The 115,343-nt window shown below is 44.6% G+C and carries 57 protein-coding genes (2 of these 57 cut by a window edge); 28 read left to right on the top strand and 29 right to left on the bottom strand.

Translation table 11 applies throughout. From position 1 onward, the window contains the following. On the bottom strand, positions 1–3,026 hold the start of the coding sequence (locus tag FLA_RS09380; protein ID WP_084206567.1) for a non-ribosomal peptide synthetase. It extends 6,772 nt beyond the left edge of the window; only the first 3,026 of its 9,798 coding nucleotides appear in the window; its start codon is at positions 3,024–3,026; its stop codon lies off the left edge, out of view. 417 nt (positions 3,027–3,443) lie between these two features. Between FLA_RS09380 and FLA_RS09375 the strand changes: the two genes are divergently transcribed. Both FLA_RS09375 and FLA_RS09370 read left to right on the top strand, forming a co-directional pair. Then, positions 3,444–4,715, top strand: coding sequence for a serine hydrolase domain-containing protein (locus FLA_RS09375; protein WP_159445203.1), 1,272 nt, complete (start codon positions 3,444–3,446; stop codon positions 4,713–4,715). Positions 4,716–4,743: 28 nt separating this feature from the next. Further along, positions 4,744–5,592, top strand: coding sequence for a DUF1311 domain-containing protein (locus FLA_RS09370; RefSeq protein WP_076382767.1), 849 nt, complete (start codon positions 4,744–4,746; stop codon positions 5,590–5,592). Positions 5,593–5,628: 36 nt separating this feature from the next. On the opposite strand, the gene FLA_RS09365 is transcribed toward FLA_RS09370, so the two are convergent. Both FLA_RS09365 and FLA_RS09360 read right to left on the bottom strand, forming a co-directional pair. Continuing rightward, complete coding sequence (locus FLA_RS09365) at positions 5,629–6,012, bottom strand: hypothetical protein (protein WP_076382768.1); 384 nt, start codon at positions 6,010–6,012, stop codon at positions 5,629–5,631. Positions 6,013–6,089: 77 nt separating this feature from the next. Beyond that, complete coding sequence (locus FLA_RS09360; RefSeq protein WP_076382817.1) at positions 6,090–7,775, bottom strand: M1 family metallopeptidase; 1,686 nt, start codon at positions 7,773–7,775, stop codon at positions 6,090–6,092. Positions 7,776–7,900: 125 nt separating this feature from the next. On the opposite strand from FLA_RS09360, the gene FLA_RS09355 reads away from it, so the two are divergent. Next, complete coding sequence (locus tag FLA_RS09355) at positions 7,901–8,794, top strand: dienelactone hydrolase family protein (protein WP_076382769.1); 894 nt, start codon at positions 7,901–7,903, stop codon at positions 8,792–8,794. Positions 8,795–8,866: 72 nt separating this feature from the next. Here FLA_RS09355 and FLA_RS09350 read toward each other — a convergent pair whose 3' ends face one another. Further along, entirely contained in the window at positions 8,867–9,385 is a 519-nt protein-coding gene (locus tag FLA_RS09350; RefSeq protein ID WP_076382819.1) for a hypothetical protein, read from the bottom strand. Between the two features lie 74 nt (positions 9,386–9,459). Then, positions 9,460–10,698 (bottom strand): thioredoxin family protein, encoded by a 1,239-nt coding sequence (locus FLA_RS09345; RefSeq protein ID WP_076382770.1) that lies wholly within the window; start codon positions 10,696–10,698, stop codon positions 9,460–9,462. A gap of 267 nt (positions 10,699–10,965) precedes the next feature. Between FLA_RS09345 and FLA_RS09340 the strand changes: the two genes are divergently transcribed. Then, positions 10,966–11,646: an alpha/beta fold hydrolase gene (locus FLA_RS09340; RefSeq protein ID WP_076382771.1), complete on the top strand. Its 681-nt coding sequence runs from the start codon at positions 10,966–10,968 to the stop codon at positions 11,644–11,646. A gap of 23 nt (positions 11,647–11,669) precedes the next feature. Here the strand turns inward: FLA_RS09340 and FLA_RS09335 are convergent, their stop codons facing one another. Then, positions 11,670–12,065 (bottom strand): winged helix-turn-helix transcriptional regulator, encoded by a 396-nt coding sequence (locus tag FLA_RS09335; RefSeq protein ID WP_076382772.1) that lies wholly within the window; start codon positions 12,063–12,065, stop codon positions 11,670–11,672. 80 nt (positions 12,066–12,145) lie between these two features. On the opposite strand from FLA_RS09335, the gene FLA_RS09330 reads away from it, so the two are divergent. The 3 genes from FLA_RS09330 to FLA_RS09320 all read left to right on the top strand — a co-directional run bounded on the left by FLA_RS09330 (position 12,146) and on the right by FLA_RS09320 (position 14,663). Then, positions 12,146–13,033, top strand: a complete 888-nt coding sequence (locus FLA_RS09330; RefSeq protein ID WP_076382773.1) for an NmrA family NAD(P)-binding protein — start codon at positions 12,146–12,148, stop codon at positions 13,031–13,033. A gap of 169 nt (positions 13,034–13,202) precedes the next feature. Beyond that, positions 13,203–13,874, top strand: coding sequence for a uracil-DNA glycosylase (gene ung, locus FLA_RS09325; RefSeq protein ID WP_076382774.1), 672 nt, complete (start codon positions 13,203–13,205; stop codon positions 13,872–13,874). Between the two features lie 45 nt (positions 13,875–13,919). Beyond that, on the top strand, positions 13,920–14,663 hold the full coding sequence (locus FLA_RS09320; protein WP_076382775.1) for a lysophospholipid acyltransferase family protein: 744 nt from the start codon (positions 13,920–13,922) through the stop codon (positions 14,661–14,663). A 789-nt stretch (positions 14,664–15,452) separates the two neighbouring features. Here FLA_RS09320 and FLA_RS09315 read toward each other — a convergent pair. Continuing rightward, positions 15,453–16,892 carry a metallophosphoesterase family protein gene (locus FLA_RS09315; RefSeq protein ID WP_076382776.1) on the bottom strand — a complete coding sequence of 480 codons (1,440 nt, stop codon included), beginning with the start codon at positions 16,890–16,892 and terminating at the stop codon, positions 15,453–15,455. Positions 16,893–17,324: 432 nt separating this feature from the next. Between FLA_RS09315 and prfH the strand changes: the two genes are divergently transcribed. Then, complete coding sequence (prfH, locus tag FLA_RS09310; protein ID WP_076382777.1) at positions 17,325–17,942, top strand: peptide chain release factor H; 618 nt, start codon at positions 17,325–17,327, stop codon at positions 17,940–17,942. A gap of 125 nt (positions 17,943–18,067) precedes the next feature. Here the strand turns inward: prfH and FLA_RS09305 are convergent, their stop codons facing one another. Continuing rightward, positions 18,068–18,871, bottom strand: a complete 804-nt coding sequence (locus FLA_RS09305) for a formylglycine-generating enzyme family protein (RefSeq protein WP_076382778.1) — start codon at positions 18,869–18,871, stop codon at positions 18,068–18,070. Then, positions 18,871–19,590 (bottom strand): hypothetical protein, encoded by a 720-nt coding sequence (locus FLA_RS09300; protein ID WP_144264204.1) that lies wholly within the window; start codon positions 19,588–19,590, stop codon positions 18,871–18,873. The genes FLA_RS09305 and FLA_RS09300 overlap by 1 nt, the downstream gene beginning before the upstream one ends. A 99-nt stretch (positions 19,591–19,689) precedes the next feature. On the opposite strand from FLA_RS09300, the gene FLA_RS09295 reads away from it, so the two are divergent. From FLA_RS09295 to FLA_RS09285, 3 genes are all read left to right on the top strand, one after another. After that, the gene (locus tag FLA_RS09295) at positions 19,690–21,993 is read left to right on the top strand and encodes an amylo-alpha-1,6-glucosidase (protein ID WP_076382780.1); all 2,304 of its coding nucleotides are present in this window, start codon (positions 19,690–19,692) and stop codon (positions 21,991–21,993) included. 184 nt (positions 21,994–22,177) lie between these two features. Further along, on the top strand, positions 22,178–23,086 hold the full coding sequence (locus tag FLA_RS09290) for an AraC family transcriptional regulator (protein WP_076382781.1): 909 nt from the start codon (positions 22,178–22,180) through the stop codon (positions 23,084–23,086). A gap of 216 nt (positions 23,087–23,302) precedes the next feature. Continuing rightward, complete coding sequence (locus FLA_RS09285; protein ID WP_231940412.1) at positions 23,303–26,014, top strand: TonB-dependent receptor; 2,712 nt, start codon at positions 23,303–23,305, stop codon at positions 26,012–26,014. A gap of 137 nt (positions 26,015–26,151) precedes the next feature. Here the strand turns inward: FLA_RS09285 and FLA_RS09280 are convergent, their stop codons facing one another. Genes FLA_RS09280 through FLA_RS09270 form a run of 3 tightly spaced genes read right to left on the bottom strand, consistent with a single transcriptional unit; the run spans position 26,152 to position 48,624 of the window. Further along, on the bottom strand, positions 26,152–27,606 hold the full coding sequence (locus tag FLA_RS09280) for a PD40 domain-containing protein (protein WP_076382782.1): 1,455 nt from the start codon (positions 27,604–27,606) through the stop codon (positions 26,152–26,154). A gap of 1 nt (position 27,607) precedes the next feature. Beyond that, on the bottom strand, positions 27,608–28,498 hold the full coding sequence (locus FLA_RS09275; RefSeq protein ID WP_076382783.1) for a PorP/SprF family type IX secretion system membrane protein: 891 nt from the start codon (positions 28,496–28,498) through the stop codon (positions 27,608–27,610). Between the two features lie 2 nt (positions 28,499–28,500). Continuing rightward, positions 28,501–48,624, bottom strand: a complete 20,124-nt coding sequence (locus FLA_RS09270) for an Ig-like domain-containing protein (RefSeq protein ID WP_144264206.1) — start codon at positions 48,622–48,624, stop codon at positions 28,501–28,503. A 770-nt stretch (positions 48,625–49,394) separates the two neighbouring features. Here FLA_RS09270 and FLA_RS09265 point away from each other — a divergent pair. Continuing rightward, positions 49,395–50,348 (top strand): bifunctional helix-turn-helix transcriptional regulator/GNAT family N-acetyltransferase, encoded by a 954-nt coding sequence (locus tag FLA_RS09265; RefSeq protein ID WP_076382785.1) that lies wholly within the window; start codon positions 49,395–49,397, stop codon positions 50,346–50,348. 1 nt (position 50,349) lies between these two features. Here the strand turns inward: FLA_RS09265 and FLA_RS09260 are convergent, their stop codons facing one another. The 8 genes from FLA_RS09260 to FLA_RS09230 form a co-directional block, all read right to left on the bottom strand. Beyond that, positions 50,350–51,576, bottom strand: a complete 1,227-nt coding sequence (locus tag FLA_RS09260; RefSeq protein ID WP_076382786.1) for a lanthionine synthetase LanC family protein — start codon at positions 51,574–51,576, stop codon at positions 50,350–50,352. A 99-nt stretch (positions 51,577–51,675) separates the two neighbouring features. Then, a complete protein-coding gene (locus tag FLA_RS09255; RefSeq protein ID WP_076382787.1) occupies positions 51,676–52,398 on the bottom strand; it encodes a LytR/AlgR family response regulator transcription factor in 723 nt (240 codons plus the stop codon). A 4-nt stretch (positions 52,399–52,402) separates the two neighbouring features. Next, complete coding sequence (locus FLA_RS09250) at positions 52,403–53,518, bottom strand: sensor histidine kinase (RefSeq protein ID WP_084206569.1); 1,116 nt, start codon at positions 53,516–53,518, stop codon at positions 52,403–52,405. 89 nt (positions 53,519–53,607) lie between these two features. Beyond that, positions 53,608–54,747 (bottom strand): LpxL/LpxP family acyltransferase, encoded by a 1,140-nt coding sequence (locus FLA_RS09245; RefSeq protein WP_076382789.1) that lies wholly within the window; start codon positions 54,745–54,747, stop codon positions 53,608–53,610. Continuing rightward, complete coding sequence (locus FLA_RS09240) at positions 54,689–55,909, bottom strand: hypothetical protein (protein WP_076382790.1); 1,221 nt, start codon at positions 55,907–55,909, stop codon at positions 54,689–54,691. Before FLA_RS09240 ends, FLA_RS09245 begins: the two co-directional genes overlap by 59 nt. Positions 55,910–56,077: 168 nt before the next feature. Next, complete coding sequence (locus FLA_RS31440) at positions 56,078–56,251, bottom strand: hypothetical protein (RefSeq protein ID WP_159445204.1); 174 nt, start codon at positions 56,249–56,251, stop codon at positions 56,078–56,080. 442 nt (positions 56,252–56,693) lie between these two features. Beyond that, entirely contained in the window at positions 56,694–57,248 is a 555-nt protein-coding gene (locus FLA_RS09235) for an acyl-CoA thioesterase (RefSeq protein ID WP_076382791.1), read from the bottom strand. A gap of 42 nt (positions 57,249–57,290) precedes the next feature. After that, positions 57,291–57,992 carry a hypothetical protein gene (locus FLA_RS09230; protein ID WP_076382792.1) on the bottom strand — a complete coding sequence of 234 codons (702 nt, stop codon included), beginning with the start codon at positions 57,990–57,992 and terminating at the stop codon, positions 57,291–57,293. Between the two features lie 384 nt (positions 57,993–58,376). Here FLA_RS09230 and FLA_RS09225 point away from each other — a divergent pair, with 384 nt between their 5' ends. The 7 genes from FLA_RS09225 to FLA_RS09195 all read left to right on the top strand — a co-directional run bounded on the left by FLA_RS09225 (position 58,377) and on the right by FLA_RS09195 (position 68,581). Beyond that, the gene (locus tag FLA_RS09225; protein WP_084206570.1) at positions 58,377–61,538 is read left to right on the top strand and encodes a TonB-dependent receptor; all 3,162 of its coding nucleotides are present in this window, start codon (positions 58,377–58,379) and stop codon (positions 61,536–61,538) included. Positions 61,539–62,025: 487 nt separating this feature from the next. After that, entirely contained in the window at positions 62,026–63,345 is a 1,320-nt protein-coding gene (locus FLA_RS09220; RefSeq protein WP_084206571.1) for a hypothetical protein, read from the top strand. A 29-nt stretch (positions 63,346–63,374) separates the two neighbouring features. Continuing rightward, positions 63,375–63,860: a sugar dehydrogenase complex small subunit gene (locus tag FLA_RS09215; RefSeq protein WP_144264208.1), complete on the top strand. Its 486-nt coding sequence runs from the start codon at positions 63,375–63,377 to the stop codon at positions 63,858–63,860. A gap of 31 nt (positions 63,861–63,891) precedes the next feature. Continuing rightward, positions 63,892–65,811: a GMC family oxidoreductase gene (locus FLA_RS09210; protein WP_076382795.1), complete on the top strand. Its 1,920-nt coding sequence runs from the start codon at positions 63,892–63,894 to the stop codon at positions 65,809–65,811. Further along, on the top strand, positions 65,789–66,499 hold the full coding sequence (locus FLA_RS09205; protein WP_076382796.1) for a Dabb family protein: 711 nt from the start codon (positions 65,789–65,791) through the stop codon (positions 66,497–66,499). Before FLA_RS09210 ends, FLA_RS09205 begins: the two co-directional genes overlap by 23 nt. 26 nt (positions 66,500–66,525) lie before the next feature. Then, the gene (locus tag FLA_RS09200) at positions 66,526–68,043 is read left to right on the top strand and encodes an FAD-binding oxidoreductase (protein WP_076382797.1); all 1,518 of its coding nucleotides are present in this window, start codon (positions 66,526–66,528) and stop codon (positions 68,041–68,043) included. Positions 68,044–68,047: 4 nt separating this feature from the next. After that, entirely contained in the window at positions 68,048–68,581 is a 534-nt protein-coding gene (locus tag FLA_RS09195; RefSeq protein WP_076382798.1) for a cupin domain-containing protein, read from the top strand. A 75-nt stretch (positions 68,582–68,656) separates the two neighbouring features. On the opposite strand, the gene hypE is transcribed toward FLA_RS09195, so the two are convergent. Both hypE and FLA_RS09185 read right to left on the bottom strand, forming a co-directional pair. Further along, positions 68,657–69,622 carry a hydrogenase expression/formation protein HypE gene (gene hypE, locus FLA_RS09190; RefSeq protein ID WP_076382799.1) on the bottom strand — a complete coding sequence of 322 codons (966 nt, stop codon included), beginning with the start codon at positions 69,620–69,622 and terminating at the stop codon, positions 68,657–68,659. 383 nt (positions 69,623–70,005) lie between these two features. Further along, a complete protein-coding gene (locus tag FLA_RS09185) occupies positions 70,006–72,636 on the bottom strand; it encodes a putative LPS assembly protein LptD (RefSeq protein ID WP_231940411.1) in 2,631 nt (876 codons plus the stop codon). A 143-nt stretch (positions 72,637–72,779) separates the two neighbouring features. Here FLA_RS09185 and FLA_RS09180 point away from each other — a divergent pair, with 143 nt between their 5' ends. The 8 genes from FLA_RS09180 (at position 72,780) to FLA_RS09145 (ending at position 84,517) form a co-directional block, all read left to right on the top strand. Beyond that, complete coding sequence (locus FLA_RS09180) at positions 72,780–73,721, top strand: N-acetylmuramoyl-L-alanine amidase family protein (protein ID WP_076382801.1); 942 nt, start codon at positions 72,780–72,782, stop codon at positions 73,719–73,721. Between the two features lie 88 nt (positions 73,722–73,809). After that, positions 73,810–74,790 (top strand): N-acetylmuramoyl-L-alanine amidase family protein, encoded by a 981-nt coding sequence (locus FLA_RS09175; RefSeq protein ID WP_076382802.1) that lies wholly within the window; start codon positions 73,810–73,812, stop codon positions 74,788–74,790. 131 nt (positions 74,791–74,921) lie between these two features. Beyond that, complete coding sequence (locus FLA_RS09170; protein WP_076382803.1) at positions 74,922–75,935, top strand: MlaD family protein; 1,014 nt, start codon at positions 74,922–74,924, stop codon at positions 75,933–75,935. A 2-nt stretch (positions 75,936–75,937) separates the two neighbouring features. Further along, complete coding sequence (locus FLA_RS09165; RefSeq protein ID WP_076382805.1) at positions 75,938–77,584, top strand: OstA-like protein; 1,647 nt, start codon at positions 75,938–75,940, stop codon at positions 77,582–77,584. 20 nt (positions 77,585–77,604) lie between these two features. Beyond that, positions 77,605–78,789 (top strand): Na+/H+ antiporter NhaA, encoded by a 1,185-nt coding sequence (gene nhaA, locus FLA_RS09160; RefSeq protein ID WP_076382807.1) that lies wholly within the window; start codon positions 77,605–77,607, stop codon positions 78,787–78,789. A gap of 18 nt (positions 78,790–78,807) precedes the next feature. Next, a complete protein-coding gene (locus tag FLA_RS09155; RefSeq protein WP_076382809.1) occupies positions 78,808–79,554 on the top strand; it encodes a DeoR/GlpR family DNA-binding transcription regulator in 747 nt (248 codons plus the stop codon). 298 nt (positions 79,555–79,852) lie between these two features. Continuing rightward, the gene (locus FLA_RS09150; RefSeq protein ID WP_076382811.1) at positions 79,853–82,957 is read left to right on the top strand and encodes a SusC/RagA family TonB-linked outer membrane protein; all 3,105 of its coding nucleotides are present in this window, start codon (positions 79,853–79,855) and stop codon (positions 82,955–82,957) included. Between the two features lie 6 nt (positions 82,958–82,963). Beyond that, complete coding sequence (locus FLA_RS09145) at positions 82,964–84,517, top strand: SusD/RagB family nutrient-binding outer membrane lipoprotein (protein WP_076382813.1); 1,554 nt, start codon at positions 82,964–82,966, stop codon at positions 84,515–84,517. A 73-nt stretch (positions 84,518–84,590) separates the two neighbouring features. Here the strand turns inward: FLA_RS09145 and FLA_RS09140 are convergent, their stop codons facing one another. The 7 genes from FLA_RS09140 to FLA_RS09115 form a co-directional block, all read right to left on the bottom strand. Then, complete coding sequence (locus FLA_RS09140) at positions 84,591–85,580, bottom strand: PorP/SprF family type IX secretion system membrane protein (RefSeq protein ID WP_076382815.1); 990 nt, start codon at positions 85,578–85,580, stop codon at positions 84,591–84,593. A gap of 19 nt (positions 85,581–85,599) precedes the next feature. Next, positions 85,600–90,813, bottom strand: a complete 5,214-nt coding sequence (locus FLA_RS09135; RefSeq protein WP_096510857.1) for a T9SS type B sorting domain-containing protein — start codon at positions 90,811–90,813, stop codon at positions 85,600–85,602. Positions 90,814–90,860: 47 nt separating this feature from the next. After that, positions 90,861–91,325, bottom strand: a complete 465-nt coding sequence (locus tag FLA_RS09130) for a hypothetical protein (protein WP_096510855.1) — start codon at positions 91,323–91,325, stop codon at positions 90,861–90,863. A 154-nt stretch (positions 91,326–91,479) separates the two neighbouring features. Beyond that, entirely contained in the window at positions 91,480–92,088 is a 609-nt protein-coding gene (locus FLA_RS09125; protein ID WP_148666366.1) for a hypothetical protein, read from the bottom strand. 168 nt (positions 92,089–92,256) lie between these two features. Continuing rightward, positions 92,257–92,481: a hypothetical protein gene (locus tag FLA_RS31130; RefSeq protein WP_148666365.1), complete on the bottom strand. Its 225-nt coding sequence runs from the start codon at positions 92,479–92,481 to the stop codon at positions 92,257–92,259. A gap of 2 nt (positions 92,482–92,483) precedes the next feature. Continuing rightward, positions 92,484–93,050, bottom strand: a complete 567-nt coding sequence (locus FLA_RS09120) for a hypothetical protein (RefSeq protein WP_148666364.1) — start codon at positions 93,048–93,050, stop codon at positions 92,484–92,486. A 121-nt stretch (positions 93,051–93,171) separates the two neighbouring features. Beyond that, on the bottom strand, positions 93,172–114,672 hold the full coding sequence (locus FLA_RS09115) for a beta strand repeat-containing protein (RefSeq protein ID WP_096510849.1): 21,501 nt from the start codon (positions 114,670–114,672) through the stop codon (positions 93,172–93,174). Positions 114,673–115,079: 407 nt separating this feature from the next. On the opposite strand from FLA_RS09115, the gene FLA_RS09110 reads away from it, so the two are divergent. Then, positions 115,080–115,343, top strand: the beginning of a protein-coding gene (locus FLA_RS09110) for an AraC family transcriptional regulator (RefSeq protein WP_076381047.1). It continues 636 nt past the right edge of the window; 264 of the gene's 900 nt are visible here — the first part of the coding sequence; it begins with the start codon at positions 115,080–115,082; its stop codon lies off the right edge, out of view.

Raw genomic sequence — 115,343 nt, 5'->3', positions numbered from 1 at the left:
AAGGGTTGTTGCACATTCGCGCCCGCTTGTTCCTGTAATGCTTCCAGAATCATATCAAACGGATATTCCTGGTGGTCAAGAATACCGGTTAATGTGTCTCTCAAGCTGTGAAGCAATGGCAGAAAGCCCTCCATCACCTGCAGCCTGGTGCGCAAAGGCACAGTATTAATATACAAACCTACCTGGTGCTGCAGTTCGGCATTATTGCGCCCGGACACAGTTGTTCCTACAAGAATATCATCCAGCCCGGAATATTTATAAAAAAGCACTTTTGTAATAGCCAGCAATACTGTAAACACGCTTACCTGCTGCTGCCCCGCCACTTGTATAATTTGATGCGCCAGTGATGCCGGTAAAACATGCTTCACCGACCTGCCAGCATACCCCACCTGCTCTTTCCCCACAGGTAAAGAAGGCAGCTGAAGCCGTGGGGGCAGCTGCTGTAACTGTTGCTGCCAGAATAACTGCTGTTGCTGCGCATACATTTGTTCCTGTACCGCATTACGTTGCCAGCTGGCATAATCTTTATAGTGAAGCTTCAATAAAGGCAACTGATCTTCACTATCAGAGGCCAGGGCGTTATAAATATGCTGCAAATCACTTAGTATCACCTGTGCCGACCATCCATCACCAATAATGTGATGCATCAGAAACAGCAATACCCCATTTCCGTTGTTATCCACAAACAGATGAACAGCAAATGCAGACTCCTCTTCCAGGTTAAAAGGAGCCCGAATAGTGGATAATACCTCCGCTTCCATTCTACCCTCCTCCACAGCATGCCGGAAAAAGAAACGCAGCTTCTCTGCCGGCAATACTGTTTGCCCGGGTTCGCCATCCCATTCCCCGATAAGGGTTCGCAACACTTCATGCCGCTTAACAAGCCTGTGTACAGCCTCCTGTAGCCAGTGCGTATTCAACAAAACAGTATTAAAACGGAACGCTTTATAAATATGATGCATGGTTCCTGTGCCCGCTACCTGCTCCATTGTCCATACCCTCAGCTGCTGATGCGACAAAGGATAATATGGCCGCACTGTTGCTGCCGGAATTTTAGACATCCATCCACCCTCATCAGGCTGCAGCAGTAATTTTTCCAGTTTGTCTACAGACGCATTTTCGAATAACTGCTTCACAGTAATATGCCTGTTAAAATGTATCGCTATCTGCGAAAGCAGTTGTATAGCCAGCATACTATTACCGCCAGCCGCAAAAAAATCAACAGACGGCGCTACCTCTTCATTCCTGAAAACGGATTTCCACAATTCTGTTAAACGGCTGCGCGTATCGTACAGCGTGCCCAATTCGGCCAGCTCGTCCGCAAAGTAACCTCGCCTGTACCCATCTATCAGCTCATGATGCTGCACCTTCCCACTGGTAGTTTTAGGAATTTCCTTTACCGGGATAATCATGTCCGGTGCCAGCCCCAGCTGTTCGGTCAGGCGGGCATTGATAGCCTTTATCACCTCTACAAATTTGCTGAGAGGTTTTTTATACAATACAAATACAATAAAAAGTTCTTTTTCATTTCCCTTTCCCGCATCAGCACAGGCTACCACTTTACCCAGAGAAATATCATCAATACCAAACAACAGCTTTTCAATATCATGGCTATAATAATTCTGTCCCTGTAAAATGATCATATTCTTTTCCCTGCCGGTAATTACCAGCTCATACCACTCATTTACAAAACCCAGATCCCCCGTTCTTAACCAGCCATCCTCCGTAAAAAGGTCTGCATTCAAACTGCTATTGTAATAGCCCGAGGTTACATTCCCTCCTTTTATCTGAACATGCCCTATAGTAGCCGGTGGCAACACTTCATCCTGCTCGCCGCAAATACGGAAATGACATTGTTCCGAGCCTGTGCCCACACATATAAAGCTTACATCGCCCGGCTGCGCAGTGGTTCTTAACTCACCCAGCGAACGGTACCGTTGCAAAGCAGGACGCGGTATAAAGTATTCTTTTAGCGGCACACCAGGCAGGTATCCTGAAACGCCTACAGATGCCTCTGCCAGGCCATACGAAGGACTTATTACATGTTCAGGCAAACCATATACAGCCAGCGTGTACGTAAACCTCCGGCACACGTCGGCCAGAATAGGCTCGGCCCCGTTTACAATAGTGCGAAGCGAAGCCAGGTTCCAGTTAAACTGATCACTCCGGCTCAATGCATCCAGGAAGTACTGGTATCCGAAATTAGGAGAGTAAGAAATAGTGGCTTTAAACTTATCAGCCAGTTCCATCCAAAGCAAAGGCCTTCTGATAAACAAGGCTGTAGGCATAATATATTGATTACAACCTGCATAAGAAGAACTGAGATGAAAAGCGATCATGCCCAGATCGTGCGTTAAAGGAATCCAGCTAAGCACTTCATCCTGTTGCTTAATCTGTGTACGTTCTGTAATATCGCTGAGGTTACAGATGAGGTTAGCATGGGATAACATTACTCCTTTAGGCGTACCTGTAGAACCCGATGAATATTGTATAAACGCCAGGTCGGAAGGCGATACCTCTGGCAGATCTGCTATGTTAACAGGTGCTAACACACACTCATCCTGTGAATGATAAAAACGGTGTTCTGGTTTATAATGCCTGAATTCCAAACCATTTTCCGCAGCATACAGCACCCATTTATCCAGGTATGCCTGCCGGGTATATATATAAGGCCTGCGCAATTCATTCCATATACTATACAGTTTCAGCTTATGTCCATCTTTAACACCGGCAGACACCGGCACAGGCACTATTTTTCCCAGGATACAGGCCCAGAAAGCAACAAGCAATCCTTCGCTATCCTCTTCCACTAATATCATTTCATCACCGGCCACAACACCGGCATGGTAAAAACCGTTCAACAACACCAATGCTTTATGAAGCAGATGAGCATAGGACACGAAAGAATATTCGTTTCCATTAACTATAAAATATATTCCGTTATCTTTTTGTTTAGGGTACAGGAGTATATCGGGCAGGCAAAGCATATCCTTAGCCCCGTGTAAACCGGACGTGTGCAATATCATATATACATAATTGTGCGGTAGTGCTTATGCTAAGCGCTAACAACGAACTAAAAGAAAGTTTTTCTTTAAAAAACAGGTACAACTAACCTGGAATGGCGAGGAGCTTTGTCTTTAACAACAATATCTATCAATGTTACACATAGAACATGGTTTAGAGTTATAGGTTATTAATCGTGTAAATTAATCAGCAGTAGAGATCATGGCTAATAATAGGAATCAGGTATAGCTAAAAAGATGTTTTTCCTTTCTGGCGTTTCTTATTAATTCAGTCTAGGTTTTTCAATTACGGTTCTAAAGATATAAATTATTAATTAACTACAAACTATTTTCTTTATTTTAAAAAAGTTTTTTTCCAGATAAAATACCATTACTTTATATGGCAATATAACGCAATCTATGATTAGAACAGATTCAGGCATGAGAAAACATATATACCTTTTTACCACCATTGTGCTTCTTCTTATTCATAACCTCAACTACGGCCAATCACCACAGGACTCTCTTACCACTCAGCTGGAACAAGAATACAAGCAATCGGTATTCGCAGGCTTTACAGTGGCGATCGTAAACAAAGACTCTATATTATATGAGCATGCATTTGGTTATGCAGATATAGCAAGCCAAAAGCCTTACACCACGCACACCTTACAGCCTATAGCCTCGGTAAGCAAACTATTTATAGGTATGTCTGTTATGAAAGCAGTAGACCAACACCTGCTTTCTTTAGACAGCGACATCAATAGCCTGCTTCCTTTTAGAATAACCAATCCCTATTCACCCAAATATCCTATCCGCTTACACCATCTGCTAACGCATACATCCGGTATTGCAGACAATAAAGAAATATTTAAGAAAACCTATTATGTTTTTCCTCCAGAACCTGTAAACAATCCACTGTATGCATTTATGAAGGCCAATGGCTATGGCAGCACGCCTCCTTCAGGAGACTCTGCGCTGGGCATATTTCTTAAAAATTACCTTAATAACAACGGTACTTATTACCAAAAGGACAATTTTCTGAAAGCTACTCCCGGAAAAGTGTTTGACTATTCCAATATAGCCTCCGACCTGGCTGCCTATATCGTGGAATATAAGTCGGGGAATAGTTTTGCAGCATATACAAAAAAATATATTCTTACACCACTGAACATGACACAGTCATGCTGGTCAGCAGCAGAAGCCGACTCTAACCAGTTAGCCACTTTATACACGATCGACAAAATGAATTATCCAAAATACGGCTCCATATGTTACCCCGCAGGAGGTCTTATTACATCCGGCCATGAGCTGTCTTTGTTTATGAAAGAAAATATTGCCGGCTATTATGGCAACTCAAACATTTTAACACCCACCTCTTTTACTACATTAATGCAACCGGCATTTACAGAAAAGAACACACCTAAATACATAGCACCGGACGAACCCAATATTGGCGTATTTTATATCTTTAAGAAAAACGGTATCCTTGGGCATACCGGTAGCGATGGCGGCGTAACATCTTTTTTCTTCTTCAATCCTAATAAAGGCTTTGGTATGCTGTTTATTACCAACACAGAAGTCCAGAGTGTATCTGGTTATAATGAGCAGGTGTTGAAAGATTTTGAAAAAATATGGCGTACTTTGGGGCAGTTTGGCGAAAGGTTACATGTAAGTCAGAAGACACATGTTAATACGTCAGTCACCTATTAACGCATAAGCTTTACTCTAAATAATAAACATGAATACAACTGTGCTTACCCGGCTTCGTACATTTCTATTACTTTTCTTTACTACGGTCTGCATCAGTGTAAAATCTCAAACATCCCCAAACAACCAGAAGCAGGCATCTCTAACCGATGTCTTTCGCGCGCAATGCAAGGCCTGCATAGCCAAGGCTGCCAACAAAACGGCTTGCTACAAACAATGGTACCAGCAAACAGACAGCCTGTTAGAAACTTATTACAAAAGCCTGCTTACCACCAGTGACAGCACACAAAAAGTAAACCTGGAAGATGAAAGGCAAGACTGGCTGGTGCAACGCAATAGTTTTTTCAAAAAATCGTATAGTAGTTATAATAAGAACCGGCCAGATGAAGCAGCCAGGATCTTTGCAGATAACATTGACTTTGTAAACCAGCGCATACGAAAACTGGCAACGGCACAAAGCACAGACTATTCGCCCGAACGTTACCAGGTATCTTTTAACGGCGCATACAGTTTTGATGACCAGGTAACCGATGACGACCAGGTTTATTTGTTGAAGGCAGATATGAAGGTAAAGATGGCGGATGCTGAAAAAGGCTGGTTTCGCCTGTTTGCCCGTATGAATGTTTCGGAAGAATATGATGGCATGCTGATAGATACGCTTACTATCAGAAACAACAAAGCCACTTACCAGTATTACGTAAATGGAGGCGTTTGTAAAATAGGATTCTCTTTTAGCCGCCAGGGTGTTTATGTAAAGGAAGAAACGGAAAATAAAAACCTGGATTGTGCTTTTGGACAGGCATTGCCGCTGTTTGGCTTTTACCGCAAAACATCTTCCCGCACACCTACCAACCGCGAAATGCTGAAAGACAGGCTATGATGATACATTCACCATCATAGCCCTCCCATCTTTCCATCAACAATAGCTGATATCTTCAATAGCAACAATTTTATCTTTTCCGAAATGGAATACCGATTTACCGGCACAGTGCAGGGCATCCCCTTTTCGTAATCCATTAGGCAAATCAACCGCTAATACCGCACTGTAGGCAACTTCTACATCGGTGTACGATTCAAAATGCATAAAGGAGGTGATTTTCTGCTGCCTGCTTTTAAAAAAAGTGGCAGCTTTCTCGGCCTGTTCCTTAAAGGCCGTTACACCTTCCAAAGACATGTCAACTTTGCCGTCTGATATGTTTTGAAAAGAAATAGATGGATCAAGATCGGCAAGCATAGCTGAGATGTCAAAATGATTGTATGCCTTGATATAATGGCAAATCATTTGCTCACGCTGTTTCATCGTTAGAATTTTGTTATCCAATATAACCATTCTGCTACAATTTAACAATACTATGTTACTGTTTATTCATAATCAGGCTATTGAGCGCCCTCTACTACCTTCAAATAATACATTTTCTGTATAGCATCCGGCGTAAACAAGGCCGCCTGTTCGCTATTTACCGGCTGGCTTTTCCAGCTATCCGCAGGTATCAGCTTTATTTTCACACCCGCCTGCTGCAACAACAAAGGCATGGTAAACCCTTTTATACAATTGGCGTAACGGTAACTTACCTGTTTTTTATCGGCGCTGAAATAATACTCAAACCGGGGTATTTGCGTGGTAAGTAAATACTGCGAAAACACCTTGCTGTAATCAAAGCCCGCCCTTTTGGAGATATAGTTTTCTATATCAGCCGCATTCACGGTAGTATGATAAAAAGTACTGTTTAAACCACGGATAATACTTCTGAACAAACTGTCGTTACCCATACCGTGCCGTATGGTATGCAACATATTACCTCCTTTAGGATACATATCCCCACTACCCTGCGCGTTTACACCATAAACAGGAATAATAGGCGCATCGTTACGTATACCGGCGCGAATACCATAGTTGTAAGCATTACCCGCTTCCTCACCGAATATATAATCTGCAAAAAGGGTTTCGCTGTAATTGGTAAAGCTTTCATGCACCCACATATCTGCCAGATCGTTGGTGGTGATGTTATTACCAAACCATTCATGACCACTTTCATGAATAATAATGAAATCAAATTTCAACCCCAGCCCCGAATTACTCTGATCGCGTCCGCGGTACCCGAAAGCATAGCGGTTGCCATACGAAACGGCGCTCTGGTGCTCCATACCGGTATGGGAAGCGTCTATCAGCTGGTAACCATCTTCATAAAACGGATAGGGTCCCATCCAGTATTCAAAGCTTTTCAGCATATTATGCACCTGTGTGGGCATATATTCCTTAGCACGGGCCTGGTTATAATCCAGCACCCAGTAATTAACACTTAATGGCCCCTTCTCGCCATTATATACTTCTGAAAAGTTTACATATTTTCCGATGTAAGGAATAATGCAGTAGTTGCTGATAGGGTTTACCACCGCCCAGGTGTAGGTAGTGGTACCATCGCCATTGCTTTGCTTGTGCTGCAACCTTCCGTTACCTACCGCTACCAGCGAATCGGGCACGATCATCGTTAACGAAGCGCCGCTGTCCGGCTCATCGCTCTGATGATCTTTACAGGGATACCAGATAGAAGCACCCAGTCCCTGGCAGGCCACCGTCATGTAAGGGCGACCCAGCGAGTCTTTACCCCATACCCAGCCACCATCCCACGGCGGCCTGATGGCTTCATGCACCTTGCCGCCATAATAAATATCCACCCGGTGTATGCTACCCTTCTGTTGCTCCGGCATCCACACATGCCAGGCATTGCCTTCTTTTTCAAACGGCACCCGTTGTATTCCATCCCACAGCACACTGTCAATAACCAAAGGTTTCTGCAAATCCAGCTGCATTTTGCGCCCCTTATTAGCCTGGGTTACCTGGTAGCGAAGACTGTTTTTACCGGTAATGGTTTTACTACCCTCATCTGGCTTTACCGTAATGGCATAATATAGCACATTCCACCAGCTTCTCTCCGGTGTAATGCTGCCCCGCAACGTGTCGGCATGCGTATAGGCAGGCTTCTGCGCCAGCGCACTACCGGTTAATAAAACACCCGCCAGCAGGCTTATGCAGGCACTGATAAATAAACGTATACTATACATAATCATTCAAAAATCAAACATACTTATCACCAACGACTAACGCTATACCGTTATTATCTGGCTTTTGCCGAATATTAACTGGCAAAAAAAGGTATTTGCTAATTTTAATACAAACCACTATACATATGAGCAACAACGAAATCAAAAAGGAAGATATCAAACAGGAGGTGTTTGACCTGTATGATGACTATGCCCATAACCGCCTTAACCGGCGCGATTTTATGGAGAAGTTATCTATTTATGCAGTGGGTAGCCTTACCCTTACTTCCCTGATGGGCTTTTTGATGCCTGATTATAAAAACACATGGCAGGTGCCTGCCAACGACTCCCGCCTAACTACCGAAACCATACAATACTCCTCTGAAAAAGGGGGCGGCACTATAAAAGCACAACTATCGCAGCCCGTTAACAACACTAAAAAACTGGGTGGCATTATTGTGGTGCATGAAAATCGTGGCTTAAACCCTTATATAGCCGATGTAGGCCGTCGTGCGGCGCTGGCAGGCTTTATCAGCATTGCTCCTGATGCCTTAACCCCTTTAGGGGGATACCCGGGTGATGACGAAAAGGGCCGTGAGCTGCAAAGCAAAAGAGATAAGAATGAAATGCTGGAAGATTTTATAGCCGCCTATGAATACCTGAAAAATCACAAAAACTGCAATGGTTATGTTGGAGTGGTAGGCTTTTGTTTTGGCGGCTGGATATCGAACATGATGGCTGTGCGTGTACCCGGCCTGGCAGCTGCTGTTCCTTTTTACGGCAGCCAGCCTGCAAAAGAACTGGTGCCACAGATAAAAGCGCCCTTACTATTGCACTACGCTTCACTGGACACCCGCATTACAGAAGGATGGCCGGCTTACGAAGAAGCATTAAAAGAAAACCATAAAGAATACACCGGGTATATTTACCCCAACGTAAATCACGGTTTTCACAACGATACCACTCCCCGTTATGACAAAGCCGCTGCCGAACTGGCGTGGCAACGTACTATTGATTTCTTTACCAAAAAGCTCAGTTAAACAATAGCGGAAATGATATAACAAAGGGGCCTGTTTTTGGGCCCCTTTCACTAAAATAAACCAGTATATTTTTTAATAAGGCTTGATATATGCGATATTAATACCATGAAAGCAATCATCCTGACATCCATTCGGAATATATCCACAAGAAGAGATCATTCCCCTGTTTTTGGTTTCAAAGTAAGTAGTAGCATCCCCTCTTTTTACCAGCCAGTCTACCCTGGCCTTCTCATAAATATCATCCAGGGTTAAAATAACACTGTCTATACCATGAGTCAGTAAACTGCTTTCATCTTCCGTCCATTGAATTAAAACAGTAGAATTACCTGTACCATCATTTGCATATTGTTTGCTGGTATAGGAACGCCCTGTTACTTTACCCGCTTGCACCGTAACTAAGGTTTCGGAACCAAAGCCAAATACAGAAGAAGTAACCGTCAAATATTGATAGGAATTATGAGAAGAATCTTTAAACCGCAACCAGGTTTGATAGCTTTGATCAAACTCACTTCTATAAGCCAGGCTCTCCTTCTTACAGGAAACCAGCGTTAACACTATCAACAATGCCAAAAGGCTATACCATTTTTTCATAATACAGGTTTTATACATCATCAACACTGATGAATAAACCTTGTATTTCGTTGCACGTAATTTTTTATTTTTTACTACAGCCGTTTTTCCAGCTGCGAGCGCAGGCTGGAAAAAGCAGTTACTTCCGGGTCCAGCAAACATATCCTGTTGACCCATAATAACGCATCGTGCAGTGCCGACTTTTCAGTATCGGGTAACCTGGTAAAAGCCTTTATCACGGTATACAGTTTACCACAAACTTCTTTGGTATAAATATGTTCTGCCAGTTTTCTTTCTTCACTAAAACCCGGTATAGAAGCGCTATCCTTTGCTCCCGTTAAAAATGGTTGCATAATATCGGCAAACATAGCCGCATCTACCGTACGCATGCTATCCACCGGAATATCCATCAAGCCTGCTGTAAGCGCATACCCTGTAGTAATCAGCTGCTTGTAATCCCTCACCATATCATAATATACCAGCTTCATGCGTAGCGTATTATAACGCGAACCCGCATCCAGCCCCGGCAGCTTATCCATTAACTGCAATAGCTGTTTTATCACCATCACATTTTTATTATCCAGCTCTTTAGCTATGCCACGGCTACACAAACGGTACATATTACCAGCCACTTGTTGTTGAGCTGTATCGCTTAACCCATCGTAATGTGCGAGAAAATATCCCAGGGCGGCCGTTTGGGTGTTCATCAGGTATTTGCCTAAAAATACCATCGTTTGCTCCTGTGCCATCTGCGTATAAGAAAGACCGTTAAAGTAAGCATCCAGCACTTTGCTATTATCCATGTCGGCCCGCTTTAGCTTATCCAGGTAAGCATGCAAAAAGCCCGTATCACGCGCCCCATTATCAAAACGCTCTTCCAGGCTGGCCAGGTTATCTTTTTGAACAGCTATCTGTAAAGCTTCTTTCCCCGTTTGCACAAACGGCTTCTCTTCCTGTTCGCCCACACGCTTGTGCAGCAGGTAGCCACCGCTGTTCAGATACAGGAAAGTAGGATATGCTTTTACATTAAACTTACGGGCAATATCCACCCCTTCCCCCTTCTCCGCATCTAAACGGTAATTCACAAACTCCGCATTATACACCTCGCCCACTTTATCAGCGGTAAATATATTCCGGTCCATCAACTTACAAGGACCACACCAGCTGGTATACACATCTATAAAAACAGGTTTTTGTAATTGCTGCGCGGTATCCAGCAACGCCTTCCAGCTACCCTCAAAAAAGCGGATACCTTTTTTATCTGTCTCCTGGGCAGTGGCAGTAATTACGGCAAAACAGAGTAAGCATACAAAGGCAAGTCTAATCGTATTCATATATCGTCAGGTTAATAGCAATCAAAAGAAATAATATATTCTTTGGCAGCATTAGCAGTGCTATGGCCGCGTTGTGTATTTGCTGTGTGGCAAAAAATCGTTAGCAATGCTAACGGGTATGCAGTTATTTTTTTCATATTACCATACTGCTTTTCATAACAGAGCCTTTCAAATATATCTAATTATTACATATAAATCCCTTCCTGTGATGAGCGGTGTTACGGGAAAGTTGCGGTAAGCCGCAGGAAAAAGCGGTAACTTTAATAGATGAAAACTCCCCTTCTATTGCTGCACGGCGCCATTGGAGCATCGTGTCAGCTGAAAACGATTGCCGGCTTATTAGCTTCTGATTACGATGTGCATTTATTAAACTTTCCGGGTCATGGTGGCGAAGCGTTTCCTGAAGAAGCATTTTCCATCCCGTTGTTTTCTACATCGGTGCACCACTACATACAAAAACACCAGCTAAAACACCCGGTTATATTCGGCTATAGTATGGGCGGCTATGTAGCCATGCACCTGGCAAAACAACATCCGCAACTGATACGTAAAATCATTACCCTCGGCACTAAGTTTCACTGGGATGAAACCATAGCTAACCGCGAAACAAAAATGCTGAATCCGGAAACTATTGCCGCTAAAGTGCCGGTGTTTGCTGCAGGTCTGGAAGCCATTCATGCCCCTAATAACTGGCGGGAAGTGCTGCAGCGCACCACTGATATGCTGTTGGCCATGGGACAATCCAATCCACTACAGCCAGAGGATTATAAAACCATTCAAACGCCTGTGCTGATTATGCTGGGCGACAGGGATAAAATGGTTACCCTGGAAGAAACGGTAAACACCTATAAAAATCTGCCCAATGCCCATCTGGCAGTGCTGCCAGATACGCCACACCCTATTGAGCAGGTAAATGCCGAAATGATCAACTGGTTTATACGGCAATAAAACGATAGCAGGTGATAGTAAAATTATTGCCCCGGAAAGCCGGCCAGGTCTTTAGGCACCATTCCATGCGCTTTGCTATCTTCCGTAGCCCACACAGCCATAGCATATAACACCGGTTGCAATCCCCTGCCCGAATCGGTAAGACTATAGGTTACATAAGGTGGCACTACCGGCTTTGCTTCCCGCACCACCAGGTTATCGTTTTCCAGCTGCTTCAGGTGCTGTATCAGCACTTTTTCCGTTACAGCGGGTATTGCCTTTTTCAGCTCGCTGTAACGTTTACTGCCCGAAAGCAGGTGAAACAGGATGATGGGTTTCCAGTAACCGCCAATTTTCTCCATCACATACGTAACCGGGCATTCGTTGAATGCAATCTGCTTGTTCTCCTGTATGGTAGAACTTTCTTTTACCTGTGCCATAGATACATACTCTGGGGTAAGTACTTGTAAAAAAGTAAGTACAAAAATAGCTTTGTGTTATTATATACAAAAAGAAGAATATGAAAGTTACCATTACCGGATCATTGGGCAATATCAGCCAGCCACTGGCCAAACAACTATTACAGGCAGGACATACCGTAACCATCATCAGCAGCGACCCCAACAAAAAAGCAGCTATTGAGGCCCTGGGCGCTATAGCCTCCATTGGAGCACTTGGCGATGTGGCTTTTGTTACCAGCGCCTTTACCGGCGCAGACGCCGTTTATACCATGATACCACCCTTTTTTGGCGCCAGCAACTACCGTGAGTATGTAGCCAATGCCGGCCGCATTTACGCACAGGCCATTGCCAGCGCAGGCATTAAAAAAGTAGTGAACCTCAGCAGCATAGGTGCACACCTCGAAAGCGGTACCGGCCCTATTGCCGGGCTGCACGATGCCGAAATAGCACTGAACCAGCTGGAAAACGTTGCCATTAAACACGTTCGCGCCCCGTTCTTTTACATCAACTTTTATAATGATATTCCGCTGATAAAACACCAGGGCATTATGGGTGCCAACTACCCTGCCAGCACCCGCCTGGTGATGGTGCATCCGGCAGACATTGCCGCTGCTGTAGCAGAAGAATTACAGCAAAACTTTACTGGCAAAAGCATACGCTACCTGGTAAGCGACGACCGCACAGTAGGAGAATCTGTTGCCGTATTGGCCAACGCTATTAGTAAACCCAGCTTACCCTGGGTGGAGTTTACCGATGAACAATCTGAAAACGGCATGTTACAAGCCGGATTACCGCCCGTAATGGCTACTATTTTTACCGAAATGGGCGCAGCACTGAGAAAAGGTATTTTATGGGAAGACTACGATAAAAACAAGCCTGCCCAACATGCGGCTCATTCACTGGAAATGTTTGCACAGGAGTTTGCAGCCCGGTTTGCTGCTGAATAAGCTTTTGCATCTCCCGTTATCCAAAAGACGCTTCTTTATCAGGCAGTAAAGAAGCGCCTTTTATACTTATAAACCTACCTCCAATTTCCCTTTAGCCAGTTTCCTGTAACTTCCGGCCCCAAAAGCGTATTTTTTTGTTAGTTTGCAACCAAACTGTTTTACAAAAACTATGGACGTTAAAATAGAAGCCAGCTGGAAAGAGGCATTACACCAGGAATTTTCCCGGCCTTATTTCGGAGAAATATCGGCCTTTTTGAAGACAGAAAAAATGCAGAATAAGGTTATTTACCCTCCGGGGGCGCTAATTTTTAACGCATTTGATAAAACACCTTTTGACGAAGTGAAAGTGGTGATTTTGGGCCAGGACCCTTACCATGGCCCAGGCCAGGCAATGGGTTTAAGCTTTTCGGTACCTGAAGGCGTTACCCCGCCCCCTTCACTGGTGAACATTTATAAAGAGTTGCATAAGGATATTGGTATGATCATACCTAAAACAGGCGATTTAACTCCCTGGAGCAAACAAGGCGTGTTGCTGTTAAACGCCGTGCTTACGGTACGAGCCAACGAACCCGCCAGTCATAGTAAAGTAGGCTGGATGAGCTTTACCGATGCTGTTATCCGCAAAATTTCGGACGAGAAGAAAGGTGTGGTATTCCTGTTGTGGGGCAAATTTGCACAGGAAAAGCAAATACTCATTGATGAAACCAAACACCATGTACTAAAAGCGGCGCACCCCTCGCCTTTCAGTGCCGATAAAGGCTTTTTTGGATGTAAGCACTTTAGCAAAACCAACGAACTATTAGCGAAGCAGGGATTAGACCCAATTGACTGGACAGTATAATTAACGATAGATAGAAAGAGTACCTTAAGAAGAAACTAGATTGAAATGAACTTTTTGAAGAATGTATTTGGCAGGATTTGGGCATTATGGGGGTTAAGCACCTTTTTTGCCACCATGATGGTAGCTATTTTATTTTATCTACCCTGTTTTCTCATGCGTGAACCATATGCCGCCCGCTGGCACCGTAGTGTGTCACGTGTGTGGATGAGCATTTTTTTGACCCTGGTGGTTTGCCCCCTGCGCACAAAAGGACGCGAAAACTATATCAAAGGGCGCAATTACGTGGTAGTTTGTAACCACCGCAGCCTGATGGATGTGCCTGTTACAACTCCTTTCATGCCCAATGCCAACAAAACCATTGCTAAAAAAAGCTTTGCCCTGGTTCCCATTTTCGGTTGGATCTATTCTTTAGGCAGTGTGCTGCTGGATCGTAAAAGTGCGGTAAGCCGCCGTAAAAGCTTTGAGCAAATGCGCAAAGTGCTGGCTATTGGCCTGGATATGGTCATCTACCCGGAAGGAACCCGCAACAGGACTTCCGCCCCATTGAAAAACTTTTATGATGGAGCGTTCCGGCTGGCAGTTGTTGCCGAAAAACCCATTATCCCGGTTTTAATATTCAACACAGATAAAGTACTTCCTACCAATAAGTTTTTTTACATGATGCCACACAAACTGGAAATGCACTTTCTGCCACCAGTACAGGTAAATGCAGGTGATAATGTAAACGAACTAAAAACAAGGTTGTTTAATGAGATGTCGGCTTATTATGCCGCCCATAAAAAGGGATAAACTTCTTCTACTACCTGTTACAGGCATAATTTTAGCGTTTTACCTTTCAAAACGTGCTTTTTTTTGCAGAAAAAGCACGTTTTACTTTATACAACATAAAAATGTACATGTGCAGCGTACCACTGCACATCTGCCGCAGCCCATGTTCAATGTTCCCGGGCATAGTACACATCTGCCATTGTGATAAAAAACATGTTCCGGGTTATACTGCACATGTTGCGCAACATACGGAAGATGTCACCTGCAACAATACAGTTCGTCGTAGCATCCTGCACATCTACCCGACGGCAATGCATATGTTACGCAAGACGCTTACAATATTCCCTATAATGTTGCAGATGTGCATTGTAACAAAATACATGTGCATTACACCCCTGCAGACATAACAGCCCCCATTTGCAGGATTACCTATGACCGGACAAATGTGAATTTACACACATCACATCTGCCCTGCCGTGCGTGAGATATTTTTACCAATAATGCAGATGTGACGCATTACGCAGAACATGTTACCGAAAATACATAAGATGTTATCCGGCACCAGACACATCTCCCGTGGTAAAGTGCAGATGTATTGTGTAATGTTTCAGATGTACAGGAAGATGCAACACACATTACCAGGGAGGTGTACTACAATTCAGGCAACAGAGCAGTTGTACTGCAGAATATTGCAGCTTAGCTCTATACCACGGCAATTGTTACAGAGCATGCGCCAGATGTGCAGTACCAGGCAGCAACACCCAATAATTACCGCGAGAAAAGAAGGCCTGACCCGTGCATAGTAAAAAATTACAGTTGGAAGATTATTTTACTCCATACAGGTTGTGGCAAACCACTTACATCATAAAAGTTTTCCGTAATAGCCGTAACCTGGTTATCCTGTAAGGCAAAAGAAAGCAGCACAGAGCCATTGCTCACCTCCTTACCTGCTGCATCAACCGGCGGATTATTTGCATACCATTCCACTCCTGCCAGATTTTGCAGCGAGCTGGCGTTGCCAAAAGGAATGGCACCATGCCCCAGGCAGCGGCAATAAGTGTTCGTGGCAAAGTCTCCGATTGTTACAGGCGAATTATACACTATGCCATTATGTATATGCCCCCAGTACCAGGCATACGGATCGCCCCCTAATGCATTGCTAACCTGGTTCCAGAAAGGAGTATAATATGCCTGTGTATCATTAGAACAATTATACTCAAACCCATTATGATGTGTCAACACAATTACTTTAGCAGGCTGTAATTGCAGGCTTTTAATCCAGCTGGCCTGCTCATTGCCTATATTACCATACATATAAGCATGCGTTACATCTGCATAAAAAGCAGAATCCAGGCAAAGCAAGGTCCAGTCGCCACATTGCAGCGCATAGTAGGTAGCTCCTCCTTGTTTGGCAAATACCCGCGAAGCCAGTGCCACATCCAGCAGCCCATGTGCGCCGCAATACATTTCGTGGTTAGAGTTTAAGGTAAAAGAAGCGCCTGCATAAGCATCCGGCCATATACTTAATAAATGATCCTGTTCTTCGCCAGTGGCATAGTAATGCGTATAATCATCCCCCGGTGTGCCAGAGTAATATACATCACCTAAATGCACCAGGTAATCCGGCTGCAAGCCCACCAACTGGTTCATCACTGTTTGGGCTACTTCTGTGCCACTACCCCAATCGCCCAGCATGCCAATTTTCACTTCCACATCGGTAGCTTTATTCAATGTTATTACAGGCGGGGGTGCAGGCAGCACGCCATTATCATAATAAATAATAGTCACTACCAGGTTAAAAAAGGCCACAAACCAGCCCTGATCGTAGGTTTCATACAGATTAGTGCCCAGTATGCTGCCATCGTCATACACCAGGTTGTTCTCGTCCAGTCTTTTATAGTTCGATTCTTTTAATTGCGAAGTGGGCATAGGCAAGCCATAATATACCAGGGCTATTTTCAGTATCCATAGCCCATGCATAATATCCTTGTCTTTAATATAAGAAGAAGCATGGTTAATCCAGAACAGGAACAACCCGGCATCTACACTGCCTTCCCCTTTCTGGTAACCAGGTGGAGCTACAGGCGCCGGTTTTTGAATAGTCCACTGTCCTTCGCGCTGCATATACAGAATTAACTCGTATTCGCTGTATTGCAAATAATGCAGTAATAACTGGATATAGCCCGCGATGGAATGATCGGCAGCAAGCCTGCGGTGAAGTGCTTCTACATTAAGAGTGTCGGTTTGCATTGTTTTTTATGGATCAGGCAGTTGAGATAATAATTAACTAAATATAATACATTTTATAAGCATCTGCAAGTACCTGTTGCATTATTTGTGTGTTAATAGCAGTCATAACAACCACCTCTTCACTATTATTATCCATATATCATTTATAGTTATACATGCGCTGCAATCCCCCCCACCCGTATACGTGTTCCATTGCAGCAAAAAGCCGCACCTGCTGCGTTTAAAAGCAGTGAAAAAGAAATAGTATTTCACAATAAACAAAAAAAATATACCTTTGCAGTCTATTCACCTGATTGTGTAACCTTAAATACACAATACCATGACTGAACAATTGTACATATAATCCATTCCGGAAAGTTTGCCCACGCAGGCAAAAGCATCTCTTTATTACATAGGGTTTCCCTTATTATTATCACGTATAACTGACAAGTCATGCACAGTTTATTGATACAAATTACCGCAGGACGCGGGCCGGCAGAGTGTTGCCGTGCCGTAGCCCGGGTACATGAATTATTATTGAAAGAAGCCAGAACAGCTGGCATTAGTATAGAAACAACCGAACAACAAAAGGCGGCTGTCAAAGGCACCTTCTATTCCATCACCATGCTGGCCCGGGGTGAAGCCCTGCCTGCATTTATGCAAAACTGGCAAGGTACCATTGCCTGGATTGCACCAAGTCCTTACCGTACCATGCACAAACGTAAAAACTGGTTTATAGGCGTGCAGGCTTTTAATATGCAACAACAGGTGCAATGGAACGAAGCAGATGTGGCGCTGGACACCTGCCGGGCTTCAGGGCCAGGCGGACAGAATGTGAACAAGGTAGAAACAGCCGTAAGAGGAACCCACAAACCTTCGGGCATTCAGGTGCTGGCTATGGACAGCCGCTCACAGCTGCAAAACAAAAAGCTGTGCCTGGAAAGGCTCAAAGCCAAAGTATTACAATGGCAGGCTGCGCAATTACTGCAAAACCAGCAAAGCCAATGGCAGGAACACAATGTGCTGGAACGCGGCAACCCCGTGCGCACGTTTAAACAGCCCTTACTGTAAACTTACAAATCTTCAAAACGTAAGAAGCCTGGCGGCATGGCCAGGCTTCTTACATTTAAACCGTATTATCAATAGCAACGGGATAGAAGTATCACCTGCTTATAAAAACAAGTTACGCAAACCTATCAGCGGTCAATACATACCACTCTAAATCCCTGGTTACTGAAAGAAGCATGTGGATTTACCCGGCCTATATCTACATTGTTGAAAAAACCACAGGCGTAGCGACTGCACCACCACGATCCGCCACGGGCATGTACCGATTGCTCTCCTTTTTTCACATGACCTTCGCAAAATTCAAACACGTTGCCATATACATCATATAAGCCATACGCATTCGGCTGAAAGCTACCCACCGGCGAAGTATACATATATCCATCTGTAGAATCAGCAGTTAAATGATCGTGCCCATGCCAGATGTTGGCATACTGGCCGGCCTGCTGTATATCATCACCCCAGAAATAAGCAGTACTGGCCCCGGCGCGTGCTGCAACCTCCCATTCATCCAACGTGGGCAAACGCACGCCTGCCCATTGGCAGTAAGCTTGTATATCATGGTAACTGATAGTGGTTACCGGGTGGTTTATTTTGCCATCAATACCACCGTGCGCAATACCATTCGGAAAGCGCCAACAGGCGGTACTGTCTTCCTTCCACCTGAACTCGTCCAGGCCTGGTTCAAATACCAGGGCATTATGTCGCTTTTCGGCATCGGTAATGTATTGGGTGGCCGCAACAAAAGCAACAAACTGGCGATTGGTTACCTCCGTAGCCCCTATATAAAAGCTGTTTACCTGCACGGTATGCAGGGGATTAAAGGCATGACCTTTTCGCCCCAGGGTATATGGCCCGGCTGGAATACGCACAAAGTCTGTATCAGAAACGGTTCCAAACAAGGTGGCTATATGTAAGAGTATACCTGCCAGCATTAACTCATGGCATTAAACAGGTCCATAGCACGCTTCATAATCAAATCTTCATTGGCCGTATTCAGCACCAGGAAGGCAGCGTGGTAACTGCTTTCTTTACCATATAATTTACCATACGACGCCGAAGAAGTAAATGGCTCGTATTTCGCGCCCTTCATCAGCAACATCAGCACCGTTAATACATCATGGTCTTTGCGGTCGCGTTTGTAAAACTCCACCAGGAAAGGAATCATTTCCAGGGCCCTGATCTCCACCAACGCATGTTTATAGTTCACTCCCATTCTGCCACTTCTATTGACAGACTCCTTTATCAAAGCCATTACCGAATCGCGGTTGGCTTCTAAAAAATCGGTCTGGCGGGCACTCCACACACTTTCATTAAAAGGCTCCGGCAAATGCCCGAAAATTTTCTTCTCTTCGTCCTTTTCAGTCAGTATAATATCACAGTTCTGAAGATAGGTTTCGGCATGGATCATATGATAAGTAAACTTCTCCCGCAGGGTTAATGATAAATAGTCCTTAGCGGCAAGTATGGTATTGTCACTTTCGTCACTGGTGGTTTTGCCGAGTAGTTTTTTGACTTTATCCAGGCCATAAGGAGGTACACTTGTTTTTTGTCGGGTTTCGTGATATGCTTCACTTTCCGCACTGGCGTTGTTGTCTTGTGACATAGATAAAAAAGGCAGCAAAGCCGCAAAAAGGGCCATTAGTAGTTTCATAGTCATAGAATATTCCGTAAATGTAACTAACAAGGTATTAATAACCAGCAAATACCAGAAACAGTACTTTTGTTACTGAACAAAATTTATTCCCCTGTCATGTTACAAAAAACAGGTATCGCATTATTGTTGTCGTTAACCACTTTTATGGGTAATAGCCAGGAAACCACCTTATTTCAAACATGCACTCAACTGGATAAAATGGGCATGCATGTGTTGCGTGAACAAAACCGCAGCGTTTCCTATACCAACCAGGAAGCTGCTTATTACTACACACAATCGCATGTTACTGATCATGTAGAATATGCCTGGTTTGAGGGGATGAACATTGCGAAAAACAGGATATTCGGCGGCTATGAGCTATATCACAACCAACAGTTGCTATCTCACGAAACGGCCGACGTATGGGTATATCCGCACAAGTTGTTACGCACCTATACCGATAGTATTCAGGAAGAGCTATGGATGCTGGATGGAAAAAACAGCCTGGCAATAGATATAGCCAATGCCACAGGCACCATAGGCATCCGCTTAAAGGGCAAAGGGGTAACACAGCAGGCATTACAAAACAATATCGCATTCTTCAGCCCTATGGAAGGCCAGTATGTAATAGCCGTGAGTGCGCAAAAAAATACTCCTGTTCAATACAAAAACAACCTGCTGTCTACTACTGCCAGTGCAGGTGGCTTTTATATAGCTGTAGGCAAAACACAGGCAGAAGCCACCCAATTATTACAGGCCACCCGTAAGCACATTATAGATTGGAAGCAGCAGCGCAGAACTGCCATGCAAACCTTTTTGTTTTACAATGGCTATACCTACACAGGCATCGACTCGGTGGATAAGGCATTAGACTGGCTGCAAATAACCACCCGGCAGCTGGTTACGCACCAGCAGGGTTATGGTATTTATGCAGGCCTTCCGTGGTTTAACGAATACTGGGGTCGTGATGAATTTATTTCCCTTCCCGGCGCTACCCTGGTGAACGGACAGTTTGCAGTAGCCCGTAACATCCTTGTTTCTTTTGCAAAATATCAGCAAACAGATCCACATTCCCGGTTCTTTGGACGGGTGCCTAATATTGTAAACCCGCAAAACATCGATTATCATACTACCGATGGCACGCCCCGCTTTATTATACAATTGCTGGACTATGTAAAGTATTCCGGCGACACAGCCCTTATCCGTCAACTATACCCCCAGATAAAGAACAGCATAGCAGGTGCCTTGAAATATTGGGTGGATGAAAAAGGCTACCTGCTGCATGAGGATAATGAAACCTGGATGGATGCACGTGACGCCAACCTGGTTTCCTATTCACCCCGTGGCACACGCGCTAACGATATACAGGCACTGTGGTATCACCAGCTTTGCGCGGGTGTATACTTTGCCCGCTACATGAAAGATAAAAGTAACAGTAGCCGATGGCAACAGGCAGCTGATAAAGTAAAACACGACTTTGCCACTGATTTTACAGATAAGGAACACAGCTACCTGGCCGACCGTTTAACAAAGGAGAACAAACCTGATTTTGTGATGCGCCCTAACCAGTTGTTTGCTATGGACATGCTGAACGATACCATACTGAAAAACAATATACTCAGCCAGGTATGGCAACAACTGGTATACCCCTGGGGCGTAAGCACATTGGCGCAAAACGACAGTTCATTTCATCCTTACCATCTTAGCCCGCTTTATCATAAAGACGCTGCTTATCATAACGGCACTGTATGGCCCTGGCTCAACGGCATTGCTATGCAACGAATGATGGAAGCACACCAGACAGAGACGGCATGGAAACTGTTTCAACATATGAACTGGCAGGCATTGCACCTGGGCGTAGTAGGTGGCCTTAGCGAAAACCTCGACGCCTATCCTCATCCAGGACAAACATGGCCTAAACTCACCGGAGCCTATTTGCAGGCCTGGTCAAATGCTGAGCAGCTGCGCATCTGGTACCAGTATTTTTTAGGCATACACCCCGACATGCCCAACAACACACTAACATTGGCTCCATCCCTGCCCAATGAAATAACCCACCTGCAATATTTTATTAGGGTAGGCAAAGACATGATTGAGGCTATGTACAATGCCAACGACGAACGTAAAAGTTATACCTATTCCCTTCCCAACCATGCCATGAAAGTAGTAGTGGACATTTTTCCTTATGAAAAAACAACGATAGCTATTCCTGCCGATCGTGATGCCAGCTTGTACATAGAGCAGCAGGATGAGGTGCTTAGCATTTCTACCATCACCCATTCGGGCAGTAACAAGCGCACCATAAAAGTGCCGGTTTCTGCGGCACGACTGGCACAGCAAAAAACATGTGATCAGCAACTGGCCCATATCCCATTTGCCATACCATCACCTGACATAAAAAATCAACAATTTTTACAATAAATCATACAATTTCTCTGCAAAAGGTGTTACAGCTTGTTGCAGGGAACACTTCTACCACTCCACTTTCAGCACGCCCGCACTACTTTATTTACACAAAACCGATCATCAATTGCGTTAATTGTCCTTTCTTAATCAAAAATTGCCTACACAAAACAATTACGGATAATATTTATTAAATTCAAATATGAAAATTATCCAATTTACTGCCCCCGTATCAAAGGATAATTCAGTGGTAGTGCAGGAAGATATACTGCCTTATTTTTATAACTACCTGCACCGACATAACGAAATACAGTTAACCTTGATTATCAAGGGGGAAGGAACACTAATAGCCGGTAATTATACCCAGCCTTTTGAACCGGGCGACGTATACATTATCGGGGCTAACCAGCCACACATTTTTAAAGGCGATGCCCGGTATTTTAAAGAGCCGGCCACTGATAATAGCCAGGCTATTCATATCTTTTTCAATCCTGAGGGATGCCTTTCACCCCTGTTTAGTTTACCCGAACTGGAAAGCGTTAAAAAGTTTATAGCGCTTACCGAAAACGGGTTGCAGTTGCCAGCCAGGTATACACACATCGTGTCGCGGGAAATGAAACGGATCAGTAAACTATCGGGCTTTGACCGTCTGTTTTGTTTTATGAAGCTGCTGCGCTTTCTGGCTGTTCAGGTAGAATCGTGGCGATGCCTGGCTACCGGGTTGGGTAAGTTTGAAGTACTGATGGATACGGAAGGCATACGTATGAATGATGTGTATGAATACACCATTGAAAACTATGCAGAAGATATTTCTCTCAGTAAAATTGCCCGCATAGCCAACATTACTCCTTATGCTTTTTGTAAGTACTTTAAAAAGCATACCCGCAAAACCTATTTTAATTTCTTAAATGAAATACGTGTTACAGAAGCCTGTAAAAAAATGATACGGGGCGATTGCGACAATATCGCCCACGTAGCTTATACTACTGGCTTTAACAGCATTATCACCTTCAACCGTGTGTTTAAAAAAACAACAGGAATGTCGCCCAGCGAATACACACGCCTGTACAAATGCAACCGGGAGCTAACGCCGGTATCCTACCCTATATAAAAATTTCATCCAGATTGCTCCATGCCATTCACTGCTTTGCATATACAAGGCAGACAGCAACCTTGCATGCTTACTACTGCCTTACCTGTACAGCATGTAACCCATGCTATGCCTGCATTTCAGCAACCACAAGTGCATGCAATATTTGAATAACACCAGACAATTACCGATTAATCAGCACCATATCAACAGGCTACTTTTATAAAAATCCAAAACATGAGCAAAAACTGCACACTACGCATGAGCATTGCTACCCTTACACTTTGGGTATACAGCTTATCTGCTGCATTAGCGCAAACCACCGTTACCGGTAAGGTAACAGATGAACAAAAAAAACCTATAGCCGGTGTTACCGTTTCGGCATTACCAGGAAAAGTAAAAAGTGTTACCAACAACCAGGGCGATTACACATTAAGCCTGCCCGATGGCAACTACCTGATCAGTTATTCTTATGTAGGATTTATAGCTGTTACCAAAGAAGTGAAAGTGGCTGGTAGCCCGGTTACACTTAACACAGACCTGGCAGCTACTGCTGCCAACCTGGAAGAGCTGATTGTAAGCACCGGTACACGCGCATCGCAACGGACCATGACCACCAGCACTGTGCCTGTAGACATTATAACAGCGGCTGATTTAAGCTCTACCGGCCAGCCTTCGTTCGATAAATCGTTGCAATACCGGGTTCCCAGCTTTAGCACGGTAAACACACCGGTAAACGACGCCACCTCATTATTAGATCCTTACGAAATAAGGAACATGGGCCCCAGCCGGACCTTAATACTCATCAATGGCAAAAGAAAAAACGCCAGCTCTTTAACCTATGTGCAGTCATCACCCGGCCGTGGTGAAACAGGCGCAGACCTTTCCGCTATCCCTTCTGATGCAATTAAACGCGTAGAAATATTGCGCGACGGCGCTTCGGCACAATACGGTTCGGATGCTATTGCCGGGGTCATGAATATTATTTTAAAAGACAAATACGAATATGGCTCTGTTATTGCCAAATCGGCTATTACGCACAAAGGCGATGGAGCCATGATTGGCATGGCGCTGAATAACGGAGCAAACTTTGGCAACAAAGGATATATCAACTATACCATCGACCTGCAACATACCAACCGCACCAACCGGGCCGGCAAAGTAAGCGCTGAAGGAGAAGCTGCCACTTTTGGCGTTTCGGTAGAAGAAGCACAAGCCTACCTGGACAAGTTTCCTGATGCCAATAACCCTAACGGCACCCCTGCCAACTCCTCTGCTAAATTTCTGGTAAATGGCGGTAGTGCGTTAAGCGACAATACCGAAATTTATTTCAATGCCGCTTATGTATATAAAAAAGTGATCAGTAATGCCAACTACCGTACGCCTTACTGGAAAAGCGATTACGGCTTACTGCATGCAGCAGGTACAGAGTACATTGGTTTTGGACCAACGTTTGAAGGTGATTTAAATGATTACAACGGCACTATCGGCTTTCGCTCAGAAAAGAATGGCTGGAAAACAGACATGAGCTTTACTACCGGTGGTAATAAACAACTATATACCGTAAACAACACCATCAATGAAAGCCTTGGCTCCAGCAGCCCTATTAGCTTTAAGCCGGGTGGGTTTACGTTCAGTAACAACATTGGCAACATTGATATTTCGCGTAAACTCAGCAGCCAGCTGAACGTTGCTTTTGGTACCGAGTTCAGGGTAGAGAACTACTCGCTGGTAGCCGGCGACACCGCTTCCGTGCGTGGCTCAGGCGCTATCTCCTTTCCGGGATATGGTTCTGCCAATGCCATCAAATCAACCCGCTACAACTTTGGCGGCTACTTAGATCTTAGCTATGATGTTACTGACGACTTCCTGGTGAATGGTACCATCCGCGCTGAAAACTATAGCGATTTTGGAGATGCTTTTGTATGGAAAATCAGCTCACGTTATAAACTGCTGGATGATAAAATCACTATCCGCGGTTCGGTATCCACCGGTTTCCGCGCCCCTTCCCTGTCACAAATTAACCTTCAATTGTCACAGGCATCTTTCAGCGGCGGCACTATTCAAACATCCGGTATTGTAAGCAACAACAGCCCGCAGGCGCGTTTACTGGGTGTGCCTAAACTGGAACCCGAAAAGTCTACCAACTTTACAGCCGGCTTAGGTTTAAAACCCACCTCTAACCTGAACATTACGGTAGATTACTATAATATTAAACTGAAAAACAGGATATTGTTAAGCGACAACATTGGCCCCGGCGATGGCCCTGGTTCTGAGGGCTTAAATACCGTACTGCAACAAAACGGCATTGTAAGTGTAGGATTTTTTGTAAACGGAATGCATACACGCACACAGGGGCTTGACTTTGTGGCTAACTACCGCAACATTGCTTTAGGCAATGGCAAACTGGGATTAAACCTGGCAGGCAACTACACCCTGGAAAACAAAAACCTGGCGCTGCACAATCCACCGTTAATAGCTGCTGCCGGCAAAAATATTGTAACCGATCAAAACCTGGCCCTCATATTAACTTCGCGTCCTAAGTTCAAATACATTGCCGGACTGGATTACAAAATAAAACACTGGACATTTAACCTGGACAATACCGTGTTTGGCCCGGTTACTTTTCATGATTCGGACAATGGACTGGATGCTAACCTGGACACTAAATTTAAAACCCGTGTTACTACCGACCTCAGCTTTAGTGTGCAGCTTACCCGTAACCTCACCTTCTTTGGCGGTGTACAGAATATTTTCAATGTATTGCCCAAATGGGATTTTATAGCCAAGAATGCAGAAGGAGAAGCCCTGTTAAAAAGTCCGGCAGCTGTTGCAGCCAACTACAATGGCATCACCTTCGATGGCCGTTACCAGATAGTACCTTATAATGGCTCCCATTTCAGCATACTGGGCACCACCTTTTCAGCCAGTTTGAAGCTTACTTTCTAATATTCATTTTCGTTCTGGTGTCCTTTAACACAAAGGCCGCTCTGTGGTGTTTACCACAGTAGCGGCCTTCTTAAAAAAAAGGCAGGAGCCCTTGTTCTCCCGCCTCACCTATAAACAAAAGCCATAAAATAATAGTGTTACTTCACTATATAAATATCATCATTACCTCTGCGATTAGAAGAAAAATATCCTTTATTCCATTCATCGCTCCATATAAAACCAAAATCATCTTTCGGTGAATTTACCGGCGCACCTAAATGTGTAACGGTTCCTTCCGGCCTATGCGTGTTGGGGTTCAGCGCTATACTAAAAATATCCAGACCACCTAAACCTGGATGACCGTCAGATGCAAAAAACAAGGTACCGTTGTTATCTATATAAGAAAAAGCTTCATTTCCCTCTGTGTTTATCAGTGGCCCCAAATTTACCGGTGCGTTCCATTGCGAAGTAATTTTATCCCTGGTACACAGGTACAAATCAGTGCCGCCCACGCTACCAGGTTTATCAGAAGTAAATATCATGAATAAGCCATCTTTGCTTACAGCAGGATGCGCATTGCTCCAGTCTTCATCATTGTATTTAAAAGGTTCTACACCCCTGTCGTTTTTGGCAGTATTAAAAATCTGCAACCTGAAAACGCCATCCGTACTGCGACCAAAATTGTTTCTTTTGTGACTACTACGGGTAAAGTAAATAGTACCATCAGGCCCTATGGAAGTGGAGCCTTCATGAAAACGGCTATTCACAGAGCCTTTAAACTGATGTACTCCCTCTATTTTGCTGATAGCTCCCAGCGTATCGCCTGCCATTGATTCATCATAGAACCCCATACGCCTGTTATCGCCTGGACTTTCTTCTGCAATAGCAGTTTTTAAGGCATGCAACTGGCTACGGTATTTATTAGGATTTCTTCTTACATCAGCCAGTAAACTGTCAGGCTCTTCCGGCAGTATAATGGACAAGGTATCTACCTCGTAAATGTCAGAATAAGGAGACTTATTCCATCCATATACATTTTTCACACTGCCGTTTATCCTCCGGTTACTGGTAAACAATAATCCGCCTTTGTAAAACATCGGGGAGTATTCAGAAGCATCTGTATTGATGTTTGTGAAAAATACCTGGAACTGCTTATTGCCCTTTTTTAAATCAGCAATATTGGCATATGCTTTTGCAAAAGCATCTCCTCTTTTATCAGCAGGCATTAAGGTAGCATACTTACCGTAGTACAGAGCAGCAGAATCGTACAACTCCATACTGGCCAGCAATTGCGCGTAATGCAAAAACCAGGATGGTTTGGGGTCACTGCTATGTACTAGTTTCCGGTACCAGAAGGTGGCATCCGGCACACGGTCCAGTTTACGCAGGCTAATAGCCAGCATCTCTTCTACCTGCAAATCTTCGGACATTTTTTTATAGCTGATCACATCTTTCAGCAATTTGGCAGCTTCCTGGTATTGCAGGTTTTTATACGCCTTTATAGCCCTGGTTAAAATACGGTTGTGTACATCATCTGCAGTAGCTGGCAGGCACTGCAAAAGCAGTAAACATAACACCCCTATTTTGGCAATTATGATATAAAATTGTTTCATACTAAAAATATCTGGGTGATAAAACTCTGTCCTTTTCAAATCCAAACTCAAAACGTACCATTAACTCATGGCTGCCCGAATTGTAATTAGACAGCGTGGTAGTACTTCTGTCGTAAGAATAACCCAGGCGCAACTGAGGCAATACCTGCACTTCTACCATACCAGCCACATCGGCTTTGGTGCGGTATTGCGCACCTACAGCCACCAGGTCTAATATCCATAAAGTAGCATTCAAATCTGCCTCCAATGGTGCCCCCTCTACTCCTTTTAAAAGGATAGATGGCTTCAGCTTAAAGTCGTCACCAATCGGAAACACATAACCCGCAGCAAGGAACATATGCAGTTGGTTATTCACCAGCGCCACGTTATTCAACAACTGAGGAGCCGACAAACCTATGTACCATTTACTGGTGCTATAGTACAAACCCGTTCCAAAGTTGAAGTACGACTTATTTACGTTTTGTTTAAAAGGCACATCCGTTCCCTGCTCCAGGTTAGACGACATATAATCACCTTTATACTGGCTCCAGCCTGCCTGTAACCCCACAGATAAAGTTCCTTTACCGGTATGGATCTTATATGCATAACTGGTGTTAATACCTGTGGTGCTGGTAACCCCTATTTTATCGCTGATGATCTGTAAGCCTAAACCCAGGTTTTTACTACTTACAGGTGCATCAACACTTATCGTTCCCGTTTTAGGAGCCCCGTCTATCCCTACCCACTGCCTGCGATATAAGGCAGTGGCCGATAACACGTTCCGGCTCCCCGCGTAAGCGGGGTTAATAGCCAGCGTGTTAAACATATATTGGGAGTACATAGCGTCCTGTTGCGCATTCGCATCCAGGCCCAGTTCAAAAATCATCAGAATCAGTACTAGTAATTTTTTCATACTTAGCGTTTTAAGGTAACGTAGCCTACATATTTCTCACCACCTTCCAGCACTACAACATAGAAGTAGGTTCCATCCGGTAATTTGCTGCCTAAGCGTAATCCCTGGTTACATTGACCACTCCATGTATTCGCATAGTTTTCATCTTTGAATACCAGGTTACCCCAACGGTTGTACACTTCCAGATGAATGGCTTTGCCGTTGGTATTGCGTACAACGAAGTTGTCGTTCACACCGTCATTGTTTGGCGAGAAGCCGTTTGGTATGTACACCGATGGTTTAGTTAATGTTACCGGTGTTGTGCTGTTGCCTGCTGCCTGCGGATCGCGTCCGTTCACACTCACATCGGTTACTGCGGCGTTATTTCTGCCGGTGGCAGTAGCCGTAGCCGTGTTGTTGAACGTGCCATCACCACTGGAAGCCACATTGATCAACAGGTTGATACTATCTGTTTTGCCTGGTAACAGTGTACCGCTACCGCTTAACAGGTTAATATTACCAGAGCCGTTGAACAGGCTGTTAGCCACCAGTGAGCCAGAAGCATTGATGGTTTTCATCAGTATGGTGGCTCCGCTACCGAATACTGCTGTTAAGTTATCAGTTACCTGAATGTTTCGCAGCGTATCAGTACCTGTATTCGTGATCATAAACACATAACTGATGTTGTACGATCCGTCTACAGTTCTGGTAACAGAAGTCATCGCTTTGGCAAGGGCTATACCGGACGGCTGCAGCACTGTTATTGTTACGGTAACCGCATTCGACACATTACCACTGTTATCTTCCACCGTATAAGTGAAGGAGTCTGTGCCGGTAAATCCGCTGTTTGGCGTGTAGGTTACCACACCCGTAGCAGCATTTACGCTTACACTTCCGTTGGCAGGCAGTGAAACCACGTTCACACTTCCCTTATTAACTGTGCCATCACTATCGGTATCGTTGGCAGTAACATCTATGATCACCGCAGAGCCAGTGGTGGTGGTGGCATTATCTGCTACCGCTACCGGTTTGGCATTTGGTGCACCTACCGTAATGATTACTGTGGCAGCGTTGCTCACATTGCCGTTGTTATCGGCCACTGTGTACTTAAAGCTATCCACACCATTGTAAGCAGCTACCGGTGTATAGGTTACCACACCTGTGGTAGTATTGATACTTACTACACCATGCAGCGGCTGAGCAACAATGGTAACGCTCGCTTTATTGATCGTACCGTCGGCATCCGTATCATTCGCCGTTACATTGATGGCAACTGCTGTTACAGTGGTGGTAGTTACCGTATCTGCTTTCGCTACCGGCGCCGTATTAGCCACACCTACCGTAATGTTCGCTGTTGCAATATTAGATACTACACCCAGGTTATCTTTTACGGTGTATTTGAAGCTATCTACACCCGTGTATCCGGCTGCCGGTGTATAAGTAACCACACCTGTTGCGCTGTTTACAGAGAGAATACCATGTACAGGTTGCGTAATAATCGTTACGGTTGCTTTATTCAACGTTCCATCGCTATCTGTATCATTGGCAGTTACATCTATATTCACCGCAGTATTGGCAGTAGTAGTAGCCACATCGTTCACCGCTACAGGAGCCGCATTCGGCACTGTAATGGTTATGATCACCGTAGCCACATTAGAAATATTTCCTTTGTCATCCTTCACAGTGTATTTCAGACTATCCAGGCCACTGTATCCGAATATTGGAGTGTAAGTGATAACACCCGTTGTACTGTTTACAGCTGTTACACCATGCACCGCCTGAGTAGTGATGGTTACGGTGGTTTTATTCACAGTACCATCCAGGTCGGTATCATTGGCTGTTACATCTATAGTAACTGCTGTGTTAAAGATAGTAGTCGCACTGTCTCTGTTAGCCACCGGTGGTATTACTGCGTTACCCACAGTGATATATACAGTAGCCACGTTGCTCAGGTTCAGGCTATTATCCTTCACGGTATACTTAAAGCTGTCTACACCTGTGTAACCCGTTGCTGGTGTATAAGTAACCACACCATTAGCACCCACTGTTACCGTACCGTTGGCAGCGCCACTGCTGATGGACACTGTAGATGGCAGTATCGAACCATCCGCATCCGTATCATTAGCGGTTACATTGATGGTTACCGGTATATTGACTACACCAATTGCCTGATCGTTTACAGCCACCGGCGGCACCTGGCCTACTCTTACGATAATCGATGTTGGCGTGCTTACGCTACCCGTATTATCCTGTATAGTATACTTCATGCTATCTATACCCACAAATCCGGTTTGTGGCGTATAGGTTACAATACCCGTGGTGTTATTTACCGTTACCGAGCCATGTATTGGCTGTTGGGTAAGCGTTACCGTGTTGTACAACAGGTTACCGTCTGTATCGTAATCATTCGCCGTTACATTAATAGCAACTGCTGTATTAGCCGCAGTAGAAGCGCTGTCTATTACTGTTACAGGTGCCACATTTAATGGTATCACTATAATGCTTACTGTAGCTTCATTACTTACAGAGCTGCTGTTATCCTTCACGGTATAAGTGAAGTTATCTGTTCCCGAATAATTAAAGCCAGGTGTATATGTAATAATTCCGGTTGCAGAATCTATTGTTATAGTACCATTTACCGGTAAACGGGTAACAACAATGCTGGTTACATCTAAAGTACCATCTGCATCTGTATCGTTATCAGTAACTGTTATAGTACCTGGTTTATTGAATTGAATAATTGCCACATCATTATTAGCCACAGGCGGGACGTTCACAGCTGATACAGTCATATAAACTGTAGCCACATTAGAAACAGTACCCAGATTATCTTTTACAGTGTAAGTAAACGCATCTGTACCTGCGTAATCTGCTGCTGGCGCAAAAGTAACTACACCCGTAGTTGCATTAACTGTTACAATACCATGCGTTGGCTGAGATACAATTGTTACCGTTTTCGGATCTACCGTACCATCCTTATCCGTATCATTCGCCGTAATATTCACAGCTCTTGACGTATTCCTGCTCGTTGCCAGGTTGTCATTTACTGCTACAGGCGGTATGTTAGTTGCACTTACGTACACCACCACTGTTGCTACGTTGGAAGGCGATCCACTATTATCTCTTACTATATACTTCAGACTATCTACTCCAACAAAACTATTAGCCGGCGTATAGATCACATTTCCGGTAGCAGCGTCAGTTACAGCCGTACCATGTAATGGCGGTACAGTTACAGCTACGGTTAATTTATTGATGGTACCATCCGAATCGGTATCGTTAGCCGTTACATTCACAGCCCTTGCTACGTTTACTGTAGTATATGCGGTATCAGCTACAGCTACAGGAGGTCTGTTCACCTGGATAAATGCCAGGGCTGCATTACTTTCTATACCATTATTATCTGTTATAGTGTAAGCGAAGTAATCAAGACCCGCAAATCCGGCAACAGGTGTGTAAGTGACCCTACCAAGTGAATCGACAGATATTGAACCATGTGCAGGTACAGTTTTTATAGCCACACTGGATTTCACCAGTGTAGTGCCTGCTGAAGGGATATCATTAGCTATAATATCCATTATAACCGGCTGCCCTTGTGCAGTATAAAAACCATCTGTCACAGCCAATGGCCCACCTTCGCTCTGCACTACAGTAATATAAACACCGGTTTCATTACTTAATAACCCTTGCTTATCCCGGAAAGTATACGTAAATGTATCTAATCCTAGATATCCAGGAGCAGGAGTATAAACAATGCTGCCTGCTATTACATCTGTACTAATAGTTCCATGTGCAGGGCGTTTCACGATAGTAAGAGAAGTAGTGTCAAAGGCGCCACCTGCAATTATATCGTTATTGGTCACATCTATCACCACCACCGTACTGATATTAGTAGTTAGAGAATCCGCCACACCTATAGGAGCAACATTGGTAGCATTTACCACTATCGTTACCGGTGCAGCATTGGATATTGCACCAGCAGAATCCTTAATAGTGTAGGTAAACAGGTCGATACCACTAAATCCATTATTTGGCGTATAGGTTACCACACCCGTGGCGGCATTCACGCTCACTGTACCATGTGCAGGCTGTGAATTAATAGCTACCGTTTCTTTCACCAGCGGTATGCCGTCGTATTGTGCATCATTAAAGGTTACATCAATAGCAACCGCACGGCCCGGGTTGGTGCTTACGCTATCTGCCACAGCAATAGGATAGCCATTTATTTTAATGGAAACCATACCTGGCAGAGAAACAATACCCAGGCTATTAGTTACGGTATAAGTAAAGGTATCCACACCTGCAAAACCAGTGGCCGGCGTATAGGTTACCTTACCGGTAGTGCCGTCTATAGTGATGGTACCATGTGCAGGTTGCTGCACAATAGTTACAGAGGATGGCACCAACGCATTGCCTCCATCCGTGTCGTTGCTTAACACATCTATCGTTGCAGGTACATTGGTATAAGTAACCACCCCGCCATCGTTATTCGCAATTGGTCTTTCGTCTACCGTTACGGTTACCGTTACAGGATCAGAAGAAACACCTCTGCTATCCTGGATAGTGTACGTAAAGGTATCATTGCCTACATACCCATCTACAGGCGTGTACCTGATAGTACCGGTAGCTGTATCTACGTATACGGTTCCATGAGCAGGCTGTGTAACAACTGTTAATGAGCCATTATTGAAGCTGCCCCCCGGTACCATGTCGTTAGCCAATACAGGTATTACTACCGAAGAATCTACTATTACAACAGCAGTATCAGGCATTACTATTGGTTTACCATTCACAGTTATAATTACCACACCTGGCAGTGATACCGCACCTCTGCTATCGGTGATAGTATAGCGGAAGCTATCCAAACCACTGAAGGCTGTTGCAGGTGTATAAGTTACCAGGCCTGTAGTAGCATCTACGCTCACGGTACCATTTTGTGGTGGTGTGGTGATAGTGATGGTACTTACATCCACCTGGCCGTTCACATCCACATCGTTACCGGTTACATCAATGGTAATTGGTGCACCTGCTACGGTGGTAGCACTGTCGCCTGTTGCAACAGGTCTGTTGTAAATGGTCAGGTCTACTGATGCTGCCGGCGAAACAGTGCCCAGGCTATCCCTTACCGTATAAGTGAAGTTATCCATACCGGTAAAGCCTGCCTGCGGCGTATAGGTTATCACTCCTGTTACAGGATCTACTGTTACGGTGCCATGTTGTGGCGGTGTAACAATAGTAACCGTGCCTTTATTAATACCCGCCGGTGACGAATCGTTAGCGGTTACATCTATTATTATTGGAGCATCCTGTACAATTACAGCATTGTCATTACCTGCTACAGGCACAGGGTTAATACCCACATTCACTGTTGCAGCAGCTGCGCTTGTAATGCCCTTACTATCCCTTACGGTGTAAGTGAAGGAATCTACTCCTATATATCCCGGATCAGGCGTATAAGTTACCACACCCGTTACCGGATCTACCGTTACAGCACCATGAGCAGGCGGAGTAACAATAGTTACAGAAGATTTATCTACACTGCCATCCGGATCGCTATCATTGGCAGTTACATCTACTGCTACCGGCGTATTCTGCGTAGTAGTAGCATTATCATTGGCCGCTACCGGTTTTGCATCAACTGTAATTACCAGTAATGCCTCATTACTTAAGCCACCGTTGTTATCACGCTCGTTGTAGCTTAAGGTATCCATACCGTAGTAGCCTGGATTTGGCGTGTAGGTAATAATACCGTTAGCGCTTACGGTAACTGTGCCATGAGCAGGCTGTCTTACTATCTGTACACTAGTGCGATCGATAGTACCATCCAGGTCGGTATCATTACCGGAAACGTCTGCACTCACAGGGGTATCCTGTTGAGTAGTAGCCGCATAATCGCTGGCTATTGGCAGGCTGTTTACCGTAATGTTAACAGTACCCGGATTAGACGCTATGCCTTCGCTATCTGAAATGGTGTAAGTAAATGAATCTACACCATAGTAACCCGTAGCTGGTATATATGTTACCACGCCTGTTACCGGATCTACGGTTACGCTGCCATGTGCAGGTGGCGTAACAATGGTTACCGTGGTTTTATCCAGCGGATGACCATCCGGATCAGTATCGTTAGCCGTAACATCTATTTGCGCGGTGTCTTTCTGGTTCACCAGTACTACATCGCGGCCTGCTACAGGAAGGCCTGCCACTATAATTGTCACACCTCCATTAGCAGGTGAACTTGCTACACCCAGGTTATCCTTCACGGTGTAGTTAAAGTTATCTGCACCTATATAACCCGGGTTAGGTGTATAGGTGATTACACCTGTTACAGGATCTACCGTTACGGTGCCATGTTGTGGTGCCTGGATGATAGTAACCGTTGTTTTATCAATAGTTCCATCCGGATCTATATCGTTAGCGGTTACATCCACAGCAACCGGTGCATCTTGTTTGCCGTTAGCCGTGTCGCCATTGGCAATTGGTTTTGCATTTACATTGATAATAATGTACGCATTGTTGGATATAGCTCCTACACTATCTACAATTCGATAGATGGCCGTGTCTGCTCCATAGAATGTGGAATCCGGCGTATAAATAGCGCCGTTCTGACCTGGCAATACTATTACAGAACCATGCTTAAATTCACCTACCAGTACGAACATTGAATTATTCAGTGCTCCATTGGCAGGGATATCGTTCAGGAACACATCCGGGAAGTTAATAGCGGTCCCCTGTGTACCGTTTGTAATATCATTTACAGCCACTGGCGGATTGTATACCCTTAAGGTAACCGTAGCAGGATTACTTACCGTGCTATCGGAAGATTTCACGGTGTAAGCAAAGCTGTCTACCCCTATAAAACCTGTTGCAGGCACATAGGTTACCGCACCGGTGGTTGGGTTAACTGTAACAGTACCGTGGGCTGGCGGCGTAGTAATAGTTACTGTACCAGGTACCAGCGTTCCTGACGGAGCTGTGTCGTTGCCTAATACATTCACTACCACAGTAGAATCCCTGGTTACACCTGCCATATCATTCACCACACCCGGTAATGGATTCACTATTACCTGCACACTGGCAGGCTGTGAAGTACCGCCATCGCTATCCTGAACAGTGTAACTGAAGTTATCACTACCCGAGAAACCAGGATTTGCCGTGTAGGTAATAGCTCCTGTAGTTGGGTTCACGCTCAACGTTCCGTTTAACGGAGCCTGTACTATAGTTACTGTAGATGGAATGAGGGTACCGTCAATATCACTGTCATTATCCAGTACAGGAATTACCACACTGCGTCCGGAAGAGGTGATAGCATTATCATCCCTGACAACCGGAACTGCATTTACATCCAGTACCACTTTACCAGGTTGTGAAACAGACCCTCTGCTGTCTTCAATAGTATATGTGAAGCTATCCAGGCCGTAGTAACCACTTTGCGGCACATAAGTAACCACACCGTTCGCATCCACTGTTATAGTGCCATGCAGCGGCTGTGTAACTATTGCCACAGTAGATTGGTCTATAGTTCCCGCAGTGCTTACATCATTAGCTGCCACATTCAAGGTGGTAGCTGCACCTGCATTTATGGTAATATTATCGGCAGTGGCCACTGGCGCAGCCAATACGGTTATTACCGCGTAAGCTACGTTAGACACTGCACCATCATTATCCTTAATGGTATAGGACAGGCTGTCTAAGCCGCTGTATCCGGATGCAGGCACGTAGGTAATTACACCTCCGGCGTTTACAGTAGCCGTTCCATGTAACGGACCTGCCGTAATAGTTACAGTAGTATTATCCACTGTACCATCTGAGTCGGTATCGTTGGCTGATACCTGGATATCTACTGCCCTGTTCGGATTAGTAGTAGCCGTATCACGTACCGCCACAGGTACCGCGTTTATTTTCACAGATACAGTAGCCGGGCTGGATACCAGGCCAAATGTATCCTTCACAGTATAAGAGAAATTATCCGTTCCGGTAAAGCCGGTATTTGGAGTATAGGTGATAGCACCTGTAGTTGGGTTCACACTTACCGTACCATTGGTTGGCGTAGTGGTAACCACCACAGTTGTTGGATCTATATCATTTGCTGCATCTGTATCGTTATCCAGCACATCGATAATAACCGGTGTGTTCAGGCTGGTAACCGCCGTATCATTTACCGCCACAGGCTGGCCGCTCACTCCAAAGTATACTTTGGCAATATTAGACACAGCACCCAGGTTGTCTTGAACAGTATAAGTTAAACTATCCACACCCAGGTAACCCGCAGCAGGTGTATATGTGATTACACCTGTATTAGACACACTGGTAGTACCATGAGCCGGTTGAGTAACAATAGCTACAGAAGCTGTATTTAAAGTACCATCCACATCAGCATCATTGGTAAGTACATTTATCTGTGCAGGTGTATTCTGCACTACAGCAATACTATCATTTACAGCCACCGGACGTGCGTTCACATTCACAATAACCGTTACAGGTAAAGAGAAGGCACCGCTGTTGTCTTTAATAGTATAACTAAAGCTGTCCACACCATAGAAACCTGTTGCCGGCACGTAAGTTACCGCTCCGGTAGTTGGGTTTACAGAGGTGGTTCCATTAGCTACAGGCTGTACAATAGTTACAGATGTAGGATCGATAGTACCATCTGCATCGGTGTCGTTAGCCACCACAGGAATGCTGACAAAGCCGCCCGATACTACATTGGCTGTATCTGCTATCGCCACTGGCAGTGCATTTACACGCACAGAAACCGTAGCTGCCGGAGACACCACACCGTTGTTATCCTGAACGGTGTAAGCAAAGTTGTCGTTACCGGTAAAGCCAGGATTTGGCGTATAGGCAATAGCTCCTGTAGTAGTATTCACGCTTACTGTACCATTAGCTGGTGCAGTGGTTACCGTTACGGTAGCAGGCTGTATAGTGCCATCTGCATCGGTATCGTTAGCCAGCACATCTACTGTTACCGGCTGGTTGGCATTGGTAGCAGCATTATCATTGGCTGTTACCGCACCTGCCAGCACTTTCACTTTTACGGTAGCAGTATTAGATACAGCACCATCGTTGTCTTGCACAGTGTAAGTGAACTGATCGGTTCCGGTAAAGCCGGTATTAGGCGTATATACATAGCTACCCGCAGTAGAACCGGCGGCAAGCGTACCGTTAGCAGGCTGTGTTACAATAAGCACACTTCCTGGCACAATGGTACCATCTGCATCGGTATCGTTAGCCACCACATTGATGGTAACAGGGGTGTTTCTGTTGGTATTTGCGCTGTCGTTGGCAGCTACTGGCGCAGCATCTATTTTAATGCGCACATTGGCTATGTTAGACGTTGCACCGTCATTATCCTGCACGGTGTATTTCAGACTATCCAGGCCCGTATAACCTGATGTTGGCGTGTAAATAACCCTGCCGTTCACACTTACCGTAGCGGTGCCATGTAACGGTTGCGTAGTAATAGTTACACTACCAACCACTAACGTACCATCTGCATCTGAATCGTTGGTGAGTACAGAAATAGCCACATTAGCGCCATTGATAGACACTGCCGTATCATTCACTGCTACCGGCGGACGGTTCACACGAATGGTTACCAGCGCGGTATCACTCACAGCACCATTATTGTCTTTAATAGTGTAAGTAAACTGATCCGGACCGGTATAGTTAGCTGCCGGAGTATATGTAAACGTACCATTGTTATTATTGGTTAAGGTACCATGTGTTACGTTGCTGATGACCAACAGGCTGGTGAGATCCAGGGTTCCGTCAGGATCTGAATCATTAGCAGCCACATTAATAGTAGCAGCGGTATTCACATTGGTTACTGCACTATCCGCTACGGCCACAGGAGGTTTGTTTACAGTAACATTCACTATAGCGGTATTAGATACCAGGCCGTTATTGTCTTTTACGGTATAGCTGAACTGGTCAGAACCCGCAAAGTTATTATTCGGCGTATAGGTTACGGTACCGTTGTTATTTACCACCACATTACCATTACCCGCAGCAGAAACGATGACAATACTGGTTGGATCGATAGTACCATCCGCATCAGTATCGTTCTGGATAAGGTTGATGATGGCACTGCTGTTTAAGGTAACTACCGCATTATCAGGATTAGCCACCGGTTTTGCATTTACGGTTACTATTACCTGGGCAGTATTGGAAGTCTGATTATTATTATCAGATACTCTGTAATAGAATGTGTCTCTGCCATAATAACCTGTATTTGGCGTGTAGGTAACTGCACCGGTGGTATTGTTCAGTGTTAATGTACCATAATTTGGTTGCGTAACCACACTTACTGTAGATGGCACAAGAGTGCCACTGGCATCTGTATCGTTGGCCAGAATATTGATAACCACTGCATTATCCTGGTTGGTAGCAGCAGCATCGTTTACAGCCACAGGTGCTGAATTTACATTGATGTAAACAGTAGCCACATTGGATGTAACACCCAGGTTGTCTTTCACGGTATATTTCAGGCTATCCAGGCCAAAATAAGTGCCGGTAGACGTATAGGTGATTACACCAGTTGTACTGTTAAGGCTATAAGTGCCATGTGCAGGTGAAGCCACAACAGAAACGCTGGTTTTATCCACCGCCACATCTGCATCGTAGTCGTTTGCCGTAACATCTATAGCAACAGGTGCATTTCTGCCAATAGATACGGTATCGTTTGTAGCAACCGGCGCCGCATTCACCAGCACGATAACCGTTGCCGGGTTAGACGTTCCACCCAGGTTATCATTTACTGTATAAGCGAAGTTGTCGATGCCCGTATAACCTGTAGCAGGAGTATACACCACCGTTCCAGGCGTTGCACCCGCTACGGCAGTGCCATGTGCAGGTGCCGTAGTAATAATAATGCTTGAACCATTAATAGTGCCATCCGGATCGGTATCGTTGGCAATAACATTAATGGTTTTGGCGGTATTGATATTAGTAGTATCCCTGTCGTTATTAGCAGTTGGCAGGGCATTTACTTTAATAATAGCTAGACCCACATTAGACACCCCACCGTTATTATCCTTCACAGTATACCGGAGGGTATCTCTGCCATAGAATCCTGCATTAGGTGAATAAGTAGCATTACCAGACGCATCCACCGAGGCATTTCCATGCGCAGGTTGCTGTGTTATAATGGTAGTAGAAGGTATCACGGTACCATCCGCATCTGTATCGTTATTGGTGAGACTAAAGGTAACCGGTGACTGTGCATTTGTTTGTGCACTGTCGTTCACCGCTACCGGTGGCGCGTTTACGCGTATGGTAACAGTAGCATTGTTACTTACCACACCCTGGTTATCCGTAACATGATAGGTGAAGGTGTAAGTTCCGCTCACATTTGCAGGCGGAGTATAGGTTACAGTGCCGTCCGCACTAGGCACAGCACTGCCTCCACTGGTACTTACAATGGTAACCGTACTCTCGTCCAATGAGTTTTCCGGATCTGTATCATTATTCAGCACAGGGATAGTAACAGGAATATTGATATTCGTAACCGTGTCATCGTTATTAGCCACAGGTATGCCATATACCGTAATTCTCACCACCGCAGTATTGGAAGTTGCTCCCGAATTATCATTGATGGTATAGGTAAACTCATCGTTACCAAAATAATTGGTAGTGGGTGTATAAGTAACCTGTCCGTTTGAAGTATTCACACTTAACGAACCATGTGCTTCCGGTGTAATAACAGTAACGGTGGCCAGGTTTAATGTGCCATCCGGATCGGAATCATTGCCTGGCACATTAATTACCACAGGGGTATTCTGCACAGTAGTAGCAGAATCATCTAACGCAGTTGGGGCACTGTTGCTGTTAATAGTTACAGTAGCCACGTTAGAAACCACCCCGTTGGCATCTGTTATGGTATAACTGAAATTGTCGCCACCAGATGCTGCACTGGTATAATCAATAGTAGTACCGTTGACTACAATGGTGCTTCCATTAGTAGAACCGGAAACTATCGTAATTACCACTCCTGCAGAGAATGGAGCACTACCTGCTATATCATTAGCCAGGATATTGATATTTTCAGTTATACCGGTAGTGGCCGCTGACTGATCGTTTACAGCCGTTGGTGCTTTCAGTACCAGTATAGACATGGTATCCGTACTTGGCGTACATGGAGCAGCGGTAGCAATAGACCAGCGGAACACATAAGTACCCGGTATCAGGTTGCTTACACCTGTATTGTACTGACCTGCACTGGCAAAAGTAGCCGTGTTAGGACCAGATACCTGGCTCCATGTACCGGTACCACTGGTTGGATTATTACCAGCCAGTGTAGTGCTGGTACATGCAAAACGCTGTACCGGACCTGCATTGGCCGTAGTTGGTGTTGGAGAAACGGTAATCAGCACGGTATCACTGAATATAGGCGTGGTACAGTTGCCGGATGTAACCGCTCTTCTATAGTAAACACTGGTGGTTTGGGTGGTAGGCACTGTAAAGTTAATGCCGGTGCCACCTGAGGCCACATTGGTATACGTAGTGTTGTTGGCAGAGCTTTGCCACTGGTAAGTATAGGTGCCGCTACCACCGGTTGGCGTGCTGCCATTGATAGTTGTGCCGCTTGACACATTACCGCAGAACGCTGATGGTGTTGGCGCGGTGATTTTATTGTTATCCAGGCTTGCCTGAACTGTATAAGTGATGGTATTGCTGGCGGATGGGGTAGCACACGCACCTGATGACACCACCCTGCGGATAACATAGGTACCCGGAGTAAGTACATCATTATAGGTATAATTCTGACTATTGGCTGCGCCCATAGCCGTATTATAGGTGGTACCACCATCCAGAGAATACTGCCATTCATAAATATAATTAGTGCCATCGCCACCGGTTGGCAGAGAACCGGTATTGCTGTTACCTGTTACATTTCCACAGTAATTGGTAATGCCATTTGTGGGAGCAATGGTGTTATTGCCAATAGCAGGCTGTATGGTAACCGTTACCACGTTGCTGATAGAAGCAGAAGTACAGGTGCTGGTAGCCACTAATCTGCGATAGTAAGTAGTTGCTGTTGCAGCCGGCGGATCGTAGCTGGCAGAAGTAGCCCCACTGATATTGGTGAACGTGCTGTTGTTGACCGAGCTTTGCCATTGGTACACATAGATACCTCCCCCACCGGTTGGCGTAGCGCCGGTGATAATACTGGCATCGCCGGTAGCACAGAATGTAGAGGTAGCTGGTGCGGTAATGGTGTTATTAGCCACTGTTGCCACTACGGTAAACTGCACTGCATTGCTGATGCTGGCTACCGTACAGCTACCAGAGGTTACCTGACGACGGAAATAGTAGTTTCCGGCAGTAGTAAATGCTGCCGGTGTATAGTTAATGGCGGTTGCGCCGCTGATGTTACTATAAGTAGTACCATCCGTTGACAGTTGCCATTGGTAAGTATAAGTGCCGCTGCCACCGGTTGGCGTGCTGCCGGTGATAGCACCCGGCGTGCCACTGCCACAGAAGGTGGTGGTAGCTGGCGCGGTAGCGGTATTATTAGCTATAGCAGCCTGTACGGTAAACGTAACCACATTGCTGGTAATAGCCGTGGTACAGCTACCAGAGGTTACCTGCCTTCTGAAATAAGTAGTTTGACTGATTACCGGAGGATCGTAGCTGGCACTGGTAGCACCGCTGATATCAGCAAAGGTGGTGCCATCGGTGGAGCTTTGCCACTGATAAGTGTACGTGCCACTGCCACCGGTTGGCGTGCTGCCTGCAATAGCAGCAGGATCGCCACTGGCACAGAAAGTAGTGGTAGCAGGAGCCGTAATAGTATTACCTGCCAGGGTAGCCTGTACGGTAATAGTTACTACGTTGCTAATGCTGGCTACTGTACAGCTGCCGGAAGTAACCAGGCGCTGATAGTAAGTAGTTACGGTGGCGCTTGGCGGATCGTAACTAGCCGAAGTAGCGCCGGTTATATTACTGAAGGTGGTGCCATCAGTAGAACTTTGCCACTGATAAGTATACGTACCACTGCCACCGGTTGGGGTAGCACCGGTAATTACCGCTGCATCACCACTGCCACAGAAGGTGGTGGTGGCAGGCGCGGTAACCGTATTACCCGCAATAGCCGGTTGTATAGTAATAGTAATAGCATTGCTGTTAGAAGGAGTTACACAGCTTGCTGAAGTAACCTGTCTTCTGTAATAAGCAGTTTGCGTAAGTGAAGGCGGATCGTAACTGATAGCAGTAGCGCCACTGATATTCGTGAACGTTACGTTATCCGTAGACCGTTGCCACTGATAACTGTAATTGGTGCCATCACCACCTGTTGGCGTAGCACCGGTGATAACAGCCGCATCCCCGTTGGCACAGAAAGTGGTAGTAGCAGGCGCAGTAACCGTATTGCCTGCAATAGCAGACTGTACGGTCATTATCACCACATTACTAAATACCGCACCCGTACAGCTGCCGGAAGTTACCGCTCTTCTATAATAAGTTGTCTGGCTTATTGCCGGAGGATCATAGCTGGCAGAAGTAGCACCACTGATAACAGTGTAAGTGCTGCCATCTGTAGAGCTTTGCCACTGATAGGTATAGTTGGTACCATCGCCACCGGTTGGGGTGCTGCCGTTAATAACGGCAGGATCGCCACTGGCGCAGAAGGTAGTGGTAGCAGGTGCAGTAAGCACGTTATTTCCTACTGTAGCCTGGATAGCAATAGTTACCACATTGCTGAAAGAAGCGGAGGTACAGCTGCCGGAGGTTACCAGCCTTCTGTAATAAGTAGTGACACTGGCAGCCGGTGGATCATAACTGGCCGAGGTTGCGCCGCTGATATTAGAGAATGTGGTACCATCAGCAGAGCTTTGCCATTGGTAGGTATAAGTAGTTCCATCACCACCTGTTGGGGTGGCTCCTGTAATTACAGCCGCATCGCCACTACCGCAGAAGGTAGTAGTAGCAGGTGCGGTAACAGTATTACCGGCAATGGCAGCCTGTATAGTAATAGTGATGACATTGCTGGTGGAAGGAACGGTACAACTGCCGGAAGTTACAGCTCTTCTGTAATAAGTTGTTACAGAAACTGATGGAGGATCATAACTGATTGAAGTAGCACCGCTGATATCGGTAAAGTTAGTTCCATCAGTAGAGCTTTGCCACTGATAGGTATAGGTGCCATTGCCACCAGTTGGTGCGCTGCCAGTAATAACCGCTGCATCGCCACTGCCACAGAAGGTGGTAGTAGCAGGCGCAGTAGCTGTGTTATTACCCAGCGCTGACTGGATGGTAATGATCACTGCAGCACTGCTATTGGCAGTGGTACAGCTACCGGAGGTTACCAGGCGACGGAAATAAGTAGTAGCAGATACAGATGGCGGATCGTAGCTGGCCGAAGTAGCTCCACTGATGTTGGTATAAGTGGCACCATCGGTAGAACTTTGCCATTGATAAGTAAAGGTTCCGCTACCACCGGTTGGTGTGCTGCCGGTAATTACCGCTGCATCGCCGCTGCCACAGAAGGTGGTGGTAGCAGGCGCCGTTAAGGTATTATTGGCTATCGCGCTTTGTATAGTAATAGTTACTACGTTGCTGCCGGAAGCAACAGTACAGCTACCAGAGGTTACCTGGCGGCGATAATAAGTAGTAACTGACACTGTTGGCGGATCGTAGCTGGAAGATGTAGCGCCACTGATATCGGTAAAGCTTACGTTATCCGTAGAACTTTGCCACTGATAACTAAAGGTACCACTGCCACCGGTTGGGGTGCTGCCGGCAATTACCGCAGCATCGCCACTGCCACAGAAGGTAGTGGTAGCAGGTGCAGTAACAGTATTGCCTGCTATAGCAGCCTGTATAGTGATGAGCACTTCGTTACTGATAGAAGCAGACGTACAGGTACCGGAGGTTACCAGGCGGCGGTAATAAGTAGTAGCTGTAGCAACCGGCGGATCGTAACTAATGGCTGTAGCACCACTGATGTTAGTATATGTGGAACCATCAGCAGAACTTTGCCACTGATAGGTATAGGTGCCGCTACCACCGGTTGGGGTGCTGCCAGTGATTACAGCCGCATCGCCACTGCCACAGAAAGTAGTGGTAGCAGGTGCAGTTGCCGTATTATTAGCTAAAGAAGCCTGTATAGTAATAGTAACCACATTGCTGGTAGAAGCAGTGGTACAACTACCGGAGGTTACCAGGCGACGATAGTAATAAGTTCCCGCAGTGGTAAGCGTAGCAGGCGTATAATCTTTACCGTTACCACCGGTAGTAATATTATTATAAGTGGTGCCATCGGTAGAAAGCTGCCACTGGTAAGAATAGGTGCCGCTGCCACCGGTTGGGGTGGCGCCGGTAATAGCACCTGGCGTGCCGCTACCGCAGAAGGTAGTGGTGGCTGGCGCTGTAACAGTATTGCCGGATACAGCAGTTTCTATGGTAATAGTCACCACATTGCTGGTAGAAGCCGCTGTACAGCTACCGGAAGTTACCAGGCGTCTGTAATAAGTAGTTACAGAAGCTACTGGCGGATCGTAACTAATAGTTGTAGCACCACTGATATTAGTAAAGGTGTTGTTATCAGTAGAGCTTTGCCATTGATAAGTATACGTGCCACTGCCACCGGTTGGTGTACTGCCGGTAATTACAGCAGCATCGCCACTGCCACAGAAAGTGGTAGTAGCTGGTGCAGTTACTGTATTGGCCGCGATAGCAGACTGAACAGTAAACACTACAGACGCAGATACATCAGCAGTTGTACAACTTCCTGATGTAACCAAACGACGGTAATAATAAGTTCCGGCATTGGTGAAGGCGCCTGGTGTATAATCTTTAGAGGTACCACCGGTAGTAATATTGGTATAATTGGTACCATCGGTTGAACCCTGCCATTGGTAAGTGAATGCTCCGTTACCACCTGCAGGTGTGCTGCCGGTAATAGAACCTGGAGTACCGCTGCCACAGAAGGTAGTGGTAGCAGGTGCTGTTAAGGTGTTACCGGTGATGGCACTTTCAATAGTGATAGTTACCACATTACTGGCAGAAGCAGTAGTACAGCTACCGGAAGTTACCAGTCTTCTGTAATAAGTAGTTACAGAAGACACCGGTGGATCGTAAGTAGCCGCAGTAGCACCACTGATGTTGGAAAAGGTGCTATTATCGGTAGAACTTTGCCACTGATAAGTATAGGTTCCACTACCACCCGTTGGCGCACTACCTGAAATAACAGCCGCATCGCCGCTGCCACAGAAGGTAGACGTGGAAGGTGTGTTAATGGTATTGCTTCCTATGGCTGACTGTATAGTAATAACGATAGCGTTACTATTGTTGGCGGTGGTACAGCTTCCAGATGCAACCTGTCTTCTGTAATAAGTAGTTACAGAAGCAACAGGCGGATCGTAGCTGACAGATGTAGCACCGCTGATATTGGTATAAGTAACGTTATCGGTAGAGCTTTGCCATTGATACGTGTAGGTACCGCTGCCCCCGGTTGGAGTGCTGCCAGTAACCACAGCCGCATCGCCACTACCACAGAAAGTAGTGGTAGCCGGCGCAGTAACACTATTATTGGCTACCGCCGTTTGCACTGTAATAGTAATTACATTACTGTTAGATGGCGTAGTACAGCTACCAGATGTAACCTGTCTTCTGTAGTAAGTAGTGGTACTGATAGCCGGCGGATCGTAACTGATGGCAGTAGCGCCGCTGATGTTGGAGAATGTAGTACCATCAGAAGAGGTTTGCCATTGATACGTATACGTGCCACTGCCACCGGTAGGTGTAGCACCTACTATATTGGCAGGGTCGCCGCTACTACAGAAGGTAGTGGTAGCAGGTGCGGTAACTGTGTTATTAGCTAATGCAGCCTGTATGGCAATAGTAATGACATTGCTGATATTGGCGGTAGCACAGCTTCCGGATGTAACCTGCCTGCGGAAATAGGTAGTTGCGCTGAGTACACCTGGATCGTAGCTGGCCGAAGTAGCGCCGCTGACATTGGTAAAGGTGGTGTTATCAGTTGAACTTTGCCATTGATAAGTATACACGCCACTGCCACCGGAAGGTGTGCTTCCATTGATGACATCCGGATCGCCACTGCCGCACAAGATGCTGGCAGCAGGAGCAGTAATGGAGTTGCCACTGATAGCGCTTTGTATATAAATGCCCACTATATTACTGTAAGCGCCGCCGGTACAACTTCCGGAAATAACGTTACGCCTGTAATACATGGTTGCCGTAGCGGAGGGCGGATCGTATGTAGCCGATGTTGCCCCGCTTATATTCGTAAAGTTGACGCTATCAGTTGAACTTTGCCACTGATAGGTAAACGTACCACTTCCCCCCGTAGGTGTGGTAGCTGTAATCACAGCTGCATCACCACTGCTACAAAAAGCGCTGACAGCAGGTGCAGTAACGGTATTATTACCTATAGTACCCTGTACGGTGATAGTAACCACATTGCTATTAGACGCAGTGGTACAGGAACCGGACGTTACCTGTCGCCGGTAATAATAGGTACCCGCCGTTGATAAGGTAGGTGGCGTATAACTAATAGCAGTAGCTCCACTTATATTACTATAAGTGGTACCATCGGTAGAGCTTTGCCATTGATACGTGTAAGTGCCACTACCCCCTGAGGGTGTAGCCCCTGTTATAGACCCCGGCGACCCGCTACCACAAAACGTGGTGGTACCGGGCGCTGTTATGGTGTTATTAGACACCGTGGGCTGTATGACTATAGCCACGTAGGCCGATGTGGAGGAACACGACCCCGACGTGACGACTCGCTGGTAATAGAATGTTTGCCCGGCAGAAGGCGGATCGTAACTAGCAGAAGCGGCCCCGCTGATGTTGGTAAACGTGTTACCATCTGTGGAGCTTTGCCATTGATACGTATAGGTGCCTGAGCCTCCTGTTGGAGTAGCTCCTGTTATAACAGCTGCATCACCACTACCGCAGAAGGTAGTGGTAGCGGGTGCAGTAAGTGTGTTACCGCTGATAGCGGGTTGTACCGTTACTGTTATATTCGCTGAATTAGATGCCGCAGCACCATAGTTGTCTTTTACAGTGTACGAAGCGGTGGCTGTTCCTGTAAAGCCACTGGTAGGTGTAAAGGTTACAATACCTGTGGTAGTGTTAACAGTGAAAGTACCGCCACTTACTGATTTGGTAGTTTGTACACCCGTGGAAGAAGGATCCAAGTCAATGCTGGCATTGTTAAATTCACCACCGGAGTTGGTAATAATATCATTATTGGTAACATCAATACCTACTGAAGTATTCTGGCAGGTAGTTGCTGCATCTGCCACGGCTGTAGGCGCCAGTAGCACCGTATAATCAGGAACATCTACAGTCAGGTTTCTTATTTCATGATAATTGGTATTACCACCTGTAGAAGAACCAAGTCCAAATCCAAATTTAGCAGGTGGGGTGGTTGTATAAGCGTAACTATTAATTACAGTAGTGGTTGTAGAGCCTTTCTGAATTTTGACAGTTACAACAAATCCCCCGCCTGTGCGAGGGGTTAAAGAGATAATAGCTTTGCGGTAACCGGAAGCACTGGAAGTGGTGTCGGTACGCGAACCGCCTGTTAAACCGGTAAGCTGTGCACTGGTTAAATAGGGATAGTTGGTACTTACCAATGTTTTACCGTTACCCGCGCCCCTTAGTGTTACGGAATTGGATTTTTGCCCGATCCCACCCTGCCGGCCTTCTGTAGCATTACTAAAATTACCAAACTCATCTATTCCTATACCTATATAGCCTTTGCTTAAGCCTGGTAACGTATCGGATTTATCATCCGTGATACGCTGCGCATAACCTAGTGAGCCACCAAAACCACCTACGTTGAAACTGCTGATGGCAGTAGCGTCGAACAGGAAGAAGGTGATACCGTCTGCTCCGTTACCACCATAGGTATAATATTCAAACGATATATTAATACCATACCCTGAGGGAAAGGTAGTGGTACTGTAGATAAAAGATTTCTGGTTCTGGCTGGCCGATGTAAACCGCAAATACCCTTTACCATTGGCATCTATACTGGGAGCGGTCAGAAACGCCGAGGGCGTTCCGCCAAACACAATACCTGGTGCACTGGAGGTTTTAAACGTTTCCGTGTAGGGGAACTGTGCCCGTGTAATAAGGGCAGCAACACTGAAAAGGACGGTAAGAAGGGTACGCATGTAAAAATTTTTCATAAAAACTAGCATAATCGGCCTGGCCCCTGTTACCTGCAAAGCATACCTCTATCTGGTCCCTTTACAGGAACAAATAACCGGAAACCATCAATAAATAAGTTCTTAATTAGAATAACTCAGATAGGAAATTGGAGCTACTGAGAAGTAACGGAGCCCTTTGCCACATATAACATTTTCTCACAATTCAGTTACACTTTTTTCTCAATAGGGGATAAAATTAACAAGTCACTTGAATAATCCACATTAAAATCATGCTTTTTGGAAGCCTGAACAAAATGAACAAAATCTGAAAAATGAACGGATTTTTTTAAGGTTGAGTAATGCAATCAATACAAAAATTACTTTATCATCTGCGCGCGCTCTTTTCAATAATATGATAAAGCAGAACAAATTGGCCCTATATCTTGCTGTAATAGAAACAAGCCTTTTAAACCTTTTTGAACGCTTTATGCATGTATCATCTATGCTTATGGCATGCTTCATCCAGGCTGTATCTATGCCTTTTGCCAGGCTTTAGAATAGCTTTGGCACGTTCAACTGCTACCACTACATGTGTAGGTTAGCCGTTTTAGCAAGCTGTAACAAGTAATTTATCAGAACTGTTCTTTTCAAGAGACCATTACTATTTCCTGGTGATTGGGCAGTTTTCGCACGAGAACTTTTATTGTAAAAATTCAGCTACAATCCAATATTCAAATACACTTCACTATATTTGCGTAATCAGTTACATAATCAAGAACACAAAAATAGAATAGATGAGTTTTTTTGATACCGTGGGCAAAATGGCTATAGGCAGCCGGCTTCGTTTATTAACAGATAAGATAACAGAAGATGCAGCGCAGATTTATAAGCTGTACAATGTAGACATGCAACCTAAGTGGTTTCCAGTGTTTTACCAGCTATCGCAGCAGGAAGGGCAAACCATTACGGCTATTGCCAAAGACATAGGCCACTCCCACCCTTCTGTCAGCAAGATTATCAGTGAAATGGCAGCACATGGGTTGGTAAAAGAAAAAAAGGATAAAAGTGATGGCCGAAGGAATATGGTAAGTCTTTCTGCCAAAGGGAAGGAAATTGTCACAAAAATTCAGCACCAGTATACTGATGTGAACAATGCCATTGAGGAATTACAGGCTAACACACGCAATAACCTGTGGAAGGCTATTGAAGAATGGGAGTTTTTGCTGCAACAGCAATCACTATTGCAACGGGTACAACAGCAGAAAAAACAACGCGAAAGCCAGGATGTGGAAATAGTGCCTTTCCAGCTCCAATATCAGCAGGCTTTTAAAAACCTGAATGAAGAATGGATAAGCACTTATTTTACTATGGAAGCGGCTGATTATAAAGCACTGGACAACCCTAAGGCCTATATCCTGGATAAGGGTGGTTATATATTAGTAGCCTTATATAAAGGGGAACCCGCTGGTGTTTGTGCATTAATAAAAATGGATGACCCTGAATACGACTTTGAAATGGCCAAGATGGCCGTATCGCCACGCATGCAGGGTAAACATATAGGCTGGCTGTTGGGACAGGCTATTGTAGCCAAAGCGAAAGAAGCGGGTGCCCGGAAAATTTACCTGGAAAGTAATACCATATTAAAACCGGCGGTAAACCTTTACTACAAAATGGGGTTTTCTAAAGTAATAGGTCATGCATCGCCCTATGAACGCTGTAATATCCAGATGGAGCTGGATATTCAATAGTTTACAATAAGCAGATACGGCTCCAGCTTAATTCTTTTTCATTAATGAAAGACAATAAAGTTAAGTTCACTCCTACCAGTCCGTTTAACAGGTCGTTTTCTTTGGATTGGTAGGTTCCGTGCTGTAGTTCTTCTTCCAGGAAGTCCATTGTTTTTTCCATCCACAAACGGTAACCGTTTTCGTAGGCCGGCAATGGTCTTAATTTGTGTAAGGTTTTATATAACTGGGCAACACCTGCTGCTCCATAATAAAAACTGCCATCGGTACACAAGGTTTCTTCTTCTTTTACACGCATTAAGGAAGAGGTACCTACAATGTCGGCCACCTGCAAATAAATATTATTGCTTAAGGTGTCGGCAGCATTATACAACAGCAGGGCCCCGTTTAAATCACCGCCATTCCAGGCCAGACGGTTACTATAGGTACGCTGATGTGTTACGCTGTTTACCGATTCGGGGAAGAATGAGTATTTTTTGCTTTCGTTATCTACATCCTGTTTTACCTGCAGTAAATAATTAATGCCTTTGGTAATGGACATGTAATTGCGATCGATGCTGATGCCGCGCTCTAATGCCTGCAACAGGATAAGCAGGTAGGCGTGTTGACCGTTAGCAAGGCTAAAGTCAATTTCGTGCCTGTTATCGCCATTGGCATTCCTGATCCAGAAACGGTGTAGGTTTTGCACAGCTGCGGCGTCAATATCTTCCAGCAGCAACTCTATGTGCTTTTGCTTACGTGTGTAAAACGAGGTGTTTAAAAAGCAGAACAGGATACCAAACGAACCGTTGAGAAATCCGTTGGTGTCGCTGGCCACCAGATGACGCGCGTATTGAAAACAGTAGTCTTCAATTAAATCTCTTTTTCCGCCGTACTCTACGTAACGACCGCGTTTTTCGTGCATATCGGCCAGGTACAGCAAAGTGCTTAAGCCTTTTGCCAGTCCCGGATTCATGCGGCGTATAGTTTGCTCGTTCACTGTTGCAAACGCATCGGCCAGTAGTGCATCAACCTTGCTGCCATACTCTTCACTTACAGTAGCTTCGTACAAAGCACTGTAGTAAAGGATGATATCTGTATCAGGTAATGTTCTGGTGTGCGTTAGCCCGTTAAAGAGTATGGCCTCATCTGTTTTTTCAAACAAGTGTAAAGCCCTTGATTTTAGCATGTCAGTGTAATTCGTGTGTGCATCAATATCCTGCGAAACATATAAATTAGCGATTCCCTTCATGTTATAGATTTATATAGTACAAATCTAAAAAGGGTTGCTATACGTTTTCAGAGCATTATGTGAAACTACCTTTACTGCATGCCAAATGAGTACTCTTACCTAATCGCCCATCAATTTGCTCTTCATTTTATCCATAAAAGCCTGCTTGTAAGTGTTGCTTAACGGTACACGATCGTTGGTGTCTTTTAACACCAGGTCGCCGTTTTCAATAGTGGTGATTTGTCTTAATGCTACAATATAAGATTTGTGTACCCGCATGAAATGACTGGCTGGTAAGCGTTCTTCCACTTCTTTGAGGGTGAGATAAGCCAGAATTCTTTCTTTGCCGCGATGAAAGGCAACGTAGTTACTCATGCCTTCTACAAAGTCAATATCATCGAGGTTTATTTTTATCATTTTGCCTTTTTGCTCGGCCTTTACAAAAATATAGTCGTCGGGTATGGCATCGGATGCTACTACTGATTGCGATAATATAGCGTTGCTTACGCGCTGTACGGCTTTTACAAAACGACTAAAGGCTACCGGCTTCATCAGATAGTCTACGGCATCCAGTTCGTAGCTGGTTACGGCAAATTCGGAGAAAGCGGTACAGAACACCACTTTTACAGAAGGCCCTAATATTTTCATTACGTCTATACCTCCCATTTCATCCATCTGTATATCCAGGAACACCACATCGGCTTTGTGCTGCTGCACCAGTTCTATACCGGTTAAAGGGTTAGTGGCCGTGCCTACCAGCTGAAGGTTGGGCATTTTTTTAACGTACATTTCAATTACATTGATAGCCAACTGCTCATCATCAATAATTACGCACTTAATCATCGCGTTACTTTTTTATAGTCAGTTCAAAAGTATAGGAATCGGTGGCATTTTGGGCCTGTATCTCGTACCTGTTTTTAAAACTCAGGTCCAGCCGTTTGCTCAGGTTGCTTAAACCAATATTATGAGAAGGCAGCTCCAGGGATGGAATGGCCTTTTTCTTATTATGACAATAGAAATAGATGCGGTCTTCCAGCAAACAAACCCTTATAAGCAAAGGACGGCTGGCATCTTTTAAATCGCCGTATTTAAAGGCGTTTTCTACAATGGTGATGATGGATAAAGGCGGCAGTGCATGACCATTCATCTCTCCTTCTACGGTAAGCTGAATTTGCAGCGCCCCGGAAAAACGAACCTGGTGAATATCTATTAAGGTTTGCAGATGCTGCAGTTCGTTTTTAATACTCACTTTGCCATCGGTGGCTTCAAAACTTTCCATGGCATAACGCATTAGCTGAGATAGCTTCATGATGTTATCGGCCAGCTCCTGAGAATGCATCAGGGCCTGTGAAAACAATACGTTGAGTGTGTTATGTAAAAAGTGGGGATTGATTTGTGAGCGCAGGAAGGCATATTCCAGTTCCAGCTTTTCCTGCTGAATTTTTAGTTCCTGTTGTTTCAGTAAAGCGTTTTCCAGCTCCTGTTGCTTTTTTTCGCGCTCCAGTTCAAACTTCTCTTCCTGCAGGTAACGCAGGCTGCGTTCGCGGCGGGAAGCGGCTCCTACCATAAAGTACAGCAGTGCGTAGATAAAATACTGCATGTAGCCGGTAAAAGCGGTTTGCACATACATTTTCCAGTTTTGCGAATCGAACAGTACTATACCAGCCAGTGTAAGCAGTTTATAGCTGTACAGATATCCCAGGCTCACCATGCCCAACATAGAGAAAAACAGGATAACGATGCCGGCGAGTATGCCTGTTTTTTTAAACAGGTTAAAGCAGCCAAGGCTTACATAAAAGGACAGGCAAAATGGTAAAAGGTGGGCAAGAACTACGCTGACTCGGATATTAGGATTGGTATAGGTGTTTACTATATAAATGTATAATACATACAACGTCCAAACCCCTACGTGCGGTAAAACCCTTTTAACAAGACTTTTTTTTGTTGCTCCGGAAACGACCATAATTTTTAATCAAGAAGGATAAACTGTAACATCTGGATAAATATAATGTAAAATAAAGATAAACAGTTTTATCCTGCTTAATTATTCAATCAGGATGCCTGCACAAAAACTCGGTTAGCATACAGTTGTTCAAAAACACGGGTGTTTACTGTTTCGCTGTGTACAGGCTTTGAAAAAGAAGTATACAATAACTGGTAGATATCATGATTAACCCGGTAGGATGTATATGTCTTCTTATTAAACAAATACAATTCTTCGCCAATATTAAAAAAGCCAAACCTGCTCTTGTTCAGCTGAAAAGAACCCGTAGCAGGTTGGCCTGGCTGGGGGGCTGAATCTACTGCCACCATACTGTTGCAATCAACATTCCTGTGTAAGTACATCCAACATTCCCATTGTTCCGGATACCGCTTTAACAGCGGCGTAAAAAAATTATAAATAGCTTGTGTGGCAGCTGTTGCATATGCTCTTCTGTTTTGTTGAATATCGGGATAAACAGGTGAGCCAAAGCGCAACCTGATATCGTTAGTAGCCTGCCGGTAGCAGACTGCTGTTACCACCGGCACATTGGCCAGGTGGGCCAGATAACAAACGCCGCTTCGTGCATAGATGCTACCTCCTAAAAAATCAATCTTACATCTGTTCTCGTTCCGGAAACTATCATCTCCAGCGCCGGTATTTCCGTCTATATACACTAAAAGGCTTTTGCCTTTTTTTAACTCCCGTAACATTTTCAAAGCGGCATCTGGTTTCTGCGCTTCAATAAGGGTAAGACTTTCGCCCCCCTGCTGCTGGTATACACCGGCAAACATTTCCTGAAACCCATCGCCCTCACCACTGGCTATGTGATTGGCCATTACTATGGCAAAGGGAACCTGGTGATAAGCTAAAAAATGATTCAGCAACCGGTTACTGCCCATATGAAAGGTGCAAATAATACAAGGTCCCTGCTGCATCAGTTGCATAGCCTGCTGAAATTCTCCTTCCAGTTGCAGGGCTTGCACCAGTGCCGGGTGATTGCTGTCCAACGCGCTTAGTTTTTGATGATACAACAGATCTTTAAAAAACTGTTCGTGTGCATCGGCTTCTATTTCAGGTAGAAAATTGAGCAGGTTGGCACTTACAAAGTTAAAAGTTCTGTTGAGCGTATCATCTGCGCCTATACCACCTTCAGGCAATATGCCATCCAGCAGCTGGCTGCACTGTGCCAGGTATTTTTCTTCGCTCATTACCTAATAGTTTAGACAAATGAATAAAATGAAACACCAGCATCCACAAAGTCACTACTGTAGAAACAGCAGTAATAATACCAGGCAGTGTAATGGGGATGTACAACCAGCTCCCCTGCTGCAATGTGCTTACCAAAGCACGGGTATTTCGAATAATTAAAACAACCACTTCTGCATACACAAATAACCAGAAAAACACATTGGTTACTGTATAAAAGATTAAAACAAGGGGAAGGGATCCTTTTAGTTGCCGCCACTTACCAATACCTGAAAATAACAGGTCTGTTGCCAAAGCCGTTGACCTGCTTTTAAGGTTGGGGATATTGAAATAGTCGCTGAACACCCAATATCCATCGTAACGGAAAAAAGGAACTAAAGAACAAACAATACTTACAGTGTTGGTGATTATAAGTATACGCAGAAGCGGCTGGTAAATATGATTACTATAAGCGACGATACAAATAAGGTTAACAAGCAATTGGAAATATATGCCGCCCATATTTACCACATTACGCCTGGCAGCCGGCAGTTGCCAGATACCCGACACATTTGCATAAAACACAGGAAATACAAAATAAAAACCAAAACCTATTTCGCGGGGCTGCACGCCATACTTCCACGAGGCGGTAGCATGCCCCAGCTCATGCCACAGGCATATAAACAAAAAGATCCCATAAACCAATATTATGTTACCAACAGCTAGCTGGCTTACAGACTGGTTCCATAGGTTAGCAAAGGAATACAAATGTTGATTGTAAAAGAAAAAAAGGCTCACAACTACGGCTACAACAAATAAAACCGGAAACACAATACGATGAAAAAGTAAAGCAGACAATATGCGATACAGCCCTGTGAATGCACCTTCCGGAACAATGGTAATTTTGCCCGACACATACTCATCGGCCGGATCGCCGGCTTTGTTAGTAGCACTAACAGTGGCCAGCGCCGTTGTAATATGCGTTTCGATGGTTGCTGCATTAAAAGAGGCGTTTTTATACAGGATACTCATTTCTGAAGCAATAGCTTCGCTGGAATACCCTTTCTTATAATGCAGTAATACCTGGTACAAAAAGGCATTTATCTGGTACATGCCACCTGAATTATTAAGCAACAAGTACCTCTCCGCATTATTCTCCGCAATTATTTTCAATTCATACTCCATGCTTCCTTCGTTGGGGGTGTAAAAGGTTTATATAAGGCAGTTCTTTTTATCAGCAAAGAACCGCCACTATATAACTTCTTAGGTGTTTTTCATTGAAAAAGCAACGGCTAAACCCAAATGGTGCTAAATACATAGGTAATCAACGGCGTGCTGGTATAATCGATCAAACTAAACTCCTCTGATAACAGTGGTATCTCCGGTGTAAACTTTATTAGTAGTTAATTCCAGTCTTGGTTCCAGTAATTCAATCTGAATAGGCATATCGAATATGCTGATTTCTGACTGGCTGGCCACTTCAACTTTTGCTGAAGCTATGTTGTTGGTAGTAGTAATATTTTCCATGACTTGGATTTTTTGAATATTATCCGCTTACTCTTTTGAAGGTTTTCAGCATTTTCCCTTTTCCTAAATTCTTATGGCCAGTAAGGAATTTCAGGTATTTTACTGGAGAGATTATGTGTTCCAGATTTGTAAAACGAATATCCAAAAAGTGGAAAGAGGATAAAAAACTGTTATGTGAAATGGCATTTGCACAATGCAAAAGTGTTAGAATTACCCTAAACAGGTTAATAATAGCCCTGTCAACCACAAAACGCAATTGCTAACCTGTTGTGGAACAGGTGCTTTATTTTTTACAAATTCCCGTTTTTTTTTGGCAACGATGAACCGCCATTTGGCGTTTTTTACAAAAAACGGCCCCCTGTTTAGCCGGTTTATTGCAAAAAAATGGCCCGCATGGGCCATTTTTGAAAAATTTATATATAAAACGTATTTAATAAACTTTTTACTCAGCTAACTGTACCAGGCAACGTTCATTTTTAATGACTTCCATCATTTCTTTTTGCTCCACTTCCGATTTGATGCGCACTTCTTCGTTTCGGTAGTATTTTTTCAGTTCTTTTTTATGCAATGCCTCATAAAAACGACGCACTTCGTTGTGGTTGGTTAATAACAGGCCGGGTACCGGGGTAGGCTTGTGATCTTCGTCCATAGCCACCATGGTAAAATAGCTGGTGTTGGTATGTTTCACTACCTGCGTTTTAAAATTTTCGGCCATTACCCGAATACCCACTACGATACTTGATTTGCCTACATAGTTTACAGATGCGTACAGGGTAACCAGCTCGCCCACTTCGGCAGGTGCGAGAAAATCGACCGTTTCGATAGAAGCAGTGACACAATATGCCCCGGCATGTTTTACGGCGCACACATAAGCAGTTTTATCCATTAGAGACAAAATATGGCCACCATGAATTTTACCACCAAAATTTGAATAAGAGGGAATCATCAATTCTGCAATAACAGTAGCGGAGTCAGATACGGGCTTAAAATTATCCATACTAAAACACAATTGGTTGAAAAGGAAGGCCAAGGTAAGTAATTATTCCGCAATACCCAGCACCGTCCATTCATCCACCACATCCCAGAATGGCAAATGACATTCAGGCTCTTCCTGTGAATACCAAAGCATTGCTTCCCGGGCAGTATCTTCTTTTTCCAGGTCCAGCACCAGGTAATCGCCCATGCCGTTTTTGAAAAAACCATAGGAAGTATTCAGGTTCATTTCCAGTGGAGGTTCCATTTCTTCCAGGATTTCCCACTCCTGATCGCCCAATTTTACCAGGAATTGCAAGGGTACCAGGCCCATATTGCCGCTGGAGGAGTAATAAAAGCCGTTGTGCATCATTTCGTAAAACCGTTGCAGGCCAGGTGGAACTTTGTGCCAGTTATCCTGCAAATACTGATCGCGGACGGTTAAATCGGGAAAACGGCCCTCGTAATAATACATAGAGCCTGTTTTATTGCGAATGGCATATAATAATGACAACTCTCCTTTATTTAACAGCAGGTACACTTCTATTAAATGCCGTTTGAGATAGGTAATTACCCGTACAAATTCCTTCCCGCAGGCGGCATCCCATAAAGCCAGTAGTTTCTCTTTTCTTTTGTCGCTGTCTTCTTCTGATAAAATGTCCAGCCATCTTACAGAAATATGCTCTTTTTGTAAAGTATCTTCCCTGTTAACAGAAATAATTTCTATTTCAAGTCTAAACTTGCGCAGGTATTCAAGTATATCCATCATAGCAAAATCAATCAGTGATTATCCTATTAAATTACAACAATTCTCTCTCATAGTTGGGACACTGGTGTTAAGATTTCTGCACATTTTTATTTTCTAAATATATATAAGTAATTACCTTCCAATGGATATCCCCTGTTTCCGGGAGAAGCAGTCGTATTTATTCTACCCCACCCTTCCGGTTTTATGCTACAGTTGAGACTATATTATTATACCTGTAATTCGCATATAAACGCGATTAATAACTAAAAAAATGCTTCTATACTATCAGAATGCTTTTTTATTCTGTTAATTTTCTATTACGGCAACCTTATTAAACCATTAAGTCACTTACCCACCGACACAAGCTATAATGAGCCTGGATAGTTTTGCGGGCAAATCACTACTATGACCCCATTATCCATGATCAACCGGTGCATTGCAGGGCTATTGCTTTTGCTAAGCACCCTACCTGCGCTGGCGCAATCCAGCGGTTCGGGACTCAGTGGCTTTGTGTTTGAAGAAGACAACAAAGCTGCCGAAGGTGCCACCATTACTATTAAGAACACGACCACCGGCTTTACTACGGCCACTTCCACTAACAAAAAAGGCTATTTTACATTGGCAGATGTACCCGTAGGTACTTATGATATTGAAGTAAGTGCTGTGGGCTACCAGACTATCTTGTTAAAGAACAATGCGTTAAACCTGGGCGACAGGCTGGTGCTACATAAGATTGTTTTGAACAAAACAGCCAATGAAATAGCCGAGGTAAAAGTACAAAGCAGCAGCTTCCGTAACTCGGTAGACCGCCTGGGTGCTTCTACTGCTGTGAGTGGCAAAGCTTTGCAGAAAATTCCGGTGGCTACGCGTAACTACACCGACCTGATGTATTTATCGCCTTTGGCCAATGGCGCTTCGCTGGCAGGGGCAAAAGCAGGTGGCACAGGTTATATGTTGGATGGTGTAAGTAACCGTCGCGCTACTTTTGGCGGAGTTACAGATGCAGCCTTTTCTATTTCATCTGAAACCATTCGCGAGTTTGAAATTTCTACCAACTCGTATGATGTAACCAACGGACGTGGTTCGGGTGGGGTGGTGAAAGCCATTACTAAATCGGGCACCAACACCTTCCAGGGTTCGGCATGGAGTTATTATGGCGCCAACTCATTGGCGGCTAAAAAAGATGTGAATGGTAACAAGCTTACCAATAAATATGAGATTTTACAAACAGGCGCTTTGTTAAGCGGTCCTATTATAAAAGATAAATTGCATTTTTTGGTGTCGTTTGACCGTTACAGTAATACAATCCCCTTCCGTGCCTATGATTTTATTTATTCAGGCGGTAACCAGTTACAAGGTGAGAAAAACCTGAATATTTCTCAGGCCAAACTGGATCAGGTCGTATCCATTATGCAAAAACAAATGGGCTTTCCGGTTGGCCAGGAATATGGCACTATTAGCATTAAGCAGGAAACCATTAACGCATTTGCCAAGTTTGACTGGAACCTGAACAAGAAAAACCTGCTGACTTTAAAGTATAACTACCTGCATTTTGTGGATCCCAATAAGCTGAAATCGGGCGGTCTGCTATCTACTCAATATACCGGTGTAGAAATTGACAACGGCGTGATGCTGGGTTTAAGAACGGAATTCAACAACCGCTTAACCAACGATCTTAAAATTAACTTCAGTACCTACCGAAAATTCCTGAACTATAAATACAATAAGGTTCCAGAAGGATTTGTGAACGTGAATGACACATTAAGCGATGGTACTAAAACAAGCACTACCGTTGCTTTTGGTAACCAGAACTGGGTACCGGAAAGGGATGCTTCGGATGTGATACAGATTTCGGATAACCTGCGTTATAAAACCGGTAACCTTAACTGGGTATTTGGTACAGACAATAACATTAACCGTATCAGTGACCGCTTATACCACGATCAGCCGGGTGCCTTCTATTATAACTCTATAGTGGACATGGCCAACAACAATCCTTACCGCTTTAACCGTAAAATTCCTTTGAAGGGCGGTAATAACATGGTGAACGTTCCTTTAATTGAAGTAGGCGTTTATGCGCAAATGGAAACTAACCTGAAGCCTAACCTGAACCTGACCGTGGGTTTACGCTGGGATGCCAACATAGTAGCGGGTAAGCCTACCTACAATGCACAACTGGAGCAGGATTTGGGTGTAAGAACGGATGTGGTTCCGTTTGATGCTAAAAACATTCAGCCCCGTGTGAACCTGATATGGGACTTACATAATAATGGTAAGGATGTGTTTAAATTTGGCGCTGGCTTGTTTGCATCTGAGTTAACCACCCAACCAATTACTTTTGCGCACATTGATAACGGTGTAGACTTCCGCCAGATTGATATCCGTTCTAATGTGCCTACTCCAGACTGGAAGGCTTATCAAAATGACGCGAGCCTGGTACCTGGTGTAGATTATTATAATTCACTGACCACCAAGCAACCTGCTACGGTGCTGGTACTGGATAAGAACCTGAAAAACCCGCTGACTTTTAAAACCAACGTAAGCTTTTACCATTATATAAATGACTGGCTACGTGTAGGCGCTAACGTTTATTATAACACTACCTGGGATAACTTCTACATGTATGATATGAATTTGAAACGTACCCCGGAATTTGTTACCAATGAAGGCCGTGAAGTATATGTGCCAGCCAGCACGCTTACTGGTACTTCTTCTACTACTTACCTGCCTGTGTTGGCTAACTCGCGTATCTCTTCCAACTTTAACCAGGTGCGAATGTTTACGAATGCGAAGTGGAATTCTAAATACCTGGGTGCTATGATTGAAACACAGGCACAAATTCAGAAGGATGGTTATTTTAGTTTGTCGTATGCGAGAGGTAAAGCCACTGGTGCGCTTCCTTACGATAACGGTGACCCACGTAATGCCAACTTCAGCGTAGCTTCTTCTTATTCTGGTTACGCCAATTATGGAAGTGGCTGGTATAGCGATGGCGATCAGAAGCACAAACTGGTAGCCTTGTTTTTAAGTCCTTCTTTCTACGGCTTTACTATCAGCTCTTCTTTCCAGGCTTATCAGAATGCGCGCTTTACGGCTTATGTAAACAAAGATGTGATTGGTGAAAGCAACGATGGCACCAACCTGGCCTATGTATTTGACCCTAATGACGCAAAAACTCCTGATAACATCCGTACAGGTATGTTAAAGCTGCTGGAAACCACCAGCCCGGAATACCGTAAATACCTGCAGGATAACATGGGTAAGTTTGCTTCTTATAATGGAGGTTTAATGCCATGGCGTACTCAGTGGAATATGAGCATTGCCAAAGAGTTTAAAATATACAAAACGCAGAAAATTGCTTTCCGTTGCGATATTTTCAACGTGCTGAACCTGCTTAATTACAAGTGGGGTGGCTACTCAACCATTACCAATACCAACCTGTATAACGTAACTGGTTTTGATCAGGCCACGAAGTCGTTTACTTATAATGTAAACTCCAGTGCTGGCGCCAGATCTAAAACAGCCAGCTACTACTCTGTGCAGTTTGGTGTGAAGTATTCATTTTAATATCTTACTGATTTTATGTAGAAGGGTGTCCCGGAAAACCGGGATACCCTTTTTTAATATATAGCAATAATGCAAACAAATAACACATCTCTTTATATGAGACTACATTTCCTGTTTTGGGAAAAGCAAGCTACTTCAGCGACACCGTTGTTGTTGATTTGACTTACAATCCACCAAAAAACATAATAATATACCTTAATCATAAGGCATTCTGATATTACATTTTACTATTTATTAATCAATTCTATTATAGATACAGCATTGGAATTCTGAATTAGTACATCTACTGTTAATAAATATTCATTAAACATTATGACTTATCGAAGTCTGCTGCTATATTGCCCCCGTTTTAATCCACTTTAATACCAATCGAATTAACCATGAATCAAGTAAACATCCGGGAGCATCCACGCATCTCCAAAAGCTTGCTATGTCTATCTTTCACTAAAATCCCAATTCACAACGCGCTATGAGAAAAATCAATGTAATGACAATTTTGTTGCTGGCATCGGCAACGGCCATCCTTTTTGTATCCTGTAGTGGCACTGGCCAACCCACTGATGGAAGCGACAGTACGCATCCCAAACCTCCTGATGATTCAGGAAAAGTGCAAACGACATTAAGTTCTGTATTGCCTTATGACGTTTCACTGCCGCCGCAGAATGAGCGAGTGCTGGAAACTACTGTCAGACGTGGGTTTGACAACTTTTCGTGGCATTCTTTTATTGCACTTTGCTGGAACCCCGAAGGAGGATTGATTGGTGAACATGGCGACAATGCTACTGTATGGGAAACCTGGAAATACAACTACGAGGTGTTCCTGGACAGTGGACAAAAGCCTTCGCCCTGGAACCAGCTTCTGGTAAAGAAAGACAAATCCTTGTTTCAAACCGGTAAAACACCGCCTGACATGAGAGCTATTTTCCAGCCTTTTCTTACAGGTCCATTGATTGACCAGAACGGGCAGTACGCCCGATTTGAAATTGCCATAAATAAGGAGATGTTTGAGTATATTGACAACAATACACTGTATAACATTGAAGGGCAGAGAAAATTTAAAGACACCCTGCGTTTTCCTTCAGGCGATAGTGCTAAAAAGACTTATGGCGCCATTATGGTAAAAGCGGCCTGGAAAATATTGGGTAAAGGGGATGATAGCACCAAATTTCACCGGAGGATGGCCACTATTCACACACCTGTTACCACCGCCCAAGGCACCAGAGATAGCACTTATGAAGCGCTGGTAGGACTTGTAGGGTTGCACATTGGCACCAAAACAGAAGTATCTCCACAATGGATATGGTCCACCTTTGAGCATGTAGATAATGTGCCGGATTATGGCAAAGCAGTAGCTGGTAAACAGTATAATTTTTATAATATAGCAGCTGGCGAGAAGCGCCTGAACCAAGTACCTTCGCAGCCATGGAACCCAGGAAAGCCAGGACAAACACCCAGCCAAATAGCACGATTAACTCCTATAGACTCCGGCACTCAGGCTTTGAATGATTCTATACGTGCCTTGCTGGTAGCCATTAATCCTAAAAGTGTTTGGCAATACTATACGCTGGTAGGTACACAATGGCCCGTTCATCCTTCTGCCAGTGACACCGGTGATCCTTTCCCTTTATACATGGCTAACTGTACACTGGAAACCTATGACCAGGGCAGCATTCAAGGCGGTAAAATTGTATACACCCCTAATGTTACTTCCAGTTGCATCAATTGCCATAACGGCGCTACTACCTGGGGCGGTGCTCCTTCTGACTTCACCTTTATTCTAAAAACGGCCAAAGCCGAAAAGAAATAATTCCTCTTACCTATTAAACGTATTTGTGTATGAATATGACATTTGATCAGTTCATCGGGCTTTCTGCTGCCCTAACCGGCTACTCTGCCAGTGATTTACATCCATCGCGGGATACCCAAAAGGTAGGTGATGCTTTGTATGCAGAGCTAAGTCTTGCATCTAATGAGATACCTGTTGCCCAGCTGGATGCGCTAACTGCTGCCTGGAATAAGATAGCCGATACACCCGCTTCTGATATGGAAGCAGCGGTACAAAAAGACATTATTAACAACCTTACTATTACCAGGCTGGCGCAAAACATCATTTACATGTGGTTCCTGGGTATATGGTACGACCTGAGAAAAAATCCGGCTGTCTACTTTACAGACGGGACTGTAAGTAAAGACCATGTAATATCTGCCCTGGCTTATACCAATGGACTGGTATGGGGTGAAATGGGTGCGCATCCTATGGGATTCAGCAATGGCACTTATGGCTATTGGTCGCAAAAACCAACACTTCCCAAAATAGGTTAAACCAGATCAATCACTAACAAAATGCTTAACAATGAGTGAAACAAAACAATATGATGTAGTAATTGTAGGTGGCGGCTGGTGTGGTAGCGCCCTGGCTTACAAGTTGAGTGCTAAAGGCAAAAAAGTGCTGGTGCTGGAAGCAGGCATTGCTATTAATGGGTTAACCACTGATGATGACGGCCCTGAGCCTGGCAACCGGGAAGAGTTTATGCAAACCTTCTATATGTCGATGGCTAAAACTCCTGAATCGCCTTACGAGCAAAACTATAATGCTCCGCGACCTTCCGTACTGGACATTACAACTGCAGAAAAAAGACCTCCCCAGGCAAACTGCAACGATAATCCTAAACAATCTATTGATAAAGGATATTTTATTCAAACAGGTAAGATGCCATTTGGTAGCACCTATGAACGCAGAGGTGGTGGCACCTCCTGGCACTGGTTAGGCACAAGCCTTCGCATGATGCCTAATGATTTTAAAATGTTTACTCAATACCAAAAAGCTGTTGATTGGCCTTTTGACTATGATGCACTGAAAGACTATTATGAAGAAGCGGAGTTTGAAATAGGGGTATCAGCAGATGTAAACGAACAAAATATACACGGCATTACTTTTACGGACGGCTATGTGTATCCTATGGCCAAAATACCTCCTACCATACTGGATGATTGTATCAGCAAAGCGCTCAAAGACAATAAGGTGACCATTGAAGGAATGCAACTGGAAGTTACGGGAACACCAGCCGGAAGAAACGGCGTTCCTAACCAGTTAAAAGACGGCAGCTACTATGATAATGGCCGCCGCCAATGCCAGGGTAATACTAACTGCACGCCCATCTGCCCTATTCAGGCAAAGTATGATGCCACTATTACTATGGCTAAAGCATTGATGACAGGTAATGTTGACATTATTTACCAGGCGGTGGCCAGTAAGGTTATCCTGGACGACGCTCATCAGCTGGTAACAGGTATAGAATATATTACCTATCAGGAGATTGGTGGCAAAGGAGACGCACCAAAAATTGCCAAAGGAACGAAGTATATAATAGCCGCTCATGCTATTGAAGCGGCCAAATTGCTGCTGATGTCTAACACACAAAAGAAAGAGGGTGTTGCCAACACCCATGGCCATGTTGGCAGAAACCTGATGGATCACCCTATGCACCTGGCCTGGGGTCTGATGCCTGAGCCCGTATATCCATTCAGAGGCCCTTTATCCACCTCTGGTATTGAAACCGTTCGTGATGGTATATTCAGAAAAGAAAGGGCTGCATACCGCATTGAAATAGGTAACGAAGGCTGGAACTGGCCTGCCGGCGCTCCCTATAACCAGATGAATGCGATGATAAGTCCTGTATCTGATAAGGATCATCCTAACGTTATTACTCCTGGTATCTTTGGTAATGCCCTTCGCAAAAAAATACAGGCCGATTTCACAAGACAATTCCGTATTGGCTTCCTGATAGAACAATTGCCTGATTTCAATAACTACATTAAACCTTCTGACACCTGCAAAGACAACCTGGGTATACCACGACCTGAAATTTGTTATGATCTGGACGATTATACTAAGAAAGGCTTTAAGGCAGCAGCGGATGCTACCAATATCATATTTGGTGCATTGGGGGTTACACCTGTTAAAGCCCCACCTTTGGGAGATGGCGGAATATTTACAGATAATAGTGGTGCTACCTATTACGCACAAGGAGCAGGGCATGTAATGGGCACACACAGAATGGGCAATAACCCGGAAACATCTGTTACCGATGGCGATATGAAATGCCATGATCATGACAACCTGTACCTGGTGGGATGTGGCTCGTTCCCTACTACAGCCACACCAAACCCATCGCTTACCATGATGGCACTTGCTTTTAAAGCTGCTGATGCTATTCTTAAAACTTTTATTCCCGAAAAAAATGTAACCAATGAACAAAAGCAGCTTGCCTAAAATGATGCACAGCACGTATTTCACACTGCCCATGGGCAGCACACCGGGAATGCGTACCAGCTATATGCAGGCCTGCCAGGCCTATTTATCTAAATCGGATGGTATGTTACAGTTTTGGATTGCCAATCTGGCCGAAGACATGTTTCGGCTGGAGAACGACCGGAACTTTCATATAGCCATGAACCAGATTTTTGAAGATGAAAATGCCTTCAAAAAATACAATGCCAACGACACTGATCACAGCCAGTTTGTGACAGAGATTGACCGTTGGACGCCTGGCACCGGAAGAAGAGTATATGATTCTTTTTTAAAAGAATTAATATATGGTAAGGAAAATACCCCACCTGCCCCCGGAGCGCCACCACGATTAATGCACAGTATCTATTTTTCGTTAACAGACAAGTCGGATGAAGCTGTTACAAAATTCATCAACATCTGCATTCAATACTTATCCAACCATCCCGGGTTATGTGTATTTGCTATAGGTGTGCTGGCTAATATGAAAAGAGATGTTTCTATTGCTAATTACGATGTAGCCATGAACATTCTCTGGAAATCGAAGAATGATTACAGTAACTACCTGGCCAGTGAACAACATAATCAGTTTTTTCCGGCCACCAAGGGTATGATTGCTGATACCTATGTTTTTGATTCTTATGTTATGGAACCTTCCATCAAAGGAAAATAAACCAATCACTATTTAAATTTCTAACTATGCTTACCAAGGCCATCAATGAACTCATTAAAGAGTTAAGTGGTTATGTGCTACAACCAGGCGAACCTGGATATGAAGATGCCATTAAAATTGACAATGGGCGTATTCACCTCCGTCCTATGCTTATTATCCGCCCCACGATGGTTGATGATGTGGCAATAAGTCTGAAGTTTGTAGTAAAACACCATCTTCATTTTACCATCAAAGGCGGTGGCCACAGTGCTGCCGGGTATTGTTTAAATAATGACGGTGTAGTAATTGATCTGAAGCACCTGAACAGTATTTCATTCGATCCCAAAACCCAAAGGCTCACCGCACAAATGGGCGTGATCTGGAACGACCTGTATAAATATATGCAAAACACCGGCACAGGCTTAATTCCCATAGGTGGCGGTTGCCCCACTGTGGCTCCTCCGGGTTTTATGCAGGGTGGCGGCTATAGCTTTGTATCTCGTACTTACGGAATGAGTATAGACAGCCTGATATCGGTACAGATGGTTACACCAGATGGCCATTTACGCAGGATTAGTGAGGACAGCAAAGACCAGGATGAAAAAGACATCTTCTGGGCCATCAGAGGTGGCGGCGGTGGCAACTTCGGCATTATTGTGGAAATGGAAATGCAGATGCAGCAGCCTAAAAGCAAACTGATGCTGGCCGGGCAGATATACTACCCATTAGAGCAGGCAGATGAAGTGCTGGGATATTACAACGAGTGGGTAGAGCTGATTCCGAATGAGATGGCTGCCTATGGTTATATAGGTCACCAGCCTGATCCGGTTGATCCTTCTAAAAATGTAAAGGTTCTCGGACTTACTCCTGTATATAATGGGGAAGGCGATGAAGGGATAGAATTTCTGAAAGATCTGCTGAAGATGAAGCCGCTGCATATTGACCTGCGCAATATGACATTACCCGACTTTGAGTTCTTCAATGGACACACCACTATGGTAAAAAACCGCAGCGCCTATATTCGTTCGCTGATATTGCCTGAAAAAGGAATGAATAATAAGGTAGCCCATGTTATTAAAGACTATATGAACATGGCTCCCTCCGAATCCAGCTTTGCTGTGTGGACTTTAGGCGGTGGTGCCATGGAAAATAAAGCACCAGCCGATACCGCTTACTTTCATCGCAAGGCACGCTTTATCCCGGAAGTAAAATCCATCTGGGATGCCGATAAGCCGGGTGATGCGCATAGCAATATTCAATGGGCTTATGAATTTTTTGAAAAAATGGGAGAAGCTGGTAATGCAACCGGTGCTTATGTAAACTATATAGATCCGTTATTGCATAACTGGGCAGATAAATACTATGGCAGCAATTACGAAAGGCTGGTAAAAATTAAAAACAAAATAGACCCGCACAATGTGTTCCGTTTCCAGCAAAGTGTAGGCTCTCCCTTCAATCCACCTGCAGGGCCATTAACCGATTTAAGTCCGCTGAATAGAACCGAGCTTGAATCGCCCAAACTGAAAAGCTTTGTTTTTGACGAATCGGTTACCCAAAATGCATAGTTCTATGGCAACAGTAAAAGAGATTATCGAATGGTATAATATGCAGCCTAACGATGCAGAAGGTGGTTATTATGCAGAAGTGCATACTTCAGACATCAGTTTACCAGATAATGTATTGCCTGGCTTCCCTCCTTTAAAAGGAGGGAGGTCGCTTTACAGTGCTATTTATTATATGCTACCCTCTGGCGAAACATCTGTGCTGCACCGGGTAACCGGGGATATGCTGTACCATTTTTACAGCGGCCTTCCCGTTGAAATGCTGTTATTATATCCACCTGGCAGCAAAAAGGAATATGAACTTTGCGTATTTGGTAATATACTGGAACGAGGATCTCATCCCATGAAAATGATTCCCGGCGGCACCTGGATGGGATCGAGATTGCTGACTTCCCATGTTGAGGACTATGCTTTCATGGGAGTAAGCCTGATGCCCGGCTTTAACCCGGCTGATTATACCATAGGGAAAAGAGAAGAACTTATTAAAGAGTATCCAAACCAGGCAGATCTTATCAAAAAATTTACGCGCGATAGCTATTAGTAACATACAAAGTGGTTGTATCAATTGAATGATACAACCACTTTGTATGTTTTTATAATCTACCGTTTGTCCGAATTAAACCAATTCTTCCTGTAGCGAGCGCATGATCACTTCTCCTGAAGAAGCTGTCAGCACCTCTCCTATGATTGCGGCTTTTTCGCCCCCTGCACAATTGCGCATCAATGCAACGCAGGCTGCAGCCGATTCTTTCTTTACGACCGCCATCAAAATACCGGCATTTTCGGTATATAAGGGATCTATGCCCAAACTATCGCAGGCATTTCTTATCTCTTCGGCTATAGGAATGTGCTCTTCATCTACTGCAAAGCACAGGTTAGTTAGCTCTGCTGTTTCGTTTAGCACAGATGCAATGCCACCACCCGTAGGATCTCGTAAATACTTTACATCATTGCCAAATACATCCAGCAATCTAAACACCATTTCGTGCAGCGGCGCGGTATCGCTTTGCATAACACCTTTTCCCCCATCCTCACCATTAGCACACAGCATAGCTACGCCATGCATGCCTGGTGTACCACTTACCACCAGCACATCGCCGGTTTGTATTCTTTTATAATCGATGGCAGCACGGGTATGTACATAACCTATACCGGTAGTATTTATATATAGTCCGTTACAGCTGCCCTTTTCTACCACTTTGGTATCGCCGGTTACAATGGTTACACCTGCTGAAAAAGCAGCATCTTTAATACTGAGTAAAACCTGTTTAAAAACATAAGGCGACAGCCCCTCTTCAATGATAAAGCATAAGGAGATGTATTTTGCTACTGCCCCACACATAGCCAGGTTGTTTACTGCCCCGTTCACAGCCAGATTACCAATGCTACCACCAGGAAAAAACAGTGGATTGGCCATATAGCTACCTGTGCTGAAAGCCATTTTTCCATTCAGCGACAGCACTACACCATCATGTTGCAGATCGAGCCATTTGTTGCTGAGTATTTCAAATACACAATCCTGGTACACCTTGCTGGCCGGTAAGGCGCCCTTAAAACCAGGTATTGAATAGGTATATTGCATGGAAGAAACTTTGTTTGTTATGAAGTCAAAATTGCAGCACGGCAACGGCTTAAAACAGAACAAAAGTCATCATGGGATATGATTAATGTCATATGCGGTTAGTAGATAGCAGATTACTTTAGCATAGCAAAACAGTTAATTAGTGATGGATATATAAGACAAAATTACACCTGAGAAAAACCAGGGTAGCTGTTGTGTAGCTACCCAAACTCTAAACTCCTAAAAAGAAAAGCCGCAGTAACACACTGCGGCTTCGTTTTTTATTACCAGACACAATGCACGAACATGCGATCTGTATGAAGTACTATGCCAACAGCAAGGGGCCAGCTGTAAAGCTGGCCCCTTGCATAATAAAATAAACAGGTTAAGAATAATAGTATAGCTTATGGCGTATAATAAGACCTCGTGCGGTTTACTTTTAAATCGCGCAGGATGCCTGACTTGGGATTAAGCGTAATGTTGAACGATTTATAGATACCTACTGGGGTGATGTTAATAGACATTTGCCAGCAGTGCATTTCGCGCGATACAAACATGGTCATGGTTTGTATCTGCGTGTTTTTAATATCATAATAAATAGTACCGCCCAGTTTCCATTTAGGAGTTAAACTGAAATCGCCATTCAGGTTTAGAGAACTATTGATTTGCGTATAGTAACCGGAATAATCAGCTCTACGTATACGGCTGAAGTTAAGCGACAAGGATGTTTGTAATGTCCAGGGAATATTAAAGTCGGTAAACTCTGCCGGGTTTGCCCGTACATATTCCAGCTGACGCTGTTGCTCGTCGGGGGTCATCGTATTATCTGTAGGCGTACGCTGTGCATCCGATCTGTTATCGGTTTTCTTGCTTTGGAAAGAGGATGACACTGACAAGGAACCGCCCGTAAAACGCCCCAGGCTGCCTTGTTTCCATAAAAGTTTGTTGACACGGTTTCCGAAAGAATCCACAGCATACGGGTCGAGTGAAGCACTACCTGTGATATTGATTTTTTCAAACAGGGTACTACGGAAAGCCATAGATACAGCACTCCATTTTAAAGTATCTGCGAAAAAGTTATACCCTGTGTTAAAGCTCAAACCATCTATCAACTTGATTTTTTTGTAGGGATTATCGCCGGTGCTATCCTGTTTGTTTCTTTTTTTCATTTCAAACAAGTTATCAAAACCAAAGTTAAAACCACCAAACCGCCCCTGACTAAAACCACCTACCACGCTACCATCGAACTTGCTATAGGTGGTATTGTAAGCAGCATGTTTGTTAGTTGCAGGAACTCTCAATGTATCATAATACTTACTTACCAGATCTGGCTTGTAGTTGATGCTGAATGTAGGTTTTATCTCGTGTCGCAGCTTTGTATCCTTTCCCAGACTAAACGTACCAAAAATACGCGTGTTGGTAGAAAGACCAAACGATACTTCACGGGCAGTGTAGAAGCCACGTACTATATCTGCATACACGGTATCTTTTACGTCATCATATCTACGTTGCAGGTAGTTGCCATACCATTTTTCATTATATGAAATAGAGGGCGTAAACAGTAACGGGCCTACAGCCGGCAGCGTAATAGAAATAGGAATGCTATGGTTGGCACCCCACTGTGCTGTATCAATCAGCTTGCGAAAACTAAATGCCGAATCGTAAAAGGCTACCTGGTTTAAGAAGCTACCGCTATAGGAAATACCCAGCTTCTCATACCACTTGGCAGAACCCACAGATTCTTTTTTCTGGAAAGGATAAAAAGTGGTAGCAGTGAAGGCAAGGGTGGGCAAAGTTACACTTACCAGGCCCAGGTTGTTGTTCTGGCTGTGGTTGGCACTTGCCGTTAAGTTGTATTTGCCTTCGCTCCAGGTTTTGCTGTACGTTATAGACGAACTTAACTGGTTGGTGAAGTTTGTAATAGTGTTATTGGGTACATAACTATTATACTTAGTGCTACCCGCATTTACACTGGCCGAAAAAGTAGTACCTGGCCGTGCCCGGGTATCGGACGAATGACTCCAGTTAATTAAAAAGCTGGTATTCTGGGTAAACTCCTGCTGCGTATTAGTAGAGGTGTTGAGAATTTTTGTTTTCAAAATACTCAGATTCAGGTTACCTGTGTATTTATACCGTTTGTTGTATTTGGACGTAAGGTATAAGGCCCACCCACCATACGTATATATATTAGCACGGGTAAGCAAGTCCCAGTTATCACTTAATACTTTATAGTATCCCAGTCCTTCCAAACCTAAACCATAACTTTCATTGGAGGTGAACTGGGGGGGTAGTAAACCGGAATGACGGCCACGGGCTAATGGAAAAATACCAAAAGGTATAGCCACTGGCATAGGCACCCCCTCAAATTCGGGATAAGCCGGGCCCGTTACTGCAAATTTATCATTGATAATTTTTACGCGTTTAGTGCGGAAGGCAAAGTGCGGGGTATCCAGATTACAGGTAGTAAAACGTGCCTTATAAGCATACGACACATCTTTATCCATCTTTTTTAGTATCTGGGCGTTCACAAACATCTCGCCTTCCTGGTAGTATGAGTTTTTAGTAAGCCCCTTCCCTGTTTTAATATTATAATGGATACTGTCCATTATAGCTTTAGTATCGCCCTGGGTAAAAGTGGGCAGATTTAAAGGATTTTTTGAGGTATCTTTTCCACCATATGCGCTCAGGGTTTGGTCTGCCTGATTATAATGAATAGTGTTAGCCTCCAGTTTATCCTTGTTATAGTTTACAGATGCTTTGCCATACAGGTAGAACTGCCGGGTGGGGATGATTACGATGGCAGAATCTTCTGCAGTGTAGTCGATAGGCACATCCAGTGAATCTTTAGACATGCCAATGGTGTCTATTTTCACCATTCTTCCTGTGCTATCTCTTCTGTAGCCGGCCGAATCGATAAGGGCGTGAGTTGTGTCTGCGCCCGGTTTTGGCACAGTATCTGACACAATTCCGGTAGTATTCTTCACACGACCTGATGGTAGCTTGCGTTTGTTTTGTGCGCTTGCATCAAACGTCATAAAAAACAATAGCAGTAGCACAGACAAGGCTGTAATATATTTTACCCTAACTTTACAACGTTTGCTCATAACTTAGATGGTGACAAAAATAGGGGTTAATTATAAATGAGTTGTGAAGAATACCCTAAACACAAAGAAGTAATATGTTGAAAAAGGCTGAAAGGTTATTTTTATTGATTTTTCCGGTTTTATTTCTGCTTTCTTTCACCCCCTTGGGTGCAAAAGCTCCTGCGCCCTTTGCAAAACCTCAATTAAAAACTATTATAATAGATGCGGGTCACGGTCTTCCCGACCCCGGCGCAGAAGGTGATGAAACCAATGAAGCCGCGATTACCCTGGCCATAGCATTGAAAGCGGGCAAATTGCTGGAAGACGCTTTGCCTGATTGTAAAATAATATATACCCGCACCGGTTCGGGGCTCCCCGGCGGCTTGCAGGATTTACGGGAAGCCAACCGTTTACGCGCCCGGATGGCGAATGAAGCGCATGGCGATTTGTTCATTTCTATCCATTGTAACAGCACAGGGCCAAGCTACCGTAGCAAGGTAACAGGCTATACCACACAAACCTATTACGTTAAAAAAGGCAAAAAGAAGGTAAAGAAAACACGTAAAGTGCCTGTAATTAAACGTTATAAAGTGGCCAGCACTACCCATGGCACAGAAACTTATATTTGGGCGGCCAACAGAAACGATGCTAAAAAGCAGTTTGTGAACACGGAGAACGACGACAACGATGAGTTTGGCGAAAAAGAAGACAGCAGTTACCACTACTTTTCTTCGGCCGAAGCTAAAATTATGGCTTCTTTACGCACCCGTAAGTATTTTAATAACAGCCTTACCATTGCCAATTTTGTAGAAGATGAATTTGTGAAGGCAGGCAGGTACAGCCGTGGCGTTAAACAACGCGATTGGGAGCAAATATGGGTGTTACAGGCTACAGCTATGCCTAGTATCCTAATTGAAACGGGTTTTATCTCCACCCCCTCCGATGAAAATTACTTAAATAGCGCTGATGGCCAGAAAGAAACCAGTATTTGTATCAAAAACGCGGTACTCCGGTATAAAGCTTATCTGGAAAGGTAAACATTCACCGAAACCTTGGTTAAAATAATTAACACTCAGGAAAACAATGCTGTGTGCGTATTATCTTTATCCCGCATCAGCATAGAACATGAAAAAGATCATAGTATTTGGGGCGGCGTGGCTGTTTTGCACCTCCTTTATTAACGATAGAAACAGAGATAATGATGGAGTTCAACCCCAGCGTAAACCCTTACACACCATTATTATAGACGCGGGTCACGGCGGCAGGGACGAAGGAGCTCCCGGCGGCTATTCTTTTGAGAAAAACATTTCCCTGGCCATTGCGCTGAAATTACAGAAGAAAGTGAATGAGGAACTACCCGATGTGGAGGTGGTAATGACCCGCACAGATGACTCCTACCCTTCTTTATACAATCGCGCCGATCTGGCCAATAAATCGAAAGGCGATTTATTTATTTCCATTCACTGCAACAGCGCCGATCCTATCAGGCATAAAGAATTCCTGGGCTACAAAATGGATACCTATTATAAAGGCAAGGGGGCTAAACGTAAAAAGTATACCCGCAAAGTGCCTGAATATAAATATTATAGCACTCCTAACCCGGCTAAAGGTACTGAAACCTATATATGGGCGGCACATAAGAACGAAGCGAAAGAAGTGGCCATGCGCGAGAATGAATCGCTTTACCTGGACAGCGCCACTAACCCACAGATGAAGGATTTTGATCCGGAATCGCCCCAGAAACGCATCATTTACTCCCTGAAAACGCAGCAATATTTCGAGCGTAGTGCTAATCTGGCCATTACCGTGGAAGATGAATTTAGCAAAGTAGGCCGTATTAGTCGCGAAGCACGTCAACGTCAGGTAGGAATTTGGGTATTACAGGCTACAGCTATGCCCAGCATACTGGTGGAAACCGGTTATATTTCTAATCCGGAAGAGGAAGACTACCTGAATAGTGAAAAAGGACAGGATGAAATAGTGGAAGCACTGGTAAAAGCCCTGAAAAGGTACCGTTTTTCGTTAGAAAACCGTCAGGCCCCCTCCATAACCGCACCGGTTGTTGCAGATACCACTGTTACAGAACCGGTGCCAACACAAAACTAATTTAACAAGCTCCATTAAAGGCAGTTACAAATAACCCTTACTTTTGCCTGAGTGCAGAATGGAAATGGCATGTACCACAGGTGCGGCACAATGATTGATTAATTGAGGATTATAAAACAACAATAACCCGGATGAAAGTCGCAAATGAAACTAAGATCGGAGCACTAACTGTAATAGCACTGGCATTACTGGTATTAGGATTTAATTTTTTGAAAGGTAAAAGCCTGTTTAAATCGGGTAACTACCTCTATGCCCGTTTTGATAACACTAAAGGTGTAGTTAGCTCTAATCCGGTTTTGATTAATGGTTACCAGGTAGGTGCTGTTTCGGATATTAAAGCAGCTGATAACAGCCTGCGCGAAATTATTGTAGAACTGAAACTAAACGACAAATACAATATTCCTGATAACTCTGTGGCCAGCATTAACGGTAACCCACTGGGTTCCGCCAACATTGAGATCAGTTTAGGTAATTCCAGCAATTTTCTGCCTAACAAGGCTACCATCAAAAGTACGAATGCTGCTGGTATGCTGAGTGAACTGACCAGCAAAATTGGCCCTGTTGCTGATCAGCTGAAATCTACCCTGGCCAGCCTTGATACTGTTTTAAATAATGTAAATACAATATTAGATCCTAATACCAAGGGCAACTTACAAAGTGTAATTGCCAACCTGAGCAGAGCTACCGGTAGCTTTGTTACCTCTTCTGCTTCGCTGGACAAAATGCTGAACAACGAAAGTGGCGCAGTGGCACAAACCATGAATAATGTAAACAGTTTTACCAAAAATCTGGCAGACAATAACAGTAAACTGACAGGTATTATGGATAACATGGAGCAAACTACCAACCATCTGGCCAAAGCGGATATTGATGGGGTGGTAAATAAATTACGTTCATCGGTTGACCAGCTGAATTCGGCTATGACCAAATTGAACAGCACAGATGGTTCACTGGGTGCCATGATTAACGACAAACAACTGTACAATAACCTGAACAGTACTGTACGTAGCCTGAATACACTGATGGATGACCTGCGTGTTCATCCTAAACGTTATGTAAGTTTCTCTGTATTTGGTAAAAAAGATAAGGGCACTCCTTTAATGGCGCCATTGCCGCAGGATACAACAACAAGCATTAAAAAATAAGAATGTCGCGTTTACGTATTTCTTTTTTTTTCAGCCTGCTGGTTTTGGCTGTTACAGCAACAGCGCAAAACCAGCCCCAACAAGATAGCACCAGTAAAAAGTCTGACGTAGATATCATTCATGGTGACCGTGTAGGTCAGCGAACCATTGATACGTGTGTGTATAAGATATTGTCCGGCAACGTACAATTACGGCAGGGAAAAACACTTTTCAATTGTGATAGCGTAGCCATTAACGAAACCACTAAAATACTGGAAGCTTTTGGTCATGTACATATTAACGATAATGATAGTGTACACACCTATTCTGACTATTTACGTTACCTGATGAAAGACAGGAAAGCGTTTTTAAAAGACAATGTGCGCCTGACTGATGGAAAAGGGACGCTTACCACTCCTACCCTGGATTATGATGTGCCTACTAAAACCGGCATGTATACGCAAGGAGGAAAACTGGTAAGCGAAAAAAGCGTTTTAACCAGCCAGGAAGGCTATTATTATGGTGAAACCCGGGATGCACTTTTTAAAAAGAACGTAAAGCTGGTTGATCCTGAAAATAATGTAACTACAGACACTCTCTGGTTTAATACCTACACCCGCAAAGCTACTTTTACAGTACCTACTCACATTGTAAATAAAGCCGGTACTGTGATAGACACCAAAGATGGGTATTACGATTTTAACACCAAGCGTAACTATTTTGGCAAAAGGCCGGTTATCAAGGACGGGAGCTCTATCCTGATAGCTGATGATATAGCCAACGATGACTCCACCGGTTTTGGTGAAGCACGTGGCAATGTAATATTCCGCGATACGGCACAAGGCACCACACTGATTGCCAATAACGTAAAAACCAATAAGAAAGAAAGTGCACTATTGGCTACCGAAAATCCTGTTATAATTTTAAAACAGGATAATGACTCTATTTATATAGCAGCAGACACTTTTTATTCGGCCAAGCTCTCTTCTTTAATTCAATCACGTTATGTGGCGAATGTACGGGATAGCGCATTGTTAAACGATTCTATCAGACAGCCTTATATTATTACCGGAAAAAATGGCAAAGACAGCAGTAACGACCGGTTTATAGAAGCTTATTTTAATGTAAGAATCTATTCAGATTCACTACAGGCTGTATGTGACAGTTTATTCTACTCTCTTTCTGACACCACCTTCCGACTGTTTCGCAACCCGATAGTTTGGGCACAGCGAAGCCAGATTACGGGGGACACCATTTATATATTTACAGCCAATAAAAAACCTCACCGTATGTTTGCCTTTGACAATTCACTGGCTGTTAATAAAGTGGCTGTTAAAGACAATTTTTTTAACCAGGTGAAAGGTAGAACCATGAACGCTTACTTTAAAGATGGTAGCATTGAATGGACGCACACCAAGGGAAGCCAGGCTGAGTATATTTATTACGCATTGGATGAGCAGAACAGGTATATTGGGGTAAACAAGAGTTCTTCGGACGTAATTGACATGTATTTTGAGAACAAAGAGCCTACTATATTAAAACTCTTCAATGCTGTGAAAGGAAATATGTCGCCCATGGGACAAGTTGACCATGACAATATGAAACTGAGAGGTTTTAGATGGCAGGAAGATCGTCGCCCCAAAACCAAATATGAATTATTTGGTCACTAGTTTATCCGTAATATGCATTTATGAAGTGGTTGCCGTCTGTTATCAACAGCCGATGGATTGACCCGCTGAAAGCTTTGCTTAACGATAGTCGTTCTATTGGTATCATTTTATTACTATGTACTATTCTTTCGTTATTGGTTGCAAACACAGCCGACGGAGCTTCGTGGCTTCAATTCTGGCAAACACCTTTTCACCAATTGGAAAAGCTATATTTACCACATACCTTGTTGCATTGGTTGAATGATGGCGGTATGACTTTATTCTTTCTGCTGGCAGGGATGGAAATCAAGAGTGAGCTGGTGGGTGGCGAGCTTAGTACTTTCAAAAAAGCCCTTCTTCCTATTGTGGCGGCTATTGGTGGGATGTTGATGCCTGCTCTCATTTATACCATTTGTAATTTTGGAACCGTTTATGCTCAGGGCTGGGGCATACCAACTGCCACAGACATTGCTTTTTCATTGGGCATTGCTTCTTTGCTGGGCCGTAAACTCCCCTCCTCTTTAAAAATATTCCTTACTGCACTTGCTATTATAGACGATCTGGGAGCAATTGTAGTAATTGCCCTGTTTTACGGCGGGAAGTTACAACTGGCCTGGCTACTGGCTGTGTTGGTGTTGATAGTTGCCTTATATTTTCTGTTTAAAAGATACCAACATCCGGGCTGGATACATTACTTGTTAGGTATATTGCTTTGGTATTGCCTGCTGAACACAGGTATTCATGCTACTGTTGCAGGTGTAGTATTTGCTTTTTTTATTCCGGCATCTCATCTCCATTCTCTGCAGCAACGGCTACATAAAAGTGTATATTTTGTTATACTTCCTGCTTTTGCACTTGCCAATACGGCAATTACGTTTCCGGAGCAAATGAGTATAGTTATTACCAGTAGCCTTTCCTGGGGCATTATGCTGGGCTTGTTTATAGGTAAACCACTGGGAATTAGCCTGGCCTGCTTTCTGGTAGTAAGGTTAGGTTATGCTCAACTCCCCTCGCTGGTAAAATGGAAGCATATGATTGGTGCAGGCTTGTTGGCCGGAATAGGCTTTACCATGTCTATATTCATTTCCACACTGGCTTTTGGTGAACAGTCCACTCAGGACATTGCCAAAATATCCGTATTATTGGTGTCTTCAATATCCATGCTTTGCGGCTTCCTGTGGCTAAAAGCTGCCTGCCGCCAAAGTACACTACGAAAAACTTTATAAAAGAAACAACCAAAACGTATGCTGAAAAAGGAACGTCACGCACACATCATGCAACAATTGAACATTCATAATAAGATTTTGTCGTCAGATTTGTGTGCACAGTTGAATGTTTCAGAAGATACTATCAGAAGAGATTTACAGGAGTTGTCGGAAGAAGATAAATTAATAAAAGTGCACGGTGGCGCTTTGAGCAATTCCTTTCACTTTACACTGCAATTTAATGACGTATATCGTGTAGTGGAAAAAAGAACCATTGCCCAAAAAGCCATTCCGTTAATTAAAGACGGCATGTTTGTGCTGTTGTCTGGCGGCTCTACCATTCGGGAACTGGTAAAAGCACTTCCCCGTGAACTGAATGCTACTTTCATCACCGTAAGCATTCCTACTGCCATGGAGTTATTAAACCACCCTAACAGTGAAGTGATTTTTTTAGGTAACAAATTGCTGAAAAGTGCACAGATTGCCGTGGGCGCAGATGCTATTAAACGCTTAGAAGGTATTAATGCCGACTTATGTTTTTTAGGCACCAACAGTATTGACATCCATAATGGCATTACCGATCTGGAATGGGAGGTAATCGAAGTGAAAAAGGCCATGTTGCAGGCAGCCAATAAAACAGTGTCGTTAGCTATTTCGGAAAAACTAAACACGGTACAACGTTTACAGGTTTGCCAGTTATCGGCTATAGATACGCTTATTACCGAACTGAGTGCAGATAGTGAATTGCTTGCTCCTTATAAAAACGCAGGCTTACATATTTTATAATCGGCCGCTAATAGTATTTAAAGCCGTAACTGCTGTAACAAGTTGTTATGGCTTTTTTGTTTTACCGCTATCTTGTTTACCTCTTATTGTAGCCTAACACCGCACACTTCCGCACTCACCTGCACTGTTTCACTGCCTTTCTGATTTTTTATGCAATATTTTGATAATTTGTTTTACATTACGTTAAACCAACTGCTGCTTTTTGCGTTTTTACGCTACTTATGAAGGTATGGCTTTCTATGCATGCTGATTAATGACGCTTTATTCATTAGGTCTTTCATCACACAAATAAACTGATATGAGGCAACTCCTGCTACCACTCATGACATTTATGGTCATGCTATGTTCCACCACAGCATCCTTTGCTCAAAACGGAACACTTTTCGGAACTATACTCTCTGACGATGACGGATTACCCCTTACCGAGGTAACGGTAACCAACCAGCGAACGGGTAAAAAAACTATTACCGGTAAAAACGGGACGTACACTATTGCCGGTGACATTGGTGACACTTTAAGCTTTAGCTACATTGGTTATACCACCAGCGTAGTTTCTGCATTGGCACAACAAACCATTCGCCTGGTACGCAGCCAGGAAGCTTTGGGAGATGTGGTGGTAACAGCATTTGGCATTAAAAAGGAGAAAAAAGCATTGGGTTATGCAGTACAGGACATTAAAGGCGAAGAGCTACTGAAAAATAAAACACCCAATGTTATTAATGCACTTAATGGCAAAATTGCCGGCCTGAATATTACCAATAGCAATGGTGCACCCGGTTCCAGTGCACAAATAGTGATACGTGGGGGAACCTCTGTTCTGGAAAGCTCTGACAACCAGCCATTGTTTGTAATAGATGGGATACCTATTGACAATTCTACACCGGTAGGTAATACTGCTTATGATAAAATGGGGGCAGCGGCGGCCAGTTTTGGTAACAGGGCTATGGACATTAACCCGGACGATATAGAATCTATTTCTGTATTAAAAGGTCCGTCGGCTGCTGCACTATATGGTTTACGTGCTGCCGCCGGAGCAATTGTTATTACCACTAAAAAAGGAAAAGAAGGCACTACTCAGGTTGCGCTTAGTTCGCGCTTCTCCGCCAACAGAGTAGCACGCCTGCCGCAGCAACAAAATAAGTTCAAGCAAGGAAATGCCATTACTCCTACTGTACCTTCCTATTTATCGTGGGGCAGCGCCTTTACTGGTGCTGACACCGTTTATAATAACCTGCAGGATTTCTTCCAAACCGGTTACGGTATAGATAATAATATCAGCATTTCAGGTGGTTCTAAAAACGGCAACTATTTTTTATCGGCGCAACGATTTGATCAAACCGGAACTGTACCTACTACAGACTACCGCAAAACCGCACTTCGTTATAACGGTGAGCAAAAGCTGGGCTGGTTTACGTTTGGAGCTAATGCCAGTTACACCTACACTACCACTACCCGGGCATTAACCGGTGGTGGCTTGTATAACAGCAGTGGCATGGGATACATGATGGCAGCTGTTGACTGGCCGCGTAATAATAATATGGCAGATTACCTTCATGCAGATGGTTCAAAGAAAAGGCTGCTGGCTTCATCAGATCTGGCTGATGATATTGAAAACCCCTACTGGCTGGTACACAATAATCCTATTACAGATAAAACCAACCGTTTTACCGGGGCTGCTTTTACAAGGGTAAAGCCATTGAGCTGGTTAGAATTTTCTTATAAACTGGGATTGGATTATTATGTAACTAAAATAAACAGTGTTACTATGCCCGGTTCCGCTGTATCGGGCGATTTACAGAAAGGAGGTATTTCGCAAAACGATAGGGAAGTAAGCCTGTTGTCTTCTACCTTTTTAATTACCGCACAGAAAAAGATCAATAAAGACTTTGATGTGAATGTGTTGCTAGGACAAACCACAGAAATGAATAATAGTACTACTGACTACAGGGTAGCTACCGGTTTCCTGGTTCCTAATTTTATCAGTATTAACAACTCGGCTGTAGCCAATAAGCTGTTTCAGCAAAGTATTGGCCGGAGAAGACTGGTGGGTGTGTATGGGGACTTGCGACTGGCATTCCGGAACATTGCTTATGCAGATGTTACAGGGCGTAATGACTGGTCTTCTACCCTGCCTGAGCAAAACCGTTCGTTCTTTTATCCCTCTGTAAGTGGCAGTTTTATTTTTACGGAACTGCTACCTAAAAGCAACATACTTTCATTTGGCAAGTTACGTGCATCATGGTCGCAGGTAGGTAAAGATGCGCCGCCTTATAAAACCACTACGGCCCTGGATGTACCTCAGACTACCTTAGGAGGCGGTTATATTGATAGTTATACTGCCGGCAATCCTAATTTAAAACCTGAAACTACCACTTCTACAGAATTTGGTACCGAATTGCGGTTGTTTAATAATAAAGTGGGCCTGGACTTTACCTGGTATCGTAACCTGAGTAAAGATCAGATTGTATCACCACGTGTTAGCCAGGGGTTGGGCTATATTTACCGTTATGTAAACGCAGGTAAAATTGAGAATAAGGGCATTGAAATAGCTATCAGTGCCACACCTGTAAAAAAAGCAGGCTTTGAATGGAGCACGAATGTAAATATCTCTCACAACAATGGACGTGTGCTGGAACTGCCAGGCTCCATCCCTATTTTGTATGTAACCGAAGCGCAGTATGGCTATGTCAAAGCTGCTTCGTTTAACAATGGAGTGTTCCTCGGCATGAGTGGTAATGTATGGCAAACGGTGGCCAATGGTGAGCATGCCGGAAAGCTGATATTAAATGCTACTACGGGTTTGCCTACTACCTCTACCGCCACTGCTACCATGATAGGTGATCGCGAGCCGGATATGCTGCTGGGCTGGAATAATAACTTCACCTACAAAAACTTTAACCTCAACTTTTTGCTGGATGCCCGTATTGGCGGCGATGTGTTTAACGGAACAGAATATGAAATGATGAATACCGGTATGAGCAAACTGACCGAAAACCGCGGACAAACAGTTTTGATGAAAGGAGTCATTAACACGGGTACCACTGCCGATCCGGTGTATCAGGATTTTTCAAAAGAGGTGGTAATGGATCAAAACTATTACGTGAATTATTATGCTTTTCACTCACCCAATTTTATAACTAAGGTAAACTGGTTAAGAATGCGTAGCGTAGCATTGGGCTATCACTTTCCACAAAGACTGCTGGCCAATAAACTATCCTTTGTAAAAAGTCTGGATTTATTATTGGCAGTTCAGAATGTATTCTTAATTACCAATTATAAAGGCATGGATCCGGAAGTGAGTGCAGCAGGGGCAGGGGCAGGCGGCTCCGGCTCATCGGGTATGGACTATCTTGGCACCCCTCCTACCAGAACTTTCACTCTTGGCTTTAACATTAAATTCTAGGCAATTATGAAAAAGATTATCCTTTCGTTTGTAATAGCATTAAGCATAGCCACTACATCATGCAAGAAAAGCTTTTTTGATGTAAACACAGACCCTAACAATCCTACATCAACCACACCGGACTTACGGTTGCCTCCTATTTTGTTTAACATGCACAACCGTTATGGGGGTGCAGGAACACGTACTGCTATGATTACACAACAATATGGCAGTCCGGCAGTAAGTACCACCAACTATTACAAGCTACAAAACTGGGAATGGGCCAATAACGTTGACATTAACAGCTGGCAGGGCTGGTATAGCTACATATATGTAAACATTAATAAATTATATGGCGAGGCGGAGGCTGCTGGTGCTATGCAGTATGCAGGTGTAGGCAAGTTGCTGGAGGCCTTTGGATGGAGCTGGATAAGTGATTTGTACGGCGAGGTGATTTACAAAGACGCATTAAGTGCCACCACGCTTACGCCAGCTTTTGACAACATAGAAACCGTGTATCCTGAATTATTCACTAAAATTGACGAGGGTATTAAAATACTGCAAACGGCAGCCCCTTCTACTACTTACCCTTTATCTAAAGGCGATTATATTTACAATGGGGATGTGAACCTGTGGATTAAATTTGGTTACGCTTTAAAAGCCCGCTTATTAAATCACCTGGTTAAAAAATCCAATTACGACGCCAGCACCATTCTCTCCCTGATAACACAGTCGTACCAGTCGAATAACGAAGACACAGAAATTAAAACTTTTACGGAAAGCACTGTATCTGGTGAATGGAATGTATTATATGAGAACAGTTATAGCGCCACAGCCAGCAATGGTAACAGTAGTATACGCTACGGCAAGTTGTTGCTTTCTTATCTTAGCAACACCTATACAGGGGGCTCTGGTATTGAAGACCCGCGTATGAGCCTGATGGTAAACAAAATCCCCAGCGGTTCACTGGCGGGACAATATAGCAAAGCGGTTGACCTGGATAGCGTTACCACAACCCCTACAACTGCTGATATCAATTACCGTAACCCGGTAGGCAGTTATTTTAATAAGAAGAATTCCCGCTTTGCATATATTAGTTATGCCGAACTTAAGTTTATTGAAGCGGAGGCTGCTTTTAGAAGCGGAGATAAAGGCCATGCTTTAACGGCTTACAAAGCAGGGATAAAAGCTCATATGGATAAAATGGGGATAGCAACTACTACCAGTGACGCTTTTTTAAACAGTGCAGCAGTTGCACAAACAAGCGACGCCATTACACTCAGCAACATTATGATGCAGAAATATATTGTAATGTATCAGAACCCTGAGGCATGGACAGATATGCGTAAATGCGACTACTGTCTGAACAGCAGCGGCGATTATGACCAGGTTGCCGGTGTGTACAAAGACTTTAAAAAGCCCAAATTTGTACATGTAAACTTTTCAGGTGCCAAAGACTGGATTCGCCGTTTTCAAACAGCTTATATTGAAAGGGATTATAACACGGCCAATGTAACCGCTATAGGAGGATATGATGCCAGCTATACCGCCCAACCCGTATGGTGGGATATTAAAAATTAAGTGACATTTAAATATAAACGGGGCTGTATTGCGCTTACAATACAGCCCCGTTTCTTTATTAGCAGCTTTGCTATTAAAACATCTTAGGCATTTCCCGGTCTTTGGTACGGAATAGCATACCAATAGACAACTCATGCGATCCAGCCTGGTATTTACCAACACCATTGGTATTGAAGTCGTAAGAGTAACCAATTCTTAATTGATCGGTAGCCCACACTTCCAGCATCAGGCTTAACGCGTTGCTATAGTTTAAACTGGTTTGCAGCGCTTCTTTATTCCACAGTTTCATACCAGTTCTATAACTCAAGCCTGCCCACACAGTTTCGGACAGGAATACAAAGGTGTTAAAGTCTACACTGGTAGGTCCTAAAAAGTCTTCCTTAATTAATATAGAAGGTTTAAGGGCAATGCTTTCAGACACTTCCCAAATAGTACCGGCGGTTAAATAAATATGGCGCTTTTTGCTCAGCGTGGTGTAAGTTGTTCCATTGCCAAAAATCAGCTTTTGCGACCCAGGCAGTGCAAACAAGTTCATTACCGAAAGCCCTACATAAGTGTTGGGGTTGCTATAATAAGCACCAAAGCTGGCATCTGGTTTCCATTTAGTGACTTTACCCAATGGAATATCCGGATCATTATCATCCAGGTATTTATAATCTGTTCCATCCAGGGAGTATTGCGTTAAAGCAAAACCAATACCCAGGGCCAGACGCTCTTCGTTATCGTAATCCAATGGAATACGATAAGCGTAAGAACCTGTTAATGACAACGAAGATTGCGGGCCTAGTTTGTCCCAGGTAATTTGTCCACCAACACCTACCCTTTCTTCCGGGGCATTAGTGATGCCATCCAGCGAGATAGTACCTGTTTTAGGCGCACCCGGAAAAGTTGCCCATTGCTGCCTGTAGGTAGCGTTAAAGTACAGGTCTTCCTTATACCCCGCATAAGCCGGGTTAATAGTCAGTCCGTTAAAAACGTACTGACTAAACTGAACATCCTGTTGTGCCGACGCATGTAAACTCATAACCAGCACACAAACTAAACCCAACACACTTCGTTTCATAAAATGACTTTTATGTTCTTTATTTCAGCAATTGTATGTATCCTTTATATGGTGTTTCGCCATCTGGTGCAATGATCTTTAATACATAGTAGTAAACACCTGCTGCCAATCCTTTACCATCCCATGTGTTATCATAGTTTCTGTTATGATACACTTCGTTACCCCATCTGTTAAAGATGATCAGGTCCATTCTCACATTAGAAGGCACACCTGGTATTACAAACATGTCGTTTTTACCGTTGCCGTTTGGCGTAATAACGTTAGGGATGTAGAAATCTTTCAGCACAATCACCGGCTCACTTGATGCTGTGTTGTTTTCTGTATCCGGATCTTTTTCGTTCGCTTTGATAGTTGCTGTGTTTTCCAGTGTACCCGCAGCCACTACTCTTACACGGAACGAAAGTGTGATAGAAGAATCTGCATGTAACGTATCGATAACCCATTCCAGTTTCTTGGTTACTGAGTTGTAAGACACAGTTCCTCTTGTTGTTGAAACAGAATCTACACCATCCAGCAAGGACACCAGCGGATCTGTTACTACTACATTGGTAGCATCATCCGGGCCTTTACCTGTAGCAGTGATTACAAACGTTACGTAAGAGCCTACTGTTACTTTTCCTTTAGACACCAGTGTTTTAGTAATTGCCACATCTGACTGTGAAGCATCTACATACTGCATGGTTTTAGAACAAGTGATTCCTGTTACCGGGTCTGTTACCGTTACAATTACACTTCCCGAACTTACACCTGGTGTAGCAGTTACCGCAAAACTTCCGTCAGCACCTGCAGTGGCTTTGTTGATTGATACATTCGGGTAAATCACAGCTACGTTCGCACCTGGTATTGTTGTACCCGTTACGCGCACCTGGCCATTTGCCAATGTAACAGGCGCTTGTACATCAAACACGCTGATCACTTCTGTTACTACCGCTTTCAGTGAATCGATACATCCGTTGGCGTCTTTTACTGTGATAGTATAAGTACCAGCTATTAACTCACTAATGTTTTGAGTAGTAGCTCCGTTGCTCCATGCGTAGCTGTATGGTGCCACACCACCTTCGATGGCCACGTTCACCGCACCTGTAGCTGAAGAATGACAACCCACTCTTACAATGTTATCTGTCAGTTTCAGCGAATCCGGCTGAGTAATAGACACCGTTTGTGTTACCACACAACCTGCTGCATTTTTAGCCGCTACCGTATAAGTACCTGCTGTCAGCGATTTGAACACATTTTCTGACTGATATGTTCCACCATTGAGTGCGTATACCAAGCCTGTTTCTACCGCATTGATTGTGATTTCACCTGTTGTGCTTCCATAGCATAAGATGCTGTTTCCGCTGGCTGAGAATGCAGGTATTGGCAGTGTGCTTAACTGGAATGTTGTGTCGCTTGAGCAACCACTTGTGTTTGTTACGGTGTAGGTGATTACGATATCGCCTTTGCCTACCGCTTTCACTAAGCCTGTGTTGCTGATAGTTGCTACAGTGGTATCGCTGCTGCTCCATACACCACCGCTTACTGCATTGGTCAACTGAGTAGTACTGTTGATACATACGCTGGATGCGCCTGTGATGACTGGTACCACTGGTAATGCATTGATAACAATGCTTGATCCTGTAGTATCCGTACAGCCATCGCTGTTGCTGAAGCTGTAAGTAATCCAGTAGCTGCCTACTCCGCTCTTCGCTAAGTCTACAGTACCGCTTGTTTTATTAATCACCAGGCCACTCGTTGAGGTGAAGCTACCGCCAGTTGCACCTGTCAAGGTTACTTCCGCGCTATCCCTTGCACAATAAGTGCCGTAAGCGATAGTCGCGGTTGGTAAAGCATGGATCGTGATAGCAGCACCGGTAGTATCTGTACAGCCATCGCTGTTGCTGAAGCTGTAAGTAATCCAGTAGCTGCCTACTCCGCTCTTCGCTAAGTCTACAGTACCGCTTGTTTTATTGATCACCAGGCCACTCGTTGAGGTATATTGACCACCAGTTGCACCTGTCAAGGTTACTTCCGCACTATCCCTTGCACAATAAGTGCCGTAAGCGATAGTCGCCGTTGGTAAAGCATGGATCGTGATAGCAGCACCGGTAGTATCTGTACAGCCATCGCTGTTGCTGAAGCTGTAGGTAATCCAGTATGCTCCAACAGTGCTCTTCGCTAAATCTACAGTACCGCTTGTTTTATTAATCACCAGGCCACTCGTTGAGGTGAAGCTACCGCCAGTTGCACCTGTCAAGGTTACTTCCGCGCTGTCTCTTGCACAATAAGTACCATAAGCTATGCTTGCAGTTGGTAACGCATGGATCGTGATAGCAGCACCGGTAGTATCCGTACAGCCATCGCTGTTGCTGAAGCTGTAAGTAATCCAGTAGCTGCCTACTCCGCTCTTCGCTAAGTCTACGGTACCGCTTGTTTTATTAATCACCAGGCCACTGGTAGAAGTGTAGCTACCACCAGTTGCACCTGTCAAGGTTACTTCCGCGCTGTCTCTTGCACAATAAGTGCCGTAAGCGATAGTCGCAGTTGGTAACGCATGGATCGTGATAGCAGCACCCGTGGTATCTGTACAGCCATCGCTGTTGCTGAAGCTGTAAGTAATCCAGTAGCTGCCTACTCCGCTCTTCGCTAAGTCTACAGTACCGCTTGTTTTATTAATCACCAGGCCACTCGTTGAGGTATATTGACCACCAGTTGCACCTGTCAAGGTTACTTCTGCACTATCCCTTGCACAATAAGTACCATAAGCGATAGTCGCGGTTGGTAAAGCATGGATCGTGATCGAAGCACCGGTAGTATCTGTACAGCCATCGCTGTTGCTGAAGCTGTAGGTAATCCAGTATGCTCCAACAGTGCTCTTCGCTAAATCTACAGTACCGCTTGTTTTATTAATCACCAGGCCACTCGTTGAGGTGAAGCTACCGCCAGTTGCACCCGTTAAGGTTACTTCTGCACTATCCCTTGCACAATAAGTACCATAAGCGATAGTCGCGGTTGGTAAAGCATGGATCGTGATAGCAGCACCCGTGGTATCTGTACAGCCATCGCTGTTGCTGAAGCTGTAAGTAATCCAGTATGCTCCAACAGTGCTCTTCGCTAAGTCTACAGTACCGCTTGTTTTATTAATCACCAGGCCACTCGTTGAGGTATATTGACCGCCAGTTGCACCTGTCAAGGTTACTTCCGCGCTGTCTCTTGCACAATAAGTGCCGTAAGCGATAGTCGCAGTTGGTAACGCATGGATCGTGATAGCAGCACCCGTGGTATCTGTACAGCCATCGCTGTTGCTGAAGCTGTAAGTAATCCAGTAGCTGCCTACTCCGCTCTTCGCTAAGTCTACAGTACCGCTTGTTTTATTGATCACCAGGCCACTCGTTGAGGTATATTGACCACCAGTTGCACCTGTCAAGGTTACTTCTGCACTATCCCTTGCACAATAAGTACCATAAGCGATAGTCGCGGTTGGTAAAGCATGGATCGTGATAGCAGCACCGGTAGTATCTGTACAGCCATCGCTGTTGCTGAAGCTGTAAGTAATCCAGTATGCTCCAACAGTGCTCTTCGCTAAGTCTACAGTACCGCTTGTTTTATTAATCACCAGGCCACTCGTTGAGGTGAAGCTACCGCCAGTTGCACCTGTCAAGGTTACTTCCGCGCTATCTCTTGCACAATAAGTGCCGTAAGCGATAGTCGCGGTTGGTAAAGCATGGATCGTGATAGCAGCACCGGTAGTATCTGTACAGCCATCGCTGTTGCTGAAGCTGTAAGTAATCCAGTATGCTCCAACAGTGCTCTTCGCTAAGTCTACAGTACCGCTTGTTTTATTAATCACCAGGCCACTCGTTGAGGTATATTGACCGCCAGTTGCACCTGTCAAGGTTACTTCTGCACTATCCCTTGCACAATAAGTGCCGTAAGCGATAGTCGCAGTTGGTAACGCATGGATCGTGATAGCAGCACCGGTAGTATCTGTACAGCCATCGCTGTTGCTGAAGCTGTAAGTAATCCAGTAGCTGCCTACTCCGCTCTTCACTAAGTCTACAGTACCGCTTGTTTTATTAATCACCAGGCCACTCGTTGAGGTGAAGCTACCGCCAGTTGCACCCGTTAAGGTTACTTCTGCACTATCCCTTGCACAATAAGTACCATAAGCTATGCTTGCAGTTGGTAACGCATGGATCGTAATCGAAGCACCGGTAGTATCCGTACAGCCATCGCTGTTGCTGAAGCTGTAAGTAATCCAGTAGCTGCCTACTCCGCTCTTCACTAAGTCTACAGTACCGCTTGTTTTATTAATCACCAGGCCACTCGTTGAGGTGAAGCTACCGCCAGTTGCACCCGTTAAGGTTACTTCTGCACTATCCCTTGCACAATAAGTACCATAAGCTATGCTTGCAGTTGGTAACGCATGGATCGTAATCGAAGCACCGGTAGTATCCGTACAGCCATCGCTGTTGCTGAAGCTGTAAGTAATCCAGTAGCTGCCGACTCCGCTCTTCGCTAAGTCTACAGTACCGCTTGTTTTATTAATCACCAGGCCACTCGTTGAGGTATATTGACCACCAGTTGCACCTGTCAAGGTTACTTCCGCGCTGTCTCTTGCACAATAAGTACCATAAGCCATGCTTGCAGTTGGTAACGCATGGATCGTGATAGCAGCACCGGTAGTATCCGTACAGCCATCGCTGTTGCTGAAGCTGTAAGTAATCCAGTAGCTGCCTACTCCGCTCTTCGCTAAGTCTACGGTACCGCTTGTTTTATTAATCACCAGGCCACTGGTAGAAGTGTAGCTACCACCAGTTGCACCTGTCAAGGTTACTTCCGCGCTGTCTCTTGCACAATAAGTGCCGTAAGCGATAGTCGCAGTTGGTAAAGCATGGATCGTAATCGAAGCACCGGTAGTATCCGTACAGCCATCGCTGTTGCTGAAGCTGTAGGTAATCCAGTAGCTGCCGACTCCGCTCTTCACTAAGTCTACAGTACCGCTTGTTTTATTAATCACCAGGCCACTCGTTGAGGTATATTGACCACCAGTTGCACCTGTCAAGGTTACTTCTGCACTATCCCTTGCACAATAAGTGCCGTAAGCGATAGTCGCAGTTGGTAACGCATGGATCGTGATCGAAGCACCGGTAGTATCCGTACAGCCATCGCTGTTGCTGAAGCTGTAAGTAATCCAGTAGCTGCCTACTCCGCTCTTCGCTAAGTCTACAGTACCGCTTGTTTTATTGATCACCAGGCCACTCGTTGAGGTGAAGCTACCACCAGTTGCACCCGTTAAGGTTACTTCTGCACTATCCCTTGCACAATAAGTACCATAAGCGATAGTCGCGGTTGGTAAAGCATGGATCGTGATAGCAGCACCGGTAGTATCGTACAGCCATCGCTGTTGCTGAAGCTGTAAGTAATCCAGTATGCTCCAACAGTGCTCTTCGCTAAGTCTACAGTACCGCTTGTTTTATTAATCACCAGGCCACTCGTTGAGGTGAAGCTACCGCCAGTTGCACCTGTCAAGGTTACTTCCGCGCTATCCCTTGCACAATAAGTGCCGTAAGCGATAGTCGCGGTTGGTAAAGCATGGATCGTGATAGCAGCACCCGTGGTATCTGTACAGCCATCGCTGTTGCTGAAGCTGTAAGTAATCCAGTAGCTGCCTACTCCGCTCTTCGCTAAGTCTACAGTACCGCTTGTTTTATTGATCACCAGGCCACTCGTTGAGGTATATTGACCACCAGTTGCACCTGTCAAGGTTACTTCCGCACTATCCCTTGCACAATAAGTGCCGTAAGCGATAGTCGCCGTTGGTAAAGCATGGATCGTGATAGCAGCACCGGTAGTATCTGTACAGCCATCGCTGTTGCTGAAGCTGTAGTAATCCAGTATGCTCCAACAGTGCTCTTCGCTAATCTACAGTACCGCTTGTTTTATTAATCACCAGGCCACTCGTTGAGGTGAAGCTACCGCCAGTTGCACCTGTCAAGGTTACTTCCGCGCTGTCTCTTGCACAATAAGTACCATAAGCTATGCTTGCAGTTGGTAACGCATGGATCGTGATAGCAGCACCGGTAGTATCCGTACAGCCATCGCTGTTGCTGAAGCTGTAAGTAATCCAGTAGCTGCCTACTCCGCTCTTCGCTAAGTCTACGGTACCGCTTGTTTTATTAATCACCAGGCCACTGGTAGAAGTGTAGCTACCACCAGTTGCACCTGTCAAGGTTACTTCCGCGCTGTCTCTTGCACAATAAGTGCCGTAAGCGATAGTCGCAGTTGGTAACGCATGGATCGTGATAGCAGCACCCGTGGTATCTGTACAGCCATCGCTGTTGCTGAAGCTGTAAGTAATCCAGTAGCTGCCGACTCCGCTCTTCGCTAAGTCTACAGTACCGCTTGTTTTATTAATCACCAGGCCACTCGTTGAGGTATATTGACCGCCAGTTGCACCTGTCAAGGTTACTTCTGCACTATCCTTGCACAATAAGTACCATAAGCGATAGTCGCGTTGGTAAAGCATGGATCGTGATCGAAGCACCGGTAGTATCTGTACAGCCATCGCTGTTGCTGAAGCTGTAGGTAATCCAGTATGCTCCACGTGCTCTTCGCTAAATCTACAGTACCGCTTGTTTTATTAATCACCAGGCCACTCGTTGAGGTGAAGCTACCGCCAGTTGCACCGTTAAGGTTACTTCTGCACTATCCTTGCACAATAAGTACCATAAGCGATAGTCGCGTTGGTAACGCATGGATCGTGATAGCAGCACCCGTGTATCTGTACAGCCATCGCTGTTGCTGAAGCTGTAAGTAATCCAGTAGCTCCACTGCTCTTCGCTAAGTCTACAGTACCGCTTGTTTTATTAATCACCAGGCCACTCGTTGAGGTATATTGACCGCCAGTTGCACCTGTCAAGGTTACTTCCGCGCTGTCTCTTGCACAATAAGTGCCGTAAGCGATAGTCGCAGTTGGTAACGCATGGATCGTGATAGCAGCACCCGGTGTATCTGTACAGCCATCGCTGTTGCTGAAGCTGTAGTAATCCAGTAGCTGCCTACTCCGCTCTTCGCTAAGTCTACAGTACCGCTTGTTTTATTGATCACCAGGCCACTCGTTGAGGTATATTGACCACCAGTTGCACCTGTCAAGGTTACTTCTGCACTATCCCTTGCACAATAAGTACCATAAGCGATAGTCGCGGTTGGTAAAGCATGGATCGTGATAGCAGCACCGGTAGTATCTGTACAGCCATCGCTGTTGCTGAAGCTGTAAGTAATCCAGTATGCTCCAACAGTGCTCTTCGCTAAGTCTACAGTACCGCTTGTTTTATTAATCACCAGGCCACTCGTTGAGGTGAAGCTACCGCCAGTTGCACCTGTCAAGGTTACTTCCGCGCTATCCTTGCACAATAAGTGCCGTAAGCGATAGTCGCGGTTGGTAAGCATGGATCGTGATAGCAGCACCGGTAGTATCTGTACAGCCATCGCTGTTGCTGAAGCTGTAAGTAATCCAGTATGCTCACAGTGCTCTTCGCTAAGTCTAGTACCGCTTGTTTATTAATCACCAGGCCACTCGTTGAGGTATACCGCCAGTTGCACTGTCAAGTTACTTCGCCTTCCTTGCCAATAAGTGCCGTAAGCGATAGTCGCGTTGGTAAGCATGGATCGTGATAGCAGCACCCGTGGTATCTGTACAGCCATCGCTGTTGCTGAAGCTGTAAGTAATCCAGTAGCTGCCTACTCCGCTCTTCGCTAAGTCTACAGTACCGCTTGTTTTATTGATCACCAGGCCACTCGTTGAGGTATATTGACCACCAGTTGCACCTGTCAAGGTTACTTCCGCACTATCCCTTGCACAATAAGTGCCGTAAGCGATAGTCGCCGTTGGTAAAGCATGGATCGTGATAGCAGCACCGGTAGTATCTGTACAGCCATCGCTGTTGCTGAAGCTGTAGGTAATCCAGTATGCTCCAACAGTGCTCTTCGCTAAATCTACAGTACCGCTTGTTTTATTAATCACCAGGCCACTCGTTGAGGTGAAGCTACCGCCAGTTGCACCTGTCAAGGTTACTTCCGCGCTGTCTCTTGCACAATAAGTACCATAAGCTATGCTTGCAGTTGGTAACGCATGGATCGTGATAGCAGCACCGGTAGTATCCGTACAGCCATCGCTGTTGCTGAAGCTGTAAGTAATCCAGTAGCTGCCTACTCCGCTCTTCGCTAAGTCTACGGTACCGCTTGTTTTATTAATCACCAGGCCACTGGTAGAAGTGTAGCTACCACCAGTTGCACCTGTCAAGGTTACTTCCGCGCTGTCTCTTGCACAATAAGTGCCGTAAGCGATAGTCGCAGTTGGTAACGCATGGATCGTGATAGCAGCACCCGTGGTATCTGTACAGCCATCGCTGTTGCTGAAGCTGTAAGTAATCCAGTAGCTGCCGACTCCGCTCTTCGCTAAGTCTACAGTACCGCTTGTTTTATTAATCACCAGGCCACTCGTTGAGGTATATTGACCGCCAGTTGCACCTGTCAAGGTTACTTCTGCACTATCCCTTGCACAATAAGTACCATAAGCGATAGTCGCGGTTGGTAAAGCATGGATCGTGATCGAAGCACCGGTAGTATCTGTACAGCCATCGCTGTTGCTGAAGCTGTAGGTAATCCAGTATGCTCCAACAGTGCTCTTCGCTAAATCTACAGTACCGCTTGTTTTATTAATCACCAGGCCACTCGTTGAGGTGAAGCTACCGCCAGTTGCACCCGTTAAGGTTACTTCTGCACTATCCCTTGCACAATAAGTACCATAAGCGATAGTCGCGGTTGGTAACGCATGGATCGTGATAGCAGCACCCGTGGTATCTGTACAGCCATCGCTGTTGCTGAAGCTGTAAGTAATCCAGTATGCTCCAACAGTGCTCTTCGCTAAGTCTACAGTACCGCTTGTTTTATTAATCACCAGGCCACTCGTTGAGGTATATTGACCGCCAGTTGCACCTGTCAAGGTTACTTCCGCGCTGTCTCTTGCACAATAAGTGCCGTAAGCGATAGTCGCAGTTGGTAACGCATGGATCGTGATAGCAGCACCCGTGGTATCTGTACAGCCATCGCTGTTGCTGAAGCTGTAGGTAATCCAGTAGCTGCCTACTCCGCTCTTCGCTAAGTCTACAGTACCGCTTGTTTTATTGATCACCAGGCCACTCGTTGAGGTATATTGACCACCAGTTGCACCTGTCAAGGTTACTTCTGCACTATCCCTTGCACAATAAGTACCATAAGCGATAGTCGCGGTTGGTAAAGCATGGATCGTGATAGCAGCACCGGTAGTATCTGTACAGCCATCGCTGTTGCTGAAGCTGTAAGTAATCCAGTATGCTCCAACAGTGCTCTTCGCTAAGTCTACAGTACCGCTTGTTTTATTAATCACCAGGCCACTCGTTGAGGTGAAGCTACCGCCAGTTGCACCTGTCAAGGTTACTTCCGCGCTATCTCTTGCACAATAAGTGCCGTAAGCGATAGTCGCGGTTGGTAAAGCATGGATCGTGATAGCAGCACCGGTAGTATCTGTACAGCCATCGCTGTTGCTGAAGCTGTAAGTAATCCAGTATGCTCCAACAGTGCTCTTCGCTAAGTCTACAGTACCGCTTGTTTTATTAATCACCAGGCCACTCGTTGAGGTATATTGACCGCCAGTTGCACCTGTCAAGGTTACTTCTGCACTATCCCTTGCACAATAAGTGCCGTAAGCGATAGTCGCAGTTGGTAACGCATGGATCGTGATAGCAGCACCCGTGGTATCTGTACAGCCATCGCTGTTGCTGAAGCTGTAAGTAATCCAGTAGCTGCCTACTCCGCTCTTCGCTAAGTCTACAGTACCGCTTGTTTTATTGATCACCAGGCCACTCGTTGAGGTATATTGACCACCAGTTGCACCTGTCAAGGTTACTTCTGCACTATCCCTTGCACAATAAGTACCATAAGCGATAGTCGCGGTTGGTAAAGCATGGATCGTGATAGCAGCACCGGTAGTATCTGTACAGCCATCGCTGTTGCTGAAGCTGTAAGTAATCCAGTATGCTCCAACAGTGCTCTTCGCTAAGTCTACAGTACCGCTTGTTTTATTAATCACCAGGCCACTCGTTGAGGTGAAGCTACCGCCAGTTGCACCTGTCAAGGTTACTTCCGCGCTATCCCTTGCACAATAAGTGCCGTAAGCGATAGTCGCGGTTGGTAACGCATGGATCGTGATAGCAGCACCGGTAGTATCTGTACAGCCATCGCTGTTGCTGAAGCTGTAAGTAATCCAGTAGCTGCCTACTCCGCTCTTCGCTAAGTCTACAGTACCGCTTGTTTTATTAATCACCAGGCCACTCGTTGAGGTATATTGACCGCCAGTTGCACCTGTCAAGGTTACTTCCGCACTATCCCTTGCACAATAAGTGCCGTAAGCGATAGTCGCCGTTGGTAAAGCATGGATCGTGATCGAAGCACCGGTAGTATCCGTACAGCCATCGCTGTTGCTGAAGCTGTAAGTAATCCAGTAGCTGCCTACTCCGCTCTTCGCTAAGTCTACAGTACCGCTTGTTTTATTGATCACCAGGCCACTCGTTGAGGTATATTGACCGCCAGTTGCACCCGTTAAGGTTACTTCTGCACTATCCCTTGCACAATAAGTACCATAAGCTATGCTTGCGGTTGGTAACGCATGGATCGTGATAGCAGCACCCGTGGTATCTGTACAGCCATCGCTATTGCTGAAGCTGTAAGTAATCCAGTAGCTGCCTACTCCGCTCTTCGCTAAATCTACAGTACCGCTTGTTTTATTAATCACCAGGCCACTCGTTGAGGTGAAGCTACCGCCAGTTGCACCCGTTAAGGTTACTTCTGCACTATCCCTTGCACAATAAGTACCATAAGCGATAGTCGCGGTTGGTAAAGCATGGATCGTGATAGCAGCACCCGTGGTATCTGTACAGCCATCGCTGTTGCTGAAGCTGTAAGTAATCCAGTATGCTCCAACAGTGCTCTTCGCTAAGTCTACAGTACCGCTTGTTTTATTAATCACCAGGCCACTCGTTGAGGTATATTGACCGCCAGTTGCACCTGTCAAGGTTACTTCCGCGCTGTCTCTTGCACAATAAGTGCCGTAAGCGATAGTCGCAGTTGGTAACGCATGGATCGTGATAGCAGCACCCGTGGTATCTGTACAGCCATCGCTGTTGCTGAAGCTGTAAGTAATCCAGTAGCTGCCGACTCCGCTCTTCGCTAAGTCTACAGTACCGCTTGTTTTATTGATCACCAGGCCACTCGTTGAGGTATATTGACCACCAGTTGCACCTGTCAAGGTTACTTCTGCACTATCCCTTGCACAATAAGTACCATAAGCGATAGTCGCGGTTGGTAAAGCATGGATCGTGATAGCAGCACCGGTAGTATCTGTACAGCCATCGCTGTTGCTGAAGCTGTAAGTAATCCAGTATGCTCCAACAGTGCTCTTCGCTAAGTCTACAGTACCGCTTGTTTTATTAATCACCAGGCCACTCGTTGAGGTGAAGCTACCGCCAGTTGCACCCGTTAAGGTTACTTCTGCACTATCCCTTGCACAATAAGTACCATAAGCGATAGTCGCGGTTGGTAAAGCATGGATCGTGATAGCAGCACCCGTGGTATCTGTACAGCCATCGCTATTGCTGAAGCTGTAAGTAATCCAGTAGCTGCCTACTCCGCTCTTCGCTAAGTCTACAGTACCGCTTGTTTTATTGATCACCAGGCCACTCGTTGAGGTATATTGACCACCAGTTGCACCTGTCAAGGTTACTTCCGCGCTGTCTCTTGCACAATAAGTGCCGTAAGCGATAGTCGCAGTTGGTAACGCATGGATCGTGATAGCAGCACCCGTGGTATCTGTACAGCCATCGCTGTTGCTGAAGCTGTAAGTAATCCAGTAGCTGCCTACTCCGCTCTTCGCTAAGTCTACAGTACCGCTTGTTTTATTGATCACCAGGCCACTCGTTGAGGTATATTGACCACCAGTTGCACCTGTCAAGGTTACTTCTGCACTATCCCTTGCACAATAAGTACCATAAGCGATAGTCGCGGTTGGTAAAGCATGGATCGTGATAGCAGCACCGGTAGTATCTGTACAGCCATCGCTGTTGCTGAAGCTGTAAGTAATCCAGTATGCTCCAACAGTGCTCTTCGCTAAGTCTACAGTACCGCTTGTTTTATTAATCACCAGGCCACTCGTTGAGGTGAAGCTACCGCCAGTTGCACCTGTCAAGGTTACTTCCGCGCTATCTCTTGCACAATAAGTGCCGTAAGCGATAGTCGCGGTTGGTAAAGCATGGATCGTGATAGCAGCACCGGTAGTATCTGTACAGCCATCGCTGTTGCTGAAGCTGTAAGTAATCCAGTATGCTCCAACAGTGCTCTTCGCTAAGTCTACAGTACCGCTTGTTTTATTAATCACCAGGCCACTCGTTGAGGTGAAGCTACCGCCAGTTGCACCTGTCAAGGTTACTTCCGCGCTATCTCTTGCACAATAAGTGCCGTAAGCGATAGTCGCGGTTGGTAAAGCATGGATCGTGATAGCAGCACCGGTAGTATCTGTACAGCCATCGCTGTTGCTGAAGCTGTAAGTAATCCAGTAGCTGCCTACTCCGCTCTTCGCTAAGTCTACAGTACCGCTTGTTTTATTAATCACCAGGCCACTCGTTGAGGTATATTGACCGCCAGTTGCACCTGTCAAGGTTACTTCCGCACTATCCCTTGCACAATAAGTGCCGTAAGCGATAGTCGCCGTTGGTAACGCATGGATCGTGATCGAAGCACCGGTAGTATCTGTACAGCCATCGCTGTTGCTGAAGCTGTAAGTAATCCAGTAGCTGCCTACTCCGCTCTTCGCTAAGTCTACAGTACCGCTTGTTTTATTAATCACCAGGCCACTCGTTGAGGTATATTGACCACCAGTTGCACCTGTCAAGGTTACTTCCGCACTATCCCTTGCACAATAAGTGCCGTAAGCGATAGTCGCCGTTGGTAACGCATGGATCGTGATCGAAGCACCGGTAGTATCCGTACAGCCATCGCTGTTGCTGAAGCTGTAAGTAATCCAGTAGCTGCCTACTCCGCTCTTCGCTAAGTCTACAGTACCGCTTGTTTTATTGATCACCAGGCCACTCGTTGAGGTATATTGACCGCCAGTTGCACCCGTTAAGGTTACTTCTGCACTATCCCTTGCACAATAAGTACCATAAGCTATGCTTGCGGTTGGTAACGCATGGATCGTGATAGCAGCACCCGTGGTATCTGTACAGCCATCGCTATTGCTGAAGCTGTAAGTAATCCAGTAGCTGCCTACTCCGCTCTTCGCTAAGTCTACAGTACCGCTTGTTTTATTGATCACCAGGCCACTCGTTGAGGTATATTGACCACCAGTTGCACCTGTCAAGGTTACTTCTGCACTATCCCTTGCACAATAAGTGCCGTAAGCGATAGTCGCCGTTGGTAACGCATGGATCGTGATCGAAGCACCGGTAGTATCCGTACAGCCATCGCTGTTGCTGAAGCTGTAAGTAATCCAGTAGCTGCCGACTCCGCTCTTCGCTAAGTCTACAGTACCGCTTGTTTTATTAATCACCAGGCCACTGGTAGAAGTGTAGCTACCACCAGTTGCACCTGTCAAGGTTACTTCCGCGCTGTCTCTTGCACAATAAGTGCCGTAAGCGATAGTCGCAGTTGGTAACGCATGGATCGTGATAGCAGCACCCGTGGTATCTGTACAGCCATCGCTGTTGCTGAAGCTGTAAGTAATCCAGTAGCTGCCGACTCCGCTCTTCGCTAAGTCTACAGTACCGCTTGTTTTATTAATCACCAGGCCACTCGTTGAGGTATATTGACCGCCAGTTGCACCTGTCAAGGTTACTTCCGCGCTGTCTCTTGCACAATAAGTGCCATAAGCTATGCTTGCAGTTGGTAACGCATGGATCGTGATAGCAGCACCGGTAGTATCTGTACAGCCATCGCTGTTGCTGAAGCTGTAAGTAATCCAGTAGCTGCCTACTCCGCTCTTCGCTAAGTCTACAGTACCGCTTGTTTTATTAATCACCAGGCCACTCGTTGAGGTATATTGACCGCCAGTTGCACCTGTCAAGGTTACTTCCGCACTATCCCTTGCACAATAAGTGCCGTAAGCGATAGTCGCCGTTGGTAACGCATGGATCGTGATCGAAGCACCGGTAGTATCCGTACAGCCATCGCTGTTGCTGAAGCTGTAAGTAATCCAGTAGCTGCCTACTCCGCTCTTCACTAAGTCTACAGTACCGCTTGTTTTATTAATCACCAGGCCACTGGTAGAAGTGTAGCTACCACCAGTTGCACCTGTCAAGGTTACTTCCGCGCTGTCTCTTGCACAATAAGTGCCGTAAGCGATAGTCGCAGTTGGTAACGCATGGATCGTGATAGCAGCACCCGTGGTATCTGTACAGCCATCGCTGTTGCTGAAGCTGTAAGTAATCCAGTATGCTCCAACAGTGCTCTTCGCTAAGTCTACAGTACCGCTTGTTTTATTAATCACCAGGCCACTCGTTGAGGTATATTGACCGCCAGTTGCACCTGTCAAGGTTACTTCCGCGCTGTCTCTTGCACAATAAGTGCCGTAAGCGATAGTCGCAGTTGGTAACGCATGGATCGTGATAGCAGCACCCGTGGTATCTGTACAGCCATCGCTGTTGCTGAAGCTGTAAGTAATCCAGTAGCTGCCGACTCCGCTCTTCGCTAAGTCTACAGTACCGCTTGTTTTATTGATCACCAGGCCACTCGTTGAGGTATATTGACCACCAGTTGCACCTGTCAAGGTTACTTCTGCACTATCCCTTGCACAATAAGTACCATAAGCGATAGTCGCGGTTGGTAAAGCATGGATCGTGATAGCAGCACCGGTAGTATCTGTACAGCCATCGCTGTTGCTGAAGCTGTAAGTAATCCAGTAGCTGCCTACTCCGCTCTTCGCTAAGTCTACAGTACCGCTTGTTTTATTAATCACCAGGCCACTCGTTGAGGTATATTGACCGCCAGTTGCACCCGTTAAGGTTACTTCTGCACTATCCCTTGCACAATAAGTACCATAAGCGATAGTCGCGGTTGGTAAAGCATGGATCGTGATAGCAGCACCCGTGGTATCTGTACAGCCATCGCTATTGCTGAAGCTGTAAGTAATCCAGTAGCTGCCTACTCCGCTCTTCGCTAAGTCTACAGTACCGCTTGTTTTATTGATCACCAGGCCACTCGTTGAGGTATATTGACCACCAGTTGCACCTGTCAAGGTTACTTCCGCGCTGTCTCTTGCACAATAAGTACCATAAGCGATAGTCGCAGTTGGTAACGCATGGATCGTGATAGCAGCACCCGTGGTATCTGTACAGCCATCGCTGTTGCTGAAGCTGTAAGTAATCCAGTAGCTGCCTACTCCGCTCTTCGCTAAGTCTACAGTACCGCTTGTTTTATTGATCACCAGGCCACTCGTTGAGGTATATTGACCACCAGTTGCACCTGTCAAGGTTACTTCTGCACTATCCCTTGCACAATAAGTACCATAAGCGATAGTCGCGGTTGGTAAAGCATGGATCGTGATAGCAGCACCGGTAGTATCTGTACAGCCATCGCTGTTGCTGAAGCTGTAAGTAATCCAGTAGCTGCCTACTCCGCTCTTCGCTAAGTCTACAGTACCGCTTGTTTTATTAATCACCAGGCCACTCGTTGAGGTATATTGACCGCCAGTTGCACCCGTTAAGGTTACTTCTGCGCTGTCTCTTGCACAATAAGTGCCGTAAGCGATAGTCGCGGTTGGTAACGCATGGATCGTGATAGCAGCACCGGTAGTATCCGTACAGCCATCGCTGTTGCTGAAGCTGTAAGTAATCCAGTAGCTGCCTACTCCGCTCTTCGCTAAGTCTACAGTACCGCTTGTTTTATTGATCACCAGGCCACTCGTTGAGGTATATTGACCACCAGTTGCACCCGTTAAGGTTACTTCCGCGCTGTCTCTTGCACAATAAGTGCCGTAAGCGATAGTCGCGGTTGGTAACGCATGGATCGTGATAGCAGCACCGGTAGTATCCGTACAGCCATCGCTGTTGCTGAAGCTGTAAGTAATCCAGTATGCTCCAACAGTGCTCTTCGCTAAGTCTACAGTACCGCTTGTTTTATTGATCACCAGGCCACTCGTTGAGGTATATTGACCACCAGTTGCACCTGTCAAGGTTACTTCCGCGCTGTCTCTTGCACAATAAGTGCCGTAAGCGATAGTCGCCGTTGGTAAAGCATGGATCGTGATAGCAGCACCGGTAGTATCTGTACAGCCATCGCTGTTGCTGAAGCTGTAGGTAATCCAGTATGCTCCAACAGTGCTCTTCGCTAAATCTACAGTACCGCTTGTTTTATTAATCACCAGGCCACTCGTTGAGGTGAAGCTACCGCCAGTTGCACCTGTCAAGGTTACTTCCGCGCTGTCTCTTGCACAATAAGTACCATAAGCCATGCTTGCAGTTGGTAACGCATGGATCGTGATAGCAGCACCGGTAGTATCCGTACAGCCATCGCTGTTGCTGAAGCTGTAAGTAATCCAGTAGCTGCCTACTCCGCTCTTCGCTAAGTCTACGGTACCGCTTGTTTTATTAATCACCAGGCCACTCGTTGAGGTATATTGACCGCCAGTTGCACCCGTTAAGGTTACTTCCGCGCTGTCTCTTGCACAATAAGTACCATAAGCTATGCTTGCAGTTGGTAATGCATGGATGATAATTGCAGAACCAGTCGTATCGAAACAGCCGGTTGTTTTATCTGTGTATTGATATTTTATCCAATAAGAACCAGCAGTGCTAGCTGCTACGTCGATTTTACCTGTAGCACCATCCAGAGACAGCCCAGTTGCAGAACTATACAGGCTATTAATATTGGTAGTATCACCAGTACGCTTCACTAAAGCGACACCGGTTTTACAGAACACAGTATTACCATAAGAGATGGTTACAGCTGCTGGTAATGCGTTGATTTTTATGCCCACACCAGTGGTATCACTACAGCCGGTTGTTTTATCTGTGTATTGATATTTTATCCAATAAGAACCAGCAGTGCTCGCTGCCACATCAATTTTACCTGTAGCACCATCCAGAGACAGCCCAGTTGCAGAACTATACAGGCTATTAATATTGGTTGTATCGCCAGTACGCTTCACTAAAGCGACACCGGTTTTACAAAACACAGTATTACCATAAGAGATGGTTACAGCAGCTGGTAATGCGTTGATTTTTATGCCCACACCAGTGGTATCACTACAGCTTGTTGTTTTATCTGTGTATTGATATTTTATCCAGTAAGAACCAGCAGTGCTCGCTGCCACATCAATTTTACCAGTCGATGCATCCAGGGACAGCCCAGTTGCAGAACTATACAGGCTATTAATATTGGTAGTATCACCAGTGCGCTTCACTAAAGCGACACCAGTCTTACAGAATACGGTATTACCATAAGAGATGGTTACAGCTGTCGGCAGAGCATTAATCTTAATGCCTACGCCAGTGGTATCACTACAGCTTGTTGTTTTATCTGTGTATTGATATTTTATCCAGTAAGAACCAGCAGTGCTCGCTGCCACATCAATTTTACCTGTAGCACCATCCAGAGACAGCCCAGTTGCAGAACTATACAGGCTATTAATATTGGTTGTATCACCAGTACGCTTCACTAAAGCGACACCGGTTTTACAAAACACAGTATTACCATAAGAGATGGTTACAGCAGCTGGTAATGCGTTGATTTTTATGCCCACACCAGTGGTATCACTACAGCCGGTTGTTTTATCTGTGTATTGATATTTTATCCAATAAGAACCAGCAGTGCTAGCTGCTACGTCGATTTTACCTGTAGCACCATCCAGAGACAGCCCAGTTGCAGAACTATACAGGCTATTAATATTGGTAGTATCACCAGTACGCTTCACTAAAGCGACACCGGTTTTACAGAACACGGTATTACCATAAGAGATGGTTACAGCTGTTGGCAGAGCATTAATCTTAATGCCTACGCCAGTGGTATCACTACAGCTTGTTGTTTTATCTGTGTATTGATATTTTATCCAGTAAGAACCAGCAGTGCTCGCTGCCACATCAATTTTACCTGTAGCACCATCCAGAGACAGCCCAGTTGCAGAACTATACAGGCTATTAATATTGGTTGTATCACCAGTACGCTTCACTAAAGCGACACCGGTTTTACAGAATACGGTATTACCATAAGAGATGGTTACAGCAGCCGGTAATGCGTTGATTTTTATGCCCACACCAGTGGTATCACTACAGCTTGTTGTTTTATTAGTATACTGATATTTTATCCAGTAAGAACCAGCAGTGCTCGCTGCCACATCAATTTTACCTGTAGCACCATCCAGAGACAGCCCAGTTGTAGAACTATACAGGCTATTAATATTGGTAGTATCACCAGTACGCTTCACTAAAGCGACACCGGTTTTACAAAACACAGTATTACCATAAGAGATGGTTACAGCAGCTGGTAATGCGTTGATTTTTATGCCCACACCAGTGGTATCACTACAGCTTGTTGTTTTATCTGTGTATTGATATTTTATCCAGTAAGAACCAGCAGTGCTCGCTGCCACATCAATTTTACCTGTAGCACCATCCAGGGACAGCCCAGTTGCAGAACTATACAGGCTATTAATATTGGTAGTATCGCCAGTACGCTTCACTAAAGCGACACCGGTTTTACAGAACACGGTATTACCATAAGAGATGGTTACAGCTGTCGGCAGAGCATTAATCTTAATGCCTACGCCAGTGGTATCACTACAGCTTGTTGTTTTATCTGTGTATTGATATTTTATCCAGTAAGAACCAGCAGTGCTAGCTGCTACGTCGATTTTACCAGTCGATGCATCCAGGGACAGCCCAGTTGCAGAACTATACAGGCTATTAATATTGGTAGTATCACCAGTACGCTTCACTAAAGCGACACCGGTTTTACAGAACACGGTATTACCATAAGAGATGGTTACAGCTGTTGGCAGAGCATTAATCTTAATGCCTACGCCAGTGGTATCACTACAGCTTGTTGTTTTATCTGTGTATTGATATTTTATCCAGTAAGAACCAGCAGTGCTCGCTGCCACATCAATTTTACCAGTCGATGCATCCAGAGACAGCCCAGTTGCAGAACTATACAGGCTATTAATATTGGTAGTATCACCAGTACGCTTCAATAAAGCGACACCGGTTTTACAAAACACAGTATTACCATAAGAGATGGTTACAGCAGCTGGTAATGCGTTGATTTTTATGCCCACACCAGTGGTATCACTACAGCCGGTTGTTTTATCTGTGTATTGATATTTTATCCAATAAGAACCAGCAGTGCTAGCTGCTACGTCGATTTTACCTGTAGCACCATCCAGAGACAGCCCAGTTGCAGAACTATACAGGCTATTAATATTGGTAGTATCACCAGTACGCTTCACTAAAGCGACACCGGTTTTACAGAACACAGTATTACCATAAGAGATGGTTACAGCTGCTGGTAATGCGTTGATTTTTATGCCCACACCAGTGGTATCACTACAGCCGGTTGTTTTATCTGTGTATTGATATTTTATCCAATAAGAACCAGCAGTGCTCGCTGCCACATCAATTTTACCTGTAGCACCATCCAGAGACAGCCCAGTTGCAGAACTATACAGGCTATTAATATTGGTTGTATCGCCAGTACGCTTCACTAAAGCGACACCGGTTTTACAAAACACAGTATTACCATAAGAGATGGTTACAGCAGCTGGTAATGCGTTGATTTTTATGCCCACACCAGTGGTATCACTACAGCTTGTTGTTTTATCTGTGTATTGATATTTTATCCAGTAAGAACCAGCAGTGCTCGCTGCCACATCAATTTTACCAGTCGATGCATCCAGGGACAGCCCAGTTGCAGAACTATACAGGCTATTAATATTGGTAGTATCACCAGTGCGCTTCACTAAAGCGACACCAGTCTTACAGAATACGGTATTACCATAAGAGATGGTTACAGCTGTCGGCAGAGCATTAATCTTAATGCCTACGCCAGTGGTATCACTACAGCTTGTTGTTTTATCTGTGTATTGATATTTTATCCAGTAAGAACCAGCAGTGCTCGCTGCCACATCAATTTTACCTGTAGCACCATCCAGAGACAGCCCAGTTGCAGAACTATACAGGCTATTAATATTGGTTGTATCACCAGTACGCTTCACTAAAGCGACACCGGTTTTACAAAACACAGTATTACCATAAGAGATGGTTACAGCAGCTGGTAATGCGTTGATTTTTATGCCCACACCAGTGGTATCACTACAGCCGGTTGTTTTATCTGTGTATTGATATTTTATCCAATAAGAACCAGCAGTGCTAGCTGCTACGTCGATTTTACCAGTCGATGCATCCAGGGACAGCCCAGTTGCAGAACTATACAGGCTATTAATATTGGTAGTATCACCAGTACGCTTCACTAAAGCGACACCGGTTTTACAGAACACGGTATTACCATAAGAGATGGTTACAGCTGTTGGCAGAGCATTAATCTTAATGCCTACGCCAGTGGTATCACTACAGCTTGTTGTTTTATCTGTGTATTGATATTTTATCCAGTAAGAACCAGCAGTGCTCGCTGCCACATCAATTTTACCTGTAGCACCATCCAGAGACAGCCCAGTTGCAGAACTATACAGGCTATTAATATTGGTTGTATCACCAGTACGCTTCACTAAAGCGACACCGGTTTTACAAAACACAGTATTACCATAAGAGATGGTTACAGCAGCTGGTAATGCGTTGATTTTTATGCCCACACCAGTGGTATCACTACAGCCGGTTGTTTTATTAGTATACTGATATTTTATCCAATAAGAACCAGCAGTGCTCGCTGCCACATCAATTTTACCTGTAGCACCATCCAGAGACAGCCCAGTTGTAGAACTATACAGGCTATTAATATTGGTAGTATCACCAGTACGCTTCACTAAAGCGACACCGGTTTTACAAAACACAGTATTACCATAAGAGATGGTTACAGCTGTCGGCAGAGCATTAATCTTAATGCCTACGCCAGTGGTATCACTACAGCTTGTTGTTTTATCTGTGTATTGATATTTTATCCAGTAAGAACCAGCAGTGCTCGCTGCCACATCAATTTTACCTGTAGCACCATCCAGGGACAGCCCAGTTGCAGAACTATACAGGCTATTAATATTGGTAGTATCGCCAGTACGCTTCACTAAAGCGACACCGGTTTTACAGAACACGGTATTACCATAAGAGATGGTTACAGCTGTCGGCAGAGCATTAATCTTAATGCCTACGCCAGTGGTATCACTACAGCTTGTTGTTTTATCTGTGTATTGATATTTTATCCAGTAAGAACCAGCAGTGCTCGCTGCCACATCAATTTTACCTGTAGCACCATCCAGGGACAGCCCAGTTGCAGAACTATACAGGCTATTAATATTGGTAGTATCACCAGTGCGCTTCACTAAAGCGACACCAGTCTTACAGAATACGGTATTACCATAAGAGATGGTTACAGCTGTCGGCAGAGCATTAATCTTAATGCCTACGCCAGTGGTATCACTACAGCTTGTTGTTTTATCTGTGTATTGATATTTTATCCAGTAAGAACCAGCAGTGCTCGCTGCCACATCAATTTTACCTGTAGCACCATCCAGGGACAGCCCAGTTGCAGAACTATACAGGCTATTAATATTGGTTGTATCACCAGTACGCTTCACTAAAGCGACACCGGTTTTACAGAATACGGTATTACCATAAGAGATGGTTACAGCAGCCGGTAATGCGTTGATTTTTATGCCCACACCAGTGGTATCACTACAGCTTGTTGTTTTATTAGTATACTGATATTTTATCCAGTAAGAACCAGCAGTGCTCGCTGCCACATCAATTTTACCTGTAGCACCATCCAGAGACAGCCCAGTTGTAGAACTATACAGGCTATTAATATTGGTAGTATCACCAGTACGCTTAACTAAAGCGACACCGGTTTTACAAAACACAGTATTACCATAAGAGATGGTTACAGCTGTCGGCAGAGCATTAATCTTAATGCCTACGCCAGTGGTATCACTACAGCTTGTTGTTTTATCTGTGTATTGATATTTTATCCAGTAAGAACCAGCAGTGCTCGCTGCCACATCAATTTTACCTGTAGCACCATCCAGGGACAGCCCAGTTGCAGAACTATACAGGCTATTAATATTGGTAGTATCGCCAGTACGCTTCACTAAAGCGACACCGGTTTTACAGAACACGGTATTACCATAAGAGATGGTTACAGCTGTCGGCAGAGCATTAATCTTAATGCCTACGCCAGTGGTATCACTACAGCTTGTTGTTTTATCTGTGTATTGATATTTTATCCAGTAAGAACCAGCAGTGCTCGCTGCCACATCAATTTTACCTGTAGCACCATCCAGAGACAGCCCAGTTGCAGAACTATACAGGCTATTAATATTGGTAGTATCACCAGTGCGCTTCACTAAAGCGACACCAGTCTTACAGAATACGGTATTACCATAAGAGATGGTTACAGCTGTCGGCAGAGCATTAATCTTAATGCCTACGCCAGTGGTATCACTACAGCTTGTTGTTTTATCTGTGTATTGATATTTTATCCAGTAAGAACCAGCAGTGCTCGCTGCCACATCAATTTTACCTGTAGCACCATCCAGAGACAGCCCAGTTGCAGAACTATACAGGCTATTAATATTGGTTGTATCACCAGTACGCTTCACTAAAGCGACACCGGTTTTACAAAACACAGTATTACCATAAGAGATGGTTACAGCAGCTGGTAATGCGTTGATTTTTATGCCCACACCAGTGGTATCACTACAGCCGGTTGTTTTATTAGTATACTGATATTTTATCCAATAAGAACCAGCAGTGCTCGCTGCCACATCAATTTTACCTGTAGCACCATCCAGAGACAGCCCAGTTGCAGAACTATACAGGCTATTAATATTGGTTGTATCACCAGTGCGCTTCACTAAAGCGACACCGGTTTTACAAAACACAGTATTACCATAAGAGATGGTTACAGCAGCTGGTAATGCGTTGATTTTTATGCCCACACCAGTGGTATCACTACAGCTTGTTGTTTTATCTGTGTATTGATATTTTATCCAGTAAGAACCAGCAGTGCTCGCTGCCACATCAATTTTACCAGTCGATGCATCCAGAGACAGCCCAGTTGCAGAACTATACAGGCTATTAATATTTGTAGTATCACCAGTGCGCTTCACTAAAGCGACACCAGTCTTACAGAATACGGTATTACCATAAGAGATGGTTACAGCTGTCGGCAGAGCATTAATCTTAATGCCTACGCCAGTGGTATCACTACAGCTTGTTGTTTTATCTGTGTATTGATATTTTATCCAGTAAGAACCAGCAGTGCTCGCTGCCACATCAATTTTACCTGTAGCACCATCCAGAGACAGCCCAGTTGCAGAACTATACAGGCTATTAATATTGGTTGTATCACCAGTACGCTTCACTAAAGCGACACCGGTTTTACAGAACACAGTATTACCATAAGAGATGGTTACAGCAGCCGGTAATGCGTTGATTTTTATGCCCACACCAGTGGTATCACTACAGCCGGTTGTTTTATTAGTATACTGATATTTTATCCAGTAAGAACCAGCAGTGCTCGCTGCCACATCAATTTTACCAGTCGATGCATCCAGGGACAGCCCAGTTGCAGAACTATACAGGCTATTAATATTGGTTGTATCACCAGTACGCTTCACTAAAGCGACACCGGTTTTACAAAACACAGTATTACCATAAGAGATGGTTACAGCTGCTGGTAAGGCGTTGATTTTTATGCCCACACCAGTGGTATCACTACAGCTTGTTGTTTTATCTGTGTATTGATATTTTATCCAATAAGAACCAGCAGTGCTCGCTGCCACATCAATTTTACCAGTCGATGCATCCAGAGACAGCCCAGTTGCAGAACTATACAGGCTATTAATATTGGTTGTATCACCAGTACGCTTCACTAAAGCGACACCGGTTTTACAGAACACAGTATTACCATAAGAGATGGTTACAGCAGCCGGTAATGCGTTGATTTTTATGCCCACACCAGTGGTATCACTACAGCCGGTTGTTTTATTAGTATACTGATATTTTATCCAGTAAGAACCAGCAGTGCTCGCTGCCACATCAATTTTACCTGTAGCACCATCCAGAGACAGCCCAGTTGCAGAACTATACAGGCTATTAATATTGGTAGTATCACCAGTGCGCTTCACTAAAGCGACACTGGTTTTACAGAACACGGTATTACCATAAGAGATGGTTACAGCAGCCGGTAATGCGTTGATTTTTATGCCCACACCAGTGGTATCACTACAGCCGGTTGTTTTATCTGTGTATTGATATTTTATCCAGTAAGAACCAGCAGTGCTCGCTGCCACATCAATTTTACCTGTAGCACCATCCAGAGACAGCCCAGTTGCAGAACTATACAGGCTATTAATATTGGTTGTATCGCCAGTACGCTTCACTAAAGCGACACCGGTTTTACAGAACACGGTATTACCATAAGAGATGGTTACAGCAGCTGGTAATGCGTTGATTTTTATGCCCACACCAGTGGTATCACTACAGCCGGTTGTTTTATTAGTATACTGATATTTTATCCAGTAAGAACCAGCGGAGCTACCAGCAAGGTCAACCGTACCAGTAGAAATATCTCCAACTAAGCCAGCAGTTGAGCTGTACAGGCTAGTAATATTAGACGTATCACCTGTACGCTTAACTACAGCACTACCAATTTTACAAAATGAAGTATTGCCGTAAGAAATTGTAATTGCAGTAGGTAATGGGTTGATTGTAATGCCTACACCAGTAGTATCACTGCAACCAGTTGTCTTATCTGTGTATTGATATTTAATCCAGTAAGAACCTGGAGTGCTTCCAGCAAGATCAATCCTGCCAATAGAAGCATCACCCGCTAAACCAGCAGTAGAACTATACAGGCTATTAATATTGGTAGTATCGCCAGTACGTTTAACTAAAGCACTACCAGTTTTACAGAATGCAGTATTGCCATAAGAAATAGTGACAGCAGTCGGCAGTGCATTTACTGTAATAGCTTTAGTAACACTATTGCTACAACCTCCATTAGAAGAAGATAGTGTATAAGTAATCGTTGCAGCACCAACTCTCACCCCATTTACTAATCCACCGGCAGTTACAGTAGCTATACTTTCATCGCTACTCGTCCAGGCACCACCGCTGGTGGTGTTGGCCAGCTGTACTGTAGCACCCTGACAAATGGTAGAAGTACCTGAAGGCGTAATAGCATTTACAGTTGGCAAAGCCCCTACTATAGCTGTGGTAGTAGAGGATGCACTACAGGTTCCGTTGGAAACTGTATATGTAATAGTAGAAGAACCTACTGCTTTGGCTGTTAATAAACCAGCGCTGCTTATTGTGGCAACAGAAGTGCTGGAAGAACTCCAGGTTCCACCAGAAGGCGTAGCGGTTAAAGTAGCTGTTTTATTTAAACACAAATCAGTATCACCGGAAATAGCTGACACCGTTGGTGTAGCAAGTACAGTGATAGCAGTATTTGCACTTTTAAAGCAATTCAAATTATTACGCTGTGCAGAGTAATAAATAGTAGCACTACCCTGTGCGACACCGGTTACTACACCACTTGCGCTTACAGTAGCCACATTAGGATTGGTACTGCTCCAGAAATAATCTACAACGTTAGAACTGTTGGTAACTGTACGGGTAGCACCCACACAAATACTGGCCGAAGTTGGACTGTTATTGCTTAGGTTGCTGTTACCAGTTCTTAAAGTAATAACCTGCGATGCAGAATTTGTACAACCGTTTTCTGTATAAGTATAAGTTAAAGTAGAGCTGGAATTATTACTATTTGCCCCGGTTATTTCGCCTGTTGTCGCGTTAACTGATATAATATTACTATTGGTACTGGTCCAGGTACCTCCAAATGGAGTTCCCGTTAACATGGCAGTAGAGCTGGTACATAAAACATCCGGGCCATCAATGCTTACTACAGGTTTTGGCGTAACTGTAACGTCTTTGGTTTTAACAGTAACGCAACCATTATTATTAGTAGTGAAAGACATGGTGGCTACGCCCCCGCTGACACCTATTACGGTACCATTGTTTACAGTAGCAATATTTGTATTGCTGCTGGTCCAGGTGCCACCGCCATTAGAACTATTAGGATATAATGTAACAGAACTACCAGCACAAACACCTACAGCAGTAGTTGGAGAAATAGTTCCGGTATTAGGAGAACCGACATTTACCTGAACTTCTTTATAACTGGTACAGGTTCCAACAGTATAAGTATATCTGACAGTAGTGCTGCCAGTTCCACCGCCTGCAGAAATTACACCTGTAGAAGCATTTACTGTAGCAATGTTGGCGTTATTTACGTTGCTCCACACACCGCCAGATACACTGTTGGTTAACTGACCGGTTGTGTTAGTACATAAACCCACATCGCCACCAATATCACTCACCTCTTTAGCAGGCAAGACTGTTAATGTGGTGGTTGCTGAAGCCGTACAGGCCCCGTTTACCATATTATAAGTAATGGTATAATTTCCTGCTGTACTGGTTCCTAAATTGATGGCGCCAGTGGTGGCATCAATAGACAAACCAGCCGGAGCAGCAGAATAAGTACCTGTGCCTAATCCGTTTCCTGTTTTTGTTACAGAAACGGAACCAATAGCACAATAGGAACTTTGACCATAAGAGATAGTAGCAGTTGGAATGGCATCTACAACAACAGTTTGCTGTGCTGTAGTAGCACAACTATTAGCATCTGTTACTTTCAGCGCATATGCATAACTACCCGTAGCAGTAGGTTTGGCAGACGATGCATAGGTAGCCGTTGCTCCCAATCCTGCACCGGTTGACGGCGTTGCTGACCACAAAATAGTATAAGGCGTTCTGCCTGAAGTAGCAGACCCTCCTAATGTTACTGTATTACCAATACAAATATTATTGCTAGAAACAGTGGCAGTCACCACGGGAGAAGCTTTTACTTCTACATTGGAAGTGGTAGTAGCTGTACATCCCAGGTTACTGGTAATTTTATAAGTAATAGTAGCGGTTCCTCCGGCTATAGCAGAAAGTACTCCTGTTGAGCTATTGATAGATGCTACTGATGAATTGCTTGACGACCATACACCACCAGCAGCGCTGTTGGACATATTATAATCGTTGCCCGAACAAAGATATACCGGGTTACCGGCTATTATACTACTTTCAATAGTACCTACTTTAGGAGCAATGGAAATATCATCCAGCGCCAGGTCATTACCGCCGCCGCCAAAAGCATTGTTTTTTAAATAAACATCCTGCGTAGTAGCAGTAGCCGTAAATTCAAAAGTATACTGCGTCCAGCTACGATTGCTAACATCCCCTGTTGTAACTGAGGATAAAATATTACCATCAATGTCAGCAACTGCTGCTGTGATATTAGGCAGAATAGTTGCACCCGGACTTAGGTTGGCAACCCAGAAGCTCATCACATACACCTGCCCTACTTCCAGGTTAATCAGCCTTTTTCTATAAAATTCATCTTTTTGATAAGAAGAGTTGATGATCATGAAATTACCTGTACGGTCTGTATGATCTTTCAAGGTATCATTATCCCATCCTGATGTGTTATTCTGAATAGAATAATAACCATCCTCCAGCCTTGCGCGGTTTAAATAGTGGTAAGAAGTAATGTTGACAGGTGCAGAAGCAGCAGAACCGAAATCATCTACCGCCGATAACTGACAGGTTTTGGCTACTGAAAGTGAAATCAATTTGTTTACATGCAATACAGCATGTACAACCTCACCTGAGGCAACATTAAAAGTTACTTTTTTATTAGGGATACTGGAAGAGGAATTGTTGGATGGATCATATAGTTCTACCTCACTTAAACTCCATCCACTGATATCGGGTATATTAAGCGTATATGTGCCTGCTGTTACAGGAATTAAGATAGAGTTATCCTTATAATCCGTTCTTACTCTTTCATCATCTATCCATGTACCGGTATATGGCTCACGGGTAAAGATGGATTTAGCCGTATAATCAATAGTTTCATTACACCATATCTGGTTACCTGCACCTCCGGTAACCCTTTTAAATGAACTGCCCCTGGTTGCATCTGTTGTCCACGTAGTTCCACTCACCCACTTATAACCGGTTGAATAAATATTGCCTTCATCATCAAAACAAACATCTGTTCCTCCTGGTGTTCCCAGGTTGGTAGAGTTTGTACCTGTATAACTGATTATATAAATGCGGGAGTTGCTGGAATTGTAATAAGCGATTTTCCCGGAAGAAGGCAACATATCGATAGCAGCAGGTCCGGTCCCACTTTGAATAGAAGTCCACGAATCGGTATATGCACCCACCACTGTAGTTGAGTTGGCCCAGATATTTCCGTTGGCGAGTAAAACAGCAATTCTACCATCCCCATAAGTAATATCTACTGCCTTGGAGTTTCTGTTAGAGCTCGATGCATTATAAGTGAAAATAACTTTGGAAGTGCCGCCACTATAATAATAAGCGTTACCAGTAGTAGTGGTATACACACAAGATCCTGGACCAGCACCATCCACAGCTAACACAGTACCACTTCCAGTTACACTTACTAAAGCCCAGGAGCTTTGGCCAGGCATACGCTTATAAAGCGCCCCACCCACAATAGCCCAAAGCTCACCATCGCCCCCCGCAACAAGCGTAGAAGAACCATGTCCCACACCCAGATCCGTAATAGGACCTACTATGGAAGGCTGATCGTTCAGTGAAAACCCGGCCACACTGGTAAGGCCACCAGTCACTGTAAACGGGAAGTCAACAGAGCTCTCTTCATTTAAAGCACGCAAATGCACGTAAATATAACCTTGCGCACTCGCAATGTTAATAAGGCACACGGACGACAATAGTACAGGCAATATCAGCCTGTATAAATACTGGTTCAGGGTCTTATACATAGTCAACAGGGATTCTATCACATGGAACCGCTGTGTAACCTTTTCGCTATATTACACAACTCTTCCATATGTGGCAAATATAGCCGTGCACCCTATACAAGCCTAAAAACGAGTTAGTTAAAGAATATTATTATGTTTATTCTAATGCCACTTTCCTATTTTTTTTTCCATTAATAAAGCTTTAACAATATACAATATCAACTAATAATCAATTAATTACACCACCTCTCACCACTTCTCCCTTTTTCAAAACCTCCCCAATCCCCTAATCCCCTAGTTTAAGGCGTAACAAGCGTATATACAGGTTCACATCACCTGCCGTTTTATTCAGCTATTTTACCTCTTATACATTACCTATTTTGCTATGTAATGCTTACTTTTAACCAACATAAAGACGAAATAGCTGCATGAGACCCCAGTTATTAAAAGTGCCGAAAGGCTTGCCACAACATTCTTTTAGCGTTCGCCGCGATATTGTGCCCGACATGAACAACCGATGGCACTACCACCCTGAACTGGAACTGGTACACTTTAAAAAAGGCTCTGGTACTCAGTTTATAGGCGATAGCATTACCCGATTCAAGGCTGGAGATGTGGTGCTTATTGGCGCCCACCTGCCCCATTACTGGCGATTTGATGATGAGTATTTTGAGGAAACCCCGAAAATACAC

The sequence above is a fragment of the Filimonas lacunae genome (assembly GCF_002355595.1).
Lineage (GTDB): Bacteria > Bacteroidota > Bacteroidia > Chitinophagales > Chitinophagaceae > Filimonas > Filimonas lacunae.
This window is presented reverse-complemented; position numbering and strand designations above follow the sequence as displayed.

Excerpts from the sequence above, each read along its gene's own strand:
- FLA_RS09250 (WP_084206569.1), bottom strand. The coding sequence starts at position 53,518 with ATGGTCGTTTCCGGAGCAACAAAAAAAAGTCTTGTTAAAAGGGTTTTA.
- FLA_RS31440 (WP_159445204.1), bottom strand. The coding sequence starts at position 56,251 with ATGGAAAATATTACTACTACCAACAACATAGCTTCAGCAAAAGTTGAA.
- FLA_RS09330 (WP_076382773.1), top strand. The coding sequence starts at position 12,146 with ATGAAAGTTACCATTACCGGATCATTGGGCAATATCAGCCAGCCACTG.
- FLA_RS09155 (WP_076382809.1), top strand. The coding sequence starts at position 78,808 with ATGCTGAAAAAGGAACGTCACGCACACATCATGCAACAATTGAACATT.
- FLA_RS09230 (WP_076382792.1), bottom strand. The coding sequence starts at position 57,992 with ATGATGGATATACTTGAATACCTGCGCAAGTTTAGACTTGAAATAGAA.
- FLA_RS09120 (WP_148666364.1), bottom strand. The coding sequence starts at position 93,050 with ATGGCTGTACAGATACTACCGGTGCTGCTATCACGATCCATGCTTACC.
- prfH (WP_076382777.1), top strand. The coding sequence starts at position 17,325 with ATGCACAGTTTATTGATACAAATTACCGCAGGACGCGGGCCGGCAGAG.
- FLA_RS09295 (WP_076382780.1), top strand. The coding sequence starts at position 19,690 with ATGTTACAAAAAACAGGTATCGCATTATTGTTGTCGTTAACCACTTTT.
- FLA_RS09165 (WP_076382805.1), top strand. The coding sequence starts at position 75,938 with ATGTCGCGTTTACGTATTTCTTTTTTTTTCAGCCTGCTGGTTTTGGCT.
- FLA_RS09200 (WP_076382797.1), top strand. The coding sequence starts at position 66,526 with ATGCTTACCAAGGCCATCAATGAACTCATTAAAGAGTTAAGTGGTTAT.
- FLA_RS09260 (WP_076382786.1), bottom strand. The coding sequence starts at position 51,576 with ATGAAGGGAATCGCTAATTTATATGTTTCGCAGGATATTGATGCACAC.
- FLA_RS09315 (WP_076382776.1), bottom strand. The coding sequence starts at position 16,892 with ATGCAAACCGACACTCTTAATGTAGAAGCACTTCACCGCAGGCTTGCT.
- FLA_RS09350 (WP_076382819.1), bottom strand. The coding sequence starts at position 9,385 with ATGAAAAAATGGTATAGCCTTTTGGCATTGTTGATAGTGTTAACGCTG.
- FLA_RS09285 (WP_231940412.1), top strand. The coding sequence starts at position 23,303 with ATGAGCAAAAACTGCACACTACGCATGAGCATTGCTACCCTTACACTT.
- FLA_RS09360 (WP_076382817.1), bottom strand. The coding sequence starts at position 7,775 with ATGTATAGTATACGTTTATTTATCAGTGCCTGCATAAGCCTGCTGGCG.
- ung (WP_076382774.1), top strand. The coding sequence starts at position 13,203 with ATGGACGTTAAAATAGAAGCCAGCTGGAAAGAGGCATTACACCAGGAA.
- FLA_RS09290 (WP_076382781.1), top strand. The coding sequence starts at position 22,178 with ATGAAAATTATCCAATTTACTGCCCCCGTATCAAAGGATAATTCAGTG.
- FLA_RS09145 (WP_076382813.1), top strand. The coding sequence starts at position 82,964 with ATGAAAAAGATTATCCTTTCGTTTGTAATAGCATTAAGCATAGCCACT.
- FLA_RS09340 (WP_076382771.1), top strand. The coding sequence starts at position 10,966 with ATGAAAACTCCCCTTCTATTGCTGCACGGCGCCATTGGAGCATCGTGT.
- nhaA (WP_076382807.1), top strand. The coding sequence starts at position 77,605 with ATGAAGTGGTTGCCGTCTGTTATCAACAGCCGATGGATTGACCCGCTG.
- FLA_RS09270 (WP_144264206.1), bottom strand. The coding sequence starts at position 48,624 with ATGCGTACCCTTCTTACCGTCCTTTTCAGTGTTGCTGCCCTTATTACA.
- FLA_RS09305 (WP_076382778.1), bottom strand. The coding sequence starts at position 18,871 with ATGCTGGCAGGTATACTCTTACATATAGCCACCTTGTTTGGAACCGTT.
- FLA_RS09355 (WP_076382769.1), top strand. The coding sequence starts at position 7,901 with ATGAGCAACAACGAAATCAAAAAGGAAGATATCAAACAGGAGGTGTTT.
- FLA_RS09215 (WP_144264208.1), top strand. The coding sequence starts at position 63,375 with ATGAATATGACATTTGATCAGTTCATCGGGCTTTCTGCTGCCCTAACC.
- FLA_RS09195 (WP_076382798.1), top strand. The coding sequence starts at position 68,048 with ATGGCAACAGTAAAAGAGATTATCGAATGGTATAATATGCAGCCTAAC.
- FLA_RS09240 (WP_076382790.1), bottom strand. The coding sequence starts at position 55,909 with ATGGAGTATGAATTGAAAATAATTGCGGAGAATAATGCGGAGAGGTAC.
- FLA_RS09115 (WP_096510849.1), bottom strand. The coding sequence starts at position 114,672 with ATGTATAAGACCCTGAACCAGTATTTATACAGGCTGATATTGCCTGTA.
- FLA_RS09235 (WP_076382791.1), bottom strand. The coding sequence starts at position 57,248 with ATGGATAATTTTAAGCCCGTATCTGACTCCGCTACTGTTATTGCAGAA.
- FLA_RS09245 (WP_076382789.1), bottom strand. The coding sequence starts at position 54,747 with ATGAGCGAAGAAAAATACCTGGCACAGTGCAGCCAGCTGCTGGATGGC.
- FLA_RS09300 (WP_144264204.1), bottom strand. The coding sequence starts at position 19,590 with ATGAAACTACTAATGGCCCTTTTTGCGGCTTTGCTGCCTTTTTTATCT.
- FLA_RS09265 (WP_076382785.1), top strand. The coding sequence starts at position 49,395 with ATGAGTTTTTTTGATACCGTGGGCAAAATGGCTATAGGCAGCCGGCTT.
- FLA_RS09170 (WP_076382803.1), top strand. The coding sequence starts at position 74,922 with ATGAAAGTCGCAAATGAAACTAAGATCGGAGCACTAACTGTAATAGCA.
- FLA_RS09370 (WP_076382767.1), top strand. The coding sequence starts at position 4,744 with ATGAATACAACTGTGCTTACCCGGCTTCGTACATTTCTATTACTTTTC.
- FLA_RS09255 (WP_076382787.1), bottom strand. The coding sequence starts at position 52,398 with ATGATTAAGTGCGTAATTATTGATGATGAGCAGTTGGCTATCAATGTA.
- FLA_RS09140 (WP_076382815.1), bottom strand. The coding sequence starts at position 85,580 with ATGAAACGAAGTGTGTTGGGTTTAGTTTGTGTGCTGGTTATGAGTTTA.
- FLA_RS09225 (WP_084206570.1), top strand. The coding sequence starts at position 58,377 with ATGACCCCATTATCCATGATCAACCGGTGCATTGCAGGGCTATTGCTT.
- FLA_RS09280 (WP_076382782.1), bottom strand. The coding sequence starts at position 27,606 with ATGAAACAATTTTATATCATAATTGCCAAAATAGGGGTGTTATGTTTA.
- hypE (WP_076382799.1), bottom strand. The coding sequence starts at position 69,622 with ATGCAATATACCTATTCAATACCTGGTTTTAAGGGCGCCTTACCGGCC.
- FLA_RS09335 (WP_076382772.1), bottom strand. The coding sequence starts at position 12,065 with ATGGCACAGGTAAAAGAAAGTTCTACCATACAGGAGAACAAGCAGATT.
- FLA_RS09150 (WP_076382811.1), top strand. The coding sequence starts at position 79,853 with ATGAGGCAACTCCTGCTACCACTCATGACATTTATGGTCATGCTATGT.
- FLA_RS09180 (WP_076382801.1), top strand. The coding sequence starts at position 72,780 with ATGTTGAAAAAGGCTGAAAGGTTATTTTTATTGATTTTTCCGGTTTTA.
- FLA_RS09125 (WP_148666366.1), bottom strand. The coding sequence starts at position 92,088 with ATGCTTTACCAACGCGACTATCGCTTATGGTACTTATTGTGCAAGGAT.
- FLA_RS09275 (WP_076382783.1), bottom strand. The coding sequence starts at position 28,498 with ATGAAAAAATTACTAGTACTGATTCTGATGATTTTTGAACTGGGCCTG.
- FLA_RS09375 (WP_159445203.1), top strand. The coding sequence starts at position 3,444 with ATGAGAAAACATATATACCTTTTTACCACCATTGTGCTTCTTCTTATT.
- FLA_RS09175 (WP_076382802.1), top strand. The coding sequence starts at position 73,810 with ATGAAAAAGATCATAGTATTTGGGGCGGCGTGGCTGTTTTGCACCTCC.
- FLA_RS09205 (WP_076382796.1), top strand. The coding sequence starts at position 65,789 with ATGAACAAAAGCAGCTTGCCTAAAATGATGCACAGCACGTATTTCACA.
- FLA_RS09185 (WP_231940411.1), bottom strand. The coding sequence starts at position 72,636 with ATGACGTTTGATGCAAGCGCACAAAACAAACGCAAGCTACCATCAGGT.
- FLA_RS09345 (WP_076382770.1), bottom strand. The coding sequence starts at position 10,698 with ATGAATACGATTAGACTTGCCTTTGTATGCTTACTCTGTTTTGCCGTA.
- FLA_RS09220 (WP_084206571.1), top strand. The coding sequence starts at position 62,026 with ATGACAATTTTGTTGCTGGCATCGGCAACGGCCATCCTTTTTGTATCC.
- FLA_RS09365 (WP_076382768.1), bottom strand. The coding sequence starts at position 6,012 with ATGAAACAGCGTGAGCAAATGATTTGCCATTATATCAAGGCATACAAT.
- FLA_RS09210 (WP_076382795.1), top strand. The coding sequence starts at position 63,892 with ATGAGTGAAACAAAACAATATGATGTAGTAATTGTAGGTGGCGGCTGG.
- FLA_RS09320 (WP_076382775.1), top strand. The coding sequence starts at position 13,920 with ATGAACTTTTTGAAGAATGTATTTGGCAGGATTTGGGCATTATGGGGG.